The organism is Pricia antarctica (assembly GCF_900101815.1).
Lineage (GTDB): Bacteria > Bacteroidota > Bacteroidia > Flavobacteriales > Flavobacteriaceae > Pricia > Pricia antarctica.
Genome location: NZ_FNAO01000002.1, coordinates 288,358 through 403,700 on the forward strand (window position 1 = coordinate 288,358; position 115,343 = coordinate 403,700).

The 115,343-nt window shown below is 40.9% G+C and carries 105 protein-coding genes and 1 tRNA gene (1 of these 106 running past the window's edge); 78 read left to right on the plus strand and 28 right to left on the minus strand.

Features of this window, described 5'->3' with window-relative positions; all coding sequences use genetic code 11:
• Positions 1–41 precede the first annotated feature (41 nt).
• The 3 genes from BLT07_RS04075 to BLT07_RS04085 form a co-directional block, all read right to left on the minus strand.
• Positions 42–443 carry a hypothetical protein gene (locus tag BLT07_RS04075; protein ID WP_091866055.1) on the minus strand — a complete coding sequence of 134 codons (402 nt, stop codon included), beginning with the start codon at positions 441–443 and terminating at the stop codon, positions 42–44.
• 162 nt (positions 444–605) lie between these two features.
• Positions 606–1,187: a helix-turn-helix domain-containing protein gene (locus BLT07_RS04080; protein ID WP_091866056.1), complete on the minus strand. Its 582-nt coding sequence runs from the start codon at positions 1,185–1,187 to the stop codon at positions 606–608.
• Positions 1,188–1,362: 175 nt separating this feature from the next.
• On the minus strand, positions 1,363–1,776 hold the full coding sequence (locus BLT07_RS04085) for an HYC_CC_PP family protein (RefSeq protein WP_091866058.1): 414 nt from the start codon (positions 1,774–1,776) through the stop codon (positions 1,363–1,365).
• Between the two features lie 141 nt (positions 1,777–1,917).
• On the opposite strand from BLT07_RS04085, the gene tnpA reads away from it, so the two are divergent.
• On the plus strand, positions 1,918–2,355 hold the full coding sequence (gene tnpA / locus BLT07_RS04090) for an IS200/IS605 family transposase (protein WP_091866060.1): 438 nt from the start codon (positions 1,918–1,920) through the stop codon (positions 2,353–2,355).
• Positions 2,356–2,549: 194 nt separating this feature from the next.
• Here the strand turns inward: tnpA and BLT07_RS04095 are convergent, their stop codons facing one another.
• Together BLT07_RS04095 and BLT07_RS04100 are read right to left on the minus strand one after the other, a co-directional pair.
• Positions 2,550–3,269, minus strand: a complete 720-nt coding sequence (locus BLT07_RS04095) for a gluconate 2-dehydrogenase subunit 3 family protein (protein WP_091866062.1) — start codon at positions 3,267–3,269, stop codon at positions 2,550–2,552.
• Between the two features lie 4 nt (positions 3,270–3,273).
• Positions 3,274–4,995, minus strand: a complete 1,722-nt coding sequence (locus tag BLT07_RS04100; protein ID WP_091866064.1) for a GMC family oxidoreductase — start codon at positions 4,993–4,995, stop codon at positions 3,274–3,276.
• Between the two features lie 320 nt (positions 4,996–5,315).
• Here BLT07_RS04100 and BLT07_RS04105 point away from each other — a divergent pair, with 320 nt between their 5' ends.
• The 44 genes from BLT07_RS04105 (at position 5,316) to BLT07_RS04320 (ending at position 45,398) form a co-directional block, all read left to right on the plus strand.
• Complete coding sequence (locus BLT07_RS04105) at positions 5,316–5,732, plus strand: HYC_CC_PP family protein (RefSeq protein WP_091866066.1); 417 nt, start codon at positions 5,316–5,318, stop codon at positions 5,730–5,732.
• Positions 5,733–5,835: 103 nt separating this feature from the next.
• Complete coding sequence (locus BLT07_RS04110; RefSeq protein WP_091866068.1) at positions 5,836–9,600, plus strand: efflux RND transporter permease subunit; 3,765 nt, start codon at positions 5,836–5,838, stop codon at positions 9,598–9,600.
• A complete protein-coding gene (locus BLT07_RS04115; protein WP_091866070.1) occupies positions 9,597–10,814 on the plus strand; it encodes a TolC family protein in 1,218 nt (405 codons plus the stop codon). Before BLT07_RS04110 ends, BLT07_RS04115 begins: the two co-directional genes overlap by 4 nt.
• Positions 10,815–10,894: 80 nt before the next feature.
• Complete coding sequence (locus BLT07_RS04120) at positions 10,895–13,249, plus strand: multicopper oxidase domain-containing protein (RefSeq protein WP_091866486.1); 2,355 nt, start codon at positions 10,895–10,897, stop codon at positions 13,247–13,249.
• A 3-nt stretch (positions 13,250–13,252) separates the two neighbouring features.
• Positions 13,253–14,086, plus strand: a complete 834-nt coding sequence (locus tag BLT07_RS04125; protein WP_091866072.1) for an APC family permease — start codon at positions 13,253–13,255, stop codon at positions 14,084–14,086.
• Positions 14,087–14,194: 108 nt separating this feature from the next.
• Entirely contained in the window at positions 14,195–15,892 is a 1,698-nt protein-coding gene (locus BLT07_RS04130; protein WP_091866074.1) for a multicopper oxidase family protein, read from the plus strand.
• A 69-nt stretch (positions 15,893–15,961) separates the two neighbouring features.
• Entirely contained in the window at positions 15,962–16,519 is a 558-nt protein-coding gene (locus tag BLT07_RS04135) for a hypothetical protein (protein ID WP_245726443.1), read from the plus strand.
• Between the two features lie 68 nt (positions 16,520–16,587).
• Positions 16,588–16,779 carry an SHOCT domain-containing protein gene (locus tag BLT07_RS04140; protein WP_091866076.1) on the plus strand — a complete coding sequence of 64 codons (192 nt, stop codon included), beginning with the start codon at positions 16,588–16,590 and terminating at the stop codon, positions 16,777–16,779.
• A gap of 6 nt (positions 16,780–16,785) precedes the next feature.
• On the plus strand, positions 16,786–17,172 hold the full coding sequence (locus tag BLT07_RS04145; protein ID WP_091866078.1) for a DUF302 domain-containing protein: 387 nt from the start codon (positions 16,786–16,788) through the stop codon (positions 17,170–17,172).
• 58 nt (positions 17,173–17,230) lie between these two features.
• Positions 17,231–17,698 carry a cytochrome c gene (locus BLT07_RS04150; RefSeq protein WP_091866080.1) on the plus strand — a complete coding sequence of 156 codons (468 nt, stop codon included), beginning with the start codon at positions 17,231–17,233 and terminating at the stop codon, positions 17,696–17,698.
• 798 nt (positions 17,699–18,496) lie between these two features.
• Positions 18,497–19,177, plus strand: coding sequence for a rhodanese-like domain-containing protein (locus BLT07_RS04165; RefSeq protein ID WP_091866083.1), 681 nt, complete (start codon positions 18,497–18,499; stop codon positions 19,175–19,177).
• Positions 19,178–19,275: 98 nt separating this feature from the next.
• A complete protein-coding gene (locus tag BLT07_RS04170; RefSeq protein ID WP_091866085.1) occupies positions 19,276–19,461 on the plus strand; it encodes an SHOCT domain-containing protein in 186 nt (61 codons plus the stop codon).
• Between the two features lie 69 nt (positions 19,462–19,530).
• A complete protein-coding gene (locus BLT07_RS04175; RefSeq protein WP_091866087.1) occupies positions 19,531–20,088 on the plus strand; it encodes a hypothetical protein in 558 nt (185 codons plus the stop codon).
• Between the two features lie 71 nt (positions 20,089–20,159).
• Positions 20,160–20,351 carry an SHOCT domain-containing protein gene (locus tag BLT07_RS04180; RefSeq protein ID WP_091866089.1) on the plus strand — a complete coding sequence of 64 codons (192 nt, stop codon included), beginning with the start codon at positions 20,160–20,162 and terminating at the stop codon, positions 20,349–20,351.
• 4 nt (positions 20,352–20,355) lie between these two features.
• Positions 20,356–20,742, plus strand: coding sequence for a DUF302 domain-containing protein (locus BLT07_RS04185; RefSeq protein WP_091866489.1), 387 nt, complete (start codon positions 20,356–20,358; stop codon positions 20,740–20,742).
• Between the two features lie 10 nt (positions 20,743–20,752).
• The gene (locus tag BLT07_RS04190) at positions 20,753–21,223 is read left to right on the plus strand and encodes a DUF302 domain-containing protein (protein WP_139205100.1); all 471 of its coding nucleotides are present in this window, start codon (positions 20,753–20,755) and stop codon (positions 21,221–21,223) included.
• Positions 21,224–21,245: 22 nt separating this feature from the next.
• The gene (locus BLT07_RS04195; RefSeq protein WP_091866093.1) at positions 21,246–21,866 is read left to right on the plus strand and encodes a DUF3347 domain-containing protein; all 621 of its coding nucleotides are present in this window, start codon (positions 21,246–21,248) and stop codon (positions 21,864–21,866) included.
• The gene (locus tag BLT07_RS04200; protein ID WP_091866095.1) at positions 21,867–22,319 is read left to right on the plus strand and encodes a heme-binding domain-containing protein; all 453 of its coding nucleotides are present in this window, start codon (positions 21,867–21,869) and stop codon (positions 22,317–22,319) included.
• Positions 22,320–22,387: 68 nt separating this feature from the next.
• Positions 22,388–22,855, plus strand: coding sequence for a DUF3347 domain-containing protein (locus BLT07_RS04205; protein WP_091866097.1), 468 nt, complete (start codon positions 22,388–22,390; stop codon positions 22,853–22,855).
• Positions 22,856–22,973: 118 nt separating this feature from the next.
• A complete protein-coding gene (locus tag BLT07_RS04210) occupies positions 22,974–23,504 on the plus strand; it encodes a hypothetical protein (protein WP_091866099.1) in 531 nt (176 codons plus the stop codon).
• A 159-nt stretch (positions 23,505–23,663) separates the two neighbouring features.
• Entirely contained in the window at positions 23,664–23,804 is a 141-nt protein-coding gene (locus BLT07_RS20885) for a hypothetical protein (protein ID WP_175455250.1), read from the plus strand.
• Positions 23,805–23,816: 12 nt separating this feature from the next.
• Entirely contained in the window at positions 23,817–24,491 is a 675-nt protein-coding gene (locus BLT07_RS04215; protein WP_091866101.1) for a DUF2231 domain-containing protein, read from the plus strand.
• 34 nt (positions 24,492–24,525) lie between these two features.
• Positions 24,526–25,116 (plus strand): YceI family protein, encoded by a 591-nt coding sequence (locus BLT07_RS04220; RefSeq protein ID WP_245726444.1) that lies wholly within the window; start codon positions 24,526–24,528, stop codon positions 25,114–25,116.
• A 17-nt stretch (positions 25,117–25,133) separates the two neighbouring features.
• On the plus strand, positions 25,134–25,700 hold the full coding sequence (locus BLT07_RS04225; RefSeq protein WP_091866103.1) for a potassium channel family protein: 567 nt from the start codon (positions 25,134–25,136) through the stop codon (positions 25,698–25,700).
• A complete protein-coding gene (locus BLT07_RS04230) occupies positions 25,678–25,899 on the plus strand; it encodes a hypothetical protein (protein ID WP_175455251.1) in 222 nt (73 codons plus the stop codon). Before BLT07_RS04225 ends, BLT07_RS04230 begins: the two co-directional genes overlap by 23 nt.
• A 76-nt stretch (positions 25,900–25,975) precedes the next feature.
• On the plus strand, positions 25,976–27,202 hold the full coding sequence (locus BLT07_RS04235; protein ID WP_091866108.1) for a permease: 1,227 nt from the start codon (positions 25,976–25,978) through the stop codon (positions 27,200–27,202).
• 2 nt (positions 27,203–27,204) lie between these two features.
• Positions 27,205–29,709 (plus strand): heavy metal translocating P-type ATPase, encoded by a 2,505-nt coding sequence (locus BLT07_RS04240; protein WP_091866110.1) that lies wholly within the window; start codon positions 27,205–27,207, stop codon positions 29,707–29,709.
• 238 nt (positions 29,710–29,947) lie between these two features.
• On the plus strand, positions 29,948–30,433 hold the full coding sequence (locus BLT07_RS04245) for a DUF305 domain-containing protein (RefSeq protein WP_091866112.1): 486 nt from the start codon (positions 29,948–29,950) through the stop codon (positions 30,431–30,433).
• Positions 30,434–30,552: 119 nt separating this feature from the next.
• Entirely contained in the window at positions 30,553–32,364 is a 1,812-nt protein-coding gene (locus BLT07_RS04250) for an efflux RND transporter periplasmic adaptor subunit (protein WP_091866114.1), read from the plus strand.
• Positions 32,365–32,431: 67 nt separating this feature from the next.
• Positions 32,432–32,596: a hypothetical protein gene (locus BLT07_RS20890; protein ID WP_175455252.1), complete on the plus strand. Its 165-nt coding sequence runs from the start codon at positions 32,432–32,434 to the stop codon at positions 32,594–32,596.
• 31 nt (positions 32,597–32,627) lie between these two features.
• Complete coding sequence (locus BLT07_RS04255) at positions 32,628–33,194, plus strand: helix-turn-helix domain-containing protein (protein WP_091866116.1); 567 nt, start codon at positions 32,628–32,630, stop codon at positions 33,192–33,194.
• 229 nt (positions 33,195–33,423) lie between these two features.
• The gene (locus tag BLT07_RS04260) at positions 33,424–33,990 is read left to right on the plus strand and encodes a helix-turn-helix domain-containing protein (RefSeq protein ID WP_091866118.1); all 567 of its coding nucleotides are present in this window, start codon (positions 33,424–33,426) and stop codon (positions 33,988–33,990) included.
• Between the two features lie 83 nt (positions 33,991–34,073).
• On the plus strand, positions 34,074–34,394 hold the full coding sequence (locus tag BLT07_RS04265; protein ID WP_091866120.1) for a four-helix bundle copper-binding protein: 321 nt from the start codon (positions 34,074–34,076) through the stop codon (positions 34,392–34,394).
• Positions 34,395–34,580: 186 nt separating this feature from the next.
• Complete coding sequence (locus BLT07_RS04270) at positions 34,581–35,870, plus strand: PQQ-dependent sugar dehydrogenase (RefSeq protein ID WP_091866122.1); 1,290 nt, start codon at positions 34,581–34,583, stop codon at positions 35,868–35,870.
• A 186-nt stretch (positions 35,871–36,056) separates the two neighbouring features.
• Complete coding sequence (locus BLT07_RS04275; protein WP_091866124.1) at positions 36,057–38,315, plus strand: heavy metal translocating P-type ATPase; 2,259 nt, start codon at positions 36,057–36,059, stop codon at positions 38,313–38,315.
• A gap of 23 nt (positions 38,316–38,338) precedes the next feature.
• Complete coding sequence (locus tag BLT07_RS04280) at positions 38,339–38,557, plus strand: heavy-metal-associated domain-containing protein (protein ID WP_091866126.1); 219 nt, start codon at positions 38,339–38,341, stop codon at positions 38,555–38,557.
• A gap of 50 nt (positions 38,558–38,607) precedes the next feature.
• Positions 38,608–39,357, plus strand: coding sequence for a M90 family metallopeptidase (locus BLT07_RS04285; protein WP_394331303.1), 750 nt, complete (start codon positions 38,608–38,610; stop codon positions 39,355–39,357).
• Positions 39,358–39,764: 407 nt separating this feature from the next.
• On the plus strand, positions 39,765–40,259 hold the full coding sequence (locus BLT07_RS04290; RefSeq protein ID WP_091866127.1) for an asparaginase domain-containing protein: 495 nt from the start codon (positions 39,765–39,767) through the stop codon (positions 40,257–40,259).
• A 257-nt stretch (positions 40,260–40,516) separates the two neighbouring features.
• Positions 40,517–41,200 carry a helix-turn-helix domain-containing protein gene (locus BLT07_RS04295; RefSeq protein ID WP_245726445.1) on the plus strand — a complete coding sequence of 228 codons (684 nt, stop codon included), beginning with the start codon at positions 40,517–40,519 and terminating at the stop codon, positions 41,198–41,200.
• 302 nt (positions 41,201–41,502) lie between these two features.
• The gene (locus BLT07_RS04300) at positions 41,503–42,336 is read left to right on the plus strand and encodes an RteC domain-containing protein (protein WP_091866130.1); all 834 of its coding nucleotides are present in this window, start codon (positions 41,503–41,505) and stop codon (positions 42,334–42,336) included.
• Between the two features lie 320 nt (positions 42,337–42,656).
• Positions 42,657–42,938, plus strand: a complete 282-nt coding sequence (locus BLT07_RS04305) for a helix-turn-helix domain-containing protein (RefSeq protein WP_091866132.1) — start codon at positions 42,657–42,659, stop codon at positions 42,936–42,938.
• 6 nt (positions 42,939–42,944) lie between these two features.
• Complete coding sequence (locus BLT07_RS04310; protein ID WP_091866134.1) at positions 42,945–43,628, plus strand: hypothetical protein; 684 nt, start codon at positions 42,945–42,947, stop codon at positions 43,626–43,628.
• On the plus strand, positions 43,612–44,274 hold the full coding sequence (locus tag BLT07_RS04315) for a P-loop NTPase family protein (protein WP_091866136.1): 663 nt from the start codon (positions 43,612–43,614) through the stop codon (positions 44,272–44,274). Before BLT07_RS04310 ends, BLT07_RS04315 begins: the two co-directional genes overlap by 17 nt.
• A 2-nt stretch (positions 44,275–44,276) precedes the next feature.
• On the plus strand, positions 44,277–45,398 hold the full coding sequence (locus BLT07_RS04320) for an exonuclease/endonuclease/phosphatase family protein (protein WP_091866138.1): 1,122 nt from the start codon (positions 44,277–44,279) through the stop codon (positions 45,396–45,398).
• A 302-nt stretch (positions 45,399–45,700) separates the two neighbouring features.
• Here BLT07_RS04320 and BLT07_RS04325 read toward each other — a convergent pair whose 3' ends face one another.
• Positions 45,701–46,345 (minus strand): N-acetylmuramoyl-L-alanine amidase family protein, encoded by a 645-nt coding sequence (locus BLT07_RS04325; protein WP_091866495.1) that lies wholly within the window; start codon positions 46,343–46,345, stop codon positions 45,701–45,703.
• Positions 46,346–46,522: 177 nt separating this feature from the next.
• Between BLT07_RS04325 and BLT07_RS04330 the strand changes: the two genes are divergently transcribed.
• From BLT07_RS04330 to BLT07_RS04370, 9 genes are read left to right on the plus strand one after another with little or no spacing between them, the layout of a single operon-like run.
• Entirely contained in the window at positions 46,523–46,810 is a 288-nt protein-coding gene (locus tag BLT07_RS04330; protein ID WP_091866140.1) for a hypothetical protein, read from the plus strand.
• A 35-nt stretch (positions 46,811–46,845) separates the two neighbouring features.
• On the plus strand, positions 46,846–47,130 hold the full coding sequence (locus tag BLT07_RS04335) for a hypothetical protein (RefSeq protein ID WP_091866142.1): 285 nt from the start codon (positions 46,846–46,848) through the stop codon (positions 47,128–47,130).
• Complete coding sequence (locus tag BLT07_RS04340; RefSeq protein ID WP_091866144.1) at positions 47,117–49,513, plus strand: TraG family conjugative transposon ATPase; 2,397 nt, start codon at positions 47,117–47,119, stop codon at positions 49,511–49,513. Before BLT07_RS04335 ends, BLT07_RS04340 begins: the two co-directional genes overlap by 14 nt.
• An 11-nt stretch (positions 49,514–49,524) precedes the next feature.
• On the plus strand, positions 49,525–50,094 hold the full coding sequence (locus tag BLT07_RS04345) for a conjugal transfer protein (protein ID WP_091866146.1): 570 nt from the start codon (positions 49,525–49,527) through the stop codon (positions 50,092–50,094).
• 2 nt (positions 50,095–50,096) lie between these two features.
• The gene (locus BLT07_RS04350) at positions 50,097–50,939 is read left to right on the plus strand and encodes a hypothetical protein (RefSeq protein ID WP_091866148.1); all 843 of its coding nucleotides are present in this window, start codon (positions 50,097–50,099) and stop codon (positions 50,937–50,939) included.
• 10 nt (positions 50,940–50,949) lie between these two features.
• Positions 50,950–51,564 (plus strand): conjugal transfer protein TraK, encoded by a 615-nt coding sequence (locus BLT07_RS04355; protein WP_091866150.1) that lies wholly within the window; start codon positions 50,950–50,952, stop codon positions 51,562–51,564.
• Positions 51,565–51,597: 33 nt separating this feature from the next.
• A complete protein-coding gene (gene traM, locus BLT07_RS04360; RefSeq protein ID WP_091866152.1) occupies positions 51,598–52,527 on the plus strand; it encodes a conjugative transposon protein TraM in 930 nt (309 codons plus the stop codon).
• 31 nt (positions 52,528–52,558) lie between these two features.
• Complete coding sequence (locus BLT07_RS04365; RefSeq protein WP_091866497.1) at positions 52,559–53,392, plus strand: DUF4138 domain-containing protein; 834 nt, start codon at positions 52,559–52,561, stop codon at positions 53,390–53,392.
• A 7-nt stretch (positions 53,393–53,399) separates the two neighbouring features.
• Positions 53,400–53,765, plus strand: a complete 366-nt coding sequence (locus tag BLT07_RS04370; protein ID WP_091866154.1) for a hypothetical protein — start codon at positions 53,400–53,402, stop codon at positions 53,763–53,765.
• Positions 53,766–53,941: 176 nt separating this feature from the next.
• Here the strand turns inward: BLT07_RS04370 and BLT07_RS04375 are convergent, their stop codons facing one another.
• The 9 genes from BLT07_RS04375 to BLT07_RS04415 all read right to left on the minus strand — a co-directional run bounded on the left by BLT07_RS04375 (position 53,942) and on the right by BLT07_RS04415 (position 60,466).
• Entirely contained in the window at positions 53,942–55,522 is a 1,581-nt protein-coding gene (locus BLT07_RS04375) for a type IV secretory system conjugative DNA transfer family protein (protein ID WP_091866156.1), read from the minus strand.
• Positions 55,523–55,531: 9 nt separating this feature from the next.
• A complete protein-coding gene (gene mobB, locus BLT07_RS04380; RefSeq protein WP_091866158.1) occupies positions 55,532–56,563 on the minus strand; it encodes a MobB family relaxase in 1,032 nt (343 codons plus the stop codon).
• A gap of 12 nt (positions 56,564–56,575) precedes the next feature.
• Positions 56,576–56,965: a BfmA/BtgA family mobilization protein gene (locus BLT07_RS04385; RefSeq protein ID WP_091866160.1), complete on the minus strand. Its 390-nt coding sequence runs from the start codon at positions 56,963–56,965 to the stop codon at positions 56,576–56,578.
• Positions 56,966–57,384: 419 nt separating this feature from the next.
• Positions 57,385–57,657, minus strand: coding sequence for a hypothetical protein (locus tag BLT07_RS04390; protein WP_091866162.1), 273 nt, complete (start codon positions 57,655–57,657; stop codon positions 57,385–57,387).
• Between the two features lie 5 nt (positions 57,658–57,662).
• Positions 57,663–58,112 (minus strand): JAB domain-containing protein, encoded by a 450-nt coding sequence (locus tag BLT07_RS04395; protein WP_091866164.1) that lies wholly within the window; start codon positions 58,110–58,112, stop codon positions 57,663–57,665.
• A 73-nt stretch (positions 58,113–58,185) separates the two neighbouring features.
• Positions 58,186–58,542, minus strand: coding sequence for a single-stranded DNA-binding protein (locus BLT07_RS04400; RefSeq protein WP_091866166.1), 357 nt, complete (start codon positions 58,540–58,542; stop codon positions 58,186–58,188).
• Positions 58,543–58,552: 10 nt separating this feature from the next.
• A complete protein-coding gene (locus BLT07_RS21305; protein ID WP_245726446.1) occupies positions 58,553–58,867 on the minus strand; it encodes a hypothetical protein in 315 nt (104 codons plus the stop codon).
• Between the two features lie 382 nt (positions 58,868–59,249).
• Positions 59,250–60,086 (minus strand): DUF932 domain-containing protein, encoded by an 837-nt coding sequence (locus BLT07_RS04410; RefSeq protein WP_091866168.1) that lies wholly within the window; start codon positions 60,084–60,086, stop codon positions 59,250–59,252.
• Between the two features lie 306 nt (positions 60,087–60,392).
• Positions 60,393–60,466 (minus strand) — tRNA-Arg (locus BLT07_RS04415).
• A gap of 492 nt (positions 60,467–60,958) precedes the next feature.
• Here BLT07_RS04415 and BLT07_RS04420 point away from each other — a divergent pair.
• From BLT07_RS04420 to BLT07_RS04430, 3 genes are all read left to right on the plus strand, one after another.
• Positions 60,959–64,162, plus strand: a complete 3,204-nt coding sequence (locus BLT07_RS04420; protein ID WP_245726447.1) for a PVC-type heme-binding CxxCH protein — start codon at positions 60,959–60,961, stop codon at positions 64,160–64,162.
• A gap of 253 nt (positions 64,163–64,415) precedes the next feature.
• On the plus strand, positions 64,416–67,565 hold the full coding sequence (locus tag BLT07_RS04425) for a SusC/RagA family TonB-linked outer membrane protein (protein WP_091866172.1): 3,150 nt from the start codon (positions 64,416–64,418) through the stop codon (positions 67,563–67,565).
• A gap of 20 nt (positions 67,566–67,585) precedes the next feature.
• On the plus strand, positions 67,586–69,094 hold the full coding sequence (locus BLT07_RS04430) for a RagB/SusD family nutrient uptake outer membrane protein (protein WP_091866174.1): 1,509 nt from the start codon (positions 67,586–67,588) through the stop codon (positions 69,092–69,094).
• A gap of 150 nt (positions 69,095–69,244) precedes the next feature.
• On the opposite strand, the gene scpA is transcribed toward BLT07_RS04430, so the two are convergent.
• On the minus strand, positions 69,245–71,473 hold the full coding sequence (gene scpA / locus BLT07_RS04440; RefSeq protein WP_245726448.1) for a methylmalonyl-CoA mutase: 2,229 nt from the start codon (positions 71,471–71,473) through the stop codon (positions 69,245–69,247).
• A gap of 16 nt (positions 71,474–71,489) precedes the next feature.
• Positions 71,490–72,875 carry a methylmalonyl-CoA mutase subunit beta gene (locus BLT07_RS04445; protein WP_091866176.1) on the minus strand — a complete coding sequence of 462 codons (1,386 nt, stop codon included), beginning with the start codon at positions 72,873–72,875 and terminating at the stop codon, positions 71,490–71,492.
• A 197-nt stretch (positions 72,876–73,072) separates the two neighbouring features.
• Between BLT07_RS04445 and BLT07_RS04450 the strand changes: the two genes are divergently transcribed.
• Positions 73,073–73,312, plus strand: a complete 240-nt coding sequence (locus BLT07_RS04450; RefSeq protein WP_091866178.1) for a hypothetical protein — start codon at positions 73,073–73,075, stop codon at positions 73,310–73,312.
• Positions 73,297–73,599, plus strand: coding sequence for a type II toxin-antitoxin system RelE/ParE family toxin (locus BLT07_RS04455; protein WP_091866180.1), 303 nt, complete (start codon positions 73,297–73,299; stop codon positions 73,597–73,599). Before BLT07_RS04450 ends, BLT07_RS04455 begins: the two co-directional genes overlap by 16 nt.
• A 42-nt stretch (positions 73,600–73,641) precedes the next feature.
• Here the strand turns inward: BLT07_RS04455 and BLT07_RS04460 are convergent, their stop codons facing one another.
• A complete protein-coding gene (locus BLT07_RS04460; RefSeq protein ID WP_091866182.1) occupies positions 73,642–74,733 on the minus strand; it encodes a GDP-L-fucose synthase family protein in 1,092 nt (363 codons plus the stop codon).
• Between the two features lie 15 nt (positions 74,734–74,748).
• On the minus strand, positions 74,749–75,861 hold the full coding sequence (gmd, locus tag BLT07_RS04465; protein WP_091866184.1) for a GDP-mannose 4,6-dehydratase: 1,113 nt from the start codon (positions 75,859–75,861) through the stop codon (positions 74,749–74,751).
• Positions 75,862–76,579: 718 nt separating this feature from the next.
• Between gmd and BLT07_RS04475 the strand changes: the two genes are divergently transcribed.
• From BLT07_RS04475 to BLT07_RS04545, 15 genes are all read left to right on the plus strand, one after another.
• Positions 76,580–77,152 (plus strand): acyltransferase, encoded by a 573-nt coding sequence (locus BLT07_RS04475; protein ID WP_091866188.1) that lies wholly within the window; start codon positions 76,580–76,582, stop codon positions 77,150–77,152.
• Positions 77,149–78,096, plus strand: a complete 948-nt coding sequence (locus BLT07_RS04480; RefSeq protein ID WP_091866190.1) for a Gfo/Idh/MocA family protein — start codon at positions 77,149–77,151, stop codon at positions 78,094–78,096. The genes BLT07_RS04475 and BLT07_RS04480 overlap by 4 nt, the downstream gene beginning before the upstream one ends.
• A 49-nt stretch (positions 78,097–78,145) precedes the next feature.
• Positions 78,146–79,231: a non-hydrolyzing UDP-N-acetylglucosamine 2-epimerase gene (wecB, locus tag BLT07_RS04485; RefSeq protein WP_091866191.1), complete on the plus strand. Its 1,086-nt coding sequence runs from the start codon at positions 78,146–78,148 to the stop codon at positions 79,229–79,231.
• Between the two features lie 718 nt (positions 79,232–79,949).
• Entirely contained in the window at positions 79,950–81,341 is a 1,392-nt protein-coding gene (locus BLT07_RS04490; protein WP_175455253.1) for an exopolysaccharide biosynthesis polyprenyl glycosylphosphotransferase, read from the plus strand.
• A gap of 212 nt (positions 81,342–81,553) precedes the next feature.
• The gene (locus BLT07_RS04495) at positions 81,554–82,210 is read left to right on the plus strand and encodes a polysaccharide biosynthesis/export family protein (RefSeq protein ID WP_175455254.1); all 657 of its coding nucleotides are present in this window, start codon (positions 81,554–81,556) and stop codon (positions 82,208–82,210) included.
• A gap of 153 nt (positions 82,211–82,363) precedes the next feature.
• Positions 82,364–84,766 (plus strand): GumC family protein, encoded by a 2,403-nt coding sequence (locus tag BLT07_RS04500; RefSeq protein ID WP_091866197.1) that lies wholly within the window; start codon positions 82,364–82,366, stop codon positions 84,764–84,766.
• A gap of 611 nt (positions 84,767–85,377) precedes the next feature.
• Positions 85,378–86,208: an O-antigen ligase family protein gene (locus BLT07_RS20895; RefSeq protein ID WP_262503236.1), complete on the plus strand. Its 831-nt coding sequence runs from the start codon at positions 85,378–85,380 to the stop codon at positions 86,206–86,208.
• A 42-nt stretch (positions 86,209–86,250) separates the two neighbouring features.
• Complete coding sequence (locus BLT07_RS04510) at positions 86,251–87,615, plus strand: lipopolysaccharide biosynthesis protein (protein ID WP_091866201.1); 1,365 nt, start codon at positions 86,251–86,253, stop codon at positions 87,613–87,615.
• 70 nt (positions 87,616–87,685) lie between these two features.
• Positions 87,686–89,383, plus strand: coding sequence for a glucosamine inositolphosphorylceramide transferase family protein (locus BLT07_RS04515; RefSeq protein WP_091866202.1), 1,698 nt, complete (start codon positions 87,686–87,688; stop codon positions 89,381–89,383).
• 115 nt (positions 89,384–89,498) lie between these two features.
• A complete protein-coding gene (gene asnB / locus BLT07_RS04520; protein WP_091866204.1) occupies positions 89,499–91,361 on the plus strand; it encodes an asparagine synthase (glutamine-hydrolyzing) in 1,863 nt (620 codons plus the stop codon).
• Positions 91,362–91,697: 336 nt separating this feature from the next.
• The gene (locus BLT07_RS04525; RefSeq protein ID WP_139205102.1) at positions 91,698–92,912 is read left to right on the plus strand and encodes a glycosyltransferase; all 1,215 of its coding nucleotides are present in this window, start codon (positions 91,698–91,700) and stop codon (positions 92,910–92,912) included.
• 140 nt (positions 92,913–93,052) lie between these two features.
• Positions 93,053–94,183: a glycosyltransferase family 4 protein gene (locus tag BLT07_RS04530; RefSeq protein ID WP_091866208.1), complete on the plus strand. Its 1,131-nt coding sequence runs from the start codon at positions 93,053–93,055 to the stop codon at positions 94,181–94,183.
• Positions 94,184–94,215: 32 nt separating this feature from the next.
• Positions 94,216–95,316 (plus strand): glycosyltransferase, encoded by a 1,101-nt coding sequence (locus BLT07_RS04535; RefSeq protein ID WP_091866210.1) that lies wholly within the window; start codon positions 94,216–94,218, stop codon positions 95,314–95,316.
• A gap of 160 nt (positions 95,317–95,476) precedes the next feature.
• A complete protein-coding gene (locus BLT07_RS04540) occupies positions 95,477–96,589 on the plus strand; it encodes a glycosyltransferase family 4 protein (RefSeq protein ID WP_091866212.1) in 1,113 nt (370 codons plus the stop codon).
• Between the two features lie 862 nt (positions 96,590–97,451).
• Complete coding sequence (locus BLT07_RS04545) at positions 97,452–99,002, plus strand: PKD domain-containing protein (RefSeq protein WP_091866214.1); 1,551 nt, start codon at positions 97,452–97,454, stop codon at positions 99,000–99,002.
• 75 nt (positions 99,003–99,077) lie between these two features.
• Here BLT07_RS04545 and BLT07_RS21675 read toward each other — a convergent pair whose 3' ends face one another.
• A complete protein-coding gene (locus BLT07_RS21675; RefSeq protein ID WP_091866216.1) occupies positions 99,078–99,293 on the minus strand; it encodes a GtrA family protein in 216 nt (71 codons plus the stop codon).
• Between the two features lie 1,000 nt (positions 99,294–100,293).
• On the opposite strand from BLT07_RS21675, the gene BLT07_RS04555 reads away from it, so the two are divergent.
• A complete protein-coding gene (locus BLT07_RS04555) occupies positions 100,294–102,009 on the plus strand; it encodes a PKD domain-containing protein (RefSeq protein ID WP_091866218.1) in 1,716 nt (571 codons plus the stop codon).
• Positions 102,010–102,092: 83 nt separating this feature from the next.
• Here the strand turns inward: BLT07_RS04555 and BLT07_RS21680 are convergent, their stop codons facing one another.
• The 7 genes from BLT07_RS21680 to BLT07_RS04590 form a co-directional block, all read right to left on the minus strand.
• Positions 102,093–102,494, minus strand: coding sequence for a GtrA family protein (locus BLT07_RS21680; RefSeq protein WP_091866220.1), 402 nt, complete (start codon positions 102,492–102,494; stop codon positions 102,093–102,095).
• Positions 102,495–102,536: 42 nt separating this feature from the next.
• Positions 102,537–103,601: a glycosyltransferase family 2 protein gene (locus BLT07_RS04565; protein ID WP_091866222.1), complete on the minus strand. Its 1,065-nt coding sequence runs from the start codon at positions 103,599–103,601 to the stop codon at positions 102,537–102,539.
• Positions 103,602–103,633: 32 nt separating this feature from the next.
• The gene (locus BLT07_RS04570; RefSeq protein ID WP_091866224.1) at positions 103,634–104,896 is read right to left on the minus strand and encodes an ArnT family glycosyltransferase; all 1,263 of its coding nucleotides are present in this window, start codon (positions 104,894–104,896) and stop codon (positions 103,634–103,636) included.
• A gap of 9 nt (positions 104,897–104,905) precedes the next feature.
• Positions 104,906–105,928, minus strand: coding sequence for a sulfotransferase (locus tag BLT07_RS04575; protein WP_091866226.1), 1,023 nt, complete (start codon positions 105,926–105,928; stop codon positions 104,906–104,908).
• 187 nt (positions 105,929–106,115) lie between these two features.
• Positions 106,116–107,090, minus strand: coding sequence for a polysaccharide deacetylase family protein (locus tag BLT07_RS04580; RefSeq protein WP_091866228.1), 975 nt, complete (start codon positions 107,088–107,090; stop codon positions 106,116–106,118).
• Positions 107,091–107,118: 28 nt separating this feature from the next.
• A complete protein-coding gene (locus tag BLT07_RS04585) occupies positions 107,119–108,423 on the minus strand; it encodes an NAD(P)/FAD-dependent oxidoreductase (protein WP_091866229.1) in 1,305 nt (434 codons plus the stop codon).
• On the minus strand, positions 108,420–109,421 hold the full coding sequence (locus BLT07_RS04590; RefSeq protein WP_217633288.1) for an NAD-dependent epimerase/dehydratase family protein: 1,002 nt from the start codon (positions 109,419–109,421) through the stop codon (positions 108,420–108,422). The genes BLT07_RS04585 and BLT07_RS04590 overlap by 4 nt, the downstream gene beginning before the upstream one ends.
• Before the next feature lie 502 nt (positions 109,422–109,923).
• On the opposite strand from BLT07_RS04590, the gene BLT07_RS04600 reads away from it, so the two are divergent.
• Positions 109,924–110,124: an FIG domain-containing protein gene (locus tag BLT07_RS04600; protein ID WP_091866235.1), complete on the plus strand. Its 201-nt coding sequence runs from the start codon at positions 109,924–109,926 to the stop codon at positions 110,122–110,124.
• 232 nt (positions 110,125–110,356) lie between these two features.
• On the opposite strand, the gene BLT07_RS04605 is transcribed toward BLT07_RS04600, so the two are convergent.
• Positions 110,357–111,229 carry an AraC family transcriptional regulator gene (locus BLT07_RS04605; protein ID WP_091866237.1) on the minus strand — a complete coding sequence of 291 codons (873 nt, stop codon included), beginning with the start codon at positions 111,227–111,229 and terminating at the stop codon, positions 110,357–110,359.
• Between the two features lie 166 nt (positions 111,230–111,395).
• On the opposite strand from BLT07_RS04605, the gene BLT07_RS04610 reads away from it, so the two are divergent.
• A complete protein-coding gene (locus BLT07_RS04610) occupies positions 111,396–114,488 on the plus strand; it encodes a PVC-type heme-binding CxxCH protein (RefSeq protein ID WP_175455256.1) in 3,093 nt (1,030 codons plus the stop codon).
• A 314-nt stretch (positions 114,489–114,802) separates the two neighbouring features.
• Positions 114,803–115,343, plus strand: partial view of a sugar phosphate isomerase/epimerase family protein gene (locus BLT07_RS04615; protein ID WP_091866240.1) — the 5' portion only. Its footprint extends 317 nt past the window's final position; only the first 541 of its 858 coding nucleotides appear in the window; the start codon lies at positions 114,803–114,805; its stop codon lies beyond the right edge, outside the window.

The window sequence follows — 115,343 nt, forward strand, 5'->3', positions numbered from 1 at the left end:
TTACTCAATTCGAGTTCGCCTTGTTTTATAACTTTTAGCCCTTACTCATTCATCATTTTCTTGCATGACTCCATGCAATCTTCGCTCATTATGCCCTTTTCGTGCATCATCTGCATCATATTGCCCATCATCTTACCGTCCTTCATCATGGACTGCATCATGTTTTTCATCATCATGCTGTCTTTCATCATCATTTTCATACCACCGCCTTGCATCATATTGCCCATCATCTTTTGATCGCCCTGCATCATCTGCATGGCATGGTCGTTGCCGTGCATGTTGTCCATGAATTGGGTCATGTAGCTGTGATTACTGGCAATTGCATCAAAAAGTTCTGTTCTAGTTTCAGGACTTTCAAGCATGACATTTACATCTGTAATTTGATTACAACTACTTAAAACGGTAACTGCAATCAGTGAAAAAATTAGTGTTGCTGTTTTCATGATATTTAATTTTAATTATACTTAAGTACTTAAATATTGTTTCGTTTTATTTTATTCTTTTCACAATTTATATCGACTTTTTCCGTTGCCCGAATTCTTAATTTCTCAATGCTGAAATTATGTGTTCCCCCAAACTATCATCTGCATAATCTTCGTTCATATCTATATAATTTCGTCAAGGAAATTCCGTTCCCATAGCGGATTGTTCTTGTAATCGGTCATGCTCATCCCTTCCGTATTTTTAAATTGTCTCGACAAGTGGTTCACACTGCTATAGTCCAGCAAATAGGCGATATCGGAAAAGGTATGCTGTTGCATTTGTATCAGCTCTTTTGCCTTCTCAATTTTTAATTTTATAAAGTACTTTTCTATAGTGGTATTCCCATTTTTAGAGAAAATTTTACTCAGAATTTTGTAATCCCGATGCAAAAGAGTCGCCAAATGTTCGGATGTGTTTTGATTAATATTGATCGGTAGTTCCGAAATAAGTTCTATCAGAATGATCTTTATTCTTTCGACCAGCATTTCTTCCTCGCTCCTTACTATTTCAAATCCGTTGGCGTGAAGGATACTTGCTATTTTTTTATCAATATCCTTATCGGTATCAGTGTCAATATGAACCGTTAGTTTCCCCAGTTCGAGGGAAAGTACGATCACCTTGATCGCTTCAAGTTCTTGCTTGATGACTTTCAGGCAACGCCTGCAGACCATATTCTTGATCCAGTATTCTCTCTCGGAGTGCATACCTGATTTTTTTAATTGTTCTTATGTTAAAACCTATATCGGTTTGTTGATTTTTGGTGCATGACCAATGGGAATGCTGTCGCTGGAATATGAGTACGACGATAGGTAGCCAATACTATAGCATTGGCTAAATGGGAAGTGCGGATTATTGTTCTAACAATCCGCTATTGTAAGATCAAAGTAAAAAAGTCTCGTGAAGCACAAGAATGTCCTTCTCTAAAAAAGGGGGGTCGTAGACGGTAAAGGGAACTACTTTTAGTTCAAGTCCTTCAAATAGGTTTATGTAAGTGTAGAAAAATGTTTGTAAGAAGACAATGTTATCTGAAGTGTACTCAACTTGAGCTTTTTTGGCGTTGTCATCCGCATTTTTCACAATAGAAGAATTGCTACAGCAGTCTTGTTGCCCAAGTGAGCATTCTTTGGAAGATGTATCGCTTTTTTTATCTTTACAAGGCTTCGCTTTGCTTAAAACAGCTATATCGACCAACTTATTACAACAAAAATGCATATCCACAACAAAAGACGAAGTGGCAAAAACCACAACGAAGGCTAAAGTGACAGATACTATTTTGGTCAAAAAGCGTTTCATAGTCTTAAGGTAACTTAATTTTATTTAGGTACTTGCTTTTATATTATTATTTTAAAGAACTTAACTGGTCTCAAAAAATAGTTTAAGCTATGCACTTTAGTGCATCTCGCTTTAGCTTCTAAAAAAACCTACTTTTGTGTTATGCCAAAAGTAAGGGGCAATGGACATACGGTTTCGCGTCTCAGCGTTCACGTTGTGTGGAGCACCAAATATAGATATTCCGTTCTGAAAGGCGACATCCAGATCCGCTGCCGTACGCTTTTGATTCAGATTTGCGAGGCCGAGGACGTGGTGATTTTAAAGGGGGTTGTCTCCAAGGACCATGTCCATATGCATATGGAGTACCGTCCCTCGTTAAGTGTGAGCGGCCTTGTGAAAAAACTGAAGGGCCGAAGCTCGAGGAAGCTGCAACAGGAGTTCCCCGAACTGAAAAAGAGATACTGGGGCCGCCACTTTTGGGCGATCGGTTTCGGTTGTTGGAGCACGGGCAATATAACGGATGAAATGGTGAACGCATATTTGGAGCATCATAGAAAGCCCGGTGATGGGGCGAACTCGGACTTTATTATTGAGAAATGACAAACGGGCGACTTTGAGTCGAGAGCTTGAAACTATGGACTTCAAGTCCATAGTGGTTCATTTTTTTAAAATGAAAGAGTTAGCCCTATTTTTCAACTAGAGTTAGTCAAAGATAAACCAAGGCCTTGAACGGTAACATGATAATTGTCATGTCAGGGCCTAATTTATAATTTGAAGCTATCCTAATAAACTGGCTAAGTAAGCAAATTGCCGGTATCGTCCCATTCCGCCATTACGCCCCGTTTGCTTTGGTCCACACATTTGGCCAGCCATTCTTTCTCGTAGGCCACTCCGTGCTGTTTCAGTACATCCTCTGGCACACCGTCCCAAACATTGGGCGTATTGCCCTTGTAGCCCAGATCGGCTATGCCGACTTCAGAAGTGTAGTAACCTGTTAGCGTCAGATTTCGCATCACGGAGAAAAACTGTATTGCAAGGGGCCGTTCGGCCTCTGGAACATTTATATCAGGATAGGCAATGGCATCCAAGATCTGTTTTTGTTGCCTTTCTGCGGTCGATTTGAATTCCGTTCCGAATTCGGTATTGCACTTATGGTCCAACCACATAAGCCCGCCCCGGAGCGTCGTCTGCGTTTCCGGGATATCCTTGGCCATGAACTCGATAAAATCGGGTACCCCTGCATCCGTTGCGCTACCAAATGTTGCGGAGACGGGAAGGATGAGACCGCTCAAAACGGCAATGGTTTCCAATTCATGTCCGTTAAAAAATTGTTCCGCCTCCAGTTCCAGGATCAGCTCCTTCTCCTTGGGGGTCCTGCCATATTTATGATTATATTCAGGTAACGCTACGGTCTGTTCATCATTGGCCCCTGCTTCAGGTTTGCAGCCGTGGACCGCCAATCCTGCAGCGGCGCCGCCGAGCACAATGGATTTTATGCTTTTTCTCCTGTCCATTTTCCTAAATATTTTGCTGTTTCAATTGTTCGACAATATAATCCGATGTTCTCCAGGAGAGCGCCAAGATGGTCCATGTGGGGTTCTTGTCCGCTTGTGATACAAAGGGACCGGCATCAACGATGAATACGTTCTTTGTATCGTGAAGTTGCTGAAACTTATTCACGACCGAGGTTTTAGGGTCGTTGCCCATTCGGGTAGTGCCCACTTCATGAATGATCCATCCCGGCGGGGAGATACCGTAATTCTGTTCCTTGGTTGGTTTTGCCCCTAGGGCCTCGCCTCCCATATTGTGGACCAGTTCCTCAAAAGTATCCTGCATGTGCTTTACCTGTTTATGCTCATGATCGGACCATTTGTACTGGAACCGAAGCACCGGAATGCCGAACTCGTCCACTTTGGTAAGATCTATTTCGCAATAATTCTTCTTCATGGCTATAGATTCGCCCCGGCCTCCGAAGCCGAGTACGGAGCCATAGTATCTTTTTACATCGTCCTTAAGACCATAGCCATAGCCCCCTACCTTGGTGCCGAAGAATTTATTGAATTCGTTGGGATTAAACCCAAAGCCATAGTTGGGCATTCCCATTCCGCCCCATACCTCTATGTGGTAACCGCGTGGGAAACCTAATTTTTTATTGTCGCCCCACCAGGGGGAATACACGTGCATGCCCCCGACACCATCTTCATTATAGGATACTTTCCGGTTCATGAGGTCCGGTATAAAGGCCGCCCTGCTCGCACCCGTGGAATCGTGCAAATATTTCCCCACAATATCGCTGCTATTGCCTAATCCATTTGGGTGTTGGCTACTTTTTGAATTTAGGAGAATACGGGCCGAGCTACAGGCCGAGGCCGCTAAGACTACGACTTTCCCTTTCAGTTTATATTCTTTTCTATCTTCCTTGTTGATGTATGACACGCCCGTTGCCTTGCCCTCTTCGTCGGTGGTAACCTCCCTGACCATGGCATTTAGAAATAGATCGATCTGCCCCCCATTTTTTTGTGCCGGAATGATCAAACAGGTTTGCGCCGAGAAATCGGCATATACCATACAGGCCCGGGAACACTGCGCGCAATAGAAGCAGATGCCCCTATCCTGGTTTATCATTTTCGTAAGGATGGACAGCCTCGACGGATAAACGGGGATATTTGATTTTCGCGCGCCCTTTATGTAAAAAAGCTCGTGTAGCCTAGGTTTTGGAGGTGGCAGAAAAAAACCATCGGGATCGTTAGGCAATCCCTCATTGGTGCCAAAGACTCCGATCAATTTGTCGACCTTATCATAATAGGGCCTGACATCTTCATAACCTATGGGCCAATTGTCGCCTAATCCATCCTCGTTTTTACGTTTAAAATCCCTAGGTCCGAAGCGCAAGGCAATTCTGCCCCAATGATTGGTCCTACCACCCAACATGCGTGAGCGGAACCACCTAAAATTACTGCCGTCTTTATTTGTGTAGGGTTCGCCATCGATATCCCAGCCGCCATAGGCACTATCGAAATCCCCAAAGGGCCTGACAGTGCTTGCACCTCTTCTTGGCGATTCCCAGGGCCATTTTAATTGGGTCATCTGTTCGGGGTCTTTGGGGTCGAAATAGGGACCGGCCTCTACAACGGCGACCTTTAGGCCCGAATCGGCGAGTATTTTCGTGGCCATACCGCCGCCTGCACCGGAGCCGACTATGATTACGTCGTACATTGTTGAAGATTCCTTTATCTGCATCGCACCGATTTTGTTTTCGTTAGTTAAAAGTATTTGTTCTTAGTGGACTATATCTGCATAATTTTCTTTCTTATCTACATAATTTCGTCAAGTTGTTACATTTGAGAAAATAGCTGCATCAAAAAGGGAATATGGATTTGGTCCTAGGATGCAATTTGGGATAAAGCCACATTACGGACTAAAACAAAACATGACAATTGTCATGAGCCGTTTGAAGACGAAGACAGAGCTTTGCCCTCATAGTAATTCCACTGCTTCATTTCTAAAAATTTGTTAAACAAAAATTTTGCTTTATAAATTTTGTAGCTTTGCAAAACAATATGAAAAGTTTCTTTCATAAAATAATGTCTTTTTCCATGGCACTGATTGTGCTGTTCTCGACCTTTTCCTTTACGGTCGAGCAACATTATTGCGGGGATTTTTTAGTGGATTATTCTTTGTTCGGGAAAGCTGAATCTTGTGGTATGGATGTTCAAAAAGACATGCATCCCGAACGATCCGGCTTATCACAGAAAGATTGTTGTAGTGATGAGATGCTATCTATTGATGGGCAAGACAATTTAAAACTATCATTTGATAAACTGAGTTTTGCGCAACTGCAATTTGTAGCTTCTTTCGTATATTCATATCTCAATCTTTTTGAAGGATTACCTGAAAACATAGTCTCGTTTAGCGATTACCCCCCTCCACTTTTGGTCAAGGATATACAGGTCCTAGACCAGACCTTCCTTATTTGATTTTTAAGTAATAGAAATCTAAGGCCCAACTGATAGCAGTTCAGGGCTTGTCCTGTTTTGCTGTTTTCCAATCAGAACTTCTAATTACTTAATCATCAATACCATGCTGAATAAAAGCATCAAATTTCTTATAGAGAATAAATTGGTCGCGGTTTTGCTGCTAATCCTTTTTGTAGGCTGGGGAACCGTAAACGCTCCTTTTGAGTGGAGTACGGGCTCGTTGCCAAGAAACCCCGTTGCTGTTGATGCCATACCGGACATCGGTGAAAACCAGCAGATCGTTTTTACCAAATGGGACGGTCGCTCGCCACAGGATATTGAAGACCAGATAACTTATCCGCTTACTACCTCCCTTCTAGGAATCCCCGGTGTTAAGACCATCCGTAGTTCCTCAATGTTCGGTTTTTCCAGTATCTACATCATATTCGAAGAGGATATCGAATTCTATTGGAGCCGAAGCCGGATCCTTGAAAAATTGAATTCCCTCCCAAGCGGCTTGTTGCCCGATGGGGTCAACCCTGCATTGGGACCGGATGCTACGGGACTTGGACAAATATTCTGGTATACTTTGGAAGGCCGTGACCAAGATGGAAATGTCACGGGCGGATGGGATTTACACGAACTCAGAAGCATTCAGGATTTTTATGTGAAATATGCGCTGTCGTCGGCAAGTGGTGTTTCAGAGGTGGCATCCATAGGTGGATATGTGCTCGAATATCAGGTTGATGTAAATCCCGAACTGATGAAGCAATACGGTATCGGACTGCAAGAGGTGGTAAAGGCCGTAAAACAAAGCAATCGGGACATCGGGGCACAGACGTTGGAAATCAACCAAGCCGAATATCTGATTCGGGGTCTCGGTTACGTGAAATCAATCGAAGATCTCCAAGACGCAGTGATTACTTCCGAAGATTATACGTCCATCCGAATAAAGGATATCGGAAAAGTTTCTCACGGACCTGCCACTCGGCGTGGCATATTGGACAAGGAAGGCGCAGAAGTTGTTGGGGGTGTAGTGGTCGCACGGTATGGTGCCAACCCCATGGAGGTCATTAACAATGTAAAGGATCAAATTATTGATTTAAGTGCAGGACTCCCCTCCAAAGTACTTGAAGACGGCAGAACATCCCAGCTCACGGTTGTTCCATTTTACGACAGGACCGAACTTATTCAAGAAACGTTGGGCACTCTCAATGAAGCCCTGACATTGGAAATTTTGATTACCATTTTGGTCATCATCATTATGGTCTTCAATTTAAGGGCATCCATCCTAATTTCAGGATTGTTGCCCGTTGCGGTACTCATGGTATTTATCGCGATGAAACTTTTCAATGTGGATGCGAATATCGTAGCACTTTCTGGTATAGCCATCGCCATTGGAACCATGGTGGATGTCGGGGTCATACTCTCCGAAAACATCATACGGCATTTGGACGAAAATGAAGAGGACCTACCTATCAATACCGTAGTCTATAATGCCTCGGCAGAAGTATCGGGAGCCATATTAACCGCTGTAATGACCACGATCATCAGTTTTATTCCTGTATTTACAATGATAGGTGCAGAAGGAAAATTGTTCAGGCCGTTGGCTTTTACAAAAACGTTTGCGTTAACGGCATCCATCATTGTAGCCCTATTTTTGATACCTCCCTTTGCGGCTTTCCTCTTTAGAAAGAAACGGAGCAAGAGTATTGTAGGTTATGTCTTTAGTATACTTATGATAGTCCTTGGCCTTATAGCGGTAGTATATGGCTATTGGCTGGGGCTCGTGCTAATAGCCTTCGGAACGTTAAAGCCATTGAAAAATGCAGAACTTGCGGGGCGGCTTTTCAATGGATTTTCCCTCTCCGAAAAACAGGCAAGTCTTTTGAATATTATTATTTCAGCTACGGCAATCGTATTCCTGTTGGCCAGCTATTGGCGGCCACTGGGCCTTGACCGTAGCATTTTTATCAACCTGATTTTCGTTGCATTTATCTGTTTCGGACTTCTAGGCTTCTTTATCGTATTCAGGAATTACTATACGAGAATACTAAGATGGGCGCTACGAAACAAAATCCTATTCCTTTCCGTCCCGACGCTTATTGTCATCTTCGGTGTGTTAATTATGCAGAATACGGGCAAGGAATTTATGCCCTCGCTCAATGAAGGTTCGTTCCTATTGATGCCAACTTCATTACCACACGCAGGGGTGGAAGAAAATAAGCGGGTATTGCAACAGCTGGATATGGCGGTCGCCAGTATTCCAGAAATAGCAACAGTGGTGGGTAAAGCGGGCCGAACAGAATCCGCATTGGATCCAGCGCCCTTGTCCATGTACGAAAACATTATCCAATACAAGCCCGAATACATGTTGAACGAAGATAGGGAACGGCAGCGTTACAGGGTCAATGAAGACGGTCTTTTTAAACTTAACGACGGTACTTTTGTTACCAATCCGAATAGGGTCGTAGATGATGATCGAAACTATGATGAATCTGCAATTACATCCGCATTTTCCGTAAAACAAAAAGATTTGATACCCGATGACGACGGGGAATATTACCGGAACTGGAGACCGGAAATTGAATCTCCAGACGATATTTGGAACGATATCGTGAAGGTCACCAAACTCCCAGGGGTTACGTCGGCACCTAAATTACAGCCAATCGAGACCCGATTGGTCATGCTGCAAACGGGAATGCGTGCCCCCATGGGTATCAAGGTAAAGGGTCAGGATTTAAGGGAAATAGAAGCCTTCGGTCTTAAGCTCGAAGGTATTTTGAAACAGGCCGAGGGGGTCAAAGAGGAAGCCGTCTTCGCAGATCGAATTGTCGGAAAACCTTATTTGCTGATAGATATCGATAGGGAGCGACTGGCACTGTACGGTATTACTATCGAAGATGTGCAAAGCGTATTGCAAGTGGCCGTCGGGGGGATGATACTCACCCAAACGGTGGAAGGGCGCGAACGATATGGTATTCGGGTGCGATATCCAAGAGAGTTGCGCGAGAACCCAGCAGATTTGAAGAACATCTATGTGCCTGTTGCGAAGGGAAGCCCTGTTCCTTTGAGCGAGTTGGTTACAATTAGATATGAAAAAGGCCCGCAGGTCATCAAGAGTGAGGATACCTTTTTGGTCGGTTACGTGCTGTTCGATAAGTTGGACGGTTTTGCCGAGGTTGCAGTGGTCGAAAATGCCCAGGCCCTGATACAGGAAAAAATAGATAGCGGGGAACTGGTGGTTCCCAAGGGTATCAATTATTTGTTTACAGGTACTTATGAAAACCAATTACGTGCCGAAAAAACGTTATCGGTGGTCGTGCCGTTGGCATTGGCCATCATATTCCTGATTCTCTATTTCCAATTCCGTTCGGTAGGGACCTCGTTAATGGTTTTTACGGGGATAGCGGTGGCCTTCGCTGGCGGGTTTCTTATGATCTGGTTCTATGGGCAGGATTGGTTCTTGAACTTTAACTTTTTTGGGGAAAATCTACGTGACCTCTTCCAGATGCATACCATTAACCTGAGTGTTGCCGTATGGGTAGGTTTTATTGCGCTCTTTGGTATCGCTACGGATGATGGCGTAGTAATGGCCACCTATTTAACACAGACTTTTGATAGGAATAGACCGGAAACTAAAAACGAGATAAGGGCATCTGTGGTTATAGCAGGAGAAAAGCGTATTCGTCCGTGTTTGATGACAACCGCTACCACTATTCTGGCATTGCTTCCCGTATTGACATCCACCGGCCGAGGTAGCGATATTATGATACCCATGGCGATTCCCTCTTTTGGAGGAATGCTTATCGCGTTGATTACTTTATTTGTCGTGCCCGTTTTATACAGCTGGAAGGCCGAGTTTGAATTAAAAAGAATATCCAAATGAACAAATACCTATACCTATTGATTGGAACACTATCCATCGCTTCCGTGCACGGGCAAGAGTTGGAAAGTCTAATCCAACAGGCCGAACTCAACAATCCCGAGATTCAGGCTTTCGAATTGCGGTATAATATTGCCTCTGAAAAGGTGAACGAGGTCAACACCTTGCCCAATACAGAAGTGAGCGCGGGCTATTTTGTAAGCGAGCCCGAAACACGGACCGGAGCACAGAAAGCAAGATTCTCGGCAAAACAGATGATACCATGGTTCGGTACCATTACCGCCCGTGAAAATTATGCCAGTTCCTTGGCGGATGCCCAATATGAAGAGTTGGTCATCGCCAAAAGAAAATTGGTATTATCGGTCTCGCAGTCCTATTACCTCCTGTTTGCGATTGTGGCAAAACAAAAGGTATTGGACGAGAACATTGAGTTGCTGGATACTTATGAGCGTTTGGCCTTGACTTCCGTGGAAGTTGGCAGCGCATCCGCTGTTGATGTGCTTCGCCTACAGATTAGGCAGAACGAGCTGGAGCAACAGAAAGAAGTGCTAGAACAGGAGTATGTGGCAGAACAGACCTTGCTCAATAATCTTTTGAACCGGGACGGACAAACCCAAATTGTAGTTTACGACGGACTAACGGTACCGGAACAAGACCCAATTATGGATGAGGGAGGCCTTGACCTGCATCCCGAACTTATAAAGTATAACAAATTATATGAGTCGGTAGAACAGTCCCAGATATTGAACCAAAAAGAGGCCTTCCCGAACCTTGGTTTCGGATTGGATTATGTACCCGTTGCCGAAAGGTCCGACATGGCCTTCGATGATAACGGAAAGGATATTTTGATGCCCATGGTGTCGGTATCCATCCCGATATTCAACAACAAATACAAATCCATATCCGAACAGAACAAGCTGAAGCAAGGTGAAATAACCGCCCAAAAGCAGGAACGCAGAAACAAATTGGAAACCCTTTTGAGCGAGGCAAGCAATGCCCGAGTAGCTGCTAGAATACGTTTTAGAACACAGGCCAAAAATATACAGCAGGCCAATGATGCGGAGGAAATCCTGATTAAAAGTTACGAGACGGGAACCATTGATTTTAATGATGTCTTGGACATTCAGGAACTACAATTGAAGTTTCAGATAAACCGGATAGAGTCGATAAAAATGTATTACGTGCAATCGGCCATTATCAATTATCTAATGAGTTAAAATACAAATGGATAAAAGTAAGGTCTGCCCGTTGAATAGCATACTTATGGTAAGTAACAAAATATTAATAAATGAGAACCATGATTAGAAAAATTTTAATGTTGTTGTTGCTTCTTATATCCTACGAAGGTAGCTCACAATTGGTATCCAACGAAATCGAAGAAAATATGGACAATTGGCCTGAAAGGGTCTATGACCTCACCATTGATTACGAAACGCTTAACTATACAGGTAAAGACGTAAGGGCCATGACCATCAACGGTGGTATTCCAGGGCCCAACCTTGAGTTCACCGAGGGCGAGTTTGCCATTATCAACGTGACCAACAAAATGGATGTGGAAACATCGGTGCATTGGCACGGCATGATTCTTCCTAACTTTTATGATGGTGTACCTTATCTTTCCACTCCTCCGATACGGCCGGGAGAAACGCTCCAATACAAATTTGCCCTTAAACAATCGGGTACCTATTGGTACCATTCCCATACAGGATTACAGGAGCAAAGGGGAGTTTATGGGTCGATACAAATCAATCCTAAAGAGGAGACCTTTGAGTATGACCATGATTTGGTTTTAGTACTATCCGATTGGATGGACGAAAACCCAGCTTCCCAACTAAAGAATCTTAAAAGGGGCAACGAATGGTATTTAATCCGAAAAGGACAGATACAGAGCTGGGATAAAATAATCAAGAAAAATGCCGTTGGCGCCAAGCTAAAAATGATGTGGCAGCGTATGCCCGATATGGCCATATCCGACAATTATTTCGATACGTTTTTTATAAACGGTAAGGCAGGCCAAGAATATCCCAATTTTACACCTGGTGAGAAAGTGAGGGTCCGCTTTGTAAATGCTTCGGCAGCTTCCTATTTCTGGTTGACTTTTGGCGGTGGGGATCCTACCTTAATTTCGGCGGATGGTCAAGATGTGGTTCCTGTTACGAAAAACAAAACCCTTATCGGCGTAGCGGAAACATACGATTTTTTACTGACCATTCCCCAAAATGGAAAATTGGAAGTTCGAGCAATGGCCCAAGACGGCTCGGGGCATGCTTCCGCCTATTTGGGAACAGGCCCGGTAATGGCAGCACCGATGGTGCCAGAACCGGATTTGATTGAAAGCATGAAAAAAATGATGGCTATGGGCATGAAGATGGGCGCTCCGGCAGCCAAGTTCAATCCTTCTAAAAATGATTCCATCAAGTATATGAAAAAATATGCGATGAAAATGGATGAAATGAATCCGCCTGCCGAACAGGCAGAAATGGACGGCATGGCTATGGACAATGTGAAGATGGAAGAGGGGAAAATGGAAATGGATGGGATGAAAATGAAAAAAGATTCAACCCAGATGGATGATGGTAAAATGAAGATGGGATATATCATTCCAGAGGACAAAGTTATAGGTTCTACTATGAAAACCGGGGATAATCCAGAGTTCAATTACAATTACTTACGCTCGCCAGTACCTACAGAGTTTAACAGCGATAAGCCTATAAAGGAAATGCTTTTCAACTTAACGGGTAACATGAATCGATATGTCTGGTCAATCAATGGGGTACCACTGTCCGAAACTGATAAGATAAAAATCAAGCAAGGAGAAGTGGTGCGCATCACGCTCAATAACCTGACAATGATGCACCACCCCATGCACCTACACGGTCACTTTTTTAGGGTGTTGAACGAAAATGGGGAGTATTCCCCATTAAAGCATACGGTAAATGTAGCCCCCATGCAAAAAGTGGTCATCGAGTTTAATGCCAATGAGTATGGCGACTGGTTTTTCCACTGTCACGTTCTATATCATTTAAACAGCGGTATGGCCAGAGTGTTCAGTTATGACACGCCACGAGATGAACGCTTGAAAGGAAATGCATTGACCAATCTTACAAACGAAGCCGATCACATATTTACTTGGGGCGAGCTAACGGCTGCCAGTCATATGACCGAACTTTACGCTACCGCTACCAACATCAGAAACCAGTTTATTTTTCGTGGGGAATATGGATGGAACCAAAATTTGGAAGCCCAGTTTACGTATGAACGATGGCTTAATAGTTATTTCAGGATTTTTGGAGGAGTAAACGTCGAGAATGAAGGTGCGGACAGTCTTGACGAAATAAATACCAGGGCAATCGGTGGGGTTCGGTATTTATTACCGCTTTTAATAGACTCCGAATTGCGAATAGACGATAAGCTAAGGCCATTGGTCAGCTTTTCAACGGCAACAATGTTGTTTCCTAGGATAGGGATATACGGCCAATATGAATATCAAATCGATTTTGGATGGGTCGATAATTTACCCGAGGGAACGAGCTATAAAAGTGAAACCACATGGCAAGTAGGTCTTGAGTATGTTTTAGGAAGAAATTTTTCGATTATGGCGAGCTATGATAACCGATTTGATTGGGGTGGTGGCCTGTCAGTAAGATTTTAAAAGATGGACGGATACAAAAAAAATAGCCTGAGTTTGACCGGTGCCGTATCACTGGGTACCGGTGTTATGATCGGTGCGGGTATCTTTGCCCTTTTGGGACAGGTTGCCGAACTGTCCGGACAGTGGTTTCCCATTGCATTTTTGGCAGGGGCCATTATCTCGGGCTTTAGTGCCTACTCATACGTTAAGATGTCAAATGCATACCCTTCTGCAGGAGGGATCGCAACCTATCTGAAAAAGATTTATGGTAAAGGTGCACTTGCGGCATCCGGTGCTTTGCTAATGGCTTTTTCTATGGTCATCAATGAGAGCTTGGTTGCCCGTACCTTCGGTTCGTATACGTTACAATTGTTCGATGTTGGGGGCGATAGCGTATGGGTTCCTGTTTTAGGTGTCGTACTATTGATTACAGCTTTCTTGATCAATATTTCGGGAAACAACGTTATCGGCAAATCATCGTTGGTAATGGCCATTCTCAAAATCGGGGGTATCTCCATTTTTGCGATAGGCGGTCTGTGGGCGGCGGGATTCTCCTTTTCAGAAGTAGTCCCTTCCAGTAGTTTGTCCGAGTATCCGGTCTCCAGCTACTTAGGGGCTTCGGCATTGTCCATCCTGGCCTACAAAGGCTTTACGACCATAACCAATAGCGGGGGGGAAATTGTAAGCCCCAATAAGAATGTCGGTACCGCCATTATATTGGACCTTGTGGTTCTAGGCGCATTTTTATGGATAAAAATATCCAGTGATGTATTGGTGGTCGTTGTAGCGGTAGTACTTACGGTATTGGTATTTACAGGGGAAAAATGGTTCTTAAAAAGGAACGATGCAAACAACTAGGAATAGAAAAGGAAATTTTGATAAGACTTCGGTATGTCTGCACACTAGGGGTATGGATTAGAGGTCGGGACCGTGTTTTTTTGAGTTTTAATTTAAAAAAGTCAAGTAATGAAAGAAAAAAATAAATTCAATAGAAGAAGTTTCATTGAAACAGCAGGACTGGTCGCCGCTGGTTTTTATGCGATGCCATTATTTAGTTCCTGTAAATCGGATACGCCTTCCGCTCATCCCAATGTTGGAAACGCTGTCAATAACGATTTCGATGCCGACATCGATATACAGTTAAAGGCAGTACAGTCAAGTACTAAAATTCTATCCTCCAAAAATACGGATACCTATTCGTACAGGGGTTCTTTAGTAAAGGGAGATAAACAGACCTTGCAACAGTTAGAAGGAAGTGCTCTCGGCCCCATAATACGGGTAAAGAAAGGAGATAGGGTACGGATACGGTTTGAAAACGAGATTCCTGATAAATCCATAATTCACTGGCACGGGCTGCACGTATCCCACGAGAATGACGGGCATCCGGAACACGTAATAGAAGAAGGGGAAACTTATTTTTACGAATTTGAAGTTATGAACAGGGCGGGTACCTATTGGTTCCATCCACATCCCCACGGTCATACAGGAGAACAGGTTTACCGCGGGCTTGCAGGTTTGTTCATCGTTACGGATGAAGAGGAAAAAGGCTTGAACCTGCCTACAGGGGATTATGATGTTCCTGTTGTTATTCAGGACAGAACTTTCGATGAAAATAACCAATTGGTCTATTTGCCAAACGGAAAAATGGACCAAATGCTAGGCTTTTTGGGCAATCGAATACTAATCAATGGTAAAATCGATAACACCCTATCCCTAAATAAGGATGGGAAATATCGGTTACGACTGCTCAACGGTTCCAACTCCCGCGCCTATAAATTGGCTTGGGGTTCGGGAGAACCCATTACCGTTTTTGGTGTTGATGGTGGGCTTTTGGGAAGTCCCAAAATACTGCCCTATTTAATGTTGGGTCCCGCACAACGGGTTGACGTATGGTTGGATTTATCGAAGAAATCCCAAAACGAGGAGTTAAAGTTAATCCACCTGCCCATACCATTGGACAATATGATGAGCGGTGGCATGATGGGTGGAGGAATGATGGGTGGCGGAATGATGGGGAACCAAAGTGATAATTCGCTGCCTTACAACAGCCAATTTGATATTCTTAACATCAATGTGGGAGCATCGAGGAAGAATGATGCTAGTCTGCCAGATAGATTACCAACCTATAAAACCTTAAACCCAACAGATGTAGCGAACAGGACTTCCCCAAGAACGTTCAATTTCGGAATGGAGGAAATGATGGAATGGACGATAAACGGAAGAACCTACAATGGGATGGAAGTAGCGGACGAAGAAATCGTAAAACTTAACACCACGGAAGTCTGGCGAATAAACAATGGGGGAAATAGTACCACCGAGAGCCAAAATGATGGAGGCGGTATGATGGGAATGCGCGGAAATGGTGGTATGATGGGAAATGGTAGCGGTATGGGAAACATGATGCAAATGCCACACCCCGTGCACATTCATCAATTACAGTTCAATATCATAAACAGAAATACCGACAACGTTGACCGGAACCTATGGAACGCCGTTAAAGACGGAATCGTAGATGAAGGATGGCAGGATAGCGTGTACCTGTTGCCGGGAATGTATATGGACCTGGTAATGCGCTTCGAGGATTTTAAAGGGTTGTTCCTCTACCATTGCCATAATCTGGAACACGAGGATATGGGGATGATGAGGAACTTTAAAATCGAATAGCATTAATCAATTCCCAAAAAATAAAAAATCAGTTTGAAATGAATGTTTAATTATCTAAAAATGAAAATTATGAAAACAGCAGTAAAAATTTTAATGGCAATCGGATTAGTGGGAACAATGGTAGGTTGTAAATCAACCTTCAATGCCACCGAGAAATTGCAGGTCGAAGAGAATAGAAATGCCGTTTATAAAGAAATCATATCAAACCCGGTCCAGTTTACCAATTTCATCAGTGAGGCACAAAAAAACGAAGAGGCCAAAAAGATATTGATGAAGGCCCATATGGAGCAGATGGAATCCGGAAACATGAAAATGATGATGGAGAAAAACCCCGAAATGAAAGAAAAAATGGAATCCCATATGCAGAAAATGATGGGGGACAACCCTGAAATGATGCAAAAGATGCAAGCCAAAATGCTCGATAAAATGATGGAAAACGAAAAGGGCCGTAAAATGCTGATGGATGAAATCCATAGTAACAAAACGATGAAAAAGGAGATGAAAGCAAAGATGATGCAAATGATGGATGAAAACCCTGAAATGAAGGAAGAGATGATGCAGAAGATGATGGAAAAAAATCCTGAAATGATGCAAAAGATGAAAGGAAAAATGAAAAACGAGGGATAATAAATTCCTGCCCTAAAGGTTTGGATAACTACAAATGAAAACGATTAATTAATTAAAACTATACGATTATGATGATGTGGTGGTGGATACTGATACCGGTCGTGCTTGTATTGGTGATATTGCTGTACAATGGACGAAATAGGCAAAATACGGCGAAGAAGGAAAATCCTATGGACATACTCGACAACCGGTTCGCCAAGGGCGAAATATCCAAAGAAGAGTACGAAGAACAAAAACGAACGTTGAACACTAAAAATTAAAAAATTATGAACTATTATTTCAATAAAACAATCAAAGGCACTTTTGAAGAAGTAATCGATAAAGTTACAAAAGGATTGAAAGATGAAGGTTTTGGTATACTCACAGAAATTGATGTAACCGCAACCTTAAAGAAAAAACTGGATGTAAACTTTAAAAAGTATAGGATACTTGGAACTTGTAATCCTCCCTATGCACATAAAGCATTGCAAGCAGAAGATAAAATTGGAACGATGTTGCCCTGCAATGTCATAGTACAGGAAATTGAAGATGGAGTTATTGAGGTAGCCGCGGTAAACCCAATGGCATCAATGCAGGCTGTAGAAAATGAAAAATTGAACGATGTTGCCAATGAAATAACTTCAATGCTAGAAAGTGTAATTCAAAAATTATAAATCCTTTTAAAGAATAGATAAACAACAAATTATAATCATAAACTTAAATCAAGACAAAATGAAAAGGGTAAAATTAACAATAACAATTACGGTAATGGTTTTTGTAAGCCTAACAGCAATGTCTTGTAAAGATAGTAAAAAAGAGCAAAGCAATGCTCATGACAAACAGTTAACGGAATCTGATGAACTTTTACCAATCATGTATCGACTGATGGCAGACATGAAACAGATAAACGAAGGTGTTTTTATAGAGAATTATCCTATGATTGACAGTGCAGCTTACCGTATAACTCACCATCTGGAAATCAATCCAGGACAGATGCAAATTATCAAAAAGAACTTGGGAGAAGATATACAGGAGTTTGTACGAATTGATATGGTGGTACATGATCGTGCTGCAGCTATCAGTAAGGCCGCACAACAAAATAAAATGTCGGAAATATTGAGTCAATATAATATCCTCCAACAAAGCTGTGTTAATTGCCACAACCAGTTTCGGTCGCGACTTAGAAATAAGCTCCAATAAATTACGCATGACAAACCAATCAAGTAAATGCCGTTTCGCATTTGGAATTTAAGTGATTTTAGAGTTAGTCGTTATCTGGTCTATGGCGGACAGACTTTTTCGGTTTACTTGTTTAAACAATTAAAAAAACTTCCCCGGCATTTGAGCTAAAGTAAACCGTTATAGCCAATGGCATCGTTGCAGGCTGTAGAAAATGAAAAATTGAACGATGTTGCCAATGAAATAACTTCAATGCTAGAAAATGTAATCGAAAAATTATAAGGCTTTTTAAAAATGGATAAACAACAAATTATAATCATAAACTAGAATCAAAACAAATTAAATAAATAGTAATCTAAAATTAAATATTATGAAAACACTAGTAATTATTTTATCCGCAATTGGGCTTTTAAGCTTAAACAGTTGCAAACAAGATACAGGTGTAAAACACAATGATGCACAATAACGAAGGTTACTATTACTGGGGAATGCATATGGGCTGGTGGATTGCCATACCTCTAATTTCAATAGTATTAATGGTAATATTTTTTAATTCCAGAAAAAATAATAAATAGGTTTTGACATTGAAAAAGATATTCCATGGATATAATTGTCCCAAAAATTGTGTTATGGCTGAAAACTTGAAATTATGACGTAACAAAGGAAATTGATATACAAACACCCATTAAAGAAAATAGGCAGGATTAATTTTTATAAATGTATAATTCTTGAAAGCCAAAATGCACGATTCATCGAAATACTAGAGATATAAAATCTAAAACAGTTTTTAACACTAAAATCAATTAAAGAAAAATTATTATGGAGATTTTAATAGCAGCAACCAAAACCTGTCAACATAGACCCTCACTTGAGAAAGTGCTTCAGGGCGCTTGGCTACCCTATAAAGTAAATTATTTTGAGGATCATCCTGAAATATTTGAAAAATATCAATTGAAACACTCACCGTTATTGATTATCGATGAAAAAGTAGCCTCTGCCGGTATGCCCGAAATAGATATAATAAATGATCTAAAGGCAAAAATCAGGGATATATCAGAGATCAGAACTCCCAAAAGAGTTAAGAACCATATGATTCCCAAAAATATAGGAACAGAACCTGGCTTAGTGGAAGTTGATACAACATGGGGCAGTATTCAATCGATAAAGGCAGCACGACCCGTGCATACGGTTGGTGAATTAGAAGTATATCAGCACCACATGAAGGGTTTGCCAATTATCGATGCGCGAAAACCTGATACCGCTGATTGCGTAACTATTCCGGGCTCAAAAAATATTCCCTATGACGAATTGGTGGAAAGAATGGATGAATTGGACGAAAACGACCCAAGTATATTTTTTTGCAATGGTCCACAATGCCCACAATCATCAACAGCTATAAAGAACCTCTTGGATGCAGGTTATCCAGCTGATAGAATTCTATACTACAGGGGAGGAATGCATGACTGGATCACCTTAGGTCTTCCAATACAAAAATCGTGAAAGTAGTGACGACTATTTCCAATTGGGTTATGAATTTTAATAACTATCGGGAATAGGTTGAAAATGGTCCAACCAAAATTAATTTAAAATAAAACATTATGCATTTTTATGATGGACACTTTGGAGGCATGCATTTTATATGGATAGCTATTTTAAGTTGGATTTTCTTTGTCCCTTATGGCATTCTTTATCAAGAATCAAAAAAAGACAGTCCTAAAGATATTTTAGACAGACGATATGCAAAAGGGGAAATCGCTAAAGAAGAATATGAAGAAATAAAATGAGGCATTGATTCAAAAAATGAATAAACAACAATTTTATATAAACGAGTATTAATTTAAATTCAAATCAAAATGAAAACAATTGTAAAAACCTTAATGATTATTGGAGCAGTCGGCACATTGGTTAGCTGTAAATCAACATTTAATGCCACTGAAACAATGGAAATTCAAACCAATCGAAACGCTGTATATCAGGAAATAATTTCCAACCCAAGCCAACTCGAAGAATTTATTGACTTGGCGCAACAAGATGAAGGGGCAAAAAAGGTAATGATGCAACAGCATATGCAAAAGATGGAATCCGGAAACATGAAAATGATGATGGAGAAAAACCCCGAAATGAAAGAAAAAATGCAATCCCATATGCAGATGATGATGGAAAAAAATCCCGAAATGATGCAAAAGATGCAATCTAAAATGCTCGATAAAATGATGGAAAACGAAAAGGGCCGTAAAATGCTGATGGATGAAATCCATAGTAACAAAACGATGAAAAAGGAGATGAAAGCAAAGATGATGCAAATGATGGATGAAAACCCTGAAATGAAGGAAGAGATGATGCAGAAGATGATGGATAAAGATCCTGAAATGAGGAAGAAGATGAAAGGGAAAATGAAAAACGAGGGATAATAAATTCCTGCCCGAAAGGTTTGGATAACTACAAATGAAAACGATTAATTAATTAAAACTATACGATTATTATGATGATGTGGTGGTGGATACTGATACCGGTCGTGCTCGTATTGGGCGTATTTCTGTACAATGGACGAAATAGGCAAAATACCGTGAAGAGGAAAAATCCTATGGACATACTCGACAACCGGTTCGCCAAGGGCGAAATATCCAAAGAAGAATATGAAGAACAAAAACGAACGTTGAACACTAAAAATTAAAATGATGAAATACTATTTCAACAAAACCCTTCACGAAGATTTTGAAAAAGTCATCGACAAGGTAACGGAAGAACTGAAAAAGGAAGGCTTCGGCATATTGACCGAAATAGATGTCAAAGAGACATTGAAAAAGAAACTCGATGTGGACTTCAAAAAATATCGAATCCTCGGTGCCTGTAATCCGCCCTATGCCCATAAGGCATTGGAGGCAGAGGATAAGATAGGCACTATGCTGCCATGTAACGTAATCGTACAGGAAGTAGCAAAAGGGGTCGTAGAAGTTGCAGCGATAAATCCGATGGCATCCATGCAAGCGGTAAAAAATGAAAAATTGAACAAGGTGGCCCAAGAGATAACATCCAAACTTGAGCAGGTAGTTGAAAATCTTTAAAATTAAGATCATGGCGAAAAAAGGAAACAACGGGCAAAAGGCTTCACAACAGAATTATAGCGAAAGTATGAATACCCGCTATTGTGTTACAAGGAGGTACAACCTTACGTTCGGCGAAGCTGTTCAGAATGTAAGGGATCAACTTGAGAAGTCAGGCTTTGATATCGTATCGGAGCTTGATGTAAAAGAATATTTAAGTTCCAAAATGGAGGATATGCCCGAGCATATTATCCTTATGGTCTGTAATCGGGATACCGCATCGAACCTAATGGCCAACGATATTCAAATGAGCATCTTGTTCCCCTGTAACGTAACCGTCAAGGAGGTGGAGGACAGCACTGTAATCGAGGTGTCCATTGAAGATACCGACACTACATGGTCATCTTCCTTTAAAACCGATGTAGCCGATATTGCGAACAAAACGAAAGAAGCGTTAAAAAACATTCTTTCCAATATCGGACGAACAAATGTCAAACTATAATTATCAATAAATCAAAGTAAAGATGAAGAAAACAAAGATTACAATAGGAATTTTGACAATTGCATTCATGACTTTATCAGCGACCTCATGTAAGGATGTCAAAAAACAAATCAATGATACCGAAAGCCATCATACCGGGCAGATGGAGAAAGACGGCCAGATGGATGCCCAGTCGGGGATGGATGACGATACAACGATGCAAAACGGTCAAGAAATGGCAAAGACGGCACCTATTATTGATAACTATCTTGGGCTGAAGGAAGCTTTGGTCGCGGATAATCAAAGCAAGGCCGCATCCTATGGCGGGGATTTGGCAACGGTTTTGGAACAGTTTGAAACGGGTAATTTTGATGACGGGCAACAAAAAGAATTGAAGGAAATCATCGAAGTGGCCAAAGAACACGGCGAACATATTTCGGAAAGCGATATTGGTCACCAGCGGGAACATTTTGAGGCCATGGGCAAAGACATGGTGGATCTTATCGCCATTGCGGGAACGCCCAAAACCCTCTACCAACAATATTGCCCTATGTACAATAAGAACAAAGGGGGCATGTGGTTGAGCGATAGCAAGGAAATCAAAAACCCGCTTTTCGGCGGTAAAATGATGACCTGTGGTAGCGTGCAGAAGGAAATCAATTAAGTGAAGGCAGTAAGAATCGTAGCTATCATACTTCTAATAGGGTTTGTGGGGATTCAATTTTTCCCCACTACCCCTAATCAAAGTGAAAAGGTGCCAAATACGGACTTTATTTTAGTAAACAATGTACCGGAGAAAGTCGACCAGATTTTCAAGGCTTCCTGCTATGATTGTCATAGTAACAATACCGAATATCCTTGGTACAACAAGGTACAGCCAGTCGCCTGGTTTCTAGAAAACCATGTAGAACATGGCAAGGAAGAACTGAATTTTAATGAGTGGGACGAGTATTCGTCCAGAATGAAAAAAAGCAAGTTACGATCTATCAACAGTCAGATAGAAGATGAAGAAATGCCCCTGTGGTCTTACACGTTAGTTCATAGGGAAGCAAAACTATCCGAGGACGAAAAGAAAACCGTTCTCGATTGGGTCTCTAATTTTAAGGACAGTTTATAAACTAAAAATTGGACTAATGAAAAGTTTAAGAAATGGTGTAGCAATCCTGCTCATGTTAGGGGCAAACTATGAGTTACGCCCAACACAAAATAGAGTTGAACCATGACCACAGCAAGATGGAAATGAAACAGATCGCCTTGGAGTTTAGCGATGAGAACGTGGCAAGCGCATACGAACATTACGAGCATATTAAAAATGATTTGGTCGGGTCAAATCCTGGCGATGCCAAAAAGGGAGCGGGAATGTTGAACGAGGCACTCGAAAAAATCGAAGGTTCGAATACGGCATTATCTGCCTCACAAAAAATAGCCGATTCGGATAATTTAAAGGTCCAACGAAAGGCTTTTTCCGATTTGAGCAATGAAACGGAAACCTTGTTGAAAGGAACTATTACCTCGGGGAAAATCTATAAGGATTTCTGCCCCATGGCCCTAAACGGAGGAGCCTACTGGTTATCCGCCATTAAGGACATCCGAAACCCATATTATGGAGCTCAAATGCTCAGTTGTGGAAAGGTAACAGAAGTGATTCAATAGTTTTAAATCCTGTGAGAGGATGGGCTTTTTAGTTAGCACCCATTTCCCTTTTCAGGTCAATGAAAAAGTAAAATATACAGAAAATATGGAAGCTGGCAAAAGTACAGAACAATAAAAAATGGACGGACTGACTATTGAAATATTCATAGTACCGTCAATGGTCCTGGCAATAGTCACGGGCTTGTACTTCCTTTTTAAAAAAGGAAAAAAGAACCCCGTGGCCTATGATTTTTATGTAGCCAATATTGCCATTGCTGCTTTTGTTGTAAATCTTATTTGGGAAGTTGCCCAAGGTCCGCTTTATGAGGGCTTTGAATATGACGTAAAACACATTTCATTCTGCGCCCTTGCATCGGTCGCCGATATGCTCATGGTTTTGTTGCTTTTTTTTAGCTTGGGACTGTTATACAACAACATATTCTGGATTCGAAATCTAAATTTAAAAAGAACTTTGGTCTTGGTCGGTATTGGCACTTTAGGGGCGATATTGGCAGAAATGTGGCATACAAGTAGAGGCGATTGGATCTATGCGGAGATAATGCCATTACTTCCTTTGGTCGATGTGGGTATTACGCCAGTATTGCAATTTGCCCTACTACCATGGTTGGTGTTCTACTTTGCTAAAGACAGAATAGTAAACAAGTCCTAGGTGGTCATGGTTTAGTAGTTTTTATTAGTTGATTATTTAGTGTTTGCCAATTCCACCAAGGCAATATTTTTAAGAGTAAAGTCCTGTTATGGGAAGGGAGATTGGTTAGTTAATGGTTAATGTTAATCCCTTCCCTTGACAGGCATAAAAAAATGAAAGATGAAGGAATGTTGTAAAGACGGGCTGGAAAAGTCCGGAAAACCAAAATTTAAGAAATGGTTCAACTATGCGATTTATATCATCATAGGCGCCATAGTCATAGGTGCGCTTATTTTGCAAATTACCACTGACGCAGCATAAATACGATTGATTATGAGAACATCCCTATTATTTTTAGTGCTGCTGTTAAGCCTAAATTCGTTTAACGCGATTTCAGCTACCTCAATCGAAACCAATTCTGGACATTTGGCGAATACTTCAGGAAACCTCTACGCTATTGATGTATTCGAAAAGCCCCAAGAACATGCAGAAGGCCATTCAAGCGATCCCATAGACAAAGAAGAGGTCGGTTTGGATGAATTCGATAATTTACATCCGTTAGTAGTGCATTTTCCCATTGTACTATTACTGTTCGCTGCATTGCTTCAATGTATTCAGGTTTTTGTTCTAAAAAGGAATTTGGACTGGGTCATCCTATTCCTTATCGGCACAGGTTTCATTGGGGCCTACGTGGCGGGCACCTACGTGCATCCCCATACCCACGGACTTACGGATATTGCCCAAAAAGTACTGGATAACCATGATAAATATGCCGATTGGACTATATGGTCCAGTGCCTTGGCCGCAGTTTTGAAAGTTATTAGTATTTTTTGGATAAAATTGAAACGAGGGTTTGAAATTGCTGTTTTCCTGGTGATGGCCTTTTCAGCGTTATCCGTTGCGCAGGCAGGGCATTATGGTGCTCAGCTTGTTTATATTCAAGGCGTAGGCCCACAGAGCGAGTTTTTGGAAACCGAAGAAGCAGAGGAGGGCAGCCATTCCCATTAAGAAATTAAGAATGAAAAGAACCAATCCGCATCGTATGAAGAAATGTAAGGAAGTTAAGGTTAATAGTAATTTACACATGTTCAAAAACGTGATTTTTCTCTTATCGATTTTGTTTTTGCTACTGGGCGGTAATAACTCATTTGCGCAGGTGTATAGCACTGAAGATGGAAATGCCGCCTTCAAGGCTAGAATGCCGCTTAATTCCTATACAGGAGAGTCTGACCAATTGCGGGGAACCATTAATTTTAAAACTGGAAAAGTAGCTTTTAAGGTACCCGTAAAATCCATAAAGACGCGTAAGGATAAACGTGATGAACACATGCATGAGCTACTTAAAGCTGAGAAAAATCCCAATGTTATCTTTGAGGGAAAACTTATCGATGATTTTGATTTTAATAAAAAGACTGAACAGACGATCAAGTTAACGGGCAATTTTACCCTTGGGGGAACCACACGGCAACTAAGTATTGACATAAATCTAGAACCGGTTGCAAAAGGCCTACAATTGAATGCTTCATGGTCGCTGTTGATTACCGATTATAATTTAGAGCGCCCAAGCTTGGCATTTATTAAAGTAAATGACAAACACGATTTGAGCGTGGATGCGCTGCTTAAAGAAAGATAAAACTCGAAAGCATAAATATGACCCGTACCAAAGACATACAACATAGCCCTACTTTTTATTGGCAACTGTTTTCAAAGGCAGTGCCCGCTATTACCATAGTGGGTATCATCGCCGTAGTGAATATATGGTTTTTAGATAGTTTAATAACTCCCGCTTGGGGATGGTCGGTTATTTTTCTTACTCTGTTTAAAATGTTCTTTATACTCAGGTTGACCTTTATTCAGTTGAGTAAAATAATTGCTAAAAGCCATCTTTTGGCGCATGTACTTGCATTGTTCGGTCTTCTCATTGGCCTTATTGTTCTGTCGTTTGCAACGGATTATGCCGCAATGTACCTTACGGATGCCGATAGTTTTAAAACCAATTTGATGAATGGATCGGCTAGAGGTATCGTTTTTTTTGAATTTTTATATTTCAGTTTTATATCCTTTTCCTCGGTAGGTTTCGGGGATATCGTTCCTACGACATATGCTGCAAAGGGCATGGTAATGCTAGAGATAACCTTAAGTTTTATCGTTCTTTTCTTCGGAATTGCAAATGTCAATAGAATACACGTAAAAAATGAAAACAATAACAATGCATAGCACCAAAATTATGCATGTAAAAAGAATTAGAATAACCCTCTTGCCGTTGTTGGCAATACTGATTTTGGCATCCGTAAATGCACGAGAAAAAACTGTTGCATCCGAAAAGGAAATAGTTGTTTTAACGCTGAAAAAATACAAGGATGCCCTACAAAGCTTAACCACCGAAGGTACATTCGAATTATTCGCCGAAGATTGAAAAATCTTCAAAACGCATTCGTCCGCTTGGGACATTAAAAGTAATTAATAATTTTATAAATAGTAATAGTTAAATTATGAATGACTTTTTAAAACAATGGGGTGAAGCGGCCTATACCTCTACAGGTTTTTTCTGGATGGCGCTCTGGGCGTTTGTCCTGGGCTATATCATCAGCAGTATGATACAGATTTTTGTGACGGAGAAAAAGATGCAAAAGGCGATGGGCGATAACGAGGGCAAGAGTATGCTTTTAGGTGCGTTTTTCGGATTTATAAGCAGTTCGTGCAGTTTTTCGGCCTTGGCCGGTACAAAATCCATTTTCAAGAAAGGTGCCAGTTTCGTGTCATCTATCGCTTTTCTTTTGGCATCGACCAACTTGGTTATCGAGCTGGGAATCATCATTTCCATCTTCTTGGGATGGCAGTTCGTAGTGGGCGAGTATGTAGGCGGTATTCTGTTGATTCTGATTTGCTGGATATTGATACGGCTTATCAATCCCAAAAAGCTTATTGATAAAGCCCGCAAAAATCTAGAAAGCGAAGATGATGACGAAATGGATGATTCCAAGGATTGGAAAAAACAGATTCAAAAAGAGGACAGCTGGGCGAGGGTAGCGAAAAAATATAAAATGGAATGGCAGATGGTCTGGAAAGACGTTACCGTCGGCTTTACCATAGCCGGGATAGTGGCTGCATTCGTTCCGGATTCCTTTTTTCAGACGCTATTCATCAACAGCGGGCAGGGTAATACGGATTTTACTTTTCTTGAAATCATGGAACATATCATTGTTGGGCCGGTTGCCGCATTTTTGACTTTTATTGGCTCGATGGGGAACATCCCGTTAGCGGCCCTGTTATTCGGCAAGGGAGTAAGTTTTGCCGGGGTAATGGCTTTTATATTTAGTGACCTTGTGGTGTTTCCCGTTTTGCGTATCAACGCGAGGTATTATGGTTGGAAAATGTCTTTGTTCATTCTCTTCCTTTTGTTCACCGCATTGATCGGAACGGCACTGACATTGCATTACAGCTTTGATCTGCTCGGCATATTGCCCGACCCATCCCAAGTGAAAATTGAGGATAGCGAATTCTTCAAGATAGACTATACATTCTATTTGAACATAGCCTTCTTGGCCATTTCAGGATATTTGGTCTATTTAGGATTTTTCAAAAAGAAAGATGTAGAACACAGTATGAGCGAAATGGCACCCAAAAGCGAGTTACTCGAAAACATTTTAAAATACACCGCATTCATCTGTTATATCTGGTTGGCAGGTGGATTAATCGTTAAATTCTTTATTCAATAATTATGGAACATACCTATCACATACACGGAATGACCTGTAATGGTTGCCGGACCCATGTAGAAAAAACACTTTCTGAAGTGGAAGGGGTTTCCAATGCATCCGTTAATTTAGAAAAAGAAGAAGCTACAATTGATATGCAATCCCATATTTCCATCGAGAAATTTCAAGAAGCCCTGAAAAATGATGGAGGAACTTATAGCATCCATAAGAATGGGGAACATCATCATCCCCAGGAAAAAAAAGAGGAAAAAGTCAAAGGCAAGGGTACGGGTACATTCTATTGTCCGATGCATTGCGAAGGCGACAAAACCTACGATACCCTGGGCGATTGTCCGGTATGTGGAATGGATCTAGTAGAAGAGCAAAATTTATCCGGTACTCCAGTCGAACAATGGACGTGCCCTATGCATCCCGAAATTATCAAGGATGAACCGGGCGCCTGTCCCATTTGCGGGATGGACCTCGTACCGATGCAGCCAGATGTCTCTTCCGAGGAGAAAACCTATAAAAAATTACTTAAGAAATTTTGGATAGCTGTAGCTTTTACGCTGCCTATTTTCTTGATCGCAATGAGCGAGATGATTCCAAGCCATCCATTGTACGATATAATGGAACAAAAATGGTGGAACTGGATACAATTTGGGCTATCCATTCCTGTGGTTTTTTATGCGACCTGGATGTTCTTTGAACGCGCCTATCGCAGTATCAAAACTTGGAACCTCAATATGTTCACCCTCATAGGCATAGGTGCAGGTGTGGCGTGGCTCTTTAGTGTTTTTGGGATGTTGTTTCCTGACTTTTTCCCAGAACAGTTCAAAACGGATTTTGGGGCAGTCCACGTTTATTTTGAAGCCGCAACAGTGATACTTACGCTTGTTTTAATGGGTCAAGTACTGGAAGCGCGTGCACATAGTAAAACGAATTCTGCAGTTAAGGAACTATTAAAGCTAGCACCCAACAAAGCGGTGCGTGTGGTTGATGGAAATGAAGAAGAAGTTTCCATTGACCAGATTGAAAAAGGAGATATACTACGCGTTAAACCAGGCGATAAAATTCCTGTGGACGGTGCAATTACTGAAGGAAATACGACTGTAGACGAATCAATGATATCTGGAGAACCTATTCCTGTAGATAAAGTCCAGGATGATAAAGTAAGTAGCGGCACAATCAATGGCAATCAATCTTTCTTAATGAAAGCCGAAAAAGTAGGTAGCGATACGTTGCTTTCTCAAATCATACATATGGTAAACGATGCCAGTCGTAGTCGTGCGCCCATCCAAAAATTGGCGGACACGGTTTCTGGCTATTTTGTACCGGTCGTCGTTGCGATTTCCATCATCACGTTTGCCGTTTGGGCAATTTGGGGCCCAGAACCAGCCTATGTGTATGCATTGGTCAATGCCATTGCTGTACTGATTATCGCGTGTCCTTGTGCGCTGGGATTGGCAACTCCTATGTCCATAATGGTGGGCGTTGGTAAAGGTGCACAAAACGGAGTGCTCATTAAAAATGCCGAAGCCCTTGAAAAACTGGATAAGGTAGATACACTTATAGTAGATAAAACAGGAACTATTACTGAAGGTAAACCAACAGTAGAAAAAATAGGTGTCTTTGGAGATCGCTTTCGTGAAAGCGAAATATTGAAATTCATCGCTTCTCTAAACAGTTCTAGCGAACACCCACTTGCTGAAGCTACTGTAAAATATGGCAAGGAACAAAATACTGAAATTTCAAAAACCGAAAACTTTAGTGCCGTTACTGGTAAAGGTGTAGAAGGAACCGTTGACGGTAAAAAACTTGATCTGGGAAATGCTAAAATGATGAAATATGCAAAAGCTACTATTTCTTCTGAAATTAAGGCCGAAGCTCAATCCTTTCAGAAACAAGGCAAAACAGTTTCATATTTGTCAATTGATGGCGAAGTCTCAGGCTATGTTGTAATTGGAGACAAAATTAAAGCGACAAGTGCAAAAGCTATCAAGGAATTACAAGACAAAGGCATCGCTGTCATAATGTTGACGGGAGACAATCACGATACAGCGCAAGCGGTGGCCAGTGAACTCAATCTTGCCGATTTTAAAGCTGGAATGTTACCGGAAGACAAACTTAAAGAAGTAACAAAATTAAAGGAACAGGGAAAAGTGGTCGCAATGGCTGGTGATGGTATAAACGATGCGCCAGCACTTGCAAAAAGCGATGTGGGTATCGCAATGGGAACGGGAACCGATGTTGCTATTGAGAGTGCTATGATTACCCTTGTAAAAGGAGATTTACACGGTATTGTTAAAGCAAAAAACTTGAGTCACGCCGTAATGGGAAATATCAAGCAGAACCTGTTTTTTGCGCTGATATACAATACCCTTGGCGTTCCCATCGCGGCAGGTGTACTATTCCCCTTTTTCGGGATATTATTGTCGCCCATGATCGCGGCGCTGGCAATGAGTTTTAGCTCTGTTTCGGTAATTGCGAACGCCTTGAGACTACGGACAAAGTCAATAGATTTCTGATGGTGAAAAGAAAGACAGCTTGTAAAATTACAAAGGCCCATAGCGGTTTATGCATCTTTCTATGTATCCAATTGTCGAAGTGAACTATCAGGGCAAGAATAACTTTGGCCCCTTTCTGCTTGGAATATTTTCCTTGTTGGGGTTGATTACGGTACTAAACGGTTTTGTATAATGGTATACGAGCTAGCTAAGCATCATGAAAATAAAAAACTTACAATAATAACTAAAAATGAAAACCATGAATTCAGAAAAAAAAAACAGCAAAATGGACAATAACAACTACACGAAATTCGTATTGATGCTCGCGGCGTCCTTCATCGCAATGTACATTACGATGTATTTAAATTCCTATGAAATTGACCACGTCTATTTCAGTCTTACACGTTTCTATATGAGCTGTCTAGGTATTGCTGCAATGGCGATAATAATGTTCGTGGCAATGCGTAGTATGTATCAAAATAAGAAGAAAAACATTGGCATAGTTGTTGGCAGTATTGTTCTGTTTGTCAGCGCCTTGGGGTTAGTTCGAGCACAAGCACCTATCATTGGGGATGTGTTATGGATGAAAGCTATGATACCACACCACTCCATAGCAATTTTGACCAGTGAGCGGGCGGATATTCAAGACCCCGAAGTCAAAAAATTGGCAGAAGACATCATCAAAGCACAAGAAAGGGAAATCATGGAAATGAAGGCGATGATAAAGCGTTTACAAGAAAATTAATTTATGTTTTCGGAGATGGGCATTTCAAGAGATGTCCGGACAAGGAATTCGAGTTCATAAAAAGAAAATACAATCTCATCCCTAATTACCTAAGTAGTACGAATCTTAATTATTAGATCATGAAAAAAAATATCATTTACATCGGCATCTCCTTGATAGTAGGGCTATTGGCGGGCTATCTTATCTTTGGAAGTTCTTCCGCCGACGGAGCGGCAGAGAAAGACACATCGGACATGTCCGATAGTCATGACCATTCAGATGAAGCAGAAAATCAAATGTGGACCTGCTCCATGCACCCACAGATTATGCAGCCTGAACCAGGAGACTGCCCTATTTGTGGTATGGATTTGATCCCTGCCGAATCTGGGGCAGAGGGACTAAGTGCCAATGAAATTAAAATGACGGACAACGCCATGGCCTTGGCCAATATACATACCTCTACCGTTGGGTTGGGTGGTTCGGACGGGGGCTCACTTAAACTTTCAGGGAAGATTCGCGTGAACGAAGAGGCAAATGCCCTACAAGCCACTTATTTTGCAGGTCGTATCGAAAAACTAAATGTGAACTTTACCGGTGAGACCGTGGCCAAGGGCAACCTTCTTGCCACCATCTATTCCCCGGAACTGGTATCGGCACAACAGGAACTATTAACGGCCGCATCAATGAAAGCCTCCCAACCGGCCCTGTACAATGCTGTTCGTAATAAATTAAAATTATGGAAGCTGTCGGAGAGCCAGATCGACAAGATCGAAGAGGTCGGTAAAGTACAGGAGAATTTCCCTGTGTATGCAACGGTTTCGGGCACAGTAACCGATAAAATGGTGGAAGAGGGGGACTATGTTAAACAAGGGCAGCCTTTGTACAAAATCGCGAACTTAAAGTCCGTCTGGGCCGTTTTCGATGCCTATGAAAATCAGATATCTTCCCTGAAAGAGGGACAGGAAATCAAGGTCACGACCAATGCCTATCCCAATGAAGAATTTACCGCAAAAGTATCTTTTGTGGACCCACTTTTAAATTCTTCAACGAGAACGGTTATGGTACGGGCAGTACTCAACAATAAGAATGATCTATTGAAGCCGGGCATGTTCGTTGAAGGTACAATCGCCGGAGCCCAAACGCAAATGGAAGATGCCGTTGTTATTCCTGCAAGTGCCGTAATGTGGACGGGTGAACGTTCCGTCGTATATGTAAAAACCAATCCTGACGAACCCGTATTCGAAATGCGTGAAGTAACCCTTGGAAATTCCAATGGCGGAACATTTACAATTCTAAATGGGCTCGAAAGCGGCGACGAGATTGTGACCAACGGAACATTTACCGTTGATGCCGCGGCTCAGTTACAGGGCAAAAAATCGATGATGAATGCCGAAGGGGGCAAAACCATGACAGGACATGAAGGTCATTTGGGGATGCAGGAAGGAAGTAAAATGGAACCCTCCAATACTACGGACCACTCGGAGATGAAAAAGAGAATAGACGTTTCAAACAAGTTTCAAGGCCAGTTAAAGGAGGTATTCGAAGCCTATTTAAATGTCAAGAACGCTTTGGTAAACGATGACGGGGCGGTGGCACAAAAGGAAGCAGACCAAATGGAAGAGAGTCTGGGAAAAGTTGATATGAAATTACTAAAAGACAAGGAGGCCCATAATCATTGGATGACGATTCAAAAAGAACTCAAAGCTTCGTCCAATGCAATGGCAAGCACTTCGGATATCAAGGAGCAGAGAGGCCACTTTAAACATCTCTCTGCCCACATGATCAGTAGCGTTCAACTTTTTGGGGTCAATCAAAAGGTATACAATAACTATTGTCCAATGGCAGATAGCGATAAGGGAGCCAACTGGCTAAGTATCGAAAAAGAGATTCGTAACCCTTACTACGGTGAAGCTATGATGACCTGTGGAGAAATCAAAGCTACTTTGGAGTAAAGAATTTGGGGAAGGTGGATATCCGATTTAGGTCTTGTCTGCCAAAATCTTTAAAAGGACGTAGAAGATGAGCGAGAACAGAAGGAAAAGAAGAAAGGACAAGAGAAACAAACAAAAGCCCAATATAGATAGAAAAGAAAAAACCTATGGAATATTTTTTATAGTATTACTTTTCGTTTTGGCGGTATTCTTGGTCTTTTACTTTGCTTTCAAGGGTATCAGTATTCGCTGAAAACTATTTCCATAACGAGAAACCGGTAAAAATGATCAACACCATTTATATAAAAAACATGGTCTGCCCTAGATGCATTAGTGCGGTCTCTTCCATTCTTAGAAAACTTGATATTCCCTATGTTTCCGTTAGGTTGGGAGAAGTCGAATTGAACTCGGTACTTGGGTCAAAGAAAAAATTGGTTTTTTCCATTCTACTTGAAGAATCGGGGTTTTTTCTTATCAACGACCGTAAAAGTCAGCTTATCGAACAAATGAAAACTTTGGTGGTCAATAAAATCCACTATTCTTCGGACGAACAGGATGTTAAATGGGCGGATTATATAAGTTCAAAGCTACATCTCGACTACAAATATTTAAGCTCCCTTTTCTCATCGGTCGAAAGCATCACTTTTGAGCAATATATCATCATCCAAAAGATTGAGCGTATTAAAGAATTATTGGTATACGATGAACTAACTCTGAGTGAAATTGGCTTTAAGCTGAATTACAGTAGCGTTGCCTATTTGAGCAACCAGTTCAAGAAGATAACCGGCATGACCCCTACACAATTCAAGAGCTCGGTCAAAAAAAATCGCAAGTCATTGGACGAACTTTAGTTCGTTAGCTAAGGGCTTTCATATCAAGAACCTAGATTTTCCTTTCTGCTACCCATAAGTATCTTCAAATTCCAAATGGGTCAAATATTCAGGCTTTATAGGTCATGAAATTTCAAGTTAGACTTTATCTTGGTTGAACCTTTAAATAAAATTTCGCGGTTGGATTCCCCCGTTGTATTGAGAAACCCAAAACCTCCAAAATTTGTTTGTCAAGGTATGTATAACTACTATGGTCAAAAAATTATTTATACAAAATATGGTCTGCGATAGGTGCATAAAAGTACTTAGAACTGAATTTAGGACAGAGGGTATAGAGTTGCTTGAAATTGAGTTGGGGCAGATAAAGGTGTATATCGAAGATGTATCACAGTATGAATGTCTACTAAATATTTTGGAAAACGATGGTTTTTCAATAATTGATACCCCGGAGAAAAGATTGACGGAAAATGTGAAAATCGAGTTAATTCATATTTTGAACCGATTGCCGTTTGGGCTTGAAGAGAGGTTATCAAGGTATCTCTCAAGAAAGTTGCAACAGGAATATTCTAAAATAAGCAAAGTATTCTCCCTTACTGAAGAGATTACCATCGAAAAATATTTTATCAAGTTAAAAATTGAAAAGGTCAAAGAACTCATTCAACAACAGGAATACAATTTTACCGAAATAGGCCAAATGCTCGATTATAAGCATCTAAACCATTTGAGCAGACAATTTAAAAATGAAACAGGAATGAGTTTAACAGACTATAAGGCAAACCAAAAGAACTGTAGACATTCACTTGACAAAATTGTATAAGTATTAACCATAATTATGACACAACAACTACCTATCAAAACCTATATTCGATTAAATTTAATATTAACTAAAATTAAATATGTATGAAAAATTCAAAATTAATCCAAGCATTGAACAACTGTGTGGCCCATTGCAATTATTGCGCAGATGCCTGTCTCAGCGAAGACGACATTAAGATGATGGTAGACTGTATCAGAACGGATAGGGCTTGTGCTGAGATCTGTGGCGCAACTGCAACCTTGCTTGCGTCAAATTATGGGGATGTAAAAGGTATGGTAGAGCAGTGTCGTGACATTTGTAAAAAATGTGCGGATGTGTGCGACAAGCACGATCATCAGCATTGTAAAGAATGTGCGAAAGCCTGCAAAGAATGCGCGGATGCTTGCGAAACGTTTCTAGGGTAAATCCAATAAGCCCTTCCCATTGATATGGGGAGGGGTTTTTTTTTCAGTTTTATTATAGAAGACATTAGGTCTTTATGTCCAGCAAATGAGATTTTCCATGTTTAATTGATGATTTAACGGCCAATTGAAGACTTCAATAAAGTATTGTAACGCTATTTGCAAGAGATACATAAAACCAAGATTTTTATGAAGACATCATTTTTTATGGCATTGGCTATTTCTTGTCTTTTTTTGGCAACGGCCCGAGCACAGACCGTAGATTCGCTTCCACCGATATCCGCATCAAAATCCTTTTCCAATTATTCCAATGTCAAAGGTTGGCCCGAAGGTAGAACCCCTAAAGCTCCTCCCGGTTTTATCGTGACAAAATATGCCGAAGGTCTAAAGAATCCACGGTGGATGTATGTTACCCCCAATGGCGATGTGCTCGTTGCCCAAAGCAATTCAAACTACCCGCTATGGAAAAAAATAGGTGCATGGTTCATCGGCGCGTCAAAATCGAAAAGCTTTAAGAATAGTGCCGATCTGATAACTTTGCTTCGCGATACCGACATGGATGGGTTTCCTGACGAGCGAACTGTTTTTCTAGAAAAGGAACTGGATCAGCCCCTGGGAATGCTTGTGCTAGATGATTGGTTTTATGTGGCCAATACCAACGGATTGCTACGTTTTCCATATGAGCCCGGTCAGCTACAAATATCCGGTCGGGCTGAAAAAATCACTACGTTACCGGCTGGAAAGGCCAATCGGCATTGGACGCGAAATATAATTGCCAATGAAGAAGGCTCGAAAATATATATTGCTATCGGTAGCGGTTCTAACATTGGCGAGAAAGGATCGGAGGTGGAATTTATGAAAGCCAATATTCTGGAAGTTAATCCCGATGGCTCCGGAATGAAAGTGTTCGCATCGGGACTACGTAATCCAGTAGGTATGGATTGGAACCCCATAACTAGAGAATTATGGACGGCGGTCAATGAACGTGATGGACTAGGGAATAACCTAGTTCCCGATTATTTGACGAATGTGCAAGAAGATGGATTTTACGGATGGCCCTATGTATACTATGGTCAAAATAAAGACCCTAGAGTCGATTGGATCCCTTCGACCGAAATAGAGGAAACACTTTTGCCTGACGTAAATCTTGGACCCCATACCGCATCTTTGGGGCTGAAATTTTACACCGGCGATTCTTTTCCGGATAAATATCGAAACGGTGCTTTTGTCGTACAGCATGGTTCTTGGAACAGACAGGTTTTATCGGGTTATAAAGTGGTTTTCGTACCGTTTGAGAAGGGAAAACAAGCTGGAAAACCTGAAGACTTTCTTACCGGTTTTGTGGTTGACGGTAAAAAGGACGAGGTATTTGGCCGACCGGTCGGTGCCGCTGTACTTCCCGATGGTTCCATGTTGATTACCGATGATGTCACCAATACGATTTGGAGAATAAGCTGGGGCGGTACAGGCAATGAGTGAGCAGTGCTATGACAAGTTGTATACTTACTTCCTTGTCCATCTAGTTTTCTGCAAGGAACCAAAATTAATAACTAGAACTGTTCCTATTAAAGACTTTCCAGAGAATATTACAATTCTTTCGGCAAATTCCATAACTATTTTAAGGTAGCTATTCTGAACTTTGTACAAAGCGTTTCAGAAAAAATTATGGAAACCATAAACCTAATAGAGCAAGAGAAACTAGCCAAGAAATCCGGCAACAAAAAGACATTTCCCGTTACTGGAATGACATGTGCCGCATGTGCTTCAAGTGTGGAGTCTATATTGGTCCAGACAGAAGGCGTTTCAAAAGCGAGTGTAAATTTTGCAAATAGTTCGGTGCTCGTGGATTACGATGGATCAATTACGGATGAAAATCTGCAAAACGCGCTCAGGCAAGTTGGTTATGACATCATCATCGATGAAGAAAATCCAGGCGAGGTTCAGCAAGAACTTCAAAATAAGCACTACCAAGATATAAAGAAACGGACCATTTGGTCTGCCATTCTTACATTGCCCATTTTTGTATTGGGTATGTTCTACATGGATTGGGTTCCCGGTCGTTGGATTTCCCTGGCATTTACCGTCCCTATTCTTTTTTGGTTCGGGCGCAGTTTTTTTATCAATGCCTTCAAACAGGCAAGACATGGCAAGGCCAATATGGACACTTTGGTGGCACTGAGTACGGGAATAGCCTTCCTCTTTAGTGTTTTCAATACGTTTTTCCCAGAATTCTGGCTAAACCAAGGAATTGAGCCCCATGTATACTACGAAGCTGCTACCGTGATAATTACGTTTATTTCCTTGGGAAAAGTGTTGGAAGAAAAGGCAAAATCAAACACTTCTTCAGCGATTAAAAAATTGATGGGGCTGCAGCCCAAGACGCTTAAAGTCATCGAGAATGGGGAAGAAATTGAAATCCCGATTTCATCCGTACAGGTAGGCCAGACCATTTTGGTGCGTCCTGGGGAAAAGATTCCCGTTGACGGTAAAGTATCAAAGGGGAATTCGTTTGTGGACGAAAGTATGATTACGGGGGAGCCGATTCCCGTGGAAAAGGTTAGAGGCGAAAAAGTATATTCGGGAACCGTAAACCAAAAAGGAAGTTTTCAGTTCGTCGCTGAAAAAGTAGGAGGTGAAACCTTGCTTTCCCAAATCATAAAAATGGTTCAGGAAGCACAGGGAAGCAAAGCGCCCGTTCAGAAATTGGTCGACAAGATAGCTGGGATATTCGTACCCGTGGTAATGGGAATTTCTCTAATTACATTTATCGTTTGGATGTCGATGGGTGGTGAAAATGCATTTTCCCAAGCTTTATTGACTTCAGTTGCCGTATTGGTCATTGCCTGTCCTTGTGCCCTAGATTTGGCCACCCCTACCGCGATAATGGTCGGGATAGGCAAAGGTGCGGAAAACAACATTCTTATTAAGGATGCCGAGAGCCTTGAGCTTGGCCATAAGGTAAATGCGGTCATACTGGATAAAACTGGCACAATAACCGAAGGAAAACCTGTGGTAACGGACATCCTTTGGAGCGATGATACGATGCATAGGGACAAGTATAAAAGGATATTGCTTGCCATAGAAGCCCAATCCGAACATCCGTTGGCGGAGGCAGTCGTGTCCTATTTAAAATCGGGGAATACTACTTCGGGGGATGTTTTAAATTTTCAAAGTATCACCGGAAAAGGGGTGCAGGCGGAAATACGGAATGATTCAAAATATTATGTGGGAAACCGCAAGCTTCTGATAGATAATAATATCCGTATTGAGCCTTCCCTGAACCAGCAGGCCGAAAGTTTGGAGGATGAGGCGAAAACCGTGATATTTTTTGCAGATGGCAAGCAAGTACTGGCAATCATGGCGATTGCCGATAAAATTAAGGCAACTTCGAAGAATGCCATAGAAACATTACGTGAAAAGGATATAGAGGTATATATGTTGACCGGGGACAATGATAAAACAGCGGCCGCAGTAGCCAAGGAAGTTGGCATACAGCATTACAGATCCGAGGTACTTCCTTCCGACAAAGCGGAATTTATCGAAGAACTACAGTCCCAAGGTAAAATCGTGGCCATGGTAGGCGATGGCATCAACGACTCCCACGCTTTGGCGCAGGCCGATGTGAGCATTGCCATGGGGAAAGGTTCCGATATTGCGATGGATGTAGCAAAAATGACCTTGATAACGTCCAATCTGCAATCCATTCCAAAAGCATTGGAATTATCAAAGAGAACTGTATTGGGCATCCGTCAGAACCTGTTTTGGGCCTTTATCTACAACATTATCGGTATCCCTATTGCGGCCGGGGTTTTATATCCTATCAACGGATTTTTGCTGGATCCCATGATTGCCGGGGCGGCAATGGCCTTTAGCAGTGTATCGGTGGTGGCCAATAGCTTACGATTAAAACGAGTAGAACTTTAATATTAATCATAAATTCAAATACTATGAAAACTTTAAAATTTAAAACAAATATCAATTGTGGTGGGTGTGTATCGAAAGTAACTCCATTTCTTGACAGGCAAGAAGGGGTCAATGCCTGGAAAGTTGATACCAATAATGCTGACAAGATTCTAACTATAGAAAGCAACGGAGCCACAGAAGATGAGGTTAAAGCTACATTGCAGAAAATAGGGTTTAAGGCGGAAAGTGTAAATTCAAATTAAGGACTATTCCATTGAATTCCGTCAGTATATTCTATACCCTAATTTTTGGATTGATTCTCCTTCTAATAGCTTATTCAATTTCGAGAATAGGAAGAAAAAAGGAGGAGCCCTTTCCGAAGCATTGGCATTCTTTGTTAGAGAAAAATGTTCTCTTCTACCATAACCTTTCCAAAGGGAGACAGGTGGTTTTTCAACAGCGGATGATGCAGTTTTTAAGCGAGGTCTATATAGATGGAGTACAATTGGAATTGCAGGAACTTGATAAAATATTGATTGCTGCCAGTGCCATAATTCCCATTTTTGGCTTTGAGGAATGGCACTATACCAATTTAAGCGGAATTCTGTTATATTCGGATTATTTCAACGGAGACTTGGAATTTGACGGGAACGGAGAATCACGGAACATTGCGGGTTTAGTGGGAAATGGAAGATTTGAAAAACAAATGATTCTATCCCGAAAGGCGTTGTACCACGGCTTTGAGAATTCCAATGATAAAAGTAATACGGCCATCCACGAATTCGTACATCTTATAGATAAGATGGATGATTTTACGGATGGTATTCCTGAAAGGCTACTGAAACACGGATATACGATTCCATGGCTGAAACTGATCCATAAGGAAATGGAAGCGATAAATGATAATCATTCCGATATTCGAAAATATGGTGGTACTAATGAGGCAGAATTTTTTGCCGTGGCTTCAGAGTATTTTTTTGAGCGCCCTGATTTATTGGAGAAAAAACATCCTGAACTCTATAAAATGTTGGTGCAATGTTTTAAGCAGAAACCTGCTATTTAAATTAAGTATCCTATTGGATTACATAGATAATAGGGTATTCTAGAAGTTAAAACGCTTGGGAGCTTCAATTTGAAAACCTTAATTATCACTACGATTCGTTTGCAAATAGCGCTATGACTTCTATTTTTAGGCAGGATAGGCTATGAAATTATACCCATTGGCCCAAACTAAACTTTGGATCATCTTATTAGTACGTCCTGCCAAGTTCCCGGCAACAAGTACTATATCTAAGTAGTAATGAGAATTTAAAGACTATCTTTAATATCCATCGAAAAGGAACTACCCGAGGCACAGCCTTCGAAGTATCTAACGGAAGAAAGTTTTGACATTTTATGAAAACCATCCGTTTTCAAACTTTCCTCAAACACCTCCGATGCAGAGCATCGGGGAATTCTAATTTAATTTAAATGAACATCCACATAATTACCACCGGAGGCACTATTGAAGGTATAGATTATGAGGGGGAAGTAAATCGGACCCAAGAAGGCCAGGTTTCAATAATCGACTTTTTGGACACGGCAAATGTTTCATTTCAATATACCATAGAAGAGGCTTTTAAAAAAGACAGCCGCCTTGTATCAAACAGAGACAGAGAACTTTTAGTTGATAAGATAAGAGCTGTCGATTCGACTAAAATTTTAATTACCCACGGTACTTTCACTATGGAAGATACGGCCCAATATTTGGGCAAACTCAACTTAAACAGAACGATTGTTCTCGTAGGGTCTTTTGTTTCAGGTTCATCCCCTAATACCGATGCACCCTTCAATTTAGGTTACGCAATTAGCTCAGTACAATTTCTAAAGACCGATGTTTATGTTGCCATGAACGGAGAAGTCTTTCATTGGAGTAATGTTACGAAAAATTTGGAGACGAATAAATTCGAGCGTGGAAATGAATAGGATAGTAGCAATGAAAAGGATATATGTTTGGCACTTCGATACATTGGACAACGTTCTTCTATCTTTTGATAGATACTTTCCTGTTGGTAATAGCTTGTGTCCAATCTTCTAGAAATCGTTACACAAACCTAAACAGATATTTAGTACTGGCGGGATTATTCGTTTTATATAACCTGACGGGAGGTTTCTTGCCGTTTGACGGTTTCCCCGGACCATTCATTCTTCAATACGTCATTACATACGGAGTTGCCATTACCATGGGAATTTTTCTGTTCCATTATATTTATAGGGAATATGACATCCGTATTTTGAATGTCCATTTGACCATAGCGAACATCTCCATTTACGGTGCGCTATGTTTTTTCGGATTATTTCTTTTGCCCTATTATTTTACCGGGTCTCTCGATACGGCCAGGGTGTGCTTCACGGTTCCCGTATCGCTAATTTGTCTGTATTTTTTATGGGCGTTTTACGGAAGGATATCAAAACCAAAAAATCCGAATAAGTTCGTCTTACGCCGTAACAAGCTTTCCCTTCTGAGCGTAATTTGTATGATACTTTTGCCAATGTTGACCTTGATCGGGGACTACCAGTGGTTGACATTTACGATAGTCAATACCTCGTTTTATGCCATAACAGCAATAGAGATCGACAGGTATCTCTATTTTTTGGAGCACAAGAAAAAAATGAATGCGCTGTTAAACTATTACAAAGCTGAAAGAAATAAAGAAATAGCACCGAAATTCTTTACTAGGGGCTTGACCGGAAGGGAAATCGAAATGGCCATGTCAGTGTTGGACGGGAGGTCATACAAGGAAATCGGAGATGAATATTTTATTGCTGAAAAAACGGCATCCAAACATGCTTCGAACATTTTCAAAAAAATGAGGGTAAAAAATAGAACTGAATTTATGGAGCGTTTTGGCAAAAAAAAACTATAGACTCAAAATTCTCCCTTCCCTCTTAACTATTGATTATTAGACAGAAACAAGAATTACGTATTAAAATACGTTCTAGCCCGTAGTCATTTACGTACCAATTTCAAGGTTTCTCATAATTGTACTTCTTATCTTTAAGTACCAAACCCTTATGCAAAAATAGTATAATGAAGAACGAGGACATCATTGACCATTCCCTCAATATTGAACGGCATAAAGAATTGGATTTTTGCAGGCCACCTAGCTGACTTTCTTAAATTTTTCTTCCATAAGCAGTTCGTATCAAACTGGTTCAATGGAAGACTATGGAACTACAATCACTATCCGAAGAACTACTCGAGGAACTGAAAGAAATTAAGATTCAGAATCAGGAAATTATAGAACAGGCATTCCTTTCAATAGAGGTATGCCGTAATTTATTGAGTAGATACAAAAAGGAAATTTTAAGGGAGGGATTCGAATCGATTGAAGATGAAATTTTTTTCTTCAAAACGACAAAACAAATTCCCTTGGTACAACTGATTTATTTTTCGGAAATACATTCATTTGAAATCCAATTCCCCAAAGCGGACAGGGAAAGCCAAAGAAAGTCCATTAAGCGAAAAATCGACAAACTCAATCGTTTCTTTCTCTATAATCTGGATTTTGGCCGGTATGTGGATTCAGGTGCGACCCACTTCGACAAAGAATATTTTACAAGGGATTATCTGGCAACCTTCCATATTACTACTTCTAAATTCTATTTTCAAGATCCCGAATTCTGTACGCCGAGGGATATGTTACTGGGCAAATACCAGGCGTATAATTCCTTTGTTGTCTATTTGGACAGCAGACTATTCAAACTTGAAAACTCCCTGAACGGAAATTTGGTGCTCGATCCGTTGAATAAACTTCATTGGCCGTTCAGCAATTCTGACTATGTAGAACTTTTATATGCTTTATGCGCCAAAGGGCTAGGTAGGCAGGATAATCTAAGTATAATGAAGGTATCCAAAAGGCTTCAACAAGTTTTCGACTTTACACCAAAGGACATCTACAAAACCTTTCAAAGCCTCAAAGGACGGAAAAACAGTCGGACATTATTTCTTGACGAATTGGCTACGTCCCTACTTCTGGAAATGGACAAGAGCGAAGAATAATTCTCTAATTCTACCCTTCCGCCACCTTTTTAAATTATTAAAAAAGGACCGTACTACGGTCGACCTACGGTCCTTAAGTTTTACATCATATCTTCATTTAATTTGGTTCGATTTTGGGTGCATATCCAACTTTACCAATCTCCAAACCCTACAAAACACACCAAAATTCAAGATGTTAAATTTTGACCGTACTACGGTAGTACTGGGGAAGAAAACCCAATAATACACTTCAAATTTGTAGAACGAAAGTCAAATCCTGCAAAGGGCTATTAAATTAGTTGACAGCGATGCGATAGCCCTTTTTTTAAAACCGTTCTACTATGCCGACAAGCATCATTACAACAGACGACCTTCGGGATTTCAAATTGGAATTGCTCGATGACATCAACCAATTATTGGCCCAACACGCCACGGTAAAGCTCAAAAAATACTTGAAATCCTCGGAAGTGATGGATATGCTGCAAGTAAGCCCGGGCACCTTACAGAACCTACGGGTCAACGGTACCTTACCGTACACAAAGGTTGGTGGTATCCTCTACTACGATGCCGAGGAAATACAGTCCGTGATGACGGCCAATCGGGTACAAAACAAAATCCATTAGGGATGTATGAACTACATAAAACACCTAAATGCGGTCTTTCAGCAATTTTCGATGGATTCCCGATTGAACCCGACCCATATAAGCCTATATCTGGCCTTGTTCCAGTTCTGGAACATCCACCGCTTTCCCGAGGTTTTTTACATCAACAGGGAAGAAGTGATGGCGATGGCAAAAATAGGGTCAAAAGCGACATATCATCGATGCCTAAAAGGATTGGACAACTGGAAATATATCTATTATCTACCCTCCCATAATCCCTACAAAGGTAGCCAGATCAAGATGCTCAAATTCGGTACAAGTGGTGGTACAAGTACTGATACAAGTAGTGGGACAACTCCTGGTACAAGTAGTGAACAAGTAGTGGGACAAGCATTAGTACCTTATATAAACATTAATAAACAAATAGAAAACGATTATAAACATAAGCTACCCAAAAATGAAAATGAGGTTTTGGATTTTTTCAAAAAAAAGAAATGGCCGCCCATTGAAGCAAAAAAGTTCTTCAACCATTACACCTCGATTGGGTGGAAAATCGGGGGAAAGATTAAAATCGTCGATTGGCAGGCCTCGTCCGAAAACTGGATGCTAAAAGCTGCCGAAATAAAAAAACAACAAACGGAAAACGAACTGTCTCAAAAACGGGACAACCTAAAAACCAGTACAAACAAGGACTATGGACAACCCCTCTAAAATCATCGAAGGTGGTGTAGAATATTCTATCGGAAAATTGGATGGTAAAAACGTGCTCTACGACTTTGACAAAATTCTGATTTACTTGAATGCAAAGGGAAAATTGCTCTTTGGCAAACATTTCAAGCTTTACGACGGGGATACCGACACCATTCGCAAGCTATGCCACTATTTTATCAAGGATAAGGATAATTGTCAAAAGGACGACATAGACCCGGAAAAGGGAATATTACTTTCCGGTCCAGTGGGCTGTGGCAAGACCAGTTTGATGAAACTGCTAAAATATTTGGTTCCCCTACAACGACCGTACTTGATGGCACCTTGCCGGAATATAGTTTTTGGTTTCAACCATTTGGGCTATAAAATAATCGAGGATTATGGCGATAGTAGCCCTATCTGTTTCGATGACCTGGGCGTAGAGCCACTGGGTCGCCACTACGGCAAGGACTGCAACGTTATGGGCGAAGTACTGCTCTCACGCTATGAGCTGTACTTAATAACCAAAACAAAGATCAAGACCCACGTCACCACCAATCTCAATGCAGAGGAATTGGAAGAACGCTACGGCAACCGCGTCCGCAGTCGGATGCGGGAACTTTTCAATTTGATAGCCTTTGATAAGAATACTAACGATAAACGTAAATAGATATGAAAATTGCCACTTTCAACATCCAGAACCTGTTCCACCGGGACAGAAGCCTTATAGCAAAACCTTATGGAAAATGTGTTACCGACTGGGTCAATGAACTCGATGAATTGATGCTGGGAAACAACCGCGTGTCAAACAATACAGAACGAATACAAGAATTGGCGTTCCTCTTAGGCTTCGACAAAACATTTGACGTTCCCTATGCCGTAATGCGCAAACGGGCGGGATTCCTTTTCTTGAAAGGAATGGACTATTCCAAAGAACTGAAGTCCGGGGAACTTACCGATTGGAACGGATGGATAGCTTTGCAGACCATACCGTTGGATCCGATGGCCGTGAACAATAAAGCCAAGGTCGTTGCCGAAGTCAATCCGGATATTATACTCTTGCAGGAAATCGAGGACAGGGCTTCGTTGGAAGAATTCAATGCCCAACTGTTGCCCGAATCCGATGGCGAACCGTTTCAGGAAGTTGTAGTCTTTCAAGGCAGCGATAAGCGGGGTCAAGAAATGGGTATATTATTAAAAAATGGCTACAGAGTTAAATCAGTTAGAACTCGTTGTTTTGATTTGGGAGATAACCCCAATCCAAAAAAGGAATTCTTTCAATACGAAATCGATACGCCGTCCCTTCAAACCATTTGGCTGTTGGCCGCCCATTTACAGGAAGAAACCAAGGACAAGGAATTATCAGATGCATTACGCAAAAAGGAGGCTCAACAGATTGCTGATGTTTATAATGAACTTTGGGAAAAAGGAGAAAGAAATATCATAGTTACCGGAACATTGAACGCTGTATCATATTGCGATTCGCTTTCGCCATTATTCCGAGATACCAAAATGAAGGATGTCACCAGACACCGATCGTTCAAAGCGGATAACGACGAGGGCAGGGACGCTGCTTATTTCCGATTGGGCGCATACCGTTTAGGGGTCAATATCAGACAGAAAGATTATCTTTTGCTTTCGCCTAACCTTTTCTCGAAGGTAGCTAATAGCGGATTGAATCGTAAGGCGGTATGGCCAGATAAAAAACCTATGTGGTCGATTTATTCATCCATTCACGACAAGAAACAGGCCGCTAGTGAGCATCCTGCAATTTGGGCGAAAATTGATATTTAAAACCTAATTTTTAGTTCCGTAAAAGGTGAATTACCGGAACTACTAAAAAGAACGACAAATGGAACTGGCAACGGATTTCTTCTAGTGGTTCTTGAACTGTCCCGTAAAACGGCCGTGGCTGTTGCAGAAGTGGTTTGTGAGTAAGGTATCGTGAATCGAAAAAAGTTTCTTCACAAAAGGATGGTCTTAAAACTACTATCGGCCGTTTCGACCAAACCACTTCTTCAAGGTTTTAAAGAATTCCGAGATTAATATTCTCAGGATGACTTTTAGATTGACGAAAACTACTTCAAACAACTCTCTCATCTCTTTACTTTTCGATTTTTAAACCACTCAGAAGCGACAACGCAACCGCGAGAACATTTTTCATCCTCGGTCAGATGTTGCGCTTCATCCAGATTGGACAAAAAGCCCAATTCCACCAATACCGTAGGGCAGTAATCCACCGTTTCCCGTAGCACTTGAAAATTGGCAAACTTCACGCCCCTACTTTTGAGACCGATATTTTGTTTCATTCCTTTTTGAAGTAGGTATGCCATAAGGATGGATTCTTGCAAGTGTTCGCCATATCTCGGCACATAGATTTCCACACCTTTGGCATTTGGATTACCGGAATGATTAAAATGCAATGAAACGAACAGGTCGACATGTAAACTTCTTGTCCTTTTTGCCCTATCCCCCAATGAAATAAGAGTATCTGAATATCTTGTCAGATAAATTTCATAGGATTCGCCTAATAGGTTTTCATTGAGAACTATTATTTTTTTCGCAATTTTAAGCACCATATCCTTTTCCTGAATCCCGTTGATTCCGATTGCACCGGAATCGGTTCCACCGTGTCCAGGGTCGATTACGATAACAGTTTTGGCACCACCTTTCGATTGGCCAATACTGTCCAATGGCATCAGCCAAAAAACCAGACTTAAAAAGAGAAGAAATCGAACCATAATATTTGCTTTCTCTACACAATTTTCAAAGAATTCCTTCAATCCCTAAGAATCTTCCAAAGTTTAACAGGATTTCGAGTTAAAGTTTGGGGATTTTCCTCCCTCAGCTTCTTTTCATAATAGATTTCGCAAAGTTTATTCATCAACGCCCTCATCAGGCATCAAAAACGAACAGTTATGAAAAAATCAATTCCTATGTTGACAGGGCTGCTGCTTAACGCAGCACCCGCCTTTGCGCAGATCGGTGGTATCGAGGATTCGGTAAACGAGGTTTCCGACACCATCAGGACCATCTTTCCGATTATTCTCGGTGTCATCTTTCTAATCGGTTTCCTGTTCAACGCAGGGCATTTCTTTGGGGAAAATGCCGACCTCAAAAAAGGGATTACCCGTGTTCTCATCTTCGTACTTATTGCAGGGGCGGTCGTGGGCATCTTTACCTACCTAATCTCAATCGTAGTCTAATGAACCCTCATCGAGGGCTTTATTAACCAAGCTGTATGAAGAAATTCGAGGTCTATAAAAACATCAGAAAACGGGCGGTCATTTTCGGGCTGCCCATTTCGCTGTTCGCATTAATGATGATTTCCATTATTGCTTCGCTCTTGGTCATCATCTTTTCGTTCAGTTTCGGAATCATAATCGGGGTCTTGGTATTCAATTCAACCCTGTTTATCGCTTTGACGCGAATGGCGAACAATCCGCATCTTTTCCAGATGGCAAAAGTTTTCCCAAAAATCATCAGTAACAAAAGAAATTCCGGCTTCGACTATGAAGAAGATTGACCTATCGGCATATCGACCCATCACGGATATTCAGGACAATATCATATTTGCCAATAATGGCAATGTAGTGCTATGCTATGAAGGAATATTGCCCGAAATCTATTCCCTATCGGAAAAGGATTTTGAGGAAATACACGGGGCTTGGTTTCAGGCATTAAAATCTTTGCCTGTCGGCTGTGTGGTTCATAAACAGGATATCTATTTGAAAAAGTCCTATTCTTCGGAACAATTACCCAATGAAACTTTTCTGGCAAAGGCTACCCACGACCATTTCAAAGGGCGTGAGTATATGGAACACCGCTGCTTGCTGTTCTTTATCCTGACCAGAAACAAAGCGTTGAACAGCCCCAAATACGTCAATCCCTTTCGGAAGGTTTCAAAGGACATCGTACAGAAATTGGACGATAACTTAAACAGCTTTATAGGTTCGGTCAGTGATTCGGTGTCCTTTATCAACAACAGCAGAAAGATGGAATTTGTTCCGCTCAAAGCGCAAGAAATCCAAAGCTTGACCAGCAGCTATTTTAATGGATTCCATGAGGATTTCGACACCGATATTCTATTGGAAAAGTCACATGTCAATATCGGCGAGAACTATTTTGATGCGTTGGCCGTCAATAGTGAACTGTGCTTCGGCGAAAGCGTACAAAGCAGTAAGACCAATGAACGGTTTACTTCGGATGATTTTGTTTTCCATCAGGGCTTTATCGACGGAATCGGGCTGACCTTAAACGAAAACCACATCGTCAACCAAATTCTATATCTGGACGATAAACAGAAGTGGCGAAAGCTACTCGATAAGAAAATCGAGGAATTGAACAAGAGTTCCAATTTTGGTTCGCAAAATAAGGTGGTACTAGGAAAAATCCAACATATACTTGACCAGATCAATGCCGATGACAATGCCAGGATTATCCGTGGCCACTTGAATATTGTCTTCTGGGACAAGAACCCGGAGAATCTAAGTCGCCTTGGCTCCAAAATCAGGACGGAGTTTAAGGAACTTGATATCATCCCATACTATCCGAGGGGAGAGGAACGCAAAAATTATATCCTGAACAGCTATTGCTGCTTTTCATCGAACTTCTCGAATGCCGATTTGTACGTAACCGATCTGAAACACGCCCTGTGCCTGTTCATCAACAACACAAACTATAAATCCGATGCCACCGGAATCATCTTCAATGACCGTGAACACAACATTCCGGTTCTGAAAGATGTCTGGGACGAAAGGAAGAAACGTATCAAGGCACGGAACTTTGCCATCTTCGCCCCTACCGGCGAGGGTAAATCCTTTTTGGCCAATAACATCCTGCGCCAATATTTCGAAAGCGGTGTACGGCTTGTCATCATCGACCTGGGCGGTTCCTACACCAAATTTGCCAAACTCTATCCGGAAAAATATACCGTGCTCAGATATGAGAGCGGAAAAAACTTGGATATCAATCCCTTTTACATCAGTAACCAGGATGACCTGACACCGGAACGTTTGGAGGATTTGTCGGTTTTTCTATTTGAACTGATCGCTTCGGATTTAAAGGTTACCAAGGCACAATCGGTTTCAATCAAAAAGATACTCCGATACTATTATCAAAGTATCCCCGAAAACCACTCCTTGGATGGCTTTTACAAGTTCATAGAAAACAACAGGAATGACCTCTTGAAAAAATTGAAAATCCATTCGGACTATTTCAACATTACGAACTTCCTGCACATCATGTCGGAGTACGTAGGCAATGGACTTTACAGCTTCCTATTTGAAGTGAGCGAAGACCAGACCTATAAAATCGAGGACAAACGATTGATTGTTTTTGAACTGGACGAAGTAAAGGACAATAAGGAAATCCTGTCCGTAATGCTCAAATTGATTAAGTCGGCCATCCAAAGAACGATTTGGAAGAACCGCGAGGAAAAAGGCATCATCCTTTTCGACGAATTTGCCAAACAATTGAAATTTGAGAATGTACTGGAAAGTGTCGAGTTCTACTATCAAGCAATCAGAAAGCAGAACGGCGCGATAGGCATCATTCTTCAGTCCATCAATCAGCTTCCGAACAATCCGACATCCGCTAGCATATTGGAAAACACTCAGGTCATCTATAGCCTGAACAATGAAAAGGGATATGCCGAACTGGTCAAACGGCTCAACCTATCGAGCCACGATCTGAATCAATTAAAATCTATCAAGAACAATCTTTCGGGGCCACGGAAGTACACCGAAATATTCATTAAAATAGGGAAGGAAAGCAACATTTTTCGCCTTGAAGTTCCGAAAGAAGTTTATGCGGCCTATCTCACGGATGGATCGGAAAGCGAAGAAATAATGAAGCTCTACGAGCAACATCAGGATATGGAAAAAGCAATCACGGAATATTCATCTTAAATTAAAATACTATGAAAACAAAAATTATAATTGTCGCAATGGCACTCTTTTTCAGCTTGAACATCAAGGCCCAAGGTGTGCCGGTATATGACAACACTAATTTTATCAGCCTGATAAAACAGCTATTTGAATCGGGCAAGCAAACTGCAAACCTTATTAAAACGGTCAAGTTTCTAAAGACCCAAAAGGAGAATCTCGAAAAGGTGAATAATGTAGTCAAGCAGTTAAAAGCCGTGCAAGAAATAGGTCGAAACAACAAACGGCTCATTAATGTGGTGCAAAATGATTTAAGGGATATTCTTGATTCCCCATATATCAAACCGGACGAGGTTGCCCGTGTATCGGAGTCCTTTAATTCCATTGTAGAAAATTCATTGGAAACGATGGACTTCATAGACGAAATTCTGTCCAGCGACTATCTGAAAATGTCCGATGCAGACCGTGCCAGAGTGTTACAGGAAAAAGAAATGCAATCCAAAGAAATGGTCTCCAACATTACGATAAGAACCAAACGGTATCGGGATATTATATCCTTTAGGAAAATGCAGGATATGATCAATAATCGTGAGACAAATTACTAATAATGACTGGTACCATCATTTTGGGAATAGGCTTGGAATACATTGATACTGTATTCCAGACCATACAGAATAGCGACTTCTCGCAATACACCATTGCGGGAATGAAAACACTTGCCGTGCTGTTTTTCTTGGTCAATATTCTCAAAAAGTACAATGAGGGCATCGCGGATAAAGATGGGTATTCCTGGGGGTTGAGTCCTGGAGAACTGGCCAAGAACTTTGCCGTAGTGCTTTTGGTCATTTTTTCGACCCAAATATTAGGTTTTTTTGACGGCATTCTGGTAGCTATCGAAGGTCAATATCGTGGCATGGCACCCGCACTTTTACCACTTCAAATGCAAGACTTGCCTCTTGAAGAAGAAGTAGGTCTATTGGATGCTGCGAGTATGGCGATGACATTGCTCTATGAGGCCTTGGTCACGCCGCTCTACGGTTTCAAGATATTTGCTTTTGTTATAAGCGTATTCCTATGGATTCTTGACCTCTTTATCTATCCGCTGTTTCTTGCGGAGCGGTTTTTTCTTTTGGGCATAATGCAGGCGTTTTTCCCATTGGTCATAAGCTTGGCCGTATTTGAGAAGTTCCGTTCGCTTGCCTATAATTTTTTCAAATTGTACGCTGCGGTCTATATGCTCGTTCCAGCGTTCTTTCTGGTCAACGTATTTGTCAACGCCATTTATACGGAAATCAATACCAATTTCTGGACGAACCTTTTCGGAACCGAGTTCGGGCAGGGCTTTTTTGCACCCGTTGTACAGCTGGGGTCGGTAGGCTTTATCGTTTTCCTAAAATTCAAGCTGTACAGACGTGCCACTTCTTTTACCCTAAGACTTTTTAGCAATTAAATCCCATCGAATGAAAACACCTTACAAGAATATATACGCTGTCCTAAAGATGAATCGCTTTATCGTGCTTGCCGTAATAATATGTGCAACACTTTCAAGTTTTTTTTCGGTATGGATGGCATTTAGCATAAATAACAAAGCGATGAACAGCGCATTTGCAATAAACACCGATGGTTCTATAATTCCGCTCAAACTGATTGCCCAAAAGGAAAATTTCACGGTCGAGGCCTTGGCACATCTTGAACTGTTCCATACCTACTTCTACAATATCGATGCGAGCAATTATGAAAAGAATTTAGAAAAGGCGCTTTGGCTCGGCAATAGTTCTGTTGATAATCTATATCGTCAGAAAAAGGCAGATGGGGTTTACAACAGGTTGCTGCAATATTCCTTGGTGCAGAAAGTGTTGAGCACCGATTCCCAAATCGAGGAAAAGAATGGAAAGTATGCCTTCAGAACGGTTACGGTCTTTGAAATTAACCGTGGTTCAATAATCGATACTTACGAACTGGTATCCACAGGCAATCTAATTACCGTGGACCGAAACTTTCCCAACAATCCCCATGGGCTTTTGATAACGAATTATTTTGAGAACACCTTAAAAAAACTAAACGATGAAAGTTGAAAGTCCATGATGGGCATTTAAAAACTCACTCTTATGAAAATAGAAAAAAATAAAATAGTATTTGCCGCAGTGCTTGCCACCGTGCTCATATTCCTGATTGCCTATTCCGTAATGATAATGGGCGATGATGAAAGTGAAAATGATAACCTCGAACAGACTCTAATACCGGAACTTAACGAGGAACAGAAAGAATACGACTCTAAACTGGATGCAGTTAACGATTTAAATGAGGTGCGGGAAACCAATGCGCCGAGCATCTATGATGAAAAATTGATGGATTCCCTTGGCTTCTATGATCCCGATCTGGAAGAAAAGGAAAAAAAACGCATTGTGGATAGCATCTATGAAACCGGACGGATTAAATATTCGGATAAGACATATGACAATATAGGTGCAAAAAAAGTGTTTGCATCGGTTGTCGAAAAAGTCGATTCGGTGGAAATCAAGGCCGAGCAAATAATCAAAGCCAAGGAAATGGGTTTGGAACACCAGTTGTTCTTTGCCTCTGCGCCGCTTAAAAACGAGGCTTCGATTTCAGGAAATACCGATGCTGTCATTTATGCTGTGGTCGATGGCGACCAGATTGTCAAGGTCAATTCCCGTTTACGGATGCGGTTGACCGAAACTGCCATTATCAATGGGAAGTTGATTCCAAAAAATACGGACGTATTCGGCTTCATCAGTTTCCAGCCCAACCGTGCGCTTATCGAAATCGAGAACATTGAGCATCATCCCACAAGGTTAAAAGCTTTCGACCTTCAAGACGGTAGTGAAGGAATCTATGTTCAAAACAGCTTTCGGGCAGAGGCCACCAACGAAGTTCTGGACGATATTATTCAGGATATCAACATACCCAGCGTGCCTCAAGTGGGAAGTATAACTAAAGTCCTTCGCCGCAATAACCGGAACACTAAAGTTACCGTACTCAACAATTACAAACTTATTTTAAAGCCTAAATTATGAGCCCATAATGGGCATTTTAAAATTCACTCTTATGAAAAGATATATATTTATTTCTGCCTTTGTTCTGGTTTCAGCTTTCGCGAACGCGCAACAAATCCAAGTACTCGATACCATTTATGCCAACGACCAAAAGAACGTTGCGCTGTTCTTTCCCGAACCTATCCGGCAAGGGATAACGGGGTCAGATAATTTTATATTTACCTATAATCGGGAAAAGGAACAGTATTTCGGATTGTTGCAAGCCAAGCCCGGAAAGGAAAGTAATCTACTTGTAATCAACAGAAATGGTTCGATTTTTTCGTATATTGTAAGGTATAGGGAGCGGCTGAAAAATTTAAACTATTTTGTTCCGAAATCAAGTAGCATAGGTAACGAAAAGCCTATGGTTATTGATTCCACCGGAATAATCGAACCGGTAGAGCAGATTGGAAATAGAAAGTATTACTATCAAAAATTCAGCTCATACTTATTGGGCCGAAACCAAAGAATCGGTAGGATAAAGAAACGAAACGAAGGTATCGTTCTAAGTATTCAAAATATTGTTTTTGATAAAGATGAACTCTACTTCGTTATCCAGATTGAAAACAAATCCACTTTGGATTACGATTTGAAGTTCCTGAAATTCTCTGTCCAGACCAGACAGAAGGGAAAAAGGAAATCTCTGCAAACGCTGTATCAAGAACCGCTCTTCATCCATAACCGACCGACCAAAATAGCTGAAAACGAGACCGCAAGGTTAGTTTACGTGATGCCAAAATTCTCGATAAGCGATGACCGAAGGGTCATTTTGGAACTTAACGAGAGCAACGGTGAACGAAACGTAGAATTGAAGGTTTCGCATAAATATATCAATAATCCAAATTAAGAATGCTATGAAAAATTTAATCGTTTACTCACTCGTACTGCTGTTTTTTGCCTGTGCAGGCAATGTAGACTCAGCTCCTGCCGAAACCGCTAAAATCGTTGCCGAGAGCTTCTACAAAGGCGATGAAACAGCCCTAAAGCAACACACCACAGCGGAAGGCTATGCCAATTTCAAGAATCTAATGGCGATGTTCGCAAAAAGCGAAAATTCAGATTCCAATTTCAAGGTCATCGAAGAAACTATGGAAGGCGATGTAGCTTGGGTCAAATATTCAACTTCCTATGATAAGACACCGGGCGTTTTCAAACTGGTTAAGCAGGATGGCGACTGGAAGGTTACGGCAAGACGGCCCAAAGAGAAAGTGCCTTTTTAAAATTGCCTATTGTTAGGGAAGGCTACAAAAGTACTAGTAGAATTCAAATGTCGAATTTTAATTGGCTTAATGTTTATTTCAAATTAGTCAAACTTTTTGCGAATTCACTATTTTTAAATAGTTTTTGGTTAAGATCACAACTTATCCAGAATTCAACAGTTTTATTGTACGGTATATTAATCAAATATCGACCGCGCTTCATCATAAATTCTTTCAAAGTTAGCCTCTAGATCCGCCGTTGAATATTCCTTTACTTTCTCGGGAAGCTGTCTTTGAATCTTGGGTAATCTAAATTGCACTTTTTTGTCAGTACCATCAGCGTAGGTTATAAATTCCCCTTGCTTCAATCGAAAGAATACGTCCGCTCTAACTTTAGGAATTTCCCGTTCCCCGGTTGTGATGCGCGTATCAAAATTAAGATTATAGCCACGGTTCACGCTTGTAGTGTCCTTTTTCACAATTTCAAAAAAACGTTCGAAGTATTTAGCTGTGTCCGGGTCATTGACCTTTCCGAAGAATTGGTAGGAAAGATTGCTCAAAATTGCCTTGCTTGCCTTATCCCCATACATCATATCGTTCTGAATCTTGTCCTGCATCACATAAATAGTGGCGATGTTATAACTGCGCAGTGTTGCTGGAATACGGTGCATATTCAATAGTCGTAAAGTCGGTGCTTCTTCCATCATCAGGAAAGAAGGGATTGAATTGCGTACACTCATTTGCTTAGTAATCGTATGGATGATGGTAGCGATTACGGGCGAGTAGGAGGTATCGTATTTAGGATTGTTCACTACGGAAATCACGGCAGGATTATCCGCATTGTTGATGTTCAACGGCACTTCGTCCGCGGACAGGGCCATAAAAATCCGTTGGGTACTGATTCGCTTTAACGCATTGGCCAAGGTGCTTTTTACCCCTGCCGTCTGTCGCTCCGAATCCTTACCGCTGATAAAGGCATCTGCCATTGCCCTCGATGTTGTATTCGATTCCAAAAAGGCAATCAGGCTCTCTGTGTCCAGATGCTGATAAACAGCGATTAGGTGCGGCAGGGTACAGAATTGAGGATAGGAAGATTTCAATTTCCAAATCAACGCACCTATCAATCCTTCGGCGGCATCATTGAAAAATTTGGTCGTGCCGGTCGTGCCGGATTCCCGTTGTTCCAAAAGGTTCTCGATCAATACACGAGACACCTCGTTTACACTTTCCTCGTTTTTCAAATATTGTGGCGCGATGGGGTTTACCCGATGTATGATTTTGTCAAACGAAATAACTTTAAAGGGTATATCAGAATCCTTAAAAAGAGGGTATGCCATTTCAGTAATCTCAAAAGCTTTGTAGTCGTGAATGACCCCACAGAACTCATGTTTCTCGAAATGTCTTAGAAATCCATAAACGATACTTTCGGTTTTGCCACTTCCGGCGGATCCGATGACGGATGCGCCACGTTTAATGTTCTCGATTTTGAAATTACCCTTGCTGGTCTTGAAACTTACTTGGTATTTATCATCGGCATTGGCTGAGTTATTTGGTTTATGAAGAAAAACATACAGTACGGTATTGATTAGCAGTAGTGGGCAAATCATATAAAGTGAACCATGAACCAATTGCTCTGAATCATAAATCCAAACTAAGATTGCGATAATGAATAATAGATTTAGAACAAATGCATACTTTGTAACTCGGTAGAACAAGTAAAAGACTATACTGACCAGAGCTATAAAAGAAAGAATGTGATAAGGATTGTTAATTTCCATAGCCTTAGATTAAATACCTATGGAACTTGATTTGATGGCCACATCCACACCTTGTCTTAACCTTTTAAAAATCCGTAACGCCAATTGCGCCTGACTTGTCGGAATATTGGGTATTATGGGTATGCCCGTTTTGTGCATCAGTTTGAATGCAATTGCCTTTTCATTGGTAGGCAATTTCATAAGAGCGGCAAAATAGAGGTTCGGATTTTTCACGAAATCCTTTCGGGCTTTGTAGGTCTCGGCAAAATTGCGTTTGTATTCAAAGGTTTTATCGAACGTCTTTTCCGCTCGCTCAAAAAATTGGTCACGGTCAAAACCACGCCCCACCTTTTTACCGTGCATCTCGACTTCGGAAGATTTGTACTTACTTCCTGGGGAAAGGCTAACCGAATTCGAAGCGTCCTTTCGGCTCACAATAACATGAATGTGGCGTTGGTTGCCCGCTTTTTTCATTCCCTGCACAATCCGGATCCCGTTCTGTTGGTGGGGTGCTTCACGTTCAAGTTTACCTATTTTCAGTTTAAATCTTTCGATATTGCCGTTTGCTTCGCCGCGTTCTATTTTCCGGATGTCGTGTTTGAACTGAAGTATCTTGGTGGCGTAGGGTTGGTTTTCCCGTACCTGTCTGTCCGTCCCCTTAAACGTTCTTTGGTGTTCGATTTTAGCAAAGTATTTTATATCATCTACCGTGATTGCCCTACCGTTGATTTCCCGGTTAAAGCATTTCACATAATCCTTCATCAGCTCACGAGTATACCGTTTCAAATCTTCGCTACTGTTCTCTAATTTTCCCAGTTCATATTTTGACGGGCTGACGGTAATCGAATAAAATTTGGGTTCTTTCTTTTTGAGCTTTGCGGTGTTTCCATCGATTTCCCTGACCACTTCTTCAGCAGATATTTCATCACCATATTGGTTGAAAAAGTGTTCCATATTTTCTTGTTCCAGACCTTGGTTTTCCTTTTCCAAATACTGTACAAAATCTGCCGAACTTTGACCATAATTTTTGCCTAATTTTTGTGCTGTTATTGTGATATACATTTTTAAAATTTTTTATAAGTCAATTTGATTTCGTTCGCGATATTTCGGTTGCTTTTTCTCTACATTTTTCTTTTCCAAAATCAGAGGTTTCTTTTTCGGTTCGGCTTCTTTGAACAAGGTTTCCATCATCGCAACTGTGGGTTTTGTTTGGCTCTTTTCGATATCCTTTAAAATGGCAATAACACCGTTTATCCGTTTCTTGATCAGTTTTTCCAAGGTCTGCATGTGTGGCCCCATCGACTCGTTGGGCGAAATACCGTTGTCCTCGAAAAATTCGAGCATCAATAGCAAGGTCATCGATTGGGATTTTGATAGCTGACGGCAGTACCGTCTGAATTTCTTGACGACCGAAGTCTTTATACTGACACTCTCGAACCGTTCTTTTTCATATCCTCTATCCATTTTTTCGTGAAAAATTTGCTGGTTTTGTTGGGCTGCGACGGTTTTTCCGTGAAAAACATTGACAATTCCATTCTTTGCGAAGAACTGTAAACACCCAACTAACTAATTTTCAATGGTTTGAAAACGAAAAGGAATGCCCAACACCGCGCAGCGTGTTGTCCTCTTGCTATTCTTTTCGTCCCGCCCGGCGGGACAAAAATTTCTACCATTACTGAAAAAGTAATGGCGTTTTCTTCACCGAAAAAACGAACTGGATTTTTTAAGAAGTAATAAGTTCAAATACCGATTTATCTACAACAAAGTTTCAAGATTGTTGCAGATAGTTGAATTTTGAAACGGATAAAAAAAAGAACCCTTGAAATTTCAAGGGTTCGATAACAGCTAAAACCACCTTTCGAACATTTACCTAAATCCGGATTCTATTCTTTCTCAGGCTCCTTACTCAAATGTTTAGTAGAAATCCAAATTACGGAAACTTCATCTAGAACAATATTTTCATAGGGTCTTGGGTTCTCGTCGATATCCGAATATAAAAGCACTAAAGCATACTTTTCGAATGTTGTCAAGATTCTTCCGGAAGAATACAAATGCCAATCCCAAATATCCATTTCGCCATCCTCGTTAATTATCCTACCTGTGTAGCCCCCATCGTAATAGGAAACCAGATCTCCTTTTTTTAGTATGTTTTCCATAATTTCTAAAGTATACCGTTATCGCCAAAACTGTAGTAATCTCCGTTCGGCATGATTAAGAGATGATCAAGTACGATTATGTCGAACATTTCGGCCGCTTTCTTAATCCTTCGGGTAACTTTCAGATCACTTATACTAGCCTTCATAGTGCCCGATGGGTGGTTATGGGCCAATATTATAGCAACCGATAGGCTTTTAAGAATGACGGCGAACAGTATTCTCAAATCTACCGTAACGGCTGTTAGACCACCGGTCGACATTTGGTAAATTCCCTTTACCTTATTTCCATTATTGAACAGTATCACCTTAAAGGTTTCGTGCATTCCTATCGTGCTTTTATCCCATGTTCGATAAAGGAGTTCGGCTACTTTATTCGAGCTGTTGACTGGTTCCGAATCAAAAAACCCCAATTTTTCGCAATAGCTTATCTTAATTTCGTTAACTTCGTTTTTCATTGTTTTACTTTTAAAGGTTAATGATGAAAAAGAGGGCGAAACTTTCGACAGGTGCGCCCTCTTTCTTTTAAATTTACTCGGCAGCAGTATTGCCGTTCTTAGTTCCCAACAAAAGAATTTCGTTGGCTTCGATTTCGGTAACGTAGCGTTTTACGCCGTCCTTGTCCTCGTAGCTACGGGTTTTAAGTTTCCCCGTAACACCGACTTCCTTGCCCTTTACGACATAGTTTTCGATGATATCGGCAGTCTTTCCCCAAGCTACGACGGTATGCCACTCCGTACTTTGCTCTTTTTCGCCTTTTTTATTCTTGTAATACTCATTGGTGGCGAGTGAAAAACGGGCTACTTTTTTACCGCTTTCGAGATTAGTAATGGTTGGCTCTTGGCCAACGTTTCCGATCAACTGTACATGATTTCTGATAGTACTCATAATAAAATATTTAAGGATTAATTAATAGGCTGCCCGAACCCTTCGAACAGTTTACGTTTATGTTTTTTTTGAGTGATTTACATTTTATATCCAGAGCGTTTTCCCTTTTTTGTTTTTTTAACTTTAGTCCCGCTTCCTTTTTGATGTTTTCGTAAGATTTCATAAGATTCGTTTTAGATTTACTTCCCATAGAGCCGTCGCTGTTACCTTTTTTTGTTGCTTGATGCGATACAATATCCGGGCTTGGTAAGGCGTATAAAAAGTGGAGCGCAGCGCAACGGTTTATGCCGCCGTCCAAGAACGGATGTTGTTTTTTTGCTGTCAAAAAAGGGTATTTGTGGCGGTTCGGGAAGTCGGTCTAAATGGCATTTGTGAAGTACGGAACCATCGGAAGCGGGACTAAACGCAAAGATGCAATTCAGTTCAAGCGGACTCGGTTCACGGTTTTGGCTTGGGAATGTAGCGTTCCTTCCCGGCGCAGCGGGAAGGGGTAGCGTTATGGAAAGTCAAAATTGGGGATTGTGTCCAAGATTTTATAGTGAAGATCTTTGCCCGGAATGGAGCTTTTCGCGGAATGCAGGGGAATGTGCTGAATGGTGTTGCTCTTGCAGTATTTCCTCAACACTTGAGTATTGAAATTGTGATATTATTTTCTAGGCTGAAGAAAAATCCAGTTTCAGTAGGTACTGGATAAACCTTTATTGACGTTAAGCCATTGTATAGATTTCATCGAACAGCTTCTTGTCCAGACGCTCCTGTTGTGAAAAACTCTTTTTCAAAACATCGTGCAGTACCGCATTGAAGGCATTGTAGCCTAACCATAGATTAGGTTTCTCATTGAGCAACAAGGCTTCACAGTTCAATATTTTAAGTACCTCACGGGACTTCTTCGAAGGGTCACTGTTCTTATCGCTGCATTCGTAACGGAACAGTTTTGTTCTTTCTAGGATTTCTTTGACAAAAGCCTTTGTGTCAAGTATCTCAACATTTTTCATGGTAGCGAACTTTTGGACTATGGTATAGAAGTCGTTGTCCAAGAATTTATCGAACAAATTGTTCAATCTCGGCATTATCAGGTCGGTGTTGTTCTTGCTGTGCTTGATTGAAAATTCCACTTCCGTATTGGCGACGTGCAATCCATTGGAACAAATCTTTCTATAAAATCCAAAGTGTCCAGAAGTTTTCTCGCTTCCGTCATACGAATTCTTAAAGCGTAGCATCGGGAGAATCAGATCCTTATCATTCTTTACCGAGAACTGGTTTTCATCTTCGATGATGAAGTCGGTAATGAACGACCTATCATTTCTGTTAATCGTTCTTTTATGATAAGTTAGGTCTGCACCGGTCAGCATTTCTTCGGCCTTTTTGAAGAAAAGTTCATTCGGTACGTGGCCGTAGCTGTTCGATACTACGTTGACGATTTTGCCATTTGAAATTATGGCGTTTTCAAGCCCTCTTCTAGAATCCATCTGGGTTAGACTTCTCAAAGACTTCATTTCTGATGGAACGAAGATTTCATCCTGTTGTAAATTTGATAAATACATAACATTTGATTTTAGTTAAACAATATTTTGGCTTGTAGGTATAGTTTTACTTCTCGATATGCTACTCAAAGTCCAATAAAAGGTAGAATGCAGACGGTTAGAAAAGCAAATGGCTCCAAATAACGTTAAAATTTAGGATTAACAGTTAAAATTTGAAAATGTGTGCGTAAACTGTGCGTTTTCCAAATTATTCGAGGAAATACTCTTAATAATAAGAGCAAAATTTAATTAGAATTGTAGTGTGCGTGAGGTGTGCGTTGAAACAAAATAAAAAGGGGCAACCTCTCGGAACCCCCTTTTTTATTGTGATGGCACTAGGATTCGAACCTAGGACCGCCTGCTTAGAAGGCAGGTGCTCTATCCAGCTGAGCTATGCCACCGTTGTGTTTTTCATTATTTCAAATCGTCCGCTTAGAAGGCAGGTGCTCTATCCAGCTGAGCTATGCCACCTGATGGTATTTGTTGCTTTGCAGCTAACTCCGTTTTATGTTCATTTATCTGCGACCTGATAAATTCAGTTTTTGAATTTCAACAGGGTTGTCGATTCCAACCGACTGGTATTATAAAACGAAGCGCGAAGTTAAGAAAAATTTTAAACGTATTTGATTGGTTTTTTCTCTTTATAATCTACTGACCTAAGGAAGAACTACATTAATGGGTGGAACTACTTATCCATCTTTAATTCGATTATGACACTTTTTAGGCTAAAAAAGTACCGCTATTTTGTAAAAAAGAGGTGTTATCCCCCAATTATATATTCTAATTTCGTAAAAATATGTTAAATACACTTACTCATCTTTATAGTGTCGTGCATATATTCCTATAGAAATCGAAGAATTTTACCAAATAAAAAATTATCATAAACCATGAGTATGGGCATCTTTAAAACATCGGCTTTGGGACGGATATTTCCACTACTTTTTTTAGTACTTGTCAACTACAGCTGTGACAAGCAGGAGGATAATACCTTAACGGTAGAAAAAGGATCCCATATCGTTCTGGTCGGAAATAATTTGGGGTCGCGGATGATGAACTTTGGGCAGTTCGAAACGGAAATGCAGCTGCGCTACCCCAACGATTCGTTGTACATACGAAATATGTGTGATGGGGGAAACACGCCCGGTTTTAGGCCACATGCAGCGCGAAAATCGCCTTGGGCATTTCCCGGTGCGGAAAAATACGAACATGAGTCGGGAGAAGCCATCCATTTTGTTGAAGATGATGGCAATCACCAATCTGGGCCCGTAGGTCATTTTCCCTCACCGGATGAATGGATTACCAGTTTAAAAGCCGATATCATCATCGCATTTTTTGGATATTCCGAATCTTTTGAAGGTCCTGATGGCCTGGATAACTACAAGGAAGAATTGCGGGGCTTTATCAAACATACCCTTAGCCAAAAATATAATGGCTCAACGGTTCCCCAATTGGCACTGGTATCCCCAATTGCCTTCGAGGACCTTTCGGAAAAGATGGACCTTCCCGATGGAAAAAAGGAAAATGAAAACCTCGCCCTCTATACAGAGGCAATGAAAGAAGTTGCGGAAGAGGAAGGGGTACTTATTGTCGATGCTTTTGAACCTACCCAAGAATGGTTTAAAACCGAAAGTACCGATCTGACCCAAGATGGGTTCCAATTGACGGACCAAGGTTACCAAAAGTTTGCCAAGTTACTTGCCGATAGAATTTTTGGGGAAAAGGACAGCGAAGCTGAAGAGAACCGTCAATTGGTTCATAAAGCGGTAAACGAAAAGAACTGGTTCTGGCATAACGATTTTAAAATACCTAACGGGGTGCATGCCTACGGGAGGCGTTATGACCCTTTCGGACCGGATAACTATCCCTATGAGATCGAAAAAATACGTCAAATGACGGCGATTCGCGATACTGCCATTTGGGAAGCCCTGCAGGGCAAAAAGATGGATTTGGCCAAAAGTGATGCGCGGACCAAAAAACTTCCTGCCGTAGAAACCAATTATAAACCAAGTGAAAAAAACGGCACACCTGAATATTTATACGGACAGGATGCACTGAATCAGATCAAGGCCGCGCCCGGATATAAGGTAGAACTTTTTGCTTCCGAAGAAGAGTTTCCCGATCTTGCCAATCCGGTACAGGTTTCATTCGACAACAAAGGGCGCTTATGGGTTGCCGTAATGCCCAGTTATCCACATTACAGACCGGGCGATAGCAAGCCGAACGATAAACTTTTAATCCTTGAGGATACCAACGGGGACAACAAAGCGGACAAGCAGACCATTTTTGCGGACAGTCTCCATTTGACCATTGGCTTCGAATTTGCACCCGAAGGCGTATTTCTATCGCAGGGTACCAATCTCGTGCTCTTGAAGGATACCGATGGCGATGATAAGGCCGATGTCAAAGAAATTGTGTTGAGCGGTTTCGATGATCATGATACGCACCATGCGATAAGTGCCTTTACCGCAGACCCGTCCGGTGCCATTTATATGGGGGAAGGTACATTTCTGCATACCAACGTCGAAACTGCCTATGGTCCGGTTCGCGGCACCAACGGTGGTTTCTACCGCTACAGTCCCCAGCGCCATTATCTGGAACGCACGGCCCAGCTGGCTATTCCGAACCCTTGGGGTATTGCGTTCGATACATGGGGCCAACCCTTTTTCGAACATACCTCGGGACCTTCCGCTACCTGGATGATGCCCGGGACCATTTTACCGCGCTACGGCGTGAGCTCACCGATACCGGAGAACCTTATTGAGAAAAAACATCTGGTTCGCCCGACTTCCGGACTCGAATTCGTGTCGAGCCGGCATTTTCCCGATAAGGCCCAAGGCAATATGCTCATTGCAAATACCATCGGTTTTCTGGGCATCAAAGAACACTCAATGGTCGACGACCCTAAATCGGCGGGGTATCTTAGTAAACATCAAGAGGATTTGATTACTTCCAGCGACAAGAATTTTCGTCCCGTCGACATGGAGTTCGCTCCGGACGGTTCCTTATATTTTATTGATTGGAGCAACGTACTTATAGGCCACATGCAGCACAACGCCCGTGACCCGCTTCGCGATCATGTACATGGCAGGGTGTACCGCATTACCTATCCTTCGAGACCCTTGGTAGAACCGGCCAAAATAGTGGATGCCAGTATCGAGGAATTATTGGACAACTTGAAACTTCCCGAATACCGGACCAGATACCGAACAAAAAGGGAGTTACGGGCCAGGGATGCTTCCGAGGTGTTGTCAAAATTAAAGACTTGGGTTGCAGACCTTGATACGAACGACACAAAATATGAACATAACCTATTGGAAGCATTGTGGGTAACCTGGGGCTTGGATAAAGTCGATGAAGGCTTACTTAAACAAGTCTTGGGCGCCAAAGATTTTAGGGCCCGTGCGGCCGCTGTTGGTGTACTTCGCTATGCAGGCCATCAAATTCCCGATCAAGCTGATCTGCTTATGCAAGCCGCCAAGGATGACAATCCCCGCGTACGTCTAGAGGCGTTGGTCTCTGCCTCTTGGTTGGGTAAATATGTAGGCATACCCATCATAACCGAAGCAGGCAAAAAAGGCTTGGACGAATGGATGAAAAAGCCCTACGAATCGGCCATTGCGCACTTAAATGGCCACAGGGCCGGGGAAGCACCCAAAGAAATCATAGACACCGATCTTAAAGGAAGAGATCTTGAACTTTTGCTCGCCGGCGAAGAAGTATATGATCGCGATGGCTATTGTGCGACGTGCCACCAACCTGATGGGCAAGGTTTGGAAGCTTCAGGTTTCCCTCCGCTCGCGGGATCAAAATGGGTAACCGGTAGTGAAGATAGACTTATCAAGCTAGTGACCAACGGGGTGATGGGACCGATTGAAGTGAACGGAAAAACATATCCGGGCCAGGTACCCATGACCCCATTTGGCAAACTGTTGAACGACGAAGAAACCGCTGCGGTGCTTACCTATGTCAGAAATAGTTTTGGGAACAAGGCCTCGGCGATTTCCACTGAAAAAGTAAAGCAAGTTCAAGATCAAATCAAGGATAAAACGGGTTTCTATTCGCCAGAGGAGCTTCTTAAGGAGCATCCCCTTGAATAAATCCGAAAAAACGCAATAACCGGTAGATCGCTTTAGGCTCCAATCGGAAAATTCAAGCTTTTTTGACCGGAGATTGTTAGAAAATATTTTAATAAGCAGAGGAAATAAGCAGTACAGGATTACGAAATTCCTAAAAGCAATGACAAAAAAATATTACTATTTGAAATTTTAGAGGTGGATTTACAACAAGTACAAATTTACCTTTGGTTTAGATTTTAATTGAACACTATACTAACCCCAATCACAACGCTACATGAAAATTTCTGTTTTACTCAAAAAGCATTTTTGGAAATTGGCAATTTTAGTTTTCTATAACTCTTCTTATGGAAATGCCATTTACAGCAATGAAATCGCCACAGATTCAAACCCTGTTGAAAACAACGAAAACTACTTTCAAGATTTGCCCATAACGGGGACAATTCTTGACGGTAACAATCAGCCCTTGCCAGGGGCCAGTATTATAGAAAAAGGTACTTCTAATGGAACCCAGTCCGATTTCGATGGCAAATTTGAAATACAGGTGACGGACGAAAATGCCGTGCTCGTGGTCTCCTATGTCGGGTTTTCTACCCAAGAGATCCCGCTTGCAGGACAAACATCCATTACCATATCGTTACAGGAAGATGCTGCCAAGCTTGATGAAGTGGTCGTAATCGGTTACGGTACCCAAAAGAAAAGTGACCTTACCGGTGCAGTGGGATCGGTCAAGGCCGAAGAATTGGCCGAAAGACCCGCCGCCTCAATGAATCAAGCCATGGCCGGTAAGATTGCTGGGGTAAATGTAACCTCGGGATCGGGGCGACCAGGGGGTAGAACCGTGGTGCGAATTCGGGGGAATACTTCCGTAAGTATTGCCAATACGCCACTCTATGTGGTCGATGGGGTAATACTTAATGCGGTTAGCCTACCCAATGGCAGTACCCCCATCGATTATATGAATCCGAATGACATTGAATCCATTGAGGTGCTAAAAGACGCCTCTGCTACCGCTATTTATGGCGCACGAGGTGCAAACGGGGTTGTCATGGTCAGCACCAAAAGAGGCACTACAACAGGGGCTGGTCGGGTTAATTACGATGTAGATTTTAGCTTAGGCACCTTGCCCAAGAAACTCTCATTGTTGAATTCCGAGGAGTTTCTTAGAGTTGAAGAAATTGCCTACGCAAATGCGGAAAAATTTGATCCGGCGGGATGGGCGGGAGGTGCCTATACCGATCCTACCTTAAAAAGAACCGACCCACGTCTTTTCGATGCTGCAGGTAACCCCCTTTATGATACGGATTGGCAAGATGAGGCCATAAGGGCATCTTTCAGCCAAAACCACCAAATTTCATTTACAGGAGGGACCGAAAAAGGTAATTATGGCCTGTTTATGGGCTTCCGGGATGAAGAGGGCTTGATAGTCGAATCATGGTTAAAACGCTATTCAGGCAGGTTTACCTTGGATACGGATATCAATGATTGGTTAAAGGTTGGGGGTAGTTTGAGCTATAACGATCAAAACGAGAAACAGATAGACCAACTGGGCGGCGGGGGTATCACTACCATGCGTCAGGTATACGAAGCACTACCTATAATTCCGGTCCGCTATGATGACGGAACCTTTGGCTCTAACATTGATTACCCTGGTATGGAGGGTGGCGGCAGTCCTGTGGCCGTGGCCAATGACCGAAGATATTTTCTAAAGACCCAAACTGTTTTGGGTAATTTTTATAGCAATATCGCCCTTCATAAAAACTTGCAATTACGGACTACCATAGGAACCAATATCATCAATCAAAGAAATGATTATTACGGTGGGCGTGACCTTAGGTACATCGCCCAACCCGACGGAAATGCCTATGTTGACAATTCTCGTTTCAACTCATGGCAGTTCGAAAACTACTTGACGTACAACAAAGATTTTGATAGTGAAAATTCGTTAACGGCGCTCTTAGGTCTTTCTTGGCAGCATGTAGATGAATTTAGGTCAAGAGCCGAGACCAGAGGTTTTGCGGATGATTTTTATGGCTTTAACAACCTTGGTGCAGGATCAAACCCACAGACCCCAAGCTCAAGTAGAGTTGCCTATGGGCTCAATTCTTATTTTGGACGTTTAAATTATAGCTATAAAAATAAATATCTATTAACCTTAACGGGAAGGGCCGATGGATCTTCAAAATTCGGTCCCGAAAACCAATTTGCTTTCTTTCCATCGGCAGCGTTGGCATGGCGGGTCTCGGAAGAAGATTTTTTGTCGCAGAACGAAACCATCTCCAATTTAAAACTGAGAGCAAGTTACGGGGAGACCGGCAATTCTGAAATCCAGGCGTATAGAGCGCTTGCCGGATTACAAAGTGGTACGGTAATTTTTAGCGGTGACCGCGCCTCCTACACCATCCCCGGACGTATGGCAAATCCTGATTTAAGATGGGAAAAAACGGGACAAGTAGATGCAGGTCTTGAATTGGGTGTCCTGAACAATCGAATTGGCTTAGAAATCGACGTATACAGAAAATTGACCACCGATATGCTTCTCGATGCACCTGTTCCTGCTACCAGTGGCTTTACGAATGTGTATAGAAACGTGGGGAGCATGGAAAACAAGGGCATTGAAATTAACTTGAACACCATCAATGTGGACAACGAAGTTTTTGGTTGGAATTCCAATTTTAATATTTCCATTAATAAAAACGAAGTCGTCGCCCTCTCCGGGGGTTCCGATATCTTCTTGGGATCAACATTGATTCGCGTCGGCGAACCGGTTAGTACGTTCTTCGGATATATCGACGAAGGCACTTGGAATACGGATGAAGCAGCGCAAGCTGCCATTTACGACAGGTTGCCGGGGGATATTAAATATCGGGACCTTAATGATGATGGCGCCATAAATAGTGAAGATCGGGCCATCATCGGAAAAGGTATTGCCGATGGTTTCGGCACTTTTTCCAATACCTTTAGATATGGAAATCTTGAACTTTTGGTCGACTTACAGTTTCAGTATGGCAATAGTGTGATGTACCGTGACGAACACTCCGCCGAAGACCGACAAACGATCGCCAACAGTTTTAAGACCGTCTTAAATGCCTGGACACCGGACAATCAAAATACCAATGTGGCCCAAATTAGGCCGATTGCCGCCGGTTACGACACCAACAACGATTCAGGAAAATTGAAGGATGCCTCGTTTATAAGAGGTCGAAACCTGATGCTGTCCTACGTTTTCAAACCTGAGCTGGTACAACGCTTGCATCTGAATCGTCTCCGGTTGTACACCTCGGTACAAAACTTCTTTGTATCCACGAAATATCCGGGGTATGACCCTGAAAGTTCCAATGGCGGGGGAACATTTGATCAAGGATTTTCACTATATGACTATCCGAGGCCCCGCACTTTTGTATTGGGACTAAATGTTGGACTATAACAGTATAAAAAGATAAAAGAATGAAAACCTATAAAAATTTCATAAGAATAATAGCGATAACTACCGCCCTATCCTGTGCCACGGCCTGTAGTGATTTCTTGGACGAGAAGGATGCTTCCAACTTTACCAACGATACGTATTTCACGAAGGCCGAACATGCCGAAAGTGCCGTTAACGGCATCTATGAACCTTTGGTTCCGATTACCAATAGCGGCTTTGGGGGTGGTACTTGGTTAATGCTTGAATTTGCAACGGGTCTGGCCAACACCGCGTTAGGACAGGCTACGGACATTTATTTGATCAAGGATTTGATCAACAATTCGGACAATGGATATGGAGCGAGTTTCTGGAACGAATATTATACCGGTATCTCTAGAGCCAATTTAGCGATTGAAAAAATCCCTGAAATAAATATGGACGAGGCCGCGAAACAAAACTATTTGGCCGAAGCTAAATTTCTTAGGGCGTACTATTATTTTGGATTGGTACGTATGTTTGGGAGTATTCCCATTATCACCAGTTCGATCGATTTAAATTCAGAGCAACTATATCCTGAACAAGCTGCCCCTGAGGCCGTTTACGGTTTGATCATTAGCGATCTTACGGAAGCCGAAAATTCAGCGCTACCCTGGAGGAATGACGCGGGTAGAGTTTCAATGGGAGCGGTAAAAACATTATTGGCCGACGTTTATTTGACGTCTGCCGGTTTCCCACTTCAAAAAACGGAAAATTACCCGCTTGCTGCCGCGAAGGCGAAAGAAGTCATTGATTCCGGGGAGTTCCGGTTATTCGATACGTATGGTGAGTTGCATGATCCTGCGACAAAAAACACGGGGGAATACATTTTCATGACCCAATTTGCGGCCAATATCCAATCCGGAAACTGGCAACCGGCGATTCTTCCCTATAACCTGGGTATTTCTGTCTATTCTGCCCAGACCGGGGGTATTTTTTCGACGAACGAATTTGCCAACTCCTATGAGGTCGGTGACAAACGGGCCGAAGAAAAGCAATTCTATTTTTCGAGCTATTCGCTGGATGCCGATAGAAATGACAGTATCAATTTAGGGGCACCCTATATCTTTAAACTTTTTGATGTTCAAGCGAATGAAGAGAGTGCCCAATCAGACCTAAATTGGTCTTTATATCGGTATGCCGATGTTTTATTGATGTATGCGGAAGCCGTAAACGAAGCTGACGGAGCGCCGTCGGTAGCCGCCTACGATGCCGTCAATCAGGTAAGACAACGCGCGGAAGTTGCCGATCTAGCGGGCCTTTCGCAAGACGCATTCAGGGTAGCGGTAAGAGTTGAACAGGTTCATGAACTAAGTTTTGAAAATCAAACCTGGTACGATATGGCGCGATGGAGAAAAGCGTATAACCCGGCGACCAATATATTGGAAGATTTCGTAGGGCATACCTATACCTATCTGCCGAATAAGGCCCTGACGGAAAGAGAATTATTATTTCCGATACCCACCTCTGAAATGCAAAACAATCCCAATCTGACCCAGAATCCAGGGTACTAGGGACCAAAAAATGAAATTAAAGTTAGTTTGTTGAGTTAGTTTTGTTAGTTGAGGATAATCCCCAGTTTTTACTGGGGATTATTTTTTTTAGATTCTAGTCTAACCAGGAAAGTACCATACTTTATAGGCTACCTCGCCCCATTCATTATATCATTCCCCCCCAATCAATATCTCCAAAATCTGAATGGCTGCATCGGTAATTTTTGAACCGGGACCAAAAATGGCGGTAACCCCGTTATCGAAAAGAAATTGATAGTCTTGCTTTGGGATGACGCCCCCCACGATGACCATGATATCTTCCCTGCCATAATTTTTAAGATGTTCGATGACTTGAGGCACCAAAGTTTTGTGTCCCGCCGCCAATGAAGAAACGCCCAGAATATGCACATCGTTTTCGATGGCCTGTTTAGCGGCTTCGGCGGGGGTCTGGAAAAGCGGACCGATATCGACATCGAAGCCTAGGTCGGCGTAACCTGTAGCCACGACCTTGGCGCCCCGGTCATGGCCGTCCTGTCCCATTTTTGCGATGAGAATGCGAGGTCTGCGTCCGTCTTGTTTAGCGAAACGGTCGGAGAGTTCACGTGCTTTTTTAAAGCTTTCGTCGTTTTGGATCTCTTTGGAATACACGCCTGTTATGGATTGAATTTTGGCCTTATGCCTGCCGAATGCGGCTTCAAGCGCACTGCTTATTTCCCCCAAAGTCGCTCGGGCCTTGGCGGCTTCGACGGCTAAAGCTAATAAATTTTCTTCATCTCTCGCTGGTGCGGGTCCGGTTGATTCTACGGGCCTATCCGCTACAGTTTCGCTTTCGGGAGATCTAGTAGTATTTGCGTCTGAACGGGAATTGCCGGATTCTGCTTTTTGACCGTTTTTGGCGTCGGGATCTGAACCGTTTTGCTCTCGGGCAGCCTCCATTTTATGCTTCGCCAACTCGGTCAGTTTCCTCAAGGCGGTTTCAACGGCTTGGGTATCCCGCTGCTTTTTGATGGAGGTTAAACGTTCGATTTGCTGTCTTCGGACCTCGTTATTGTCCACTTCCAGAATTTGTAGCGGATCCTCGTCTTCTAGTTGATATTTGTTCACTCCGACAATCGTCTCCTTCCCGCTGTCTATTCGGGCCTGTTTTTTGGCCGCCGCTTCTTCAATACGCATTTTGGGGATGCCGGCTTCAATGGCCTTCGTCATTCCGCCCAGGTCCTCGACTTCTTCGATCAGCTCCCAAGCGCTATGGGCAAGATTATGGGTCAATTGTTCTACATAGTGACTTCCGGCCCAAGGGTCTACGGTTTTGGTGATTTTGGTTTCATCCCTTAAAAAAAGTTGGGTATTTCGGGCGATTCGGGCGGAAAAATCGGTGGGTAGGGCCATGGCCTCGTCCAAGGCATTGGTGTGCAGGCTTTGTGTACCTCCAAAAACAGCTGCTGCGGCTTCGATGGTCGTACGGGCCACATTGTTGAATGGGTCTTGTGCCGTTAGGCTCCATCCACTCGTCTGGGAATGGGTGCGAAGGGACATCGATTTTTTGTTTTTTGGATGGAAGGGTTTCACCAATTTGGCCCAGAGCATCCTTCCGGCACGCAGTTTGGCAATTTCCGTAAAATGGTTCATCCCTATACCCCAAAAAAAGGATAGTCGGGGCGCAAAAGTATCGATATCCAATCCCGCTTTTAATCCCGTTCGAATGTATTCCAATCCATCCGCCAGGGTATAGGCCAATTCCAATTCGGCCGTGGCGCCTGCTTCGTGCATGTGGTATCCCGAAATACTGATACTGTTGAACTTGGGCATATATTTGCTGCAATATTCAAAAATATCGGAAACGATCTGCATCGATGGGGCAGGAGGGTAGATGTAGGTGTTGCGCACCATAAATTCCTTTAGAATATCGTTTTGGATGGTCCCCATAAGTTTTTCCATGGGAACGCCCTGCTCTTGTGCGGCTACGATATAAAAGGCCATAATGGGCAGTACCGCCCCGTTCATGGTCATGGAAACGGACGTTTCATCCAAAGGAATACCCTCAAAAAGCAGTTTCATATCCTCGACGGTATCGATGGCCACCCCCGCCTTGCCTACGTCACCGGTAACCCGTTCGTGGTCGCTGTCGTACCCGCGATGGGTAGGAAGATCAAAGGCAATGGAGAGCCCTTTTTGCCCCCCTTTCAAGTTCCTACGGTAAAAGGCATTGCTTTCTTCGGCGGTCGAAAAACCCGCGTATTGCCGGATAGTCCACGGCCGTTGCACGTACATGGTGGCGTAGGGGCCTCGAAGATAGGGCGGCATGCCTGCACTAAAGTTGAGGTGTTCCAACTTCTGAATTTCGAGTCCTGAATCCTGAATTTCAGGTAATTTTATATGTTGTATTTTTTTTCTTTGCATTTTACTAGGTCAATGACTACTGCTTCCATCCTTCCCCCGTCAACCGCTCTTTCTCGACATTCTCCGCCAACCGTCTTTCAATAATCGGTTCAATTAAAGTTTTACAATGTTTTATTTTTACAAACGGATAAAGTTCCATGGTATCCTTCATTTTATCCGCAACGTTTAGATACGCATTAGTACCCACCAAAATTTCCTTTCCCGTATCAAAAAGATGTTGTTCTTTGGCTGCGCTCTCCTTTATTTTTCTTTGGATGGTATGGTCTTTCAGTTGTTTTAAAAAGCCGCCATTGGCTTCGATATCCTTAAAAAGCAACAAAGCATTATCTGCCAGTTGCTGCGTCAGGGATTCAATATAGTATGAACCGTCGGCTGGATTATCGATAGCGTCAAAAAAGCTCTCTTCCTTTAAGATAAGCAATTGGTTTCTAGCGATCCTTTCTGCAAATTCATTGTCTTTATGATACATCGAATCGTAGGGAAGGTTGCAAACGGTATCGGCCCCGCCCAAGATAGCTGACATACATTCGGTACTACTGCGCAGCAAGTTCACGTTGTAGGCATACAAGGTCTTATTGCGTTTGGATGGAATGGCAAGAATGTGACATTTCGTTGGCACCTGATATTCCGCAGCCAAGGCTTCCCATAATTTCCGCAACGCCCGGATCTTGGCGATTTCAAAAAAATAGGTGCCACCGATAGCTATTTTAAATGTGATTTCCCCTATGGATTTCGGATCGTAACGGTTCAGGTATTCGTTCGCATGTGCCAAGGCGTAGGCCAATTGTTGTACACTGTTCGCCCCAGAATTTTGATAAAGAGACGCGTCGATAGCCAAGGTGTCCGTTGTTCCGTTTTGTTTGGAAGCCGCCAAAATATCCTCGATCATATCAAAATCATGTTCCCTATCTAAAAACCAATTGCCCGTTCTTGCCAGCTTTCCGATACAATCGATATGAAGATGGATGTTGCCTGTCGCTTTGCCAGCTAAAGTAATGGCCTTTTTTACGTAATCGGTGGACAAAAACTGGAAGCTGAAATGAATCGGAACAGCATCCAAATCAATGCCTCGAAGTAAAGTTTCCAGATCTACCGATTCGGAAGGAACCGTAAAAATCAAACTTTCCGCGCCACGTTGCAGAGCATCGCGTGCTTTTTCATTGGCTTTTGCGGAATCGGCGACAAAGATATCTTGAGCTATGCGCCATGAAAGCTTGCCCGAAGGTCGCAGATTTATATTCTCCAAATCGTCGGCATGATAAAAAGGCTTGGTCTTGATGCCTTCCGGAGATTCCCATACCAAGCTTTCATTATAATCCTTTCCCTTTAGCTCATATTGTATTTGCTGTTTCCAAGCTTTAGCGGAGACTGGATCGAATTCGTCGAATAGGTTTTTTTCCATAGATTAAGAGATACTCCTTTTTATGAAAATTACGATTTTAAAAGGGAAACAGAAAAATTTATACCCGACACTGTTACCAACGAGTGGGTTGAGGATTCAAAGCAGGCCATGAACATCGCTTACTAGTGACAAATTTTCAAGCAATTCTTGCAATGAGAAATTAGATTATCTTTGTTATGTATATAAACAAAATTGTCATGGATATTAAGGCGGACCTTAAATGGATTCAAAAAGAGTTAAAAGGGGTCAAAGACCCTACGTTTATTGAAGCTATAAAAAATATGCTACAGTACCGAAAAAAAGTATACTCGGAAGAACGTATTAGTATTGAACAATATAATAAAGAACTTGACGAATCTATTGCAGATATCGAAGCAGGAAATTTTCATACTCATGAAGAAGTCAAAACAATGATACAGCAATGGGGAAAAGGATAATTTGGACTAATCATGCCATTGCAGCATTGAACGAATCTTTTTTAGATTTATTAGAACAAACCCAATCTATAGAAACTACGATAAAGGTCATCGAGGAAGTCCATGAATCTACCTCTATATTAGCAACTGACCCAGAGATTTATAAGGTGGACACACTTAGAAAAGGTAATAAAGGATATATTAGAGCTTACGAAAAACACTCGTTTAGAATATCCTATTTGATTGAAGATGAAGCCATTTATATAATCCGTGTACGGTACGCAAGGAAAGAACCTTTAGAATATTAATATCTCGGAAGTGCGAGTAGCTCTTAACCCTCAAATAAATAATTAGTGGTATTGTCTACAATACCACTGATAAATCTTACGCAAACCATCCTTTAATTCAACGGTATGCCGCCACCCCAGACCGTTTAATTTGGTGACATCGGTCAGTTTTTTTAGGGTGCCGTCGGGTTTGTCGGTGTTGAAGTAGAGGTCGCCTTTGAATCCTACGGTAGATTTTATTTCTTCCGCCAGCTCCTTGATGGAAATATCGACACCGGTACCGATATTGATATGGGTATTCCGTATTTCTTTGGATGATGGTTCGTAACAATCCTTGAAATCCCTATTCTCCATCAAAAATACACAGGCATCGGCCATGTCTTCGCTCCATAGAAACTCACGCATGGGTTGTCCGCTGCCCCATATCTCTATTTTTACCGTATCGTCTTGTGTTTGAATCCCATATTGGTCTAAGACCGCGACTATTTTTTCCTGATCCGCTTTTCCATCGATACCTTCCACGGGTAGACGGTTGAGGTCTTTGCGGATGGTCTCCCAATCATCGTTTTCCAAGGCTTTGCCCAAATGGATTTTGCGCAACAAGGCCGGAAGCACGTGCGATTTTTCAAGATCGAAATTATCATTGGGGCCGTAGAGGTTCGTCGGCATAACCGCGATAAAATTAGTACCGTATTGCAGATTATAGCTTTCACACATTTTGATACCCGCTATCTTGGCAATGGCATAGGGTTCGTTGGTATATTCAAGCGTATCGGTAAGCAGGTAGTCCTCTTTCATAGGTTGGGGACAGTTTTTGGGATAGATACAAGTGCTTCCCAAGAACATCAATTTTTTAACGCCATGGCGATAACTTTGATCGATAACGTTGTTCTGTATCATCAAGTTGGCGTGTATGAAGTCTGCGCGAAAGGTGTTATTGGCCATAATACCACCAACCTTGGCCGCTGCCAAGAAAACGTATTCCGGTTTTTCGGTTTCAAAGAAATCCGCCACCGCCTTGGTATCGGTAAGGTCTAGTTCGCTATGGGTGCGAGATATCGTATTGGTATAGCCTTTGTCCCGCAAATTGGTAAGCAGGGCACTGCCCACAAGGCCACGATGACCGGCTACGTATATTTTTGAATCCTTTTCCATAGGGTGCAGGCAGACCTATTCAAAATAATTTAAGATTTGATACCCGCCATCCTTCAGATGTTGGTCCCTTTTCATCAGGTCAAGATCACTTTCGACCATCTCTTTGACTAAGTCTTTTAATTCATATTCAGGGGTCCATCCCAATTTAGTATTTGCTTTGGTAGCATCACCGATCAGTTGATCGACTTCCGTGGGCCTAAAATATTTGGAATCTACGGCAAGTATTTCCTGTCCTTTTTCCAATTGGATTTCAGCATTGGTACAGGATTTTATATAGGCTTTTTCGTCCACACCGGTTCCTTTGAATTCCAATTCGATGCCCAGTTCGCCAAAGGCCATCTTTACGAATTCGCGAACAGATGTGGTCTTACCGGTCGCGATGACCCAATCTTCCGGTTCGTCGGCCTGTAGGATCATCCACATCATACGCACGTAATCTTTGGCATGGCCCCAATCCCTTTGGGCATCCAAATTCCCTAAATACATTTTATCCTGAAGACCGAGCGCTATTCGGCAGGCGGCTCTCGTAATTTTACGGGTAACGAAGGTTTCGCCACGTATGGGTGATTCATGGTTAAACAGAATGCCGTTGCAGGCGAACATACCATAGGCTTCCCGATAGTTTACCGTAATCCAATAGGCATATATCTTGGCCACGGCATAGGGGCTACGGGGGTAGAAGGGCGTAGTTTCCGATTGGGGCACTTCCTGTACCTTTCCATATAATTCCGAAGTTGATGCCTGATAGATCCGGGTCTTTTTTTCAAGTCCCAAAAGCCGGACCGCATCGAGTAGGCGAAGGGTTCCCAAACCATCTGCGTTTCCTGTGTATTCGGGCATCTCAAAAGATACCTGTACGTGGCTCATAGCGGCAAGATTGTAAATTTCGTCAGGTTGTATCTCTTGCACCAAACGGATGAGATTGGTACTATCGGTCATATCGCCGTGGTGCAGAATAAAATTTCGGTTTTCTACATGCGGATCTTGATAGAGATGATCTATACGGTCGGTATTAAAAAGCGAGGCACGCCTTTTAAGGCCATGGACCCGATAGCCTTTCTTTAACAAAAACTCGCTGAGGTACGCCCCGTCCTGACCTGTGACCCCTGTTATAAGTGCTACTTTCATGTCTTGAAAAATGAAATGTTATATGGTTTAATTAACGAAAGTAATCAAATGATTTGAGAGCAGGTTTGAACGAGGTCGGCTATGCTTTGTGAAGAGGGTATGCTAATAGGCCCTTACTTCTCCTTTAAAGGCATTCGGCAGGGAGTTTCTAGTTATATTTCCGGATATATCTGAAGTAAAATAAGGGCTTCAATATTGACTTTATATAAATTTTTGTTTGCACGAATATTGTACGCAATCTAACTGTGTTTCCTGTTATTTTGCTTCTATCTTCAAACGTAGATATGTAGAGCCCATCCGGGAATGATGTGAATTCATCGTTTGTTTGGACTTTTATCATCTCATTTTCTACTTTACTCCCTTTTATAGTTTGCTTTAAAAATTGTAATAAAAGGATGGAATTCTCTTGAATCATACCTATCAACGATAACTTCTGTATCTTAAAGATATTTTTAACAACCATTTGACATTTTCATTATATTTCTTATTCTGTATTCCATACGTAAAACTAACTTGAAATTAAGGTATAACAGTTTGAAGTAATTCCGTAATTCAAAGAATGCTTGATGTTGAATAAAGACTAGGATTGCATATCAAAATGGATTGACCTACTTCGAAAAACATTCATAGAATGTTTGAACAATCTTTTTTTTATACAAAAAGGATTATCATAGTTTCAAGAACTAGCTACTACCGTCACGGATAAAAGTCGAGAAAAATGGACTATTTTGCTCACGAAACGGCCATTATTGATGCCGATTGCCTGATTGGCAGTGGAACCAAAATATGGCATTTTACACATATAATGCCTAAATGCAAAATAGGCGATAATTGCAATATTGGTCAAAACGTGGTGGTTTCACCTGAAGTTGTATTGGGTAATAATTGTAAGGTTCAAAACAATGTTTCTATATATACGGGGGTCATTTGTGAAGACGATGTTTTCTTAGGTCCTTCTATGGTATTTACGAACGTTATCAATCCTAGAAGTGCCATAAATAGACGGGGCCAGTATGAAAAAACCCTTGTAAAACGTGGAGCATCTATTGGTGCTAATGCGACGATAATTTGTGGAAATGATATAGGGGAGTATGCATTTATTGGTGCCGGTGCCGTAATAACCAAAAGTGTACCGTCTTATGCTTTAATGGTAGGGAATCCTGCGCGTCAAATGGGTTGGATGAGTGAGTATGGACATCGATTGAATTTCGATGAAAATAACATGGCAATTTGTCCCGAGAATAAAGAAACATACGAACTTAAGAACAGGGTGGTAAAGAAAATAGAATGAAGAACTTTGGACTGGTGGGAGTAGCCGGATTCGTAGCTGCGCGCCATTTAAATGCTATAAAGGAAACGAACAATTCACTACTCGCTGCACTTGACAAATTTGACAGTGTCGGGATTATGGACAGCTATTTTCCGCAAGCCGATTTCTTTGTTGAGTTTGAACGTTTTGATAGGCATTTAGAAACACTTAAATATGAGCAGAATCTTGAATTGGATTATGTAAGTGTTTGTACCCCAAATTATCTTCATGATGCACATGTACGGTTTGCATTGCGTAGAGGTGCCGATGCTATTTGTGAAAAACCCTTGGTTTTGAATCCATGGAATATTGATAAACTGGCTCATATCGAGAAAGAATCGGGCAAGCGTATCTGGAATATTCTTCAGTCTAGATTGCATCCAAGTATACTTTCCTTAAGAGAAAAAGTAAGAAACAATCCGAAGAATACGAATTATGATGTTGATCTCACCTATATCACAAGCAGAGGTAGCTGGTATTTTTCCTCTTGGAAAGGAGATATCAGTAAATCGGGCGGGGTCGCCACCAATATTGGCGTTCATTTTTTTGATATGCTTACATGGATTTTCGGAGCGGTGAGGCAGAACACGGTTCATCTACATGAAGCGGACAAAGCCGCCGGCTTGCTCGAATTGGAGAACGCTAGAATCAGATGGTTTCTGTCCCTTGATTATGAGGACCTTCCTGATAAAATTAAAGGTATAGGGCAAAGGACTTACAGGTCTATTATCATCGAGGATGAGGAACTTGAATTTAGCGGTGGATTTACCGACCTACACACCAAGTCTTATGAGCAGATTTTAGATGGTAAAGGTTTTGGGATTGAAGACACCCGACAGTCTATAGAAATTGTTCATGATATAAGAGAGAAGAAAACGGTTGCCTTAACGGGCGATTACCATCCCATGATAAAAAATATCAATTAATTATCGGGGATACATTGGGTTTCACCACCTCCGTATATAATTTTATTCTGTGAAGATACTTACCATTATAGGAGCACGACCGCAATTTATCAAAGCTGCCGCCGTATCAAGAGTTATTCAATCCCAACAGCATCTCGATGAAATTTTGGTCCATACGGGGCAACATTTTGATGCGAATATGTCTGCAGTTTTTTTTGATGAGCTCAATATTCCGGAACCAAAATACAATCTGGATATTTCCGGTGGAAGCCACGGAGAGCAGACAGGGAAAATGTTGATTAAAATCGAAGAAGTACTTTTAAAGGAAAACCCTGACCTTGTACTGGTCTATGGGGACACGAATTCGACACTTGCTGCGGCTTTGGCTGCCGTAAAATTGCATATCCCTTTAGCCCATGTCGAAGCAGGATTGAGGTCCTTTAACAAAAAAATGCCCGAAGAGATAAATCGCATTTTAACGGATCATTCATCCGATATCTTGTTTACACCGACTGCGGCGGCCATAAAAAATCTACAAAATGAAGGTATCGACAATAGCAAGATTCTAAATGTAGGTGATGTTATGTTAGATGCTACCAACTATTATGGTACAAAAGCGGAAGAGCACTCATCGATCCTTACCGATTTAAAACTAACCCCGAAAGGGTATATTTTAGTAACCGTTCATAGGGCAGAGAACACCGATAGCTTAACCAGGCTCAAAAGTATCTTCGATAGCCTTGAAAAGCTAAGCTCGGATCACAATTTGGTTATACCGGTTCATCCGCGTACCATGAAAAGTTTAAAGGCGATTGATTTTTCTAGGGAAAGATCAAAAATCAAGTTCATTAGTCCGGTGGGTTATCTGGACATGATGATGCTTGAAAAATATTCCAAGACGATTATTACCGATTCTGGTGGGGTTCAAAAAGAGGCGTATTTTCACAAGGTACCGTGTGTTACCCTCAGGGATGAAACAGAATGGACCGAACTGGTAGTAAATGGATGGAATTTTTTGGCCAATTCAGATAATTTGTTTGAAAGTTTTAGCAAAGCTCAAAAAATTAAATTCTCGGATGTTGATAACATTTATGGCGACGGAGATGCTGCGTTTAAAATAGTGGACAAACTTCTACAGTATCCTACTAGTATATAACCCAGATAAGAATGACCTAGTACAGCGATGGTTTTTATGTTTTTTAAAATTAAAAGTTCCAAATTTATTCTGTTTTAATTGTTGCTACCCATAAATGCCCTATATCCTAAATATTCTGATACAGCTAACCTCCTCCCGTATTAGGTATCGGTCATAACTCGAAAATCTGGGCTATTTAATTTGTCCTACAAATCACGAGTATGGTAAAGCTTCCTTTGCCAAAAATGCAAGAATTACCTTTAACTCTTTGTGGCCCTTAACTTTACACAAACTAACTACTTTGCAGAAGATTGCATTTCAAGCGATTTTTTAGGTCTTTCGTCTATTAATTTATTTAATTTTTTGGTATAGCATTAACTTAATAGGTAAACTTGGAAGAATTAGAAAACTAACTGAATGAAAAATTAAAAGTTGTATCCAGATGTAAGAAAGGAACCAATGCTCAAATCTGATTAATTTTTTATCAATTTGATTTAGGCTGATTTAATTTTATAACATACAATTTTTAACTATCTAATATTCATTAAAAATATTAGAATTATCAGTCATACTTCCCGCAGTTTTTAAGACTCATTATTTAAAATTTGACAATTCCTTCTACAAGTGGAGTTATTGGTAACATTTTCTAATCTGAGAAATATATAATGGATTTATGCTTTTGTTATGGAGTTTTAACACCATAATTTTCAAAAAACCGAACAAACTAGTCCAACTATTGATGAATTCTAAAAACCGATTCATACTGATAAATTTGCTGGCATTTGAATTTATTTTACTAAACGTAGTATCCTTTTCATACTTCTTTTTCAAGTTACCCGAATTTCCGCTTAACGATTCAACCTTTCTTCTAAATATGGCAATGCTTGCAGTCATCTATAATCTAAGTTGGTTGTTTATTATTCTGTACATAAGGGAAAATGAGTTCTATTCTAATCCTGATTACGGTTATTTAAAGAGTATCGTTACTTCTTTATTTTTTTTTGTAGGTTTTACCATTTCCTTGATAATACTTCTAAAAATGACTTTTTTTAATCGCTCTACGTTTATTATTCCGATTTTCATATTCTCTTATCTCAATTTAATCAGTCAAAAGTATTTGTTGAAATATCTGAAAAAAAAAGGATCCCATCTTTTTTCTGATTCCTTGCTTATAGGTTCCGGGTACAATTCTTCAAGCCTAACAAGCTTTACCAATGCAATGACGCAGTATGGCTATAATATTATGGGGTACCTCGAAAATGGGAATAAAAAGCCAAATAATGAACTGGACTTGAGTATTTTTGGTGGCATTGAAGATTTGGCAGACACATTGAGCGAGAATTCAATCGATGAAATTTTTATTGCTATGTCCGATTTGGAACATGAAAAAATTATAGAGACCATACAAATTGCCGATAGCTTTGGGGTACGTGTACAATTGATCCCCGAAAACCCTTTGCTTATGTCAAAAAGTTACAAGACCGTTACAATTGGGCATCTAGCGGTTTTTAAACTACGCCAATCTCCATTAGATAGTTTTGGTACAACGATTTTGAAACGTATGTTCGATTTTTGCTTTGCGTTATGTGTTGTTATTCTATTTTCGCCGATATTCTTACTAATTGCCCTTTTGATATATCTAGGCTCAAAAGGACCTATTTTGTACGCCCCTTATAGAAAAGGTGAGGGCGGTAAAACATTTAAGTGTTACAAGTTTAGAACTATGTCGGGCTGTGAGGATACTTTGAACGGTACACAATCGACGGTTGTTAATGACCCAAGAATAACGCGTGTTGGTAAGTTCTTGAGAAAAAGTGATCTAGATGAGTTGCCGCAGTTTTTTAATGTTTTAAAGGGTGACATGAGTGTTATCGGTCCAAGACCGCATAGAATCAACTTACAAGACGATTTTAGAAAATGCGTAAATGACTATATGGTAAGGAGTTATGTAAAACCTGGAATTACGGGTTGGGCACAAGTAAATGGCTGGAGAGGCCCAACTACAACCAATGAGCAGAAAAATGAACGTGTAGCCCATGATTTATGGTATATTGCAAATTGGAGTTTTTGGTTAGATGTCAAAATAGTTTTCTTGACACTTTTTGGAAGCCATCATAAAAAGGCTTTTTGAAGAAATTATAGTAATGAATAGTATAAATTAGGTCAAGAAAAATGAGCAAAGCTATTAAGATCTCAAACAATCAAAAATTGTCGTATTCAAGCGATAGCAGTCGTATATATTTGAGTAGGAACAATTTTTTTTTTCTGTTATTACTTCTATTCTTATCGTCATGTTACAGCTCGAAGCAGCTCGATTACTTGCAGAGTGATAAGCAAGAATTTATGCTACCCCTTAACCCAACGGTATATACGGTTCAACCCAACGATGTGTTGAGCATCAAAGTACAGAGTAGAGATCCTGATCAATCCGCTTTTTTTAATACCACTACCGTAGAAAATAGAAATCTTCAGGCAAACCCTGCATCCTTATTTCTTACCGGATATACGGTCAAGAGTAATGGTATGATTGATCTAGCAATTATCGGGGAATTGAAAGTAAGTGATCTGACCGTAGAGGAAATTAGGAATCTGGTTCAGGTCGAAATAGACAAATATTTATTGAATGCTTCAGTTTCAGTAAAACTGATAAGTTTTAAAATTTCCGTATTGGGGGATGTTAAAAATCCGGGTACCAATTATATTTACAATACACAGGCTACCATATTTGAGGCGCTTAGTGCCGCTGGAGATTTAAATTTATCGGCCAAGCGTAAAAAAGTGAAGTTGATAAGACAGGTTGGCGATGAAGCCAAAGTTGTGAATTTAGACCTGACCAGTCCCTCAATTATTGAATCGCCGTACTATTTTTTGCATCCCAATGATGTTCTATATGTCGAAACGTCAAAGCCCAATATTTCCCAAAGCAATTTAGGCGTTTTCGCACTGATTTTGTCTGCCATATCAACCACTTTATTGGTATTGAATTTTACTTCGAAGTAGTTTTGCCTCAGAAAACATGCTAAGTAATTTTTGAATCTGTCTTTCTTTTTATGATCCATATGAAAATAGAACTCGAAAATGTTTAAAAACATACCGTACCGAAATGAATTCAGGGCAATAAAATCTTAATCCTACGGAGTAGCTATTATAGAAATGAAAACGACAAGAGATACACATATTACTAGTGGACAAGAGGTTAATTTGAAATTGTTTTTTCAAAAATTATTGAGGTATAAATGGATGTTCATTTTAAGTATTTGTTCTGCCGTAGCCATAGCGTTCATCTACATAAAATTGGCTACACCCATCTATGAAGCCTCTACATCGATTTTAATCGATTCTTCAGGGAGAAATCGAGTTCTGGGTGACAGCAAGTACGTAGAAGGCGGAGTAAGTTTAATTGAAATGGAGAAAAATCTGTATAATGAAATCGGCATCATCAAATCCTTTAGTATAGTGCGTCAAACGGTTGAGGAATTGGGTTTTGACGTCTCCTATTATGCCGGTAACTGGTTGAAGAAACGGGAGCACTATGGTTATTTTCCGTTTGAAGTCACTCTGACAAAAACCGAACCGCAGCTCTATGGTATCCCTTTTGAGGTAAGCATCCTTTCCCAAGATAAATATAAATTAACGGTTGAAGGAGATAAATTTTCGGTTGCAAATCCTGCTACTGGCACAACACGCGAGGTAAACAAAGATTTTAGTTTTTCGAAGGAATATAATTTTGGTGAACAAGTCAGCAATGACCATTTCACTTTTATTCTTAAGAGACCCGCATATAATATCAGCGTTCAAGATTTTGAAGGAGATAAACTAAGCTTTTATATAAATAGTTTAGATGCTATTGCAAACAACTATTTAAATAAGTTAGAGGTTAATAATATCGACCTTCAAGCAAGTATATTTAAAATTGTTTCTTCGGGACCCGTAGTTGAGAAGGAAATTGACTTTTTGCAAAAGCTAACTGAAAATTATGTTCAGAACGAACTTGCTTCCAGAAGCAAAATTGCATCAACTAAAGAATCGTTCATCCAAAACCAACTGAGGATAGCATCAGATTCCTTGACGAAGTTCGAATTAAAACTAGAAACATTCAAAAAGGATAAAAGCGCGATTAATTTAGGGGCAACCGCAACCAATGCCATGAGCCAAACATCAAATTTGTTATCGGAGAAGTCCAAAATTGAATTGGATATCAACTATTATAATTCACTGATAAAAGAAATTCAGGCTAATCGAAACAGTGAAGACTTTGTAATGGCTACAGCAGTCGGAATTGAAGATCCTTTGATAAATGAGAATATTCTAGAACTCAAAAGGCTTTATACGGAGAGATCAAGAAAGAAGTTTTTTGTTACTAGCAGCAACCAAGAGATGAGTATACTCAACAAACAGATTAACGAGTCTACGGAACTATTATTGAATAATTTGCGCAACGCCATTAAATCTTCGGAGTATGCATTGCAAAGAGCTAATTCTCGATTATCAAATTTCAGTGGAGTTATGAGTTCATTGCCGACGCGGGAAAATCAATTACTTAATATCCAACGGCAAAGCACCTTATATGAAAATATGTTCAATTATTTAAGTCAAGAATTGGCTAAAGCTGGAATTGCGAGGTCTGAGAGTACTTCCGATACAAGAGTGTTAGACGAGGCAAGAATGATGGGCAAAGAACCTATAGCTCCCCAAAAAATGTTGCTGATTGCACTTGCAATGACGTTCGGTATTTTAGTCCCCTTAGCTTGGATTGTTGTGTTTTCACCAAAGGATACTATTGAGAATGTTGAACAGATTATACAACATACTGAAATACCCGTCATTGCGAGTATTGTTCGTTACGATACACAAAAAAGAGCTCATTCCGATGTTGCGCTCTGGACATTTAAGGAATCGTTCCGTGACTTAATTACCAACTTGAAATTGATAAATTCGGTGGGTAAAGGGGTAATAGGAATTACATCGATTACACCAGGTGAAGGTAAATCGTACACTACGATAAATCTGGGGATAACGTTGGCAGAATCTGGAAAAAGAACGCTCATTATAGATGTAGATTTAAGAAAACCGAGTCTTGTAAAGGATTTTCGCAAAGTCGAAGGTAAAGGGCTTTCTAACTATTTACGCGGAGATATTAATTCAAGTAAAGATATCATTTATCCTCATGAGAAATTGGCAAACCTTAGTTTCATCCCTACTTCTGTAATGCAAGGTAATGTGCATGAATCACTTTCCGGGCCCAAATTAAAACTATTAATAGAAGAACTTAAGGACAACTATGACTATATCATACTAGATACCCCGGCAGCAGGGCTAGTTTCAGATTTTTTGCTATTAGGGGATTTTATAGACATTAACCTCTTTGTGATACGGCGCAAAATAGCCAAAATCCGGTTTTTGGACGATATCGAGAAACTAATTCCTCAGCGTAAACATAAAAAAAACTTTATTGTTTTCAATGATGCGCTAAAAAAGAATCACAAATATGGCTATGAGCAAAAATACGGTCACAATAGGGATTCCCAACTGGTCAATAAATCATTGTCGGTATAGGTCTACCTATGAAATATTAAACAAGAATTTGATGAGTAATCACTTTAGCATCACTCAACATTTGATATCCATTTAAAATGGACGATTACTCCAAACTTTTTAATTTTGAATTGGATATTGTTCAGTTTCAGCATTTCTATATCTATTTTGTAATTACTGCCATCATTGCATTTTATTTGACTGTTAAAAGTGCATCAAAATATAAGTTTGTATTATTTTTCATATCATTTTTTTTGCTTACTGGCAACCTAAACGATTTATTGACCATTAAAATACCTGGTTTTAGTCTTTTCGAAATACAGCCCGATAGATTTCTCTTTGTTTTGCTATCATTTTTTATAGTAGGAAAAACCTTATTTTCTAGATACAGGCCACAGTTTAGGTTCGAGAGAAGAGTACCTTGGTTCGAAGTAGCACTTTTTTCCTATGTCATTATGCTAACGGCTTCACAGCTTTTCAACATATCGGAAATTGGTGTTGGCTATGCATTAAAAACTATTCTCGATGCTCTGGGGTTTATGGTAATTATGATAGGGATATCTCTAATGGCTGATAGGCCTTCTTACGACCTAATTGGAAAGTCGATAATTATTGGTGCGATAGGGTCTAGCATGGTTAGTCTTGTCCAATTATCCGTAGACCCTTACTTTCTCCGTATTGGCGATAATAGACTAGCCGTGGGAACTCTTTTAAGAGCAAACGGAATCTTTTCCGCTGAATATTTTAATTCATACTACCTCATAATCGCAATAGTGTGGACCTTAATTATAGTTAAAAGCAATCAGTGGAAAATTTCTTTGATAACCCTATATTCTCTTGGGGTTTTATCCTCCTTTCAGAGAATGAGTTGGTTGATTTTGATTTTGATACTTTTAACCTATACTGTCTATATCAAAAAAGTGGATATCGGAAAGCTGCTCTTGGCCGGTTTGTCATTTGTTGTCATTTTATTATCGGTTTCCCTTTTTTATTATCAAGATATTATGAACAGTTCTTTGGTCAAGGAAAGATTGAGCGAGCCGATTAACAGTCGGGAGGGTTATTATACCATGGTTCTCGATAATATTGGTAAAAAACCCGTATTCGGATATGGAAATCTTGAGAATGAGGTATACTACGTAAATTTATTGCGGATTACCGGCGATAGGGATAGAGCCACGGCAACCACCGGAGATTTACATAGCGGTTATTTTGGAGCACTTTTTTTATATGGAATACCCGCGGCGGTTTTCTTTACCCTTTTTGTTGTTTTGTCAGTGCTGTACTATTCAAAATCTGTTAAAGAAGATATGTATTTCATACTGCCTTTTTTAGTCAGCATCCTTTACATGATAGGCAATCTGACGAATACATTTTTGTTTCTAAAATATATTTCGCTGCTATTTGCTATCCATATAGGTATTGGAAAGGGAATTAATAGAATAAAGGAACAAGCTTTTTAAAACTGACCAGATGATTTCAAGACTAAACCTCCTACACACACCATGAAGGCAATAGAGAGGATCAAAGCGATTTTATTCAAGGGAAATACCCGGTCCGTTCGTGTAAAAAAGAACGTACTACTGACCATACTAATAAAAGTAGCTGGAATGTTGATTGGGTTTATTTATATGCCCTTATCACTTGATTATCTCGGCCAAATCAAATTTGGAATCTTTCTAACAATGCTATCTATAATAGATTGGTTCTTGAATTTCGATATTGGCATTGGTCAAGGATTACGGAATAAGTTCGGGGAATCGGTAGTAAGAAAGGGTAACCGAGATGCCGTATACTACGTAAGCACGGCATACTTTGTCCTTGGGGCAATTATAGCGGCAGTTACCGTCACGCTGCTTATTTTGAATTTCTCATTGCCATGGGCGAGTTGGTTGAACATACCCCTGGATTTGCAGAGTGAGGTAAAGATACTTGGAGCAATCATCATTATCGCTTTTGGGATTCGGTTCATTGCTGGTAATATCTATGAAATTTTCTACGCCATGCAGAAAATGGCCTATGTGGAATTCTTTCAGTTCCTGTCAAAAGCAACCTTTCTGGTATTTATATTATTGATTCCTTTCATTGCAACCGAATCGTTACTTCTTTTTGGAGCTGCCAATTCTTTAACCTTCGCCTTGGTGCCCCTTATCGTGGGCCTTTATTATTTTAGTAGTAAGTTCAGTGCATACAGACCTTCGGTCAAATATGTGAAAATGAAGTATTTTAAAGATCTTTTTTCTTTGAGCTCGAAATTCTTCTTAATCAAAATTGCCATGCTCATTATCCACCAGACAAATAATATTCTAATCGCTCTATTTGTTTCCTTAGAGAGCGTGCCGCAATACGAGGCAGCCTATAAATATATGTCCATTTTTATGCTTCTGTTCGTAATTCTCAATAACCAACTCTGGCCATCGAATACCGAAGCGTATGCTAAAGGCGACCTCGTCTGGATGAAAAAAATGATGCGGGCCTTGCTCAAGATATGGTTTGCAACTCTGGTATTGGCAACGCTGATGGTGGTAATTTCTCCTTTTGTCTACGAACTATGGTTTCAAAAGACACCGTTATACATACCTATGGCGATTTCTATATCCGTCGCGGTTTCGATTTGTCTGACTACTTGGGTAAATATGTATAACATTGTGCTGAATGGTACGGGCAAGATTAAACTACAGATGTATACATGGCTTTTTGCTGCATTTATAAATATTCCGATATCACTGTTTCTAGTAGAAGTGATTGATCTAGGGGTCGTGGGCATCGTGCTTGGAACAGTTGCCAGTTTAATACCTTTAGCGATCGTAGCGCCGATTCAAGTAAATAAAATTCTGTCGAAAAAAGATATTGGTATATGGGCGAAGTAAATCTGGATTTTTGGAATTACCAAAGGGTAGAAACATTCAAAATTGAACATGTACAATCTTCTACAAAAAAATGACTTTTCAAAAAAGATATATCCAATTTGGAATACTATGTGATAGTACCCACCTGTATACTTGGCAAGAAACCGTCATAAAAAAATTGGTTGCCGAATGTGATGTTGAACTAAAATTAGTAGTGTTCGAAAAAGCGGGTCAGATAGACACTTATCCGATCTCTTTACAAAATTCGTATTCTAGAATAGGGTTTTTATGGAACCTTTTTTATCGCCATAAGGTCAAAAAGAAATCGAAAGCCTTGAAAAAAGTGGAAACCGGCAGGCTTTTCAAAGATATCCCCAAAATTCACTGTAATTTTATCACAGTTGATAGATTAACCCAGTTGGAAGCCGCAGATATTGAAAAAATAAAAGATGCGGGACTCGATTTTATGCTAAATTTCGCTTCGGTACAATTTTCGGGAACTATCTTGAATACAGCTGCATACGGTATATGGTCGTTCTGGTTTGGTGAGTTGGGGAAATATGATGGGCCCACGCCCTGTTTTTGGGAAATATACCATAAAGACCTTCTGTCAAGTGCCTATCTAATTCGCGTGACGGATGGATCAGATTTGACGAGCGTTCTAAGGGAAGGCCATTTAAAGACCGATATTCTCTATCACAAAAACCTTGATAACATCCATTTTGAAACTACGGGTTGGCCATTAAAACTATGTCATGATATCCGAACCGGTCAGGCTGGTAACTTTACAAATACTAGGAATATTAAATTGGGCAGACAGATTTCTTGTCCAAGTAACCTACAACTCTTAAATTTTTTCGGTATTCAACTGAGCCAAGGGCTCAAGAAGGCCTATAATTTGATTTTCTATACGGATTATTGGAATATTGGCATTGTGTTCTCACCCATCCAAGAATTTCTAGATACTGAAAAAAAACCGGTGGTGCAATGGTTTCCGAACTTGGTAAAGTCCCATTTTATGGCTGATCCTTTCGGAATTCTTTTCAAGGGAAAGCTATACGTTCTTTACGAAGATTTTCGTTTTGATCAAGGTCTCGGTAAGACCGCAAGCTTTTTGGTCGATAATGGCAAATTCATGGAGAACAAGATTGTAATAGCAGAAAAATTCCACATGTCATATCCATTTATCCTGGAATATGAAAATAATATTTATTGTATTCCTGAGACACATCAGGCAAATCAAGTACGTTTGTATAGGGCTACAGATTTTCCAAAAAAATGGAAACTTGAAAAAGTGCTTATTGAGAATTATGCGGGTATAGATAGTACACTTTTCGAATATAATGACACTTGGTTTCTATTTTCGTCCAATAAAAATTCCGGACATCGTTATAATCTCAATATTCATTATTCAAACAGTATTTTTGGACCTTGGCGAGAACATCCTAAGAATCCCGTGAAAACAGATATTCGATCGGCGAGACCTGCGGGCACTATGTTCATACACAATGGGGAAATTTTTAGACCATCAATGGATTATTCTGAAAAAATAGAGGGCAGAATAACCCTTAACAAAATATCAACTCTTACTATTGATGATTTTGAGGAAGAGTTTCACAACATTGTCCATCCTTTTAAGAATGCCTATTATTCCGATAAGGTACATACCTTAAGTCAGATTGGTTCCTATACATTGGTAGATGGTGCCAAAGAGTTGTTCATTTTAAGCAACTTCAACGTATTTCGATACAAAATATCGAGGATTCTGAAAAAGTTAAAAAATAATTAGATTCTTTTGCAACCTGGTTATTTTTCAGATACCAGCACAATAAATATTTGAGTTGTAAAGTAATATTGAAACTAAAGCCTTTCAGTGCTTTTTGAACTAAACGGTCGACAAAGAAATGTGTGGAATATGTGGAAAGTTTTATTTTGATCCAGGCAGATCGGTTCTTCAAGAAGATGTTCATAAAATGGCCAAACTGATTACCCATCGTGGGCCTGATGACAGTGGCTATTATATAAAGGGAAATATTGGTTTCGGCTTTCGAAGATTAAGTATTATCGACCTATACACCGGTCATCAACCCCTATCCAATGAAGATGGAACCGTATGGATAGTCCTTAACGGTGAAATCTACAACCATCTTGAACTCCGTGAACAGCTAATCACAAAAGGCCATAAGTTCTCTACAAAAACAGATACAGAGACCATTGTGCATCTTTTTGAGGAGTACGGAAGCAAATGCGTACAACATCTTCGGGGCATGTTTGCCTTTGCTATTTGGGACGAGAAGAACAAAAAACTATTTTGCGCTAGGGATCGTTTTGGCATTAAGCCATTTTTTTATCATAATAATGAGGAAGGTTTTGTTTTCGGTTCTGAAATAAAGTGTGTTTTAAGTCAGACGAAATCATCCTCTACACTTTCTATCCCCATGCTAGATCAGTATTTGACTTATGGTTATTCCTCTGAGGAAGGGACTATATATCAGAATATTAAAAAACTGAGACCCGGTCATACTTTGGAAATAGAACATGATGGAAAGGTTAAGGTTAATAGATATTGGGATATACACTATACCCCTGATTATAATAAGACAGAAGAGGAATGGTGCAAATTAATAGATGATAAATTATCCGAATCGGTAAAAGTACATTTGATGAGCGATGTTCCTTTGGGTGCTTTCTTGAGTGGTGGAGTAGACTCGAGTGCAATAGTTGCATTAATGTCTAAAAATTCGAATGCTCCTGTAAAAACATTTTCAATCGGTTTCAAAGAGGCAGAATTCAATGAATTAAAATATGCAAGGGAAGTAGCGAAGATGTATAATACAGAACATTATGAGCAAATTGTAGAGCCAGAATCGGTTGCTCTATTACCTGATTTAGTCGATATTTATGATGAACCTTTTTCTGATGCTTCAGCAATACCCACTTATTTCGTTTCAAAATTTGCTAGAGAAAATGTGACCGTAGTACTTTCTGGAGACGGAGGAGATGAGTTGTTTGCAGGTTACAACAGGTACCAGAGAATGATGAACATGCGCAACTTCAATATTTTACCAGAAGGCGTAAGCAAGAATTTTTGGGGCGGTTTGCATAAAATGATTCCGAACAGTGTAAAAGGAAAAGGGGCTACTTACTATCTTTCTAAACCTAAGGATAGTTTTCCGGCTTTCCATTCGATATGGCACCAGGCCGAACGCGAAAAACTTTTCAAGAAAGAACTTTGGGAAGATATAAAGCAATCTCCCGCTGAATTAAGCAGAATCGAAAGTTTTACCAACTCCGGGTCTACAGATTTTTTATTTAATATGCAGAAAATGGATATGCAACGCTACATGGTCGATGATGTACTTACTAAAGTTGATCGGGCTAGTATGCAAAATTCCTTAGAGGTCAGGGTGCCAATTTTAGATCATGAATTTGCCGAACTGACTGCTACCATTCCTTCCGAATTAAAATTGAAAGGAAATATCAAAAAGTACATTTTTAAGGAAGCCATGAAAAAACATCTGCCAGAATCTATCATCTCGCATAAAAAAATGGGATTCAGTTTGCCATTGAAAGCATGGTTTAAAGATGACCTTAAAGAATATGTCAATGACCGCTTAATAGGCACAAAGGGTCCTTTATACGATTATTTAGAACCAGCTTACGTAAACAAAATAGTTAATGAGCATAACAATGGAATGCGAGATTTTAACGACAAAATATGGTCTTTGCTTTTCTTGGACCAATGGCTTAACTCGCGAAAAGAATAGGAAAAAACGTTAAAATTATTAGTCTAATTCAAAGAAAAACAAAACCAAATCTAAAACAGAATTATTCTGAGCTCCTATGAATATGGAGGCACTTTAAAAGCGAATGGGTGCGTAGCCTTCCCAAAAGGGAATGGCTACAGGTGGACAAACATTGTTATTTTGCCCTAAACTATAATCGAATCAAAATTATTTGCAAAAGGTAAATCATTCATTAAATAAAAGATTTAGAGATAGTACAATTGAGATGCAGAATTTAATAGTGATTATCTGCGCTACCAAATAATATTCTAAGAATATCGCGGCATTGAATATCAAAAAAAACACCCGAAAATAAGTTTGTCAAGAGAAAACCAACATAACATCACAAATGTAGTATTTTTAGGAGAAAACGGTTTTCCTAAAGGGTTGGCAGCTATTCAGAGAATGACCTTAATGGCAAAAGCGCTCCTTGTTGAAGGATGCAAGACAACAGTAATATGTAGAAAGGGTGTCGGGGAACAGGATCACGTAGTGAGCCTTTGTACCAAAGGAAAATATGAAGGTATTGATTATTTGTACACCTCAAAAAATGTTTTCAAACCTAAGGGATTCCTCGATAGAAATATTCAGAAATTAAAAGGTTTATTTGATGAATATGGGTATTTGAAATACTTAAAAAAACAAGGGGAAATAGATGTTGCCATAGTTTCTAATATGAGCGCCATCCATATGTTACGGTATTGTTTTTATGCCCGATGGCTAAATTTTCCGGTTGTATTGAATTTTGTGGAAATGGCCTCTTCAATGCAGCACAGATCGTCTTTTTCCAAAAGGATAAACGACAGTTTGTTTGATAGATGGATTATTAAATTTTTTGATGCGGCATTACCGATAAGTAATCAACTGTTAGATCACTATAACAGGGTCGTACCCACAAAACCAAGTTTGAAACTTCCAATTTTATGCGACTTTGAAAAATTCAATATACAATCTAACAGGCAAGAATCTTACTTTTTGTACTGTGGGAGTATTGCTTATAAAGATGTAATCGATTTTGTGCTTCAAGCCTATAACAGTATTAATCAAAAAGAGAAAACCAAACTGTATATGATTATCAGTGGAGGCAGTAAAGACGAAAGTCAATTTTTGCAGAAACAGATGAACGAAGGTTTTGAAAACCAATCCGTTCGTTTGTTCTCAAATATACCCTACGAGGAACTGGTTGAATTGTATATCAATGCAATAGCTTTGCTTATTCCACTTAGACCAACATTACAGGATGCTTCAAGGTTTCCTCATAAAATCGGGGAATATCTTGCGTCAGGTAACCCCATGATTACGACCAATGTGGGTGAAATAAAAAATTATTTTGAAGATGGTGAAACAGCTTTGATAGCCAATACATATAAAACCGATGCCTTTGCAGAAAAAATGCAGTATATATTGCAACATCCAGAAGAGGCAAAAGTAATTGGATCAAACGGAAAGAAACTAGGCCTTAATGAATTTGATTATAGAACCCAAGGGGGTAGGCTAAAAACGTTTTTGGAAGAGGTTCTGATGATCAGTTGAATTGATTAATTAAAAAGATAATATGCAGAATAGCAAGGGTTTTCAACCTTGACATGGCCAAGAGCGTACCAAAGAAATTCTCAAACAAATGGCTGTCAAAATTCATCAATATGAGGGTTAATAACATCAATAAGCGATAAATGAATATTTGTATAACCATAAACTCTCTTGTAGATGGTGGTGCTGAAAAGCAAAGTTTGTTACTGGCGAAAGCTTTGCAGTCGCATTATGCCGTAGCTTTGATTATACTCAACCCAGAGCCAATTTATGCACCTCATCATAAGATTATCGAAGAAGAAAATATAAATCATGTATTCCTTTCCAAGAATCCGGTCAAAAAATACTTTGAATTTATAAGTTTCATCAAAAAGAATAAAATTGATGTCATTTTTTCTTTTCTGCCAGCAGATACTCTTTGGGCAGCCATTTGTGGCAAAATTACCGGCGTGCCCTATGTTTTCGGAGGAATAAGAAATAGTCATATTACTCGGCCGAAATTTGCGGCACTGAGATTTGCCAATAACTATCTCCTTAACTATACGATAGCCAACAATTTTGCGGCCTATGCTTCTTCAATTAAATTTGGATTTAGAAACAAAGTATTTGTCATTGCAAACGGAATAGAAATCAGACCTATTCTCCAAAGAGATAAAACAGATTCGAAAATAATTACCATCATAAGTGTGGGTAGATTAGTAAAACAAAAGAGATATGATACTGCGCTTAAGACCATTTTCGAATTGAAGAATTCTTTAGATAAAAATTTTCGTTTGCACTATCGAATTGTGGGTTCAGGTCCAGAGGAAGATGAAATTCTAGCAGATATTGAAAAGTTTAAGTTGCAAAATGAGGCTCAAATTATTAAGAATCCTCCAAATGTTTATGAGCTTTTAGAATCATCTGATATATATCTATGTACTTCTAGCTTTGAAGGGATTTCCAATTCGATAATGGAAGCCATGAATTGTGCTTTGCCTGTGGTCGCTACCGATGCCGGGGATAATTCAAGATTGGTCATCAACGAGAAAAACGGGTTTATTGCAAAAATTGAGGATTATAAGACCTTGGCCGCTCATTTAGGTAATCTAGTTAAATCGCTATCAATGCGAGAGCAAATGGGCTTGGAAGGTTATAATCATCTGATGCAAAATTTTGGGTACGAGGCTTTCCAAAAAAAATATTTGGGTCTTTTAGATAAGATAACTGAAATTCAAATAAAGGATGGTGAACTCCAAACTCAAACACAATATAGTAACAAGACAGATGCTTAGGCAGCCATTCGATTTAAACTAAATATCAGTCGATGAAAATACTATTGCTTATTGATAGCCTTGTTTCTGGAGGAATGGAGAGAAGAATGGTAGAGTTAGTAAAAGGCTTTCGAGAATATCCTCACATACAATTGCGCGTGGTCGTATTTTCCGATAAAATTCATTATAAAGAGATTTTCGATTTGGATGTTACCGTCACGATTTTAAAAAGAGTTCCTAAGCAGAATCCGATGATATTCTATAAACTTTACAAATTGTGCAAGCAGTGGCAGCCCGACTTAATCCATAGCTGGGGAACCATGTCAGCAATTATCGCTGTCCCTACTTCGGTATTTCTTGGTGTTAAACTTATTAATGGATTTGTTGTAAATGCATTGGATAACATGAAGTTTTTTGATGAAAATTTACTACGAGCAAGACTCACCTTTCCGTTTTCAAAGGTGGTCGTGGGAAATTCGATGGCAGGGCTCAAAGCCTACAATGTTTCTGAAAAAAAGGGGATATGTATTTATAATGGATTCAATAACGAACGAATAGCGGCGTTGGAAGACAAGTCTCTGATTAAGAAAAAGTTCAATATTCAAACTAAAAAAATAGTAGGAATGGTTGCTCGTTTTACTGATAGTAAAGATTATGAAACCTTTATAAAGGCAGGTTTGATAGTGCTGAATCAAGAAAAAAATATCACCTTAGTTGCTATAGGTCATGGAGAAAACTTAGCCAAATGTAAGGAGATGGTTCCATCTAATTTTGTTGACAATTTTGTATTTACAGGGGAGCAGAAAGATGTGGAATCTATTGTTAATACTTTTGATATAGGCGTCTTAGCTACAAATACTAAAATTCATGGCGAAGGTATATCTAACGCCATCCTTGAATATATGGCCTTGGGTAAACCTGTAATTGCGACTACTGGTGGCGGAACCAACGAAATAGTTGACCACGGTAAAACAGGGTTTTTAATTCCGGAGGAATCGCCTGAAGTTTTGGCGAATCGGTTGATTTATTTATTGAATAATACCGATGAGGCAATTCAAATGGGAATTGTAGGAAAACAACGTATAAAGGCAATGTTCAGCATAGAAAAAATGACAAGTGCATATTATGATTTATATCAAAGCCTAAAAGGCTAAATATAAGTCGTTCGCAATCAGATTATAACTTACCGTAATCGAATAAATCCTGTTTTGACGGAATAAACGCCTCAAAAAACCGCAAGCAACCGTATATTAGTCATCTATTACTACCTCTCCGATAATATAGCTAAGAAAGTAGGCTGGGCTAATTTTAGCAATGGAAAAAAAGAAAAATATAGCTTTTTTTGGAATAAAATATTTCCCTCCGGTCGGTGGTACAAGCCGTGTGGCCGAAAACCTAATTCGTCATTTGAAGAATAATTATAACATTACTTTATATTGTTATAAAAACGAGCTGGCTAAGAACCATATCAAAGGTGTTAAAACTATTGAATTTCCTAAATTAAGTTTGGGTAGTTTTGGCGTGTTCCTCTACTTTTTTATATGCTATTGTCACATACGGTTAAGAGGCAATTATGATATTATTCATGCCCATAAAATTGATAGTTTTTTTTTCCTAGAGGGATTGTCCAAAAAAGCGAAAGTCATTGCTACCGCGCATGGTGTGCCTTATAAAGATGGTGTTTGGGGTGGTGTAGCCAAATCATTCTTTAAGGCGAACGAAATGCGTTTTTTGAAATTCAAAGGAATAAAAACAGCTATCTCGGAGCCATTATGTGACTTCTATAAAGACAAATATAATGTTGACGTAAAGTACATTCCAAATGGAATAACGCTTATAGAACATAAGACCAAAACTGAAATAGTGCGTTTTTGGCCAGAAAATGTTCCTAGTGATAGTCCTTTTGTACTCTTTGCAGGTCGAAGAATAATGCGTATCAAGGGTCTTCATACGATGCTGAAGGCTTATAAAAAAATAGATTACAAAGGCCACATTTTCGTTGCGGGCGATTTGGATTTTAGTCCATCTTACATCAAAGAGGTAAAATCCCTTAGCAAAGGATTGAACATTCATTTTTTAGGTTATGTAAATTCTTTGCCTACTTTGCTCGAATTGGTAAATAAAAGCGAATACTTTGTTTTTCCTTCCGAAATAGAAGGTATGTCTATGATGTTGTTGGAAGTAGCCAGTACCGGAACACCCATTTTAGCCAGTGATATACCAGCAAACACCAAGATTTTTACAAAAAGTGATCTACTCTTTTTTAAAAATAGGAATGTTGATGACCTCGCCGAGAAACTGTTGTGGATTGAGAACAATAAATTAGCGTTCAAAATATTCGGCGAACGGGCAAGAACCAAAGTGGCCACAAAATATACTTGGGATAAAATAACTCATGAATACATTGCTCTTTATGAATCAGCTTAAAATATGAAATTCTCCATAATATAATCCTAAAGTTATTTACCACCTACCAGCAATATACTGGTCTTCGTTAGTTAAACAGAATTCCAACCGCTTCTGCATAAAATCGAACCTCATTGTCTATATTTGATAGATGATATAAACATATCGGCATTAACAATCAAAACGACCTCCGTCCCAGAAATTCTAGCGCTGTGCGTATTGTCTTGTAGAGGAAAATCGACGGCCGAGATTCTTATTGATGAATCTATAGATACTATACCGGACCAGATTTATGCAATTTCAGATTGTAATACCGATGGTGAAACGACCCATGCACCCGGCTTAATGGTATGGTGCTCCGATATTAACTTGCTTGAATGCCTATTTAGACGATGAAGGAGTGTCGAATTTAACGGGGTCGAATTATATATCGATTCGGAATGTTATGAGAAACAAGTATCCAATAGTGGAGAGCCCTAAATCTCAATTCAAACACGACAACTCCAGAAGCAAGGAACCTGGTACTCAGGGGAATTTGACATTCGGTCTGACTTACGAACCGCACCCTCGGTCGTTCGTCACGCCAAAGGTGAGGAAGAGTGGTTTGGCAGGAGCAATACGTTCAGCGAGGCCTATATAATTGACCGAAACAACTAGTGGCTTTTCTTTCAAGTGCATCCCGGAATTGAAAGCGAAGCACCTCAAACGGAACTAACCATAATAAATGATGGTCAGTTTAAGGGTTATGCTGCTGGTTTTAATTATGTATCCATTTCATCGAAAAATAACAACATTTAGTCGTTATAGGCGTTAGAATTAAAAATTAATTCGTCCTAAACTTTATTCTTTGAACGACTTACATGTGTCTTATAATAAAATTCTTATGCTTTTATTTGTAGCTTTAGCTGTATTTTATTCTTGCACTGCAGATGAAGACCTCCACCTTGACTCGTTAAATCAGAATAGCACAGAAAAACTAAATATAATCAATAAAGAATCTTCTGGAACTTCATCTTCCGATTCGCCACCTTCAAATCAAACAGATACCACCACGGTCTCCCACAAACCAAGTACTGATCCCATCGCGGTCGTTTCACCTTCAAGCGGGTTTTCTCCCCTTGAGGTAACTCTTACTGTTGGTAACTTGGTAGTAAGTAAAACATTTACAAAATATGAATGGAAATTCAAAGATGGCACTAAGGTATCGTCGGCCAAAGCCGTACATACTTTTAAAGAAGTCGGAGAACATAAAGTTGAATTAACAGCTACCGATGAAGAAGGTCAGGTCGTAACCGATTCTGTAACAGTCACTGTACTAGAACCCGAAAATGAGTTTCCCGTTGCGGTAGCTTCGGCTACTACACTTATAGGGGATGCACCTTTAAAGGTGGACTTTACAGGTGGCAATTCATCGGATGACACGGGAAATGTAGACTATTTTTGGGATTTCCAAGATGGCTCTTCATCGAACCAAGCCAACCCTTCACATACTTTTAACGACCCTGGTGTTTATAACATATGGCTCACAATTATAGATGAAGAGGGGCTAAAAGATAGGGTCTCACTTACAATAAGCGTCAATCAAGTAAATATAGGCAATATAGCTTGCGGCACAGGTGGTGGTATGGCTGGCGATACCGGTCAAAAAGTCTGGTGCTGGAATTCAGTTACCATACCTGACTACTCTAACACAAAGGGCGTAGGTTTTAGTAATGGAGAACTAAAGGTCGATTCGGAATGCTATGAAAAACAGGTAAGTATAGAAGGAAACCGATTAAAATTCCGCGTGAACCCTATAGGACCTAAGGTTGGCAGTTGGTGTTCGGAAGATTTTAACATGCGTGCCGAAATACGTACCGCACCATGGAACGTTCGCCACACAAAAGGAACCGAAGAATGGTTCGGTTGGACCTATACTTTTGGAAACGATTATAGTATTGACCGGAACAACCAATGGCTTTTTTTTCAGGTTCATAATGGGGTAGTTGGTCAATCTCCTCATGTCGAATTAATGGTGGTCAAGGACGGTCAGTTCAACGGGCATAGCGCCGGTGAGATTTTTGTGGTAAACAATGCTACGGGAGGATCGAAATATAACCCAACAGGTATTACCCCGAGAGCGGGGAATGCATTAGATGTAGTTGTACATACTATTTGGGGCGATGGGTCCAATGGCAAGTTTCAGGTTTGGATAAACGGGCAGAAAGTACATGACAAACAGGAGGCAACGGTCTATGCCTCCCATCCTTGGGCTGGAAACGCAAAATGGGGAATCTATAAATGGCCTTGGAGGAACGAATCGAGCGTTCGGGAATCCTTGGAGCAAGGACTCAAACCTTTGGAGACATACATGGGGACGTTACGTATTATAACGAGACAACCTGGAGAACCCGATTACGGGAAGGACTCCTATTCGGAGGTCGCGCCGGATTGAAGTAGATAATTAGCTGAATCAGATTAAAGATAAAGAACTCAAGGGTCGTTTCGCTAACATTTCCTATTTTCTAGACTATCTACCTTCTTTAAAGACAAATTTCGCATTTAGAAGATAGCAAATGAAAATGTAAATCACCGAAGATATTAGGTTTGCCAAATTTACTTCTATGCTCGCTATCTCCACACAAAACATTAGTAGAATAAGGCTTATAAAGTAGCAGAGGACTCCAACCGATAGAAATAAAAATAGCTGACGAAATAGCGGGTTTGTTAATTTAAATTTTGATATCTATTTTTATTCTTTAGATCCACAAATGCGATTGTGAAAAAAAATAGATTCAAGAATAGCAATATGGTAATGAAATTTCAATCTCTACAAGTCTGTAAAAAAAGACACAGACATTGATATAAAAATGTAATAGAACATTGTAATCGCAACAATTAATTCCCTGTTTTTTATCTAATATTTGGATGAGCTTACATTTTTTCAATAACTCTACTTTTGGAAATTATTTCATTTAATTTAGGTCAAAGAGTAAATAATTTTCCTTCGTCCAAAAAATTCGTTTTCGCAATGAGGTGCACAGATAGAAACGGTGAAAAGCCCATAAAAAGTACTTTTTTTGAGAAACCAACCTCACAGGGGGTGTAAGGCAAATTTCCGTTTTTTAGAAAAAACCTGTCCCGTATTTCCCCTAACCTCCTCCCGAGGGAGGGAAAATGAAGTCCCAATTAAATAGTAATACCGTTAATATATAAGTCGTTTCCCTCCCTGAAAACGAGGGTTAGGGAAGGGACAATTCTTGGGAGATGACTAATCCACGATCCGATTACGGAAATTTGTTGTACCCAATCACAAACCTCCGTCTGGAAGCTTTGTGGATATTCAAAATCCCTTCTTTACTTCACTTGCAAATTATAAAAAATGTCTCCAGAGGATTATCAGAAATGAACAATTTATCCTTCAAAAGAAACTGGCGCAATATTGAATGAGCCACCTCATTCTAAGTAGCGGAGATTTACACCATCAATGATTAAACTTTGACTACTTTAAAATATGGGAAATAGAGGCAAATCATCATACTACATGTTAGTAAATTTGAAATAAAACAGAAGTGTAGCTAATGTAAAAACATTCCTAAAAGCCTGAATCGTTAAAAAAAAAGGTATTTCATCGATCTTTATTGCATTTCGTCGTCTACCATTGAACTTGGACTTACATTCGCCAAAATTATTTTTTAACTACTTGGACACATCTATGTGGACAAACAACATCTAATTAAAATATTATGAATTTACGTTCCCCCAACTCGTTGCTGTATTTCCTATGCTTTATCGCCATCTCACTTCTGTTAAATATTTCTTGTAATAACGACATGGATATGGCCAGTGACGCGGTTCTAAACGAACAGGCAACTTATGCTACGGCTAAATCAAACCTCGAACTCAAAACTACTGTTTTTCCGGTTACCCAAGATGCATATCTTCAAAGTGGCAGAGGACATAACAAGTCAATCGTTCGGTTAGAGGAAAACAGTAGAAAAGGCTATCTAATGTTTGATTTGAGCAAAATTGACAACCTAAGTGGCAAGATTACCTCCGCTCGCTTAGAATTTATTATCGATAGTGACCCTGGATATGGAAGGATTGAAGTATTCGAAGGGGATTCGAATAATTGGAAAGAAAATAGCTTGTCAAACAATTCAGCACCCAATATCGAAAATCAATTAGGTTCGGTACAACAAGTATTTCCACTCTACAAAAAAGTTAGGATTGATTTGAATGCGGACAAATTGCTTCCTGAATTGAACACGCTCATTTTAAGACATAGCAATGGGAACGATTTGGCGTTCGCCTCCAAAGAAAATGCAAAACTAAGTGGAAGCCAACTGGTAGTAACCTACAGTGTGACTACAGGTTCAGGCTCATCAAACACGGGAACGAACAAGGCTCCTAATGCCGTAGCAACGGCAAGTACCCTTACCGGGAAAGCACCCTTACAGGTGGATTTCACCGGGAGCAATTCGTCGGACGATAAGGGGGTCGTAGGCCATTCCTGGGATTTCCAGGGCGGTTCCTCCTCCTCGGCGAACACGACCCATACATTCGACAACCCAGGTATCTATGATGTTACCCTAACGGTTACGGATGCTGAGGGCCTAATAGCTGTCTCGAAGGGCTTGAAAATCACCGTGAACGAAGCGATCGGGGGCAATACCCCCTGCAACACCGACGGCGGAAGGGCGGGGGAAACAGGATTAAAGTTATGGTGTGTCGATGGTATGGAAAATCCGCTTTCCGGTTCGTTCGCCAACGGAGACCTAAAAGTGGACAAAGATGGGTCGAACTCCACGATTCCGAAAGAAAACGGGCGGATAAAATTTAATGTGACCCCGGATGGGTCCGGGAACAAGAGGGCCGAGATCAGGACTGCCCCCTGGAACGTCAAACACACCTTGGGAACCGAGGAATGGTTCGGCTGGAGCTATACATTTGGCAACGATTATGTAATCGACCAAAATAGCCAATGGAAGTTCTTCCAGGTGCATAACGGGGTCGTTGGCGAATCTCCCCAGATTGGTCTGGAAATAATAAATAAAAACCAATTTGGCGGACATGGCGCCGGCGAAATCTATGTCACCAACTCCACTACATCCCAAAATTACAATGCAACGGGAATCACTCCAAGAGCGGGGCAAACACTGGACATAGTCGTTCATGCCATTTGGCACAATGCGGCCAATGGGCTTTTGCAGGTTTGGATAAACGGCACCAAGGTATATGACAAACAGGTATCGACCGTATTTGCCTCCCATCCTTGGGCCGGCAACGCGAAATGGGGCATCTACAAATGGCCTTGGTCAAGTCAGTCCAACGTTCAGAAGTCCGTCAATCAGGGAATAAGGGGCCTTACGACATACATGGGCAATTTAAAGATAATAACGAAAAGACCTGGAGACCCCGATTATGGTTCAAACTCTTACTCAAGGGTTGTGCCGGATTAAATTTGAAGATTAGCTGAATTGGGCTAAAGAACTATGGAAATCGGTTTCCAAAACTTGATTTGCATAGTCTATCCGTGAGCAGATCATTGAAGAAAAACAAACCTTTTTCTGAAAACAAAATTAAATACGGCGATACTAATGGTGACCACTGTTTTGGATATTACATACCAAATAGCCAAGTATTCGGTCATTAGAAACATAAGTAAGACGTTTAAAAGGAATCCGAAAAATGAAACGACGAAAAATGCTAAAATTTCTTTTTTTTGAGAGTATCTACCTCCTTTAAACACAAATTTCGCATTTAATAGATAGCAAATAAAAATGACAATCACTGAAGATATGGCGTTCGCCAAGTTTACATCTATGTTCGCCACTTCTACCAAGAACATTAATAGAATGATGCTTATAAAGTAGCAGACCACCCCAACCGATAGAAATAAAAATATTTGACGAAATAACGGATTTGTCAATTCATATTTTGACATCTTTTTTTGATTTTAAAGTGATTTCTACCGGTGTATTTTTGATTATGATTTTTTAGTCGCCTTTAGAATAGCGGAATTCAAATGAAATAGTTCATCGAAATATCGCTTTTTTTGCAGGGAGATAAATCCCAACCCCATAATTTGAATAGATATTATGAGGGTGACGCCGCCGACAACGAAAGAATATGGTCTTTCTTTATATACCATAGAGACGGCGAGTGAAAACGTGTTTCCAAGTCCTTCCGTCAATTCCGCTGCCATGGGATATTGCAAATAGGTATTAACAAAAATCCAGATGATGATATACAGTGAGATTAGGAAAATCGCAATTCCAAGCATCCAAAAAAATAAATAGGGTCGGAAAATAAAACTGTTGACCAAACCATTGAAAATACCCTTAATGATGCGTAAGCTCGAAGTCCTAATTTTCCCTAGTTTTCTTTGCTCCGACCAGTCAAGATGGGCGGGTATCTCTATTACCTTGGCCCTAAGGATATAAGCTTTAAAAATCAGCTCGGAGTTGATGTCAAAGGTGCTTGATTTTGTATTGAGAGATCGAATAAACCCCCCTTTGAAAACCCGAACCATTCCTGTAAATGTATAGATCTTAAGCCCAGAAGCTCTTCTCATCATATAGTTAACGGTCTTGCTCAATAAGAGCCGTAGTCGGGGAACTGCAGTATTTCTACCTCCCTCCATATAAGGCGAAGCGATAACCATATCGGCATCACATTCCTCCATTTTTGACAAAAGCCGACCGATATGCTCAGGAGCATAGCTAAGATCAATGTCGAGTACAATTACAAATTCCCCCAGTGTATTTTGAAACCCTGTGCGCAACGCTGTACCTAAATTTCGATTAGTTTTATGGTGGTATACGCGTAAGTTATTGTTGGTCTCGGCCAGAGACTCGGCAATATCGCCGGTTTGGTCCGTACTCCCATCATTAATCACCAAAATCTCCCAGATGTATAACCCATTTAGTGTTTCCAGATAATCGTATAACCTGCCAACGTTTTTCTTAATAATGGACTCTTCGTTATAAGCCGGTAGGATGATACTAACTAGTGGTTTCTCGTCTTCGTCATTATTATTAATATTTGCCATTTCAATACTTTGGTTTGATTATCTTGTTTTTATCAACGCTTTACTAAAGTTATTTTCAAAATATTGGTATAACCATAAGCCAGAAATAGTGCTAGTGCCGGAACCATCATTGTGAAATACCTTCCTTTTCCTCCTAAGAGAATCATTCCAAAGCCATAGATTATTGCAAATACTAGTATGGCCTTTAGTTCAAAGGGTATCTTTTTTATGGATAGTAAAGCTGGGTACAGAATCACAATGAAAAGGACTACAATAAACATATTTGGAATAATGTAGCCATAAGCATTCAGATTCTGTGATCTATAGGAAATGGGATAATTAAAAATGAATCGCCCCACATTTGCCAAGGTGTTCTTGCAATACTTCAATGGATATTCCTTCATGTTCTGAAATGCTTTGGCCTTAAAAGCACTGTCTCTTTCCATATTTGAAAGAGATTCTAATTGAAGGTAAAATTCACGATGATTTGTTCTTAAATTCGATAAATTTTGATAAACATCTTCGCTATGGTCGTTCTCGATTTCTTGACCAAGGATACTATTTGAAGAAAACCAATTGCCCGATTCATTCTCAAAAGGAGTTGATCGATGATATAGAATTTCACCGCCCCGCGTACCCAGATAAAATAATTTTCCGGTAACGGAATAGGCATAGGCAATATAAGGCAGTATGAAAACGAAGGCTCCTATAAGTACTAGTGATGCCCAAGTGGCACTTTTCCTGATTTTGGACAGAAATAAAATAAACAATAGTACAGCACTAAGAACAACAACATGAAAGAAAATTACTTTAGTAAGAACTAGAAAACCTAGAAAAAATGAGGCTAATATGCAGCTTTTCCATTTTTGTTTATTCCTTTGGAATAAGTAACAAAAATGAAATATAAAAACGCTCATTAGCATAAAAGAAAATGATTCTGAATAAAGGTATATCATCCATCTTAGGAAAGGCGGATAGAGTCCGATAATACAGGCGAAAATCAGCGCATATTTTTGTTTTGTGTAAAATTGAAGGGTTTTGTGAAAATAAAAAACTCCTATAAATATAAAAATTCCATTCAAAAGCTTTGGAACCAATAAAGGAATTTTTAAGGCTACAAACGGCAACAGAATTAGAGGATAACCAGGTCCGTTGGATAAGTCCGGATTATTCGGATCTGTATAAAACCCTTGAATCAGATTATTCGCATAACGTAAATATCTAAATTCATCTCCCTTAAGGGAACTATCGTATAGAACAATTAGCATCCAATAGAGAGCTAATAATGGCAATAAAATAAGGCTTCGATTTTTCATGTTGTTATCTTATACTTTATGGTCTGTATAAAGTTTTGTGAAACACAAACGAATTCGATTGAACTCATCGTCGCTTAATCGTTGTTTGTTCGCCGCTATGGAAAATTGTAGATGCGCGAGATTCGTAAAATCAATTTTATGATCAAGGGCTTTAAGGCTAACCTTTTGAATTAAATCCGCGGGATTTTCACAAAAATCTTCATAGGACACCCGAATATATTTTTTAGTATCGATTGTTTTCCTGCCTTCGGCTAGAATGCAATTAACTTGATATACTTGGTTACAAATGTCATCGATATAGGAAAGCGGATCTTTACTTTCTTTCGAATCTTCGCTCAATAAGCCCCATCCTATTTTGTCACTGCCTTGAACTGACCGCCGAGATAAAATGAGGGATTGTGCTACGAATATGGGTTCTCTATAAATTTCAATGAAAACAACATTCTCAAAGACCGAATCTAACATTGGAGCACAAAGTGAATTCCGGTTGTTCTTATTTAGAAAGGGTCTTTTTGACACTTGCATCCAAGTATTAAAGAAACTCTTCATTTCAGATTTCTTTTGCTCACTTATATCTTTTATAATATGATTTCTATCATCGCCCAACCATCTATTCCATATTGAAAAAGCATCGTTTGGGCCATCGAGACCAGCGACACTTCCATAGTAGCTTTCGTAATTTCTTTTTGAATTTGGTATAAACCTGTTGAACAACTTAAGCGCTGCTAGGGGCGACCGATGAAATAAAGCAATAAAATTATTCATATAGCTGACGGGTAGGTATTGGGCCAAGGTTTGATACAAAAGGGTAGTGCCGCTTCTCGAACCCCCTAGTATCAAAATAACAGGTTGGTCTGAATCAATCCTTGATTTTTTCAGTATTCTTTTTTCAAAGCCTTGAAGTAGAAAATCAACCGGGACTAAAATTTTCGACAACAATTCCCTGAACAATATAAAATAAGCCGTAGTATTTCTAGAAAGAAGCATGCGCTTAAACAGACCAAATGGGTCTTTGAAATTTGAATAGCTCATTATAATTAGGGTTTAATGATTTCGATTTATTTCCTGTTTATCCGATTATATTGAAATTCTCATTTATTTTTTATCATGGCTATTTCACGGCCAAACTCTTTATGTGCAACAGTCATAAGTTTTGTAAATATGGGGTTCTTTATTGGGCAAAGAGAAGGTTATAACCGAATGGCCTAATTGGCGCTAGCTAGGAAAAACTCCCGTTTATTATTACAGATTTTAATGAATTCTTATTCAATATAGCCGCTACGTGAGTGTTCATGTCAACCAAAGTATAATGCTTTGCCAATCTGTTCATCACCTTTTTGAAAATAAACACTTTTCGGTCACTACTTATATTCATGCCTGGAAAAAAGGCCAAACTTGAAATCTGGTCACCCCCTATTAGGTCTAATGGGTGGAGTAAAAAACTGGGTTGCGTTCTCGTCAGTTTACATAGCAAAATCGCAAAATTCAGGTATAGCATCATGAGATGGGTCGAAATAGTACTTATATACAAAAGATAGCTCAGGTGAAAGGGTATTCTAAAGAATGGCATGGTCGTCACTGGTAGCTCCAGTAATTTTTTGTCGTGTTTTAACTTCCAGAAATAAGGTTTCAGTTTTCTGAATCCGTCCGAGAACTTACCGAAAATTTCTTTCCGATCTTCCCTTTCTTTTTTCGACAGGTTGGAAGTATGGAAATAGTACAATCTGGCGAGGGGTCCAATGACCGTAGGCAGGGTCGAAGCGTCATAGGCATACCCCTTTTCTGCCAGCACTTCCAACAGGGTAGCGCTCCAACTAAAGCCAGGCCCCCGAAAGCCTATTGGTTCTTTACCGGTAACTTCTTTAATAATATCATGGGCTTTATCGATTTCTTGGCGCATTTCATCTTTAGTATAGAGATGAAGCCAAGTTTCATGCTTAAACGAATGGTTCGCAATATCGTGCCCGGCATCGGCAATGTTCTTTAGGTATTTGTGGTTTCGTTCGAATGCCGCATCTTGCCCTACAATGAAAAATGTAATTTTCAGTTTTAGCTCATCCAATACCTGTAATACGTGAGGAACGAAAATGTCAAGATAAGACGGGTATTCTTTCCATCCTTCTTCGCCATGTATTTTCATGTACGACCACTGGTTGTCCATGTCAAGAGAAAGGCTTAAAAATGGTTTGCTCATGATATAGTTTGGTATTAACTCCTATTTTTCAAGGTAGCTCTTTTTTGAAATCGACCATAAAATTTTCAACATGGCTCACTACTGAATTGTTATTCAGTGTATCGTTCAAGAACTGGGATGTGTTCAATACATGGAAATCGGGATGCTTTGTTTTTGTTTTAGGCACTATTTTAGAATAGTTCAAAACCTGTAAAGGCTGTACCTTAAAAGCTTTGTGTATTCTAGCGGATTTCATATCGTCTAGATTGAAATCTGAATAAAGATTTTGCACACCCTCCAAAAAGATAGTTCTCAGCTCGTCGTCCGATTTTGACCAAAATGAATGGTCGGAGGTAACATATTTTGGAAAATAGGTGATGTAGGTACCCGCTGTCTGATCTAAATCTACCAACGAACTCATACCGATAACACCGGTAAAAGGAACTTCTTCGTCTGCAATGTTTAAAACGTAATACGGGGTCAGGGGCTTTTGTGTTAGCAATACAAGACAAATAACCCCTAGATATTCTACCGCTTCTTGATTTTTGGAAATTTCAAATAGGTTAGGCGAAGCCACCTTTTCCAGTATATTTAAGGGAGCGGTAAATATTACCTTGTCAAAATGTTCTGTTTTATCATCGTATGCTATGGTTATACCTCCCGAAGGGTTCGGTGAAATATGCTTAATGGAGCAGTTCAAGACTACATCTGATCCATTTTTCTTTAGCAGTTTCACCAACTGGTCGAAAATCGTTTTATAGCCTCCCGAAACATAGCCCATATGCTCTTTTTGGGCGGCTGAACTACGCGCGTCGAACAGTCTTTTTATATAGGTCCAAATGAAAACAGCGGATACTCTTTCGTGATTTTCACCCAGTTTGGCCAGCAATAAGGGGGACCAAAACTTTTCATAGGTTTTTTTACCTCCGATACGAATCAACCAATCTTTAGCGGATATTTTTTCGAGTTTTTTCCAGTCTTTGATTCTAGACCCATAGAATAGGGTATACCCCAACATCATTTTATCGATTATTCCTAGAGCGGGAAACAATAAAAATTCTTTTGAGCTACTTATCGAATAGAACTTTTTGTGTACATAATAGCCCGTTAAAGACCTTCTCCAATTAAGTCTGTCTTCTAGGCCAAGTTCTTGAATCAAACCTATCAAATGATTGTCGGTCGGCAAAATCACATGGTAAAACCGGTCCCATGTAAAATCGCCATAGTCTTGGTAAGTAGCGAGACCACCCGGTTGGTTTTCTTGCTCAAAAACTTTTATTCTGACATTGCTTTTCGAAATTTTTTGCGCCAGTACGAGGCCCATAAAACCGCCCCCGACTATGCCTATATTCATGTTTTATCGACTTTTTCGAAAGAGACTTTCTTCTGCCATTCGAATGTTTTGCGCAACCCTTCCTCCAAAGATATTTTTGCCTTTACACCCAATATTCTTTGTGCTTTTGAGGTGTCGGGTACACGTTTCATAACATCTTGATACTTTCTGCCAACGGAGATTTCGTTATAAGGAATCAATTTTATCTCAGAATTTACAGGTTCACTGGATAATCCCTTCAAGATATTGGCCAGTTCAAGAATGGTAATTTCTTTATTTGCACCGATATTGAATATTTCGCCATTTGCTTCAGGTTTCATAGCGGCTGCATAGATACCTGCAACGGTATCGTCTACATAGGTAAAGGTTCTGGTCTGCAAGCCATCACCATGAATCGGAATTTCCTTGTTATTGAGGATACAATCAATAAAGACAGATTGTGGCCCTCCCCACCAAGAAAGGTGCTGATTAGGACCATACGAACCGAAGAACCTTAAAATAACCACAGGAAAATCAAAATCTTCCATATAAGCCAACGCCAAGTGCTCATCGAAGAGCTTGGAAACTGCATAGGCCCAACGTGGAACTTTTGAATCACCCATCACGCAATTACCATCTTCTACAAAAGGTAAATCAGGACTCATTCCATAAACATCAGATGTAGAGGCAAGTACGAACTTACATTTCGTCTTACGGGCAAATTCAAGCATATTTTCACTGCCCTTAGTATTGATTTTTAAGGTATCTACCGCATTGCCGTATCTAGGGATCTTATATGCTGCCAAATGTACGATTACATCAAAATCATGGTCGAGATTATCCATTGTGGCTTGGTCTAGAATGTCGCTGTGGATGAAAACAAAATGCGTATGATTTAGAGCGTCGTGAATATTTTCCAACCTACCCATAGATAGGTTGTCTATACCCACGACGTGGTGACCTTCTTGTAATAATTTACTAAGCAAGTTCGATCCTAAAAATCCGGCTACGCCGGTAATAAGAATTTTCTTATGTTTCACAATAGTTTGGTTTGGTGTGATTTATACTTAAAAATGGTATCCCTTGGTTACACAATTTAGACCATTAAAATAACATCCTAAAATCAATTACCAGTCTTTGAACGATCAAAAAGCGCATGATATCGAATTTAGGCCAGCATATCGTTGCAGAAGTCTTTGAGTTTTTGAAATTAACGAAATTAAGGTCAAATATCTCCTTCCAGTGGACACCAGTCAAAATACCTTTCGTACTTTCTCAAAGTAAAATCGCATGTGGTGTAATTCGTAAGAAAGAAAATAGATATACTATTTCGTCCAGAGAACATGACCACCGCATATATGGCGGTGTTCAGGTGATTACATCAGGAGACTGGCCCTACGCACTGTAGTCAAGGGCAACCGGACATTGGTCCGAAATTAAGCGTATGAACTTGCGTTTGGTAAGTTGCAAATGTTTCATGAAAAAATTATCTAACTCAAGTTTCCTATTTTTAGGCTCTCCTTACGGAATAATTGGATAGTAATGAACATGGAAAAAAAATATCAAACAGCTATTGAGGCGGCCATCGCGGGCGGAAAAGAAATTTTAAAAATCTATCACTTTGATGAAATCCAAGTGGAACGTAAAGGGGATAATTCCCCACTCACACAAGCCGATAAGGCCGCAAACTCAAAAATCATCCAATTTTTGGATAAAACGGATTATCCCATTATTAGTGAGTAGAACAAATAACTGGATTATTCGATCAGAAAAAACGAATTTTCACTGCTGTTTCATTAGTGACCCGACAACTCGAACCATCCCGATTTCAATCGATTAAGCCAAAGCTCGGAGTGATTTTCATGTTGTAACGAAATATACTTTTTCGATACAATAATCAGTAATAAAATCATTTTTCAAGTCAATCTAGAGATACGCGTTACGTTGATTTTTAGCACTTTTCTACTGAATTTCCCTACCGATTCAAAAGATACGCCCGCTTATACTCCAAAGGCGTCCTGCCCGTAATTTTTTTGAACTGCCGGTTAAAATTGGAAAGTGTCTGAAATCCGCTTTCGTAACAGGCCCGCGAAACGTTGGTCTTTTTGTCGATCAGGAGCTTACAGGCGTGTCCGATACGGATCTCGCTTACAAACTCGGAAAAGGTCTTGTTGGCATGTATTTTAAAATAACGGCTGAACGAGGTCGGGGTCATGTGGGCCAAGGTCGCTACTTCCGAAATACGTATTTTCTCGGTAAAACGCCGCATGACATGGGCATAGACGCGATTCATACGTTCAGTGTCGCCTTCCTTTTGGGTATTGGTATACCCGTCGCTTGCCAACAGTTCGGTCTCCTCACTTTGTGCCATACAGTTCAATATCTTCATCAGGTGCAGCACCCGATCAAAACCGTTCAGTTTCAATAACTTTACCAGCATTTTTTGAACGATTTGGGCCGTTTTTCCGGTAACGTCCATACCGCGGAGGCTTTTTTTGAAGAGGTGCCTCAGTTTAATGGCTTCCTCTTTTTGCAAAAGGTTTTCGCCAATGAAATTCTCCTGAAAGTAGACCACGATACCCTCCGCTTGGAAACTATTTTTTTGGGGCTCCCCTTGGATGTCACTCCGCCAAAGATGGGGCAGATCGGGTCCGGTAAAGGTGATTTCCCCTTTTTTAAAGGGATGTACATGATCGCCGATAAATCGCGTGCCGCTTCCTTTTAACACCATAAAAATCTGATATTCCGGATGAAAATGCCAGTTGGGATCGAAAACGGACTGTTTCAATGCCTTGATCACAAAAGCATGGGTATCGGGAATAGGGGATTTTTGTAAAGCGGTGTTCAAGGGACGGATGGGTTTAAACGAAATATATCCCTAAGTTACTTAAAAATTCTATTTAATGATATAATACAGTCAATATAAGATAGATGAAGGTATCTTTTTCAGCATATATTTTTCTAATATTGAGGTGTGCAATCGGCGTCTCGATTTCCACGCTAACTATATGGCCATGAAAACGTATCCAATAAACGGTATCTGCTTCCTAATGCTCCTGATTTTTTTCGGGGGATGCAGATCCGACCAAAAAAAGGAAACCGCCGCGGATGATGCGCCGCGAAAGATAGAGATGCTTTTCTTGGGCCATGCCAGCGAGCACCACAATTCAAGGGCGTACGAGCCTATTTTGGCCGCTGCTCTGGCAAAGGACGGTATCGACCTGACCTACACCGAGGATGTCGGCGACCTGAATACCGAAAATCTCGAAAAATACGACGGCGTAATCCTCTATGCCAATTACGAGGAGCGGCATCCCGCAGCGGAAAAGGCCTTGGAAGCGTTTGTAAAGGAAGGCCATGCCTTTATCCCCATCCACTGTGCCAGTTTCTGTTTTAAGGATTCGGAGGATTTTATCGATATGGTCGGCGGCCGGTTCAGCAGCCACGGTACGGGTACTTTTACCGCAGAAATTGTCGATAAGGAACATCCTATTACCAAAAACCTGAAAGAATTCTCCACTTGGGACGAGACCTATGTGCACGACAAGATCGCCGATGATATTACCATTTTGATGGAACGTAAGGAAGGCGACCGCCAAGAACCCTGGACGTGGGTGAAGGACTATGGCGACGGAAAGGTCTTCTATACGGCCTATGGCCACGACGAGCGCACCTGGAACCGGCCGGAATTCCAAAAATTGATAAAGGAAGGCATCCTATGGGCGGTTGACGACAATGCCAAGAAAAATTGGGAGGCTTTTTCCAAGGATATCCCAGAGCTGGCCTATGAGCAAAGGGACAACATCCCCAATTACGAAAAACGTGATCCCGCCCCGAAATATCAATTGCCACTTTCCCCGGAAGCTTCCGCAAAACTGATACAGGTACCGGTCGGGTTCGACCTCGAGCTCTTCGCCTCCGAACCCGACATCATCAACCCCATTTCCATGGACTGGGACGAACGCGGCCGGCTCTGGGTCATCGAAACGGTGGATTACCCCAATAGCGTGCGTGAAGAAAATGGGATAGGAGACGATAAAGTAAAGATCCTGGAGGATACCGATGGCGACGGCAAGGCCGACAAGGTTACCGTCTTTGCCGAGAACCTGAACATTCCCACCGGTTTTACGTTTTACGACGGGGGGATAGTGGTTTCTCAGGCCCCGCTGTTCCTGTTCTTAAAGGACACCGATGGCGATGACAGGGCCGATGTCAGGGAAACGATAATCGACGGATGGGGCACGTTCGACACCCATGCCGGCCCCTCGAACCTGCAGCGCGGTATCGACAACCAGATTTACGGAACGGTCGGCTATTCCGGTTTCGAAGGGAGTATCTTCGGAAAGGACATGAAGTTTTCGCAGGGTCTTTACCGCTTTGACCCGGGTTTCGGCACCTTCGAGTTCCTGACCAATACCAGCAACAATACCTGGGGGCTCGGCATTACCGAGACCAATGCCATTTTCGGATCCACCGCCAATAATACACATAGCGTTTTTCTCGGCATCCCGAACGTTGACCTGATCGGCGTAGAGGGCATTCCCGCCCAGGGAAGCCTAAAGATCGATGGCCATTACAATATGAACCCCATCACCGCGAACTACCGCCAGGTGGATGTTTTCGGGGGGTTTACCGCTGCCGCGGGACATCATTTTTATACGGCCCGGAACTATCCCAAGGAATATTGGAACAGGTACGCCTTTGTCTGCGAACCTACCGGTGGCCTGGTACACATCGCCAAGATCGAAAAGGACGGTGCCGGATATGTGGAAAAGGACGGGGGCAACCTCTTCGCCGGGGCCGATGAATGGGTCTCGCCGGTGGAGGCCAAGGTCGGTCCCGACGGTAACGTCTGGGTGGCCGACTGGTACAACTTTATCGTGCAGCACAACCCGACCCCGAACAAGGATCGCGGTGGCTTCGATGCCGAGAACGGCAACGGCAACGCCTATATCAATCCCCTGCGGGACAAATCACACGGGCGTATCTGGCGGGTCGTTCCCAAAACACAGGGCGATCACGAAGCGAAGATGCTGGATCACGACAAGCCCGAGGAACTGCTGGAGGCGCTTTCCGATGACAATATGTTCTGGCGTATGACGGCACAGCGCCTGCTGGTGGAACGTGGCAAGACCGATGTGCTACCCGATCTATACAAATTGGCCAACGATACGAAGGTCGATGGCATGGGGCTCAACCCCGCCGCCCTGCATGCGCTTTGGACCATCGAAGGGCTGGGCGCTTTGGAATCCGATCCGGAGGCGAAAAACGTGGTCGGCGGCGCAATCTACCATCCCTCGGGTGCGGTACGGAAAGCCGCGGTACAGATCCTTCCTAAAAACGGAACCACCGACGATGCCCTGCAAAGGGCGCAGGTATTGGAGGATAAAGACCCCGAAGTGCAACTGGCCGCCCTGTTGTATTTCGCGGAACGGCCAGCCTCGAACGAAATCGGGAAAAGGCTGTACGAGCTAAGTACGGAAAAGGATATCGTCAACGACCTTTGGCTCTCCAAAGCGGTCTATGCGGCCGCCAGCAAACAACGGAACGGGTTTATGGCCGCGTATAAAAAGGATGGACGTTTTGTCGGAGCGGGGAATAGGGCCTTGGACTCAACGGAAACCTCAAATCCGTTCGAAAATTCATCGATAGCCGAGGTTTTTTATAAGGCCTATAAGGATAAAGTCGGCCCATCGGATACCGCGGTTACCGATTCCGGGGAAAAAGCCAAGGTCGTCTTGATCAAGACCGTCAAGAACGAAATGAAGTACGACGTAACGGAATTCGTGGTCCAGGCCGGACAGTCCGTTGAGCTTGTTCTGGAGAATGTAGATTTTATGCAGCACAACCTGGTCATCGTCCAAAAAGGCGCCAAGGATAAAGTGGGCGCCGCTGCGGACAAACTCGCCGCCGATCCCAACGGCGCGGAACAGCAATATGTACCTAGAATGGGCGAGGTGCTCCACGCAACGGCCTTGATCGACCCCCAACAAAAGGCGACCCTAAGGTTTACTGCCCCCACCGAACCCGGGGAATATCCATTCATCTGTACCTTTCCCGGGCATTGGCGCATTATGCAGGGGGTGATGAAGGTGGTGGCAAATTAAATTATGGGTTATGAGTTGAGAATTATGAGTTGAAAAAAGTTTATGGGTTTATGAGTTTATGGGTATTCTGACTTGGGCACTTAAGCAATAATCGGCATTATCCATAAGCTAGGAGATTCTGTACAGGCTGGGTATGGGCTAAAGCCCATTTGAATTGTCTTCAGGGAACCACCGAATAATCCGAGGGCAATTAAAAACGGCAAGGCTTCAATTTTAACGGGCCTTTAGGCCCTGGTTCTTATGGCTTCTGCCAGCTTCAGGGCTTTAGCCCAATTCATAAACTAATAAACCCATAAACTAATAAACTTTTACAAATGTCAAATAATCTAACATTCGCCGTAAGCACCTGGCTCTGGCAATCGCCCTTTACCACGGAATCCATTTCGCTCTTCCCCAAGATCAAAAAAATGGGGTTCGACGCGGTCGAGATTCCCGTGGAAGATCCTTCGCTGATCGACGGGCCTGCGGTAAAAAAGGCTTTGGACGACAATGGCCTGAAAGGCTTGGTCTGCGGCGTGTTTGGTCCTACCAAGGATCTGACTTCGGATGACCCTGCCCTGCATGAAAATTGCTTCCGGTATGCGGAACAATGCTTTGCGCTCTGCACTACCTGGGATGCCGCATTTCTGGCCGGTCCCATGTACTCCATGGTGGGCAAGGCACGGATGGTATCCGAAGAACAACGGAAATTGGAGTGGGAGCGGGCCGTGACCAACCTGCGAAAGGTCTGTGGAACGGCGGAGAAGTACGGACTTTCCATTGCCCTGGAGCCGCTGAACCGCTTTGAATCGGATCTCGTCAATACGGCCGGGGACGTAATGCGCCTGATAGGCGATATCAACCATAAAAGTGCGG

Bases quoted from the DNA above. Each gene is read 5' to 3' on its own strand.
- BLT07_RS04075 (WP_091866055.1), bottom strand. From the start codon at position 443: ATGAAAACAGCAACACTAATTTTTTCACTGATTGCAGTTACCGTTTTA.
- BLT07_RS04080 (WP_091866056.1), bottom strand. From the start codon at position 1,187: ATGCACTCCGAGAGAGAATACTGGATCAAGAATATGGTCTGCAGGCGT.
- BLT07_RS04085 (WP_091866058.1), bottom strand. From the start codon at position 1,776: ATGAAACGCTTTTTGACCAAAATAGTATCTGTCACTTTAGCCTTCGTT.
- tnpA (WP_091866060.1), top strand. From the start codon at position 1,918: ATGCCAAAAGTAAGGGGCAATGGACATACGGTTTCGCGTCTCAGCGTT.
- BLT07_RS04095 (WP_091866062.1), bottom strand. From the start codon at position 3,269: ATGGACAGGAGAAAAAGCATAAAATCCATTGTGCTCGGCGGCGCCGCT.
- BLT07_RS04100 (WP_091866064.1), bottom strand. From the start codon at position 4,995: ATGCAGATAAAGGAATCTTCAACAATGTACGACGTAATCATAGTCGGC.
- BLT07_RS04105 (WP_091866066.1), top strand. From the start codon at position 5,316: ATGAAAAGTTTCTTTCATAAAATAATGTCTTTTTCCATGGCACTGATT.
- BLT07_RS04110 (WP_091866068.1), top strand. From the start codon at position 5,836: ATGCTGAATAAAAGCATCAAATTTCTTATAGAGAATAAATTGGTCGCG.
- BLT07_RS04115 (WP_091866070.1), top strand. From the start codon at position 9,597: ATGAACAAATACCTATACCTATTGATTGGAACACTATCCATCGCTTCC.
- BLT07_RS04120 (WP_091866486.1), top strand. From the start codon at position 10,895: ATGATTAGAAAAATTTTAATGTTGTTGTTGCTTCTTATATCCTACGAA.
- BLT07_RS04125 (WP_091866072.1), top strand. From the start codon at position 13,253: ATGGACGGATACAAAAAAAATAGCCTGAGTTTGACCGGTGCCGTATCA.
- BLT07_RS04130 (WP_091866074.1), top strand. From the start codon at position 14,195: ATGAAAGAAAAAAATAAATTCAATAGAAGAAGTTTCATTGAAACAGCA.
- BLT07_RS04135 (WP_245726443.1), top strand. From the start codon at position 15,962: ATGAAAACAGCAGTAAAAATTTTAATGGCAATCGGATTAGTGGGAACA.
- BLT07_RS04140 (WP_091866076.1), top strand. From the start codon at position 16,588: ATGATGATGTGGTGGTGGATACTGATACCGGTCGTGCTTGTATTGGTG.
- BLT07_RS04145 (WP_091866078.1), top strand. From the start codon at position 16,786: ATGAACTATTATTTCAATAAAACAATCAAAGGCACTTTTGAAGAAGTA.
- BLT07_RS04150 (WP_091866080.1), top strand. From the start codon at position 17,231: ATGAAAAGGGTAAAATTAACAATAACAATTACGGTAATGGTTTTTGTA.
- BLT07_RS04165 (WP_091866083.1), top strand. From the start codon at position 18,497: ATGGAGATTTTAATAGCAGCAACCAAAACCTGTCAACATAGACCCTCA.
- BLT07_RS04170 (WP_091866085.1), top strand. From the start codon at position 19,276: ATGCATTTTTATGATGGACACTTTGGAGGCATGCATTTTATATGGATA.
- BLT07_RS04175 (WP_091866087.1), top strand. From the start codon at position 19,531: ATGAAAACAATTGTAAAAACCTTAATGATTATTGGAGCAGTCGGCACA.
- BLT07_RS04180 (WP_091866089.1), top strand. From the start codon at position 20,160: ATGATGATGTGGTGGTGGATACTGATACCGGTCGTGCTCGTATTGGGC.
- BLT07_RS04185 (WP_091866489.1), top strand. From the start codon at position 20,356: ATGAAATACTATTTCAACAAAACCCTTCACGAAGATTTTGAAAAAGTC.
- BLT07_RS04190 (WP_139205100.1), top strand. From the start codon at position 20,753: ATGGCGAAAAAAGGAAACAACGGGCAAAAGGCTTCACAACAGAATTAT.
- BLT07_RS04195 (WP_091866093.1), top strand. From the start codon at position 21,246: ATGAAGAAAACAAAGATTACAATAGGAATTTTGACAATTGCATTCATG.
- BLT07_RS04205 (WP_091866097.1), top strand. From the start codon at position 22,388: ATGAGTTACGCCCAACACAAAATAGAGTTGAACCATGACCACAGCAAG.
- BLT07_RS04210 (WP_091866099.1), top strand. From the start codon at position 22,974: ATGGACGGACTGACTATTGAAATATTCATAGTACCGTCAATGGTCCTG.
- BLT07_RS20885 (WP_175455250.1), top strand. From the start codon at position 23,664: ATGAAGGAATGTTGTAAAGACGGGCTGGAAAAGTCCGGAAAACCAAAA.
- BLT07_RS04215 (WP_091866101.1), top strand. From the start codon at position 23,817: ATGAGAACATCCCTATTATTTTTAGTGCTGCTGTTAAGCCTAAATTCG.
- BLT07_RS04220 (WP_245726444.1), top strand. From the start codon at position 24,526: ATGAAGAAATGTAAGGAAGTTAAGGTTAATAGTAATTTACACATGTTC.
- BLT07_RS04225 (WP_091866103.1), top strand. From the start codon at position 25,134: ATGACCCGTACCAAAGACATACAACATAGCCCTACTTTTTATTGGCAA.
- BLT07_RS04230 (WP_175455251.1), top strand. From the start codon at position 25,678: ATGAAAACAATAACAATGCATAGCACCAAAATTATGCATGTAAAAAGA.
- BLT07_RS04235 (WP_091866108.1), top strand. From the start codon at position 25,976: ATGAATGACTTTTTAAAACAATGGGGTGAAGCGGCCTATACCTCTACA.
- BLT07_RS04240 (WP_091866110.1), top strand. From the start codon at position 27,205: ATGGAACATACCTATCACATACACGGAATGACCTGTAATGGTTGCCGG.
- BLT07_RS04245 (WP_091866112.1), top strand. From the start codon at position 29,948: ATGAATTCAGAAAAAAAAAACAGCAAAATGGACAATAACAACTACACG.
- BLT07_RS04250 (WP_091866114.1), top strand. From the start codon at position 30,553: ATGAAAAAAAATATCATTTACATCGGCATCTCCTTGATAGTAGGGCTA.
- BLT07_RS20890 (WP_175455252.1), top strand. From the start codon at position 32,432: ATGAGCGAGAACAGAAGGAAAAGAAGAAAGGACAAGAGAAACAAACAA.
- BLT07_RS04255 (WP_091866116.1), top strand. From the start codon at position 32,628: ATGATCAACACCATTTATATAAAAAACATGGTCTGCCCTAGATGCATT.
- BLT07_RS04260 (WP_091866118.1), top strand. From the start codon at position 33,424: ATGGTCAAAAAATTATTTATACAAAATATGGTCTGCGATAGGTGCATA.
- BLT07_RS04265 (WP_091866120.1), top strand. From the start codon at position 34,074: ATGAAAAATTCAAAATTAATCCAAGCATTGAACAACTGTGTGGCCCAT.
- BLT07_RS04270 (WP_091866122.1), top strand. From the start codon at position 34,581: ATGAAGACATCATTTTTTATGGCATTGGCTATTTCTTGTCTTTTTTTG.
- BLT07_RS04275 (WP_091866124.1), top strand. From the start codon at position 36,057: ATGGAAACCATAAACCTAATAGAGCAAGAGAAACTAGCCAAGAAATCC.
- BLT07_RS04280 (WP_091866126.1), top strand. From the start codon at position 38,339: ATGAAAACTTTAAAATTTAAAACAAATATCAATTGTGGTGGGTGTGTA.
- BLT07_RS04290 (WP_091866127.1), top strand. From the start codon at position 39,765: ATGAACATCCACATAATTACCACCGGAGGCACTATTGAAGGTATAGAT.
- BLT07_RS04295 (WP_245726445.1), top strand. From the start codon at position 40,517: ATGGGAATTTTTCTGTTCCATTATATTTATAGGGAATATGACATCCGT.
- BLT07_RS04300 (WP_091866130.1), top strand. From the start codon at position 41,503: ATGGAACTACAATCACTATCCGAAGAACTACTCGAGGAACTGAAAGAA.
- BLT07_RS04305 (WP_091866132.1), top strand. From the start codon at position 42,657: ATGCCGACAAGCATCATTACAACAGACGACCTTCGGGATTTCAAATTG.
- BLT07_RS04310 (WP_091866134.1), top strand. From the start codon at position 42,945: ATGAACTACATAAAACACCTAAATGCGGTCTTTCAGCAATTTTCGATG.
- BLT07_RS04315 (WP_091866136.1), top strand. From the start codon at position 43,612: ATGGACAACCCCTCTAAAATCATCGAAGGTGGTGTAGAATATTCTATC.
- BLT07_RS04320 (WP_091866138.1), top strand. From the start codon at position 44,277: ATGAAAATTGCCACTTTCAACATCCAGAACCTGTTCCACCGGGACAGA.
- BLT07_RS04325 (WP_091866495.1), bottom strand. From the start codon at position 46,345: ATGGTTCGATTTCTTCTCTTTTTAAGTCTGGTTTTTTGGCTGATGCCA.
- BLT07_RS04330 (WP_091866140.1), top strand. From the start codon at position 46,523: ATGAAAAAATCAATTCCTATGTTGACAGGGCTGCTGCTTAACGCAGCA.
- BLT07_RS04335 (WP_091866142.1), top strand. From the start codon at position 46,846: ATGAAGAAATTCGAGGTCTATAAAAACATCAGAAAACGGGCGGTCATT.
- BLT07_RS04340 (WP_091866144.1), top strand. From the start codon at position 47,117: ATGAAGAAGATTGACCTATCGGCATATCGACCCATCACGGATATTCAG.
- BLT07_RS04345 (WP_091866146.1), top strand. From the start codon at position 49,525: ATGAAAACAAAAATTATAATTGTCGCAATGGCACTCTTTTTCAGCTTG.
- BLT07_RS04350 (WP_091866148.1), top strand. From the start codon at position 50,097: ATGACTGGTACCATCATTTTGGGAATAGGCTTGGAATACATTGATACT.
- BLT07_RS04355 (WP_091866150.1), top strand. From the start codon at position 50,950: ATGAAAACACCTTACAAGAATATATACGCTGTCCTAAAGATGAATCGC.
- traM (WP_091866152.1), top strand. From the start codon at position 51,598: ATGAAAATAGAAAAAAATAAAATAGTATTTGCCGCAGTGCTTGCCACC.
- BLT07_RS04365 (WP_091866497.1), top strand. From the start codon at position 52,559: ATGAAAAGATATATATTTATTTCTGCCTTTGTTCTGGTTTCAGCTTTC.
- BLT07_RS04370 (WP_091866154.1), top strand. From the start codon at position 53,400: ATGAAAAATTTAATCGTTTACTCACTCGTACTGCTGTTTTTTGCCTGT.
- BLT07_RS04375 (WP_091866156.1), bottom strand. From the start codon at position 55,522: ATGGAAATTAACAATCCTTATCACATTCTTTCTTTTATAGCTCTGGTC.
- mobB (WP_091866158.1), bottom strand. From the start codon at position 56,563: ATGTATATCACAATAACAGCACAAAAATTAGGCAAAAATTATGGTCAA.
- BLT07_RS04385 (WP_091866160.1), bottom strand. From the start codon at position 56,965: ATGGATAGAGGATATGAAAAAGAACGGTTCGAGAGTGTCAGTATAAAG.
- BLT07_RS04390 (WP_091866162.1), bottom strand. From the start codon at position 57,657: ATGGAAAACATACTAAAAAAAGGAGATCTGGTTTCCTATTACGATGGG.
- BLT07_RS04395 (WP_091866164.1), bottom strand. From the start codon at position 58,112: ATGAAAAACGAAGTTAACGAAATTAAGATAAGCTATTGCGAAAAATTG.
- BLT07_RS04400 (WP_091866166.1), bottom strand. From the start codon at position 58,542: ATGAGTACTATCAGAAATCATGTACAGTTGATCGGAAACGTTGGCCAA.
- BLT07_RS04410 (WP_091866168.1), bottom strand. From the start codon at position 60,086: ATGTATTTATCAAATTTACAACAGGATGAAATCTTCGTTCCATCAGAA.
- BLT07_RS04420 (WP_245726447.1), top strand. From the start codon at position 60,959: ATGGGCATCTTTAAAACATCGGCTTTGGGACGGATATTTCCACTACTT.
- BLT07_RS04425 (WP_091866172.1), top strand. From the start codon at position 64,416: ATGAAAATTTCTGTTTTACTCAAAAAGCATTTTTGGAAATTGGCAATT.
- BLT07_RS04430 (WP_091866174.1), top strand. From the start codon at position 67,586: ATGAAAACCTATAAAAATTTCATAAGAATAATAGCGATAACTACCGCC.
- scpA (WP_245726448.1), bottom strand. From the start codon at position 71,473: ATGCAAAGAAAAAAAATACAACATATAAAATTACCTGAAATTCAGGAT.
- BLT07_RS04445 (WP_091866176.1), bottom strand. From the start codon at position 72,875: ATGGAAAAAAACCTATTCGACGAATTCGATCCAGTCTCCGCTAAAGCT.
- BLT07_RS04450 (WP_091866178.1), top strand. From the start codon at position 73,073: ATGGATATTAAGGCGGACCTTAAATGGATTCAAAAAGAGTTAAAAGGG.
- BLT07_RS04455 (WP_091866180.1), top strand. From the start codon at position 73,297: ATGGGGAAAAGGATAATTTGGACTAATCATGCCATTGCAGCATTGAAC.
- BLT07_RS04460 (WP_091866182.1), bottom strand. From the start codon at position 74,733: ATGGAAAAGGATTCAAAAATATACGTAGCCGGTCATCGTGGCCTTGTG.
- gmd (WP_091866184.1), bottom strand. From the start codon at position 75,861: ATGAAAGTAGCACTTATAACAGGGGTCACAGGTCAGGACGGGGCGTAC.
- BLT07_RS04475 (WP_091866188.1), top strand. From the start codon at position 76,580: ATGGACTATTTTGCTCACGAAACGGCCATTATTGATGCCGATTGCCTG.
- BLT07_RS04480 (WP_091866190.1), top strand. From the start codon at position 77,149: ATGAAGAACTTTGGACTGGTGGGAGTAGCCGGATTCGTAGCTGCGCGC.
- BLT07_RS04490 (WP_175455253.1), top strand. From the start codon at position 79,950: ATGAATTCTAAAAACCGATTCATACTGATAAATTTGCTGGCATTTGAA.
- BLT07_RS04495 (WP_175455254.1), top strand. From the start codon at position 81,554: ATGCTACCCCTTAACCCAACGGTATATACGGTTCAACCCAACGATGTG.
- BLT07_RS04500 (WP_091866197.1), top strand. From the start codon at position 82,364: ATGAAAACGACAAGAGATACACATATTACTAGTGGACAAGAGGTTAAT.
- BLT07_RS20895 (WP_262503236.1), top strand. From the start codon at position 85,378: ATGGTTAGTCTTGTCCAATTATCCGTAGACCCTTACTTTCTCCGTATT.
- BLT07_RS04510 (WP_091866201.1), top strand. From the start codon at position 86,251: ATGAAGGCAATAGAGAGGATCAAAGCGATTTTATTCAAGGGAAATACC.
- BLT07_RS04515 (WP_091866202.1), top strand. From the start codon at position 87,686: ATGACTTTTCAAAAAAGATATATCCAATTTGGAATACTATGTGATAGT.
- asnB (WP_091866204.1), top strand. From the start codon at position 89,499: ATGTGTGGAATATGTGGAAAGTTTTATTTTGATCCAGGCAGATCGGTT.
- BLT07_RS04530 (WP_091866208.1), top strand. From the start codon at position 93,053: ATGAATATTTGTATAACCATAAACTCTCTTGTAGATGGTGGTGCTGAA.
- BLT07_RS04535 (WP_091866210.1), top strand. From the start codon at position 94,216: ATGAAAATACTATTGCTTATTGATAGCCTTGTTTCTGGAGGAATGGAG.
- BLT07_RS04540 (WP_091866212.1), top strand. From the start codon at position 95,477: ATGGAAAAAAAGAAAAATATAGCTTTTTTTGGAATAAAATATTTCCCT.
- BLT07_RS04545 (WP_091866214.1), top strand. From the start codon at position 97,452: ATGCTTTTATTTGTAGCTTTAGCTGTATTTTATTCTTGCACTGCAGAT.
- BLT07_RS04555 (WP_091866218.1), top strand. From the start codon at position 100,294: ATGAATTTACGTTCCCCCAACTCGTTGCTGTATTTCCTATGCTTTATC.
- BLT07_RS21680 (WP_091866220.1), bottom strand. From the start codon at position 102,494: ATGTCAAAATATGAATTGACAAATCCGTTATTTCGTCAAATATTTTTA.
- BLT07_RS04565 (WP_091866222.1), bottom strand. From the start codon at position 103,601: ATGGCAAATATTAATAATAATGACGAAGACGAGAAACCACTAGTTAGT.
- BLT07_RS04570 (WP_091866224.1), bottom strand. From the start codon at position 104,896: ATGAAAAATCGAAGCCTTATTTTATTGCCATTATTAGCTCTCTATTGG.
- BLT07_RS04575 (WP_091866226.1), bottom strand. From the start codon at position 105,928: ATGAGCTATTCAAATTTCAAAGACCCATTTGGTCTGTTTAAGCGCATG.
- BLT07_RS04580 (WP_091866228.1), bottom strand. From the start codon at position 107,090: ATGAGCAAACCATTTTTAAGCCTTTCTCTTGACATGGACAACCAGTGG.
- BLT07_RS04585 (WP_091866229.1), bottom strand. From the start codon at position 108,423: ATGAATATAGGCATAGTCGGGGGCGGTTTTATGGGCCTCGTACTGGCG.
- BLT07_RS04600 (WP_091866235.1), top strand. From the start codon at position 109,924: ATGAACATGGAAAAAAAATATCAAACAGCTATTGAGGCGGCCATCGCG.
- BLT07_RS04610 (WP_175455256.1), top strand. From the start codon at position 111,396: ATGAAAACGTATCCAATAAACGGTATCTGCTTCCTAATGCTCCTGATT.